This is a genomic window from Glutamicibacter sp. Je.9.36 (genome assembly GCF_051129975.1).
Classification (GTDB): domain Bacteria; phylum Actinomycetota; class Actinomycetes; order Actinomycetales; family Micrococcaceae; genus Glutamicibacter.
Genome location: NZ_JBCPSN010000003.1, coordinates 230,078 through 338,957, shown reverse-complemented (window position 1 = coordinate 338,957; position 108,880 = coordinate 230,078). Strand labels below are relative to the sequence as shown.

General features: G+C 60.5%; 117 protein-coding genes, 1 tRNA gene, 1 pseudogene and 1 riboswitch (2 of these 120 cut by a window edge). Of the genes and pseudogenes, 70 read left to right on the top strand and 49 right to left on the bottom strand.

Annotated features, from left to right (window positions below):
• On the top strand, positions 1-202 hold the 3' portion of the coding sequence (locus AAZQ98_RS09960; RefSeq protein ID WP_332594794.1) for a hypothetical protein. It extends 2 nt beyond the left edge of the window; only the last 202 of its 204 coding nucleotides appear in the window; only part of the start codon is in view: it crosses the left edge, with 1 base visible at position 1; it ends in the stop codon at positions 200-202.
• Positions 203-256: 54 nt separating this feature from the next.
• Here AAZQ98_RS09960 and AAZQ98_RS09955 read toward each other — a convergent pair whose 3' ends face one another.
• The 5 genes from AAZQ98_RS09955 to AAZQ98_RS09935 form a co-directional block, all read right to left on the bottom strand.
• Positions 257-898, bottom strand: a complete 642-nt coding sequence (locus AAZQ98_RS09955; RefSeq protein WP_105657120.1) for a Maf family protein — start codon at positions 896-898, stop codon at positions 257-259.
• The gene (locus tag AAZQ98_RS09950; RefSeq protein ID WP_434691848.1) at positions 895-4,398 is read right to left on the bottom strand and encodes an MMPL family transporter; all 3,504 of its coding nucleotides are present in this window, start codon (positions 4,396-4,398) and stop codon (positions 895-897) included. The genes AAZQ98_RS09955 and AAZQ98_RS09950 overlap by 4 nt, the downstream gene beginning before the upstream one ends.
• A 4-nt stretch (positions 4,399-4,402) precedes the next feature.
• Positions 4,403-5,185, bottom strand: a complete 783-nt coding sequence (locus tag AAZQ98_RS09945; protein WP_434691845.1) for a TetR family transcriptional regulator — start codon at positions 5,183-5,185, stop codon at positions 4,403-4,405.
• A 3-nt stretch (positions 5,186-5,188) separates the two neighbouring features.
• Positions 5,189-6,565, bottom strand: a complete 1,377-nt coding sequence (locus tag AAZQ98_RS09940) for a dicarboxylate/amino acid:cation symporter (protein ID WP_105657123.1) — start codon at positions 6,563-6,565, stop codon at positions 5,189-5,191.
• Positions 6,566-6,806: 241 nt separating this feature from the next.
• Positions 6,807-7,277 carry a DUF2975 domain-containing protein gene (locus tag AAZQ98_RS09935; RefSeq protein WP_434691843.1) on the bottom strand — a complete coding sequence of 157 codons (471 nt, stop codon included), beginning with the start codon at positions 7,275-7,277 and terminating at the stop codon, positions 6,807-6,809.
• Between the two features lie 189 nt (positions 7,278-7,466).
• On the opposite strand from AAZQ98_RS09935, the gene AAZQ98_RS09930 reads away from it, so the two are divergent.
• Positions 7,467-7,856, top strand: coding sequence for a VOC family protein (locus AAZQ98_RS09930; protein ID WP_105657125.1), 390 nt, complete (start codon positions 7,467-7,469; stop codon positions 7,854-7,856).
• A gap of 53 nt (positions 7,857-7,909) precedes the next feature.
• Here the strand turns inward: AAZQ98_RS09930 and AAZQ98_RS09925 are convergent, their stop codons facing one another.
• The gene (locus tag AAZQ98_RS09925) at positions 7,910-9,577 is read right to left on the bottom strand and encodes a DUF885 domain-containing protein (protein ID WP_434691841.1); all 1,668 of its coding nucleotides are present in this window, start codon (positions 9,575-9,577) and stop codon (positions 7,910-7,912) included.
• A 200-nt stretch (positions 9,578-9,777) separates the two neighbouring features.
• On the opposite strand from AAZQ98_RS09925, the gene AAZQ98_RS09920 reads away from it, so the two are divergent.
• Positions 9,778-9,999, top strand: a complete 222-nt coding sequence (locus AAZQ98_RS09920) for a hypothetical protein (protein WP_434692168.1) — start codon at positions 9,778-9,780, stop codon at positions 9,997-9,999.
• Positions 10,000-10,138: 139 nt separating this feature from the next.
• Here the strand turns inward: AAZQ98_RS09920 and AAZQ98_RS09915 are convergent, their stop codons facing one another.
• Positions 10,139-10,357 (bottom strand): acyl-CoA carboxylase subunit epsilon, encoded by a 219-nt coding sequence (locus AAZQ98_RS09915; RefSeq protein ID WP_105657136.1) that lies wholly within the window; start codon positions 10,355-10,357, stop codon positions 10,139-10,141.
• Between the two features lie 52 nt (positions 10,358-10,409).
• The gene (locus AAZQ98_RS09910) at positions 10,410-12,020 is read right to left on the bottom strand and encodes an acyl-CoA carboxylase subunit beta (RefSeq protein ID WP_105657137.1); all 1,611 of its coding nucleotides are present in this window, start codon (positions 12,018-12,020) and stop codon (positions 10,410-10,412) included.
• Positions 12,021-12,215: 195 nt separating this feature from the next.
• Between AAZQ98_RS09910 and AAZQ98_RS09905 the strand changes: the two genes are divergently transcribed.
• The 7 genes from AAZQ98_RS09905 to AAZQ98_RS09875 all read left to right on the top strand — a co-directional run bounded on the left by AAZQ98_RS09905 (position 12,216) and on the right by AAZQ98_RS09875 (position 19,923).
• The gene (locus tag AAZQ98_RS09905; protein ID WP_434691837.1) at positions 12,216-13,073 is read left to right on the top strand and encodes an SDR family oxidoreductase; all 858 of its coding nucleotides are present in this window, start codon (positions 12,216-12,218) and stop codon (positions 13,071-13,073) included.
• A 57-nt stretch (positions 13,074-13,130) separates the two neighbouring features.
• The gene (locus AAZQ98_RS09900; protein WP_434691835.1) at positions 13,131-13,997 is read left to right on the top strand and encodes a biotin--[acetyl-CoA-carboxylase] ligase; all 867 of its coding nucleotides are present in this window, start codon (positions 13,131-13,133) and stop codon (positions 13,995-13,997) included.
• Positions 13,998-14,083: 86 nt separating this feature from the next.
• Positions 14,084-14,632, top strand: a complete 549-nt coding sequence (locus AAZQ98_RS09895) for a hypothetical protein (protein WP_388024110.1) — start codon at positions 14,084-14,086, stop codon at positions 14,630-14,632.
• Positions 14,629-15,840: an adenylate/guanylate cyclase domain-containing protein gene (locus AAZQ98_RS09890; protein ID WP_105657141.1), complete on the top strand. Its 1,212-nt coding sequence runs from the start codon at positions 14,629-14,631 to the stop codon at positions 15,838-15,840. Before AAZQ98_RS09895 ends, AAZQ98_RS09890 begins: the two co-directional genes overlap by 4 nt.
• Complete coding sequence (locus tag AAZQ98_RS09885) at positions 15,840-16,796, top strand: PP2C family protein-serine/threonine phosphatase (protein ID WP_105657142.1); 957 nt, start codon at positions 15,840-15,842, stop codon at positions 16,794-16,796. The genes AAZQ98_RS09890 and AAZQ98_RS09885 overlap by 1 nt, the downstream gene beginning before the upstream one ends.
• A 47-nt stretch (positions 16,797-16,843) precedes the next feature.
• A complete protein-coding gene (gene ligA, locus AAZQ98_RS09880) occupies positions 16,844-19,120 on the top strand; it encodes an NAD-dependent DNA ligase LigA (protein WP_434691830.1) in 2,277 nt (758 codons plus the stop codon).
• A gap of 14 nt (positions 19,121-19,134) precedes the next feature.
• On the top strand, positions 19,135-19,923 hold the full coding sequence (locus AAZQ98_RS09875; protein WP_400342629.1) for an inositol monophosphatase family protein: 789 nt from the start codon (positions 19,135-19,137) through the stop codon (positions 19,921-19,923).
• Here AAZQ98_RS09875 and AAZQ98_RS09870 read toward each other — a convergent pair.
• Entirely contained in the window at positions 19,920-20,477 is a 558-nt protein-coding gene (locus AAZQ98_RS09870; RefSeq protein ID WP_332487793.1) for a hypothetical protein, read from the bottom strand. The two genes, AAZQ98_RS09875 and AAZQ98_RS09870, sit on opposite strands and share 4 nt — an antisense overlap.
• 434 nt (positions 20,478-20,911) lie before the next feature.
• Between AAZQ98_RS09870 and AAZQ98_RS09865 the strand changes: the two genes are divergently transcribed.
• A complete protein-coding gene (locus AAZQ98_RS09865) occupies positions 20,912-21,349 on the top strand; it encodes a hypothetical protein (RefSeq protein ID WP_434691827.1) in 438 nt (145 codons plus the stop codon).
• 9 nt (positions 21,350-21,358) lie between these two features.
• Here the strand turns inward: AAZQ98_RS09865 and AAZQ98_RS09860 are convergent, their stop codons facing one another.
• The 3 genes from AAZQ98_RS09860 to AAZQ98_RS09850 all read right to left on the bottom strand — a co-directional run bounded on the left by AAZQ98_RS09860 (position 21,359) and on the right by AAZQ98_RS09850 (position 23,843).
• Positions 21,359-21,808, bottom strand: coding sequence for an SRPBCC family protein (locus AAZQ98_RS09860; RefSeq protein ID WP_426735226.1), 450 nt, complete (start codon positions 21,806-21,808; stop codon positions 21,359-21,361).
• 28 nt (positions 21,809-21,836) lie between these two features.
• Positions 21,837-22,643, bottom strand: a complete 807-nt coding sequence (locus AAZQ98_RS09855; RefSeq protein WP_434692146.1) for a glucosamine-6-phosphate deaminase — start codon at positions 22,641-22,643, stop codon at positions 21,837-21,839.
• 69 nt (positions 22,644-22,712) lie between these two features.
• Positions 22,713-23,843 (bottom strand): ROK family transcriptional regulator, encoded by a 1,131-nt coding sequence (locus tag AAZQ98_RS09850; protein WP_434691823.1) that lies wholly within the window; start codon positions 23,841-23,843, stop codon positions 22,713-22,715.
• 193 nt (positions 23,844-24,036) lie between these two features.
• On the opposite strand from AAZQ98_RS09850, the gene AAZQ98_RS09845 reads away from it, so the two are divergent.
• Entirely contained in the window at positions 24,037-24,597 is a 561-nt protein-coding gene (locus AAZQ98_RS09845; RefSeq protein ID WP_434691821.1) for a GNAT family N-acetyltransferase, read from the top strand.
• Positions 24,598-24,660: 63 nt separating this feature from the next.
• Positions 24,661-26,574, top strand: coding sequence for a penicillin-binding transpeptidase domain-containing protein (locus AAZQ98_RS09840; RefSeq protein WP_434691818.1), 1,914 nt, complete (start codon positions 24,661-24,663; stop codon positions 26,572-26,574).
• Positions 26,575-26,590: 16 nt separating this feature from the next.
• On the opposite strand, the gene AAZQ98_RS09835 is transcribed toward AAZQ98_RS09840, so the two are convergent.
• The gene (locus AAZQ98_RS09835; protein ID WP_434691816.1) at positions 26,591-27,190 is read right to left on the bottom strand and encodes a GNAT family N-acetyltransferase; all 600 of its coding nucleotides are present in this window, start codon (positions 27,188-27,190) and stop codon (positions 26,591-26,593) included.
• 85 nt (positions 27,191-27,275) lie between these two features.
• On the opposite strand from AAZQ98_RS09835, the gene AAZQ98_RS09830 reads away from it, so the two are divergent.
• The 8 genes and pseudogenes from AAZQ98_RS09830 (at position 27,276) to AAZQ98_RS09795 (ending at position 34,691) form a co-directional block, all read left to right on the top strand.
• On the top strand, positions 27,276-27,827 hold the full coding sequence (locus AAZQ98_RS09830) for a maltokinase N-terminal cap-like domain-containing protein (RefSeq protein ID WP_434691813.1): 552 nt from the start codon (positions 27,276-27,278) through the stop codon (positions 27,825-27,827).
• 84 nt (positions 27,828-27,911) lie between these two features.
• Positions 27,912-28,208: an Asp-tRNA(Asn)/Glu-tRNA(Gln) amidotransferase subunit GatC gene (gene gatC, locus AAZQ98_RS09825; RefSeq protein WP_038989805.1), complete on the top strand. Its 297-nt coding sequence runs from the start codon at positions 27,912-27,914 to the stop codon at positions 28,206-28,208.
• Positions 28,209-28,213: 5 nt separating this feature from the next.
• Positions 28,214-29,752: an Asp-tRNA(Asn)/Glu-tRNA(Gln) amidotransferase subunit GatA gene (gene gatA, locus AAZQ98_RS09820; protein ID WP_434691809.1), complete on the top strand. Its 1,539-nt coding sequence runs from the start codon at positions 28,214-28,216 to the stop codon at positions 29,750-29,752.
• 5 nt (positions 29,753-29,757) lie between these two features.
• Positions 29,758-31,266 carry an Asp-tRNA(Asn)/Glu-tRNA(Gln) amidotransferase subunit GatB gene (gene gatB, locus AAZQ98_RS09815; protein WP_332487779.1) on the top strand — a complete coding sequence of 503 codons (1,509 nt, stop codon included), beginning with the start codon at positions 29,758-29,760 and terminating at the stop codon, positions 31,264-31,266.
• 156 nt (positions 31,267-31,422) lie between these two features.
• Positions 31,423-32,298, top strand: coding sequence for a hypothetical protein (locus tag AAZQ98_RS09810; RefSeq protein ID WP_434691806.1), 876 nt, complete (start codon positions 31,423-31,425; stop codon positions 32,296-32,298).
• A gap of 185 nt (positions 32,299-32,483) precedes the next feature.
• Positions 32,484-33,008, top strand: a pseudogene (locus tag AAZQ98_RS09805) (Asp-tRNA(Asn)/Glu-tRNA(Gln) amidotransferase subunit GatB); the annotation flags it as partial.
• 144 nt (positions 33,009-33,152) lie between these two features.
• On the top strand, positions 33,153-34,085 hold the full coding sequence (locus AAZQ98_RS09800; RefSeq protein ID WP_434691803.1) for a hypothetical protein: 933 nt from the start codon (positions 33,153-33,155) through the stop codon (positions 34,083-34,085).
• A 63-nt stretch (positions 34,086-34,148) separates the two neighbouring features.
• Positions 34,149-34,691, top strand: coding sequence for a GrpB family protein (locus AAZQ98_RS09795; protein WP_434691801.1), 543 nt, complete (start codon positions 34,149-34,151; stop codon positions 34,689-34,691).
• On the opposite strand, the gene AAZQ98_RS09790 is transcribed toward AAZQ98_RS09795, so the two are convergent.
• Positions 34,645-35,592, bottom strand: coding sequence for a GlxA family transcriptional regulator (locus AAZQ98_RS09790; protein WP_434691799.1), 948 nt, complete (start codon positions 35,590-35,592; stop codon positions 34,645-34,647). The genes AAZQ98_RS09795 and AAZQ98_RS09790 overlap by 47 nt on opposite strands.
• Before the next feature lie 70 nt (positions 35,593-35,662).
• Here AAZQ98_RS09790 and AAZQ98_RS09785 point away from each other — a divergent pair, with 70 nt between their 5' ends.
• The 3 genes from AAZQ98_RS09785 to AAZQ98_RS09775 all read left to right on the top strand — a co-directional run bounded on the left by AAZQ98_RS09785 (position 35,663) and on the right by AAZQ98_RS09775 (position 37,160).
• Entirely contained in the window at positions 35,663-36,238 is a 576-nt protein-coding gene (locus AAZQ98_RS09785) for a cysteine hydrolase family protein (protein ID WP_434691796.1), read from the top strand.
• Between the two features lie 89 nt (positions 36,239-36,327).
• Complete coding sequence (locus AAZQ98_RS09780) at positions 36,328-36,867, top strand: GNAT family N-acetyltransferase (protein WP_434691793.1); 540 nt, start codon at positions 36,328-36,330, stop codon at positions 36,865-36,867.
• A 119-nt stretch (positions 36,868-36,986) separates the two neighbouring features.
• The gene (locus AAZQ98_RS09775) at positions 36,987-37,160 is read left to right on the top strand and encodes a hypothetical protein (protein WP_332498405.1); all 174 of its coding nucleotides are present in this window, start codon (positions 36,987-36,989) and stop codon (positions 37,158-37,160) included.
• A 26-nt stretch (positions 37,161-37,186) separates the two neighbouring features.
• Here the strand turns inward: AAZQ98_RS09775 and AAZQ98_RS09770 are convergent, their stop codons facing one another.
• A complete protein-coding gene (locus AAZQ98_RS09770) occupies positions 37,187-37,660 on the bottom strand; it encodes a DUF664 domain-containing protein (protein WP_434691790.1) in 474 nt (157 codons plus the stop codon).
• A gap of 63 nt (positions 37,661-37,723) precedes the next feature.
• On the opposite strand from AAZQ98_RS09770, the gene AAZQ98_RS09765 reads away from it, so the two are divergent.
• The 3 genes from AAZQ98_RS09765 to AAZQ98_RS09755 all read left to right on the top strand — a co-directional run bounded on the left by AAZQ98_RS09765 (position 37,724) and on the right by AAZQ98_RS09755 (position 40,806).
• Positions 37,724-38,647, top strand: a complete 924-nt coding sequence (locus tag AAZQ98_RS09765; RefSeq protein WP_434691788.1) for an aminoglycoside phosphotransferase family protein — start codon at positions 37,724-37,726, stop codon at positions 38,645-38,647.
• A gap of 142 nt (positions 38,648-38,789) precedes the next feature.
• Positions 38,790-39,434 (top strand): isochorismatase family protein, encoded by a 645-nt coding sequence (locus tag AAZQ98_RS09760; RefSeq protein ID WP_332727898.1) that lies wholly within the window; start codon positions 38,790-38,792, stop codon positions 39,432-39,434.
• Positions 39,435-39,531: 97 nt separating this feature from the next.
• Complete coding sequence (locus AAZQ98_RS09755; protein WP_434691785.1) at positions 39,532-40,806, top strand: low temperature requirement protein A; 1,275 nt, start codon at positions 39,532-39,534, stop codon at positions 40,804-40,806.
• A gap of 26 nt (positions 40,807-40,832) precedes the next feature.
• Here AAZQ98_RS09755 and AAZQ98_RS09750 read toward each other — a convergent pair whose 3' ends face one another.
• The gene (locus tag AAZQ98_RS09750) at positions 40,833-41,486 is read right to left on the bottom strand and encodes an HAD family hydrolase (protein WP_434691782.1); all 654 of its coding nucleotides are present in this window, start codon (positions 41,484-41,486) and stop codon (positions 40,833-40,835) included.
• A 55-nt stretch (positions 41,487-41,541) separates the two neighbouring features.
• Complete coding sequence (locus tag AAZQ98_RS09745; protein ID WP_332503593.1) at positions 41,542-41,988, bottom strand: MarR family winged helix-turn-helix transcriptional regulator; 447 nt, start codon at positions 41,986-41,988, stop codon at positions 41,542-41,544.
• Between the two features lie 114 nt (positions 41,989-42,102).
• Between AAZQ98_RS09745 and AAZQ98_RS09740 the strand changes: the two genes are divergently transcribed.
• From AAZQ98_RS09740 to AAZQ98_RS09730, 3 genes are all read left to right on the top strand, one after another.
• Positions 42,103-43,284 (top strand): MFS transporter, encoded by a 1,182-nt coding sequence (locus AAZQ98_RS09740; RefSeq protein WP_434691780.1) that lies wholly within the window; start codon positions 42,103-42,105, stop codon positions 43,282-43,284.
• A gap of 44 nt (positions 43,285-43,328) precedes the next feature.
• On the top strand, positions 43,329-44,159 hold the full coding sequence (locus tag AAZQ98_RS09735; RefSeq protein WP_434691777.1) for an aldo/keto reductase: 831 nt from the start codon (positions 43,329-43,331) through the stop codon (positions 44,157-44,159).
• Positions 44,160-44,269: 110 nt separating this feature from the next.
• Positions 44,270-44,419, top strand: a complete 150-nt coding sequence (locus tag AAZQ98_RS09730; protein WP_434691774.1) for a hypothetical protein — start codon at positions 44,270-44,272, stop codon at positions 44,417-44,419.
• A 134-nt stretch (positions 44,420-44,553) separates the two neighbouring features.
• On the opposite strand, the gene AAZQ98_RS09725 is transcribed toward AAZQ98_RS09730, so the two are convergent.
• On the bottom strand, positions 44,554-44,856 hold the full coding sequence (locus AAZQ98_RS09725; protein ID WP_434691772.1) for a hypothetical protein: 303 nt from the start codon (positions 44,854-44,856) through the stop codon (positions 44,554-44,556).
• Positions 44,857-45,009: 153 nt separating this feature from the next.
• Here AAZQ98_RS09725 and AAZQ98_RS09720 point away from each other — a divergent pair, with 153 nt between their 5' ends.
• From AAZQ98_RS09720 to AAZQ98_RS09710, 3 genes are all read left to right on the top strand, one after another.
• Positions 45,010-45,387 carry a PadR family transcriptional regulator gene (locus AAZQ98_RS09720; RefSeq protein ID WP_434691770.1) on the top strand — a complete coding sequence of 126 codons (378 nt, stop codon included), beginning with the start codon at positions 45,010-45,012 and terminating at the stop codon, positions 45,385-45,387.
• Positions 45,384-45,638, top strand: coding sequence for a hypothetical protein (locus AAZQ98_RS09715; protein ID WP_434691769.1), 255 nt, complete (start codon positions 45,384-45,386; stop codon positions 45,636-45,638). The genes AAZQ98_RS09720 and AAZQ98_RS09715 overlap by 4 nt, the downstream gene beginning before the upstream one ends.
• A 90-nt stretch (positions 45,639-45,728) precedes the next feature.
• Positions 45,729-45,965: a hypothetical protein gene (locus AAZQ98_RS09710; protein WP_434691768.1), complete on the top strand. Its 237-nt coding sequence runs from the start codon at positions 45,729-45,731 to the stop codon at positions 45,963-45,965.
• A gap of 314 nt (positions 45,966-46,279) precedes the next feature.
• Here AAZQ98_RS09710 and AAZQ98_RS09705 read toward each other — a convergent pair whose 3' ends face one another.
• Positions 46,280-46,741 carry a hypothetical protein gene (locus AAZQ98_RS09705; RefSeq protein ID WP_434691765.1) on the bottom strand — a complete coding sequence of 154 codons (462 nt, stop codon included), beginning with the start codon at positions 46,739-46,741 and terminating at the stop codon, positions 46,280-46,282.
• Between the two features lie 954 nt (positions 46,742-47,695).
• Here AAZQ98_RS09705 and AAZQ98_RS09700 point away from each other — a divergent pair.
• Entirely contained in the window at positions 47,696-48,013 is a 318-nt protein-coding gene (locus tag AAZQ98_RS09700; RefSeq protein ID WP_434691762.1) for a hypothetical protein, read from the top strand.
• Between the two features lie 215 nt (positions 48,014-48,228).
• The gene (locus tag AAZQ98_RS09695; RefSeq protein ID WP_434691761.1) at positions 48,229-48,573 is read left to right on the top strand and encodes a hypothetical protein; all 345 of its coding nucleotides are present in this window, start codon (positions 48,229-48,231) and stop codon (positions 48,571-48,573) included.
• A gap of 68 nt (positions 48,574-48,641) precedes the next feature.
• On the opposite strand, the gene AAZQ98_RS09690 is transcribed toward AAZQ98_RS09695, so the two are convergent.
• From AAZQ98_RS09690 to AAZQ98_RS09680, 3 genes are all read right to left on the bottom strand, one after another.
• Positions 48,642-48,854, bottom strand: coding sequence for a hypothetical protein (locus tag AAZQ98_RS09690; RefSeq protein ID WP_434691760.1), 213 nt, complete (start codon positions 48,852-48,854; stop codon positions 48,642-48,644).
• A gap of 131 nt (positions 48,855-48,985) precedes the next feature.
• Positions 48,986-49,924: a ketopantoate reductase family protein gene (locus AAZQ98_RS09685; protein WP_434691757.1), complete on the bottom strand. Its 939-nt coding sequence runs from the start codon at positions 49,922-49,924 to the stop codon at positions 48,986-48,988.
• 249 nt (positions 49,925-50,173) lie between these two features.
• On the bottom strand, positions 50,174-50,659 hold the full coding sequence (locus AAZQ98_RS09680) for a GNAT family N-acetyltransferase (RefSeq protein WP_434691754.1): 486 nt from the start codon (positions 50,657-50,659) through the stop codon (positions 50,174-50,176).
• Positions 50,660-51,032: 373 nt separating this feature from the next.
• Between AAZQ98_RS09680 and AAZQ98_RS09675 the strand changes: the two genes are divergently transcribed.
• The 3 genes from AAZQ98_RS09675 (at position 51,033) to AAZQ98_RS09665 (ending at position 52,666) form a co-directional block, all read left to right on the top strand.
• Positions 51,033-51,446 (top strand): hypothetical protein, encoded by a 414-nt coding sequence (locus tag AAZQ98_RS09675; protein ID WP_434691752.1) that lies wholly within the window; start codon positions 51,033-51,035, stop codon positions 51,444-51,446.
• 179 nt (positions 51,447-51,625) lie between these two features.
• Positions 51,626-52,102: a hypothetical protein gene (locus AAZQ98_RS09670; RefSeq protein ID WP_434691749.1), complete on the top strand. Its 477-nt coding sequence runs from the start codon at positions 51,626-51,628 to the stop codon at positions 52,100-52,102.
• 291 nt (positions 52,103-52,393) lie between these two features.
• Entirely contained in the window at positions 52,394-52,666 is a 273-nt protein-coding gene (locus AAZQ98_RS09665; protein WP_434691746.1) for a DNA gyrase subunit A, read from the top strand.
• A gap of 498 nt (positions 52,667-53,164) precedes the next feature.
• Here the strand turns inward: AAZQ98_RS09665 and AAZQ98_RS09660 are convergent, their stop codons facing one another.
• A complete protein-coding gene (locus AAZQ98_RS09660) occupies positions 53,165-53,752 on the bottom strand; it encodes a hypothetical protein (protein ID WP_434691745.1) in 588 nt (195 codons plus the stop codon).
• A 256-nt stretch (positions 53,753-54,008) separates the two neighbouring features.
• On the opposite strand from AAZQ98_RS09660, the gene AAZQ98_RS09655 reads away from it, so the two are divergent.
• The 4 genes from AAZQ98_RS09655 (at position 54,009) to AAZQ98_RS09640 (ending at position 55,944) form a co-directional block, all read left to right on the top strand.
• Entirely contained in the window at positions 54,009-54,203 is a 195-nt protein-coding gene (locus tag AAZQ98_RS09655) for a hypothetical protein (RefSeq protein ID WP_434691742.1), read from the top strand.
• The gene (locus tag AAZQ98_RS09650) at positions 54,200-54,844 is read left to right on the top strand and encodes an ABC transporter ATP-binding protein (protein ID WP_434691739.1); all 645 of its coding nucleotides are present in this window, start codon (positions 54,200-54,202) and stop codon (positions 54,842-54,844) included. Before AAZQ98_RS09655 ends, AAZQ98_RS09650 begins: the two co-directional genes overlap by 4 nt.
• Complete coding sequence (locus tag AAZQ98_RS09645; protein ID WP_434691737.1) at positions 54,841-55,338, top strand: hypothetical protein; 498 nt, start codon at positions 54,841-54,843, stop codon at positions 55,336-55,338. Before AAZQ98_RS09650 ends, AAZQ98_RS09645 begins: the two co-directional genes overlap by 4 nt.
• A gap of 99 nt (positions 55,339-55,437) precedes the next feature.
• Positions 55,438-55,944: an ABC transporter permease gene (locus AAZQ98_RS09640; protein WP_434691734.1), complete on the top strand. Its 507-nt coding sequence runs from the start codon at positions 55,438-55,440 to the stop codon at positions 55,942-55,944.
• A 295-nt stretch (positions 55,945-56,239) separates the two neighbouring features.
• Here AAZQ98_RS09640 and AAZQ98_RS09635 read toward each other — a convergent pair whose 3' ends face one another.
• The 3 genes from AAZQ98_RS09635 to AAZQ98_RS09625 form a co-directional block, all read right to left on the bottom strand.
• Positions 56,240-56,986: a formylglycine-generating enzyme family protein gene (locus AAZQ98_RS09635; protein ID WP_434691731.1), complete on the bottom strand. Its 747-nt coding sequence runs from the start codon at positions 56,984-56,986 to the stop codon at positions 56,240-56,242.
• Between the two features lie 266 nt (positions 56,987-57,252).
• Positions 57,253-57,735: a hypothetical protein gene (locus AAZQ98_RS09630; protein WP_434691728.1), complete on the bottom strand. Its 483-nt coding sequence runs from the start codon at positions 57,733-57,735 to the stop codon at positions 57,253-57,255.
• Positions 57,736-57,762: 27 nt separating this feature from the next.
• Positions 57,763-58,110, bottom strand: a complete 348-nt coding sequence (locus AAZQ98_RS09625; RefSeq protein WP_434691725.1) for a hypothetical protein — start codon at positions 58,108-58,110, stop codon at positions 57,763-57,765.
• A gap of 770 nt (positions 58,111-58,880) precedes the next feature.
• On the opposite strand from AAZQ98_RS09625, the gene AAZQ98_RS09620 reads away from it, so the two are divergent.
• On the top strand, positions 58,881-59,294 hold the full coding sequence (locus tag AAZQ98_RS09620) for a hypothetical protein (RefSeq protein ID WP_434691722.1): 414 nt from the start codon (positions 58,881-58,883) through the stop codon (positions 59,292-59,294).
• An 841-nt stretch (positions 59,295-60,135) separates the two neighbouring features.
• Here AAZQ98_RS09620 and AAZQ98_RS09615 read toward each other — a convergent pair.
• A complete protein-coding gene (locus AAZQ98_RS09615; RefSeq protein ID WP_434691719.1) occupies positions 60,136-61,041 on the bottom strand; it encodes a LysR family transcriptional regulator in 906 nt (301 codons plus the stop codon).
• A gap of 135 nt (positions 61,042-61,176) precedes the next feature.
• On the opposite strand from AAZQ98_RS09615, the gene tdh reads away from it, so the two are divergent.
• From tdh to tpx, 8 genes are all read left to right on the top strand, one after another.
• Entirely contained in the window at positions 61,177-62,229 is a 1,053-nt protein-coding gene (gene tdh / locus AAZQ98_RS09610) for an L-threonine 3-dehydrogenase (RefSeq protein ID WP_105657175.1), read from the top strand.
• Positions 62,230-62,260: 31 nt separating this feature from the next.
• A complete protein-coding gene (locus AAZQ98_RS09605) occupies positions 62,261-63,460 on the top strand; it encodes a glycine C-acetyltransferase (protein WP_434691715.1) in 1,200 nt (399 codons plus the stop codon).
• A 70-nt stretch (positions 63,461-63,530) separates the two neighbouring features.
• Positions 63,531-64,547, top strand: coding sequence for a LacI family DNA-binding transcriptional regulator (locus tag AAZQ98_RS09600; protein WP_434691712.1), 1,017 nt, complete (start codon positions 63,531-63,533; stop codon positions 64,545-64,547).
• Between the two features lie 134 nt (positions 64,548-64,681).
• On the top strand, positions 64,682-66,040 hold the full coding sequence (locus AAZQ98_RS09595; protein ID WP_434691709.1) for an ABC transporter substrate-binding protein: 1,359 nt from the start codon (positions 64,682-64,684) through the stop codon (positions 66,038-66,040).
• A 68-nt stretch (positions 66,041-66,108) separates the two neighbouring features.
• The gene (locus AAZQ98_RS09590; protein ID WP_434691707.1) at positions 66,109-67,248 is read left to right on the top strand and encodes a carbohydrate ABC transporter permease; all 1,140 of its coding nucleotides are present in this window, start codon (positions 66,109-66,111) and stop codon (positions 67,246-67,248) included.
• Entirely contained in the window at positions 67,245-68,192 is a 948-nt protein-coding gene (locus AAZQ98_RS09585) for a carbohydrate ABC transporter permease (RefSeq protein WP_105661767.1), read from the top strand. The genes AAZQ98_RS09590 and AAZQ98_RS09585 overlap by 4 nt, the downstream gene beginning before the upstream one ends.
• Before the next feature lie 136 nt (positions 68,193-68,328).
• Entirely contained in the window at positions 68,329-69,516 is a 1,188-nt protein-coding gene (gene hutI, locus AAZQ98_RS09580; RefSeq protein WP_434691703.1) for an imidazolonepropionase, read from the top strand.
• A gap of 432 nt (positions 69,517-69,948) precedes the next feature.
• Positions 69,949-70,446, top strand: a complete 498-nt coding sequence (tpx, locus tag AAZQ98_RS09575) for a thiol peroxidase (RefSeq protein ID WP_434691700.1) — start codon at positions 69,949-69,951, stop codon at positions 70,444-70,446.
• A 148-nt stretch (positions 70,447-70,594) separates the two neighbouring features.
• On the opposite strand, the gene AAZQ98_RS09570 is transcribed toward tpx, so the two are convergent.
• Positions 70,595-71,029: a hypothetical protein gene (locus tag AAZQ98_RS09570; RefSeq protein WP_434691697.1), complete on the bottom strand. Its 435-nt coding sequence runs from the start codon at positions 71,027-71,029 to the stop codon at positions 70,595-70,597.
• A gap of 89 nt (positions 71,030-71,118) precedes the next feature.
• Positions 71,119-71,964, bottom strand: a complete 846-nt coding sequence (locus AAZQ98_RS09565) for a phosphotransferase family protein (RefSeq protein ID WP_434691695.1) — start codon at positions 71,962-71,964, stop codon at positions 71,119-71,121.
• A 96-nt stretch (positions 71,965-72,060) separates the two neighbouring features.
• Between AAZQ98_RS09565 and AAZQ98_RS09560 the strand changes: the two genes are divergently transcribed.
• Complete coding sequence (locus AAZQ98_RS09560) at positions 72,061-72,843, top strand: CPBP family intramembrane glutamic endopeptidase (protein WP_332489388.1); 783 nt, start codon at positions 72,061-72,063, stop codon at positions 72,841-72,843.
• An 18-nt stretch (positions 72,844-72,861) separates the two neighbouring features.
• Positions 72,862-73,278 carry a GNAT family acetyltransferase gene (locus AAZQ98_RS09555; RefSeq protein ID WP_434691691.1) on the top strand — a complete coding sequence of 139 codons (417 nt, stop codon included), beginning with the start codon at positions 72,862-72,864 and terminating at the stop codon, positions 73,276-73,278.
• Positions 73,279-73,339: 61 nt separating this feature from the next.
• Here AAZQ98_RS09555 and AAZQ98_RS09550 read toward each other — a convergent pair whose 3' ends face one another.
• A complete protein-coding gene (locus AAZQ98_RS09550) occupies positions 73,340-73,984 on the bottom strand; it encodes a VOC family protein (protein ID WP_332498748.1) in 645 nt (214 codons plus the stop codon).
• Positions 73,985-74,156: 172 nt separating this feature from the next.
• Positions 74,157-74,276, top strand: a riboswitch (SAM riboswitch).
• A 91-nt stretch (positions 74,277-74,367) separates the two neighbouring features.
• On the opposite strand from AAZQ98_RS09550, the gene AAZQ98_RS09545 reads away from it, so the two are divergent.
• Together AAZQ98_RS09545 and metX are read left to right on the top strand one after the other, a co-directional pair.
• A complete protein-coding gene (locus AAZQ98_RS09545; protein ID WP_434691688.1) occupies positions 74,368-75,711 on the top strand; it encodes a bifunctional o-acetylhomoserine/o-acetylserine sulfhydrylase in 1,344 nt (447 codons plus the stop codon).
• A gap of 2 nt (positions 75,712-75,713) precedes the next feature.
• Complete coding sequence (metX, locus tag AAZQ98_RS09540; protein WP_434691685.1) at positions 75,714-76,859, top strand: homoserine O-acetyltransferase MetX; 1,146 nt, start codon at positions 75,714-75,716, stop codon at positions 76,857-76,859.
• A gap of 82 nt (positions 76,860-76,941) precedes the next feature.
• Here metX and AAZQ98_RS09535 read toward each other — a convergent pair whose 3' ends face one another.
• Together AAZQ98_RS09535 and AAZQ98_RS09530 are read right to left on the bottom strand one after the other, a co-directional pair.
• On the bottom strand, positions 76,942-77,799 hold the full coding sequence (locus AAZQ98_RS09535; protein WP_434691683.1) for an SGNH/GDSL hydrolase family protein: 858 nt from the start codon (positions 77,797-77,799) through the stop codon (positions 76,942-76,944).
• A 68-nt stretch (positions 77,800-77,867) separates the two neighbouring features.
• The gene (locus tag AAZQ98_RS09530) at positions 77,868-78,266 is read right to left on the bottom strand and encodes an SHOCT domain-containing protein (RefSeq protein ID WP_434691680.1); all 399 of its coding nucleotides are present in this window, start codon (positions 78,264-78,266) and stop codon (positions 77,868-77,870) included.
• Between the two features lie 352 nt (positions 78,267-78,618).
• Here AAZQ98_RS09530 and AAZQ98_RS09525 point away from each other — a divergent pair, with 352 nt between their 5' ends.
• Entirely contained in the window at positions 78,619-79,269 is a 651-nt protein-coding gene (locus AAZQ98_RS09525) for an alpha/beta hydrolase (protein WP_434691677.1), read from the top strand.
• Here the strand turns inward: AAZQ98_RS09525 and AAZQ98_RS09520 are convergent, their stop codons facing one another.
• On the bottom strand, positions 79,270-79,500 hold the full coding sequence (locus AAZQ98_RS09520; RefSeq protein ID WP_181148825.1) for an RNA-binding S4 domain-containing protein: 231 nt from the start codon (positions 79,498-79,500) through the stop codon (positions 79,270-79,272).
• A 180-nt stretch (positions 79,501-79,680) separates the two neighbouring features.
• Between AAZQ98_RS09520 and AAZQ98_RS09515 the strand changes: the two genes are divergently transcribed.
• The 4 genes from AAZQ98_RS09515 to chrA all read left to right on the top strand — a co-directional run bounded on the left by AAZQ98_RS09515 (position 79,681) and on the right by chrA (position 84,358).
• The gene (locus AAZQ98_RS09515; RefSeq protein ID WP_105657203.1) at positions 79,681-81,066 is read left to right on the top strand and encodes a glycine--tRNA ligase; all 1,386 of its coding nucleotides are present in this window, start codon (positions 79,681-79,683) and stop codon (positions 81,064-81,066) included.
• A gap of 6 nt (positions 81,067-81,072) precedes the next feature.
• Positions 81,073-82,002, top strand: a complete 930-nt coding sequence (locus AAZQ98_RS09510; protein WP_105661781.1) for a GNAT family N-acetyltransferase — start codon at positions 81,073-81,075, stop codon at positions 82,000-82,002.
• Positions 82,003-82,081: 79 nt separating this feature from the next.
• Positions 82,082-83,095, top strand: a complete 1,014-nt coding sequence (locus AAZQ98_RS09505) for a DMT family transporter (RefSeq protein WP_434691674.1) — start codon at positions 82,082-82,084, stop codon at positions 83,093-83,095.
• 57 nt (positions 83,096-83,152) lie between these two features.
• Positions 83,153-84,358 carry a chromate efflux transporter gene (chrA, locus tag AAZQ98_RS09500; protein ID WP_434691671.1) on the top strand — a complete coding sequence of 402 codons (1,206 nt, stop codon included), beginning with the start codon at positions 83,153-83,155 and terminating at the stop codon, positions 84,356-84,358.
• Between the two features lie 78 nt (positions 84,359-84,436).
• On the opposite strand, the gene AAZQ98_RS09495 is transcribed toward chrA, so the two are convergent.
• From AAZQ98_RS09495 to AAZQ98_RS09470, 6 genes are all read right to left on the bottom strand, one after another.
• Positions 84,437-85,405, bottom strand: a complete 969-nt coding sequence (locus AAZQ98_RS09495; protein ID WP_434691668.1) for an ABC transporter substrate-binding protein — start codon at positions 85,403-85,405, stop codon at positions 84,437-84,439.
• 13 nt (positions 85,406-85,418) lie between these two features.
• A complete protein-coding gene (locus AAZQ98_RS09490; RefSeq protein WP_434691665.1) occupies positions 85,419-86,219 on the bottom strand; it encodes an ABC transporter ATP-binding protein in 801 nt (266 codons plus the stop codon).
• A complete protein-coding gene (locus tag AAZQ98_RS09485; RefSeq protein ID WP_434691662.1) occupies positions 86,216-87,262 on the bottom strand; it encodes a FecCD family ABC transporter permease in 1,047 nt (348 codons plus the stop codon). The genes AAZQ98_RS09490 and AAZQ98_RS09485 overlap by 4 nt, the downstream gene beginning before the upstream one ends.
• Entirely contained in the window at positions 87,259-88,335 is a 1,077-nt protein-coding gene (locus tag AAZQ98_RS09480) for a FecCD family ABC transporter permease (protein WP_400342716.1), read from the bottom strand. The genes AAZQ98_RS09485 and AAZQ98_RS09480 overlap by 4 nt, the downstream gene beginning before the upstream one ends.
• 135 nt (positions 88,336-88,470) lie before the next feature.
• The gene (locus AAZQ98_RS09475; protein ID WP_434691658.1) at positions 88,471-90,117 is read right to left on the bottom strand and encodes a DUF5671 domain-containing protein; all 1,647 of its coding nucleotides are present in this window, start codon (positions 90,115-90,117) and stop codon (positions 88,471-88,473) included.
• Positions 90,117-90,581 (bottom strand): hypothetical protein, encoded by a 465-nt coding sequence (locus AAZQ98_RS09470; RefSeq protein ID WP_434691655.1) that lies wholly within the window; start codon positions 90,579-90,581, stop codon positions 90,117-90,119. Before AAZQ98_RS09470 ends, AAZQ98_RS09475 begins: the two co-directional genes overlap by 1 nt.
• Before the next feature lie 103 nt (positions 90,582-90,684).
• On the opposite strand from AAZQ98_RS09470, the gene dusB reads away from it, so the two are divergent.
• From dusB to AAZQ98_RS09450, 4 genes are all read left to right on the top strand, one after another.
• Entirely contained in the window at positions 90,685-91,869 is a 1,185-nt protein-coding gene (gene dusB / locus AAZQ98_RS09465; protein WP_105657211.1) for a tRNA dihydrouridine synthase DusB, read from the top strand.
• 77 nt (positions 91,870-91,946) lie between these two features.
• The gene (locus AAZQ98_RS09460; RefSeq protein ID WP_332498739.1) at positions 91,947-93,230 is read left to right on the top strand and encodes a deoxyguanosinetriphosphate triphosphohydrolase; all 1,284 of its coding nucleotides are present in this window, start codon (positions 91,947-91,949) and stop codon (positions 93,228-93,230) included.
• Positions 93,231-93,239: 9 nt separating this feature from the next.
• Positions 93,240-95,120: a DNA primase gene (gene dnaG / locus AAZQ98_RS09455; RefSeq protein WP_105657213.1), complete on the top strand. Its 1,881-nt coding sequence runs from the start codon at positions 93,240-93,242 to the stop codon at positions 95,118-95,120.
• Positions 95,121-95,173: 53 nt separating this feature from the next.
• A tRNA-Asn gene (locus AAZQ98_RS09450) sits at positions 95,174-95,246 on the top strand.
• A 162-nt stretch (positions 95,247-95,408) separates the two neighbouring features.
• Here the strand turns inward: AAZQ98_RS09450 and AAZQ98_RS09445 are convergent.
• Positions 95,409-96,236 carry a hypothetical protein gene (locus AAZQ98_RS09445; protein WP_434691651.1) on the bottom strand — a complete coding sequence of 276 codons (828 nt, stop codon included), beginning with the start codon at positions 96,234-96,236 and terminating at the stop codon, positions 95,409-95,411.
• A 456-nt stretch (positions 96,237-96,692) separates the two neighbouring features.
• On the opposite strand from AAZQ98_RS09445, the gene AAZQ98_RS09440 reads away from it, so the two are divergent.
• The 4 genes from AAZQ98_RS09440 to AAZQ98_RS09425 are packed head-to-tail and all read left to right on the top strand — an operon-like array spanning position 96,693 to position 101,238.
• The gene (locus AAZQ98_RS09440; RefSeq protein ID WP_332499411.1) at positions 96,693-96,884 is read left to right on the top strand and encodes a hypothetical protein; all 192 of its coding nucleotides are present in this window, start codon (positions 96,693-96,695) and stop codon (positions 96,882-96,884) included.
• Positions 96,877-98,397 carry an ATP-binding protein gene (locus AAZQ98_RS09435; protein WP_434691648.1) on the top strand — a complete coding sequence of 507 codons (1,521 nt, stop codon included), beginning with the start codon at positions 96,877-96,879 and terminating at the stop codon, positions 98,395-98,397. The genes AAZQ98_RS09440 and AAZQ98_RS09435 overlap by 8 nt, the downstream gene beginning before the upstream one ends.
• On the top strand, positions 98,394-99,953 hold the full coding sequence (locus AAZQ98_RS09430) for an SLC13 family permease (protein WP_434691645.1): 1,560 nt from the start codon (positions 98,394-98,396) through the stop codon (positions 99,951-99,953). Before AAZQ98_RS09435 ends, AAZQ98_RS09430 begins: the two co-directional genes overlap by 4 nt.
• Positions 99,954-100,011: 58 nt before the next feature.
• Positions 100,012-101,238: a glycerate kinase family protein gene (locus tag AAZQ98_RS09425; protein WP_434691643.1), complete on the top strand. Its 1,227-nt coding sequence runs from the start codon at positions 100,012-100,014 to the stop codon at positions 101,236-101,238.
• Between the two features lie 44 nt (positions 101,239-101,282).
• Here the strand turns inward: AAZQ98_RS09425 and AAZQ98_RS09420 are convergent, their stop codons facing one another.
• The gene (locus AAZQ98_RS09420; protein WP_434691640.1) at positions 101,283-101,657 is read right to left on the bottom strand and encodes a PH domain-containing protein; all 375 of its coding nucleotides are present in this window, start codon (positions 101,655-101,657) and stop codon (positions 101,283-101,285) included.
• Between the two features lie 136 nt (positions 101,658-101,793).
• Between AAZQ98_RS09420 and AAZQ98_RS09415 the strand changes: the two genes are divergently transcribed.
• The gene (locus AAZQ98_RS09415; RefSeq protein WP_434692144.1) at positions 101,794-102,450 is read left to right on the top strand and encodes a DUF6308 family protein; all 657 of its coding nucleotides are present in this window, start codon (positions 101,794-101,796) and stop codon (positions 102,448-102,450) included.
• A 95-nt stretch (positions 102,451-102,545) separates the two neighbouring features.
• On the opposite strand, the gene AAZQ98_RS09410 is transcribed toward AAZQ98_RS09415, so the two are convergent.
• The 5 genes from AAZQ98_RS09410 to AAZQ98_RS09390 all read right to left on the bottom strand — a co-directional run bounded on the left by AAZQ98_RS09410 (position 102,546) and on the right by AAZQ98_RS09390 (position 105,665).
• Entirely contained in the window at positions 102,546-102,983 is a 438-nt protein-coding gene (locus AAZQ98_RS09410) for a 6,7-dimethyl-8-ribityllumazine synthase (RefSeq protein WP_434691639.1), read from the bottom strand.
• Positions 102,984-103,093: 110 nt separating this feature from the next.
• Positions 103,094-104,116 (bottom strand): LLM class flavin-dependent oxidoreductase, encoded by a 1,023-nt coding sequence (locus AAZQ98_RS09405; protein ID WP_434691637.1) that lies wholly within the window; start codon positions 104,114-104,116, stop codon positions 103,094-103,096.
• Positions 104,117-104,171: 55 nt separating this feature from the next.
• A complete protein-coding gene (locus AAZQ98_RS09400) occupies positions 104,172-104,924 on the bottom strand; it encodes an NADPH-dependent F420 reductase (protein ID WP_434692141.1) in 753 nt (250 codons plus the stop codon).
• 16 nt (positions 104,925-104,940) lie between these two features.
• The gene (locus tag AAZQ98_RS09395; RefSeq protein ID WP_105657301.1) at positions 104,941-105,267 is read right to left on the bottom strand and encodes an ArsR/SmtB family transcription factor; all 327 of its coding nucleotides are present in this window, start codon (positions 105,265-105,267) and stop codon (positions 104,941-104,943) included.
• Between the two features lie 104 nt (positions 105,268-105,371).
• Complete coding sequence (locus AAZQ98_RS09390) at positions 105,372-105,665, bottom strand: helix-turn-helix domain-containing protein (RefSeq protein WP_434691634.1); 294 nt, start codon at positions 105,663-105,665, stop codon at positions 105,372-105,374.
• Positions 105,666-105,711: 46 nt separating this feature from the next.
• Between AAZQ98_RS09390 and map the strand changes: the two genes are divergently transcribed.
• Positions 105,712-106,494: a type I methionyl aminopeptidase gene (map, locus tag AAZQ98_RS09385; RefSeq protein ID WP_434691632.1), complete on the top strand. Its 783-nt coding sequence runs from the start codon at positions 105,712-105,714 to the stop codon at positions 106,492-106,494.
• A gap of 21 nt (positions 106,495-106,515) precedes the next feature.
• On the opposite strand, the gene bioB is transcribed toward map, so the two are convergent.
• From bioB to AAZQ98_RS09370, 3 genes are all read right to left on the bottom strand, one after another.
• A complete protein-coding gene (bioB, locus tag AAZQ98_RS09380; protein ID WP_434691630.1) occupies positions 106,516-107,748 on the bottom strand; it encodes a biotin synthase BioB in 1,233 nt (410 codons plus the stop codon).
• Between the two features lie 180 nt (positions 107,749-107,928).
• A complete protein-coding gene (locus AAZQ98_RS09375; RefSeq protein WP_434691627.1) occupies positions 107,929-108,696 on the bottom strand; it encodes an ABC transporter permease in 768 nt (255 codons plus the stop codon).
• Positions 108,693-108,880 carry the end of an ABC transporter ATP-binding protein gene (locus tag AAZQ98_RS09370; RefSeq protein ID WP_434691625.1) on the bottom strand. The gene runs 604 nt beyond the window's last position, so 188 of the gene's 792 nt are visible here — the last part of the coding sequence; its start codon lies off the right edge, out of view — the gene reads right to left on this strand; it ends in the stop codon at positions 108,693-108,695. Before AAZQ98_RS09370 ends, AAZQ98_RS09375 begins: the two co-directional genes overlap by 4 nt.

Sequence of the window (108,880 nt, the reverse complement as noted above, 5' to 3'; positions counted from 1 at the left end):
GACTATTGCACAGCACAGCCAAGCCGTTGATTCCAGGCAGGAAACCGATGTCCATGAGCACTGCTGGGAGATCGGATCCAGCCATCGGACTTCCGCCGGGATTGTTGAATACTTCCATTGCCGCCGCTGCCGGCGCCACATCATGCTCCAGCGCGGGTTCGGGCACGAACAGATGCTGCTGAGCAGGGAACTGCAGGCATGAAAAAGGTGCCTTCCGCTGTGGGGCGGAAGACACCATTTGCCGGCCGGAACCGGATTATTTCCAGAGATCCACGATGCTGATCCCGGCTTGGGCCAGCAGGCCGCGCAGCACGAAGACATCCAATCCGACGACGTTCTGGAAGTTGCCTTCGATGGACTCGATGAAGGCTGCAGCCAGCCCGTCAATGGTGAATGCCCCGGCGCAGGGCAGCGGTTCCCCGCTGGCGACGTAGGCCTCGATCTCGGCATCATCCACGGTGGAGAAATGCACCACGGTGGAAGATACCTGGCCGCGAGCCTGTTCCGGATTGGCGGGATCAATCAGCCAATGGCCCGAGTGCAGGATTCCGGTAGAACCGCTCAGCTGCAGCCATCGTTCGCGGGCTACCTCTTTGGTGTGCGGCTTGCCGTAGGCCACGCCATCAAGTTCGAAGACCGAATCGCAGCCCAGCACCACGGTGCCTGCCGGATGATCTGCCTGGGCCACGTTCTCGGCCTTGGCACGAGCCAGCAGCAATGCGGTCTGCGCTGGACTCTGCTCGCCGTTGCGGGCCACGGCAGCTGCCAGCACCGCATTTTCATCCACCTCGGAAACCTGGGTGGTGAATTTGATGCCCGCATCGGCCAGGACCTTCTTGCGTCCCCACGAAGCCGAAGCCAGCAGCAACCGGGGTCCTGTCTTCATCTGTTCGCTCATACGGCGGCGTTCTCCTTGGCCTGGTCCTGGCTGGAATTATCAGCGGAAGTGCTTTCCCCGGAATCCAGCATATCGTTGAGTTTCGATCCTTCGACATCAACATCCGGCAGGATCTTGTCCAGCCATTTAGGCAGGTACCAGGCCTTGTCGCCCAGCAGGTGCATCACTGCCGGAATGAAGGTCATGCGGATGATGAACGCATCGAAGAGCACACCGAAAGCCAGCGCGAAACCGAGCGGGCGGATCATTGCCAGGTGCGAGAACACGAAGCCGGCGAAGACCGAGATCATGATCAGCGCAGCGGCGGTGACGACCGGTGCTGCCATCGAGAAGCCGGAACGGACCGCGTCCTTGGCCGGCTCGCCGTGAGCGTAGCGTTCACGCATCGCCGAGACCAGGAAGACCTGGTAGTCCATGGCCAGCCCGAACAGGATGCCGGTGAGCAGGATCGGCAGGAAGCTGAGCAGCGGACCGGGAACGTTGACATCGAAGAGGCCGGAGAACCAGCCGAACTGGTAAACCATGACGCTGGCGCCGAAGGCCGCGGCCAGCGAGAGCAGGAAGCCGCCGGTGGCCAGCAATGGAACCACGACCGAACGGAAGACCAGCAGCAGCAGGATCAGCGACAGGCCAACCACGATGCTCAGGTACGGTACCAGGGCGGCGGTGACCTTTTCGGAGACGTCAATCTGCGCGGCAACCTGGCCGGTCACGGCAATTTCGGCACCCGTGGCCTCGGAGAACTCCGAGTAGTCCGCACGTAGCTGGTGCACCAGCGCTTCGGTGGCTTCCGAGGAAGGGCCATCGGTAGGGATCACCTGGATGGCTGCCAAGGTACGGTCTTCGGTCATGGTGGCTGGAATTGCGGCCACCACGCCGTTGTATTCGCGCAGTTTCTCGGCCACGTCGAGGCTAGTTTCCTCAGCTTCGCGCTCGCTGAGCCCTGCAGGCAGATCAGCTAAGACCAGCAGCGGGCCGTTGTAGCCGGAACCGAACTTGTCGCTGGTTTGCTCGTAGGCCTGGAAGGCCTGCGAATCGGCAGGTTCTGCACTGCCATCAGGCAAAGCGGTTCGCATCTGCGTGGCCGGCAGGGCGATGGCACCCAGGACGACTATCACCAGCAGGGTCACCGGAACAGCGATCTTGGTGACCATGCGCACCCAGCGAATGGAGAACGATTCCTTGATCTGGGGATTCTCGGCATCCGCAGCTGCCTTCTTGCGGGCCCGCTTGGAAACCAGTTTGGTGCCGGCCAGGGACAGCAGTGCTGGCAGCAAAGTGATGTTCAGCAGCACCGAGCAGAACACGGTGAACGCTGCCGACAGGCCCAAGACGGTCAGGAACGGAAGTCCTGGAACAGCCAGTGCGGCCAGTGCGATGATCACGGTCAGACCAGCGAAGACTACAGCGTTGCCGCTGGTTCCGACGGCGCGTGCAATCGACTCTCCGACCTCCATGCCGGACAGCAGCTGCGAACGGTGGCGGTGGATGATGAACAGCGCATAGTCGATGCCCACCGCGAGGCCCAGCATGAGAGCCAGGGCAGGGGTAATCGAGGCCATGTCAATCAGCGAGGAAAACGCCATCGTAGTGCCCACGCCAGCGCCCACACCGAGGATCGCCAGCAACAGCGGCAGGCCGGCGGCGACCAAGGTGCCGAGCATGGCAATCAGGACAATGGCAGCGATGACCACACCAATGATTTCCGAGGCTCCGAAGACCTGGGACATGTCCTGCATGATCTCCTTGGAGAACAGCACCTCCACGCCGTTAGCCTGTGGACCTGCGGCGATAGCCTTGATCTGCTCGCGGTCATCGGGAGTCAAAGCGTCGGTCTGGACCTTGAAGGTCACCTGCGAAACTGCAGTACTGCCGTCTTCGGAAACGAAACGCATATCGGAGCTTGCGCCCACCTGGCGCGAAGCGAATTCCAGTTCAGCGCGGCCGGATTCCAGATCCTTCAGGCCTTGCTCTATGTCCTTCTCGCCCTGCTCAAGCTCGGCGGTCTTTTCCTTGATAGTTTTTTCGCCGTCTTCAAGCTGGTTCTTGGCTTCTGCCAGCTCGGCCTTGCCTGCAAGGAACTGGGCCTTCTTGGCATCGAATTCACGTTGCCCGGCCTCCAGCTTGGCCCTGCCGGCATCGAGCTCGGCCTGGCCTTCGCTCAGCTTCACCTTGTTGCTGGCGATCTCAGTTTTCGCTGCATCCAGCTGCGCCTTGGCGTCGTCCAGCTGGGTTTTGGCGGCGCTAAGCTGGCTGCGGTTCGCCTCCAGTTCCTGATGGCCGGCCTTGGCCTGGGCCTGTCCAGCGTCGAGTTCCTTGCGGGCGGCGTCAAGCTGCTTCAAGCCGGCTTCGGCCTTGGCGATCTGCCCCAGTGCGGCGGTGGCCTGCTGCTTACCGGCGGTCGCTTGGGCGATGCCGGATTCAGCCGAGGTTTTGCCGGCTTCGGCTTCGGCGAGACCACCCTGCAAGGCGTTCAACGCAGCGGTGTATTCGGAGATTTCCTTTTCATTGCCGGCTTCTTCAGCGGCATCAAGCTGCTGTTGCACGCCTGCAATCTGGATCTTCAGATCATCGATAGCGGCTTCAGCCTCGGCCAGTCCTGCCTGTGCGGCGGCCAGGCCATCTTCAGCTGACTTCAGACCCGTGGTGGCTTCTTCCTTGCCGGCCGACAGAGTTGCGTCGAATTCTTCGCGGGAAGAGTCGCCCAGCAGCTGGTCCATGCCAGCCTGGTACTCCTTCTCGCCCGCGGCGAGCTTGGCGTCAGCGGCATCGAGCTTCTGCTCGCCAGCGTCGAACTTTGCGCGGCCAGCGTTGTATTCGGCCGTTCCGTCCTTGTACTGGGCTAATCCGGCGTTGTACTTCGCTTCGCCAGCTTCCAGCTGGGCACGACCCGAAGTCAGCTCGCGCTGGCCGGCTTCCAGCTGCGCGCGGCTATCGGCGAGCTGCTTTTCAGCGGCGGCAATTTGCGGCTCGGCAGCCTGGATTTCCTTCTGGCCGTCAAAGTACTGTGCCCAGCCATCGGTGAGTTCCTCGCGGCCTTCCTTGAGCTGCACCTTGCCATCGGCAATCTGCACCTTGGCATCGTCAAGCTTTTCCTGGCCGTCAACGAGTTCCTGCTGCGCTTTCTCCAGCTCTGGCTGCGCCTTATCGAGCTGTTCCTGCAGTTCGAAGGGGCTCATGGCTTCGACTACCTGGGACTGCATGGCCAGCTGTTCCAGGGACTCGGCGACGGCCTGCTTCTGGGTTTCGTTCAGCGGCCGGTTCGAGCTTTCACGGAACACAATCGAGCCAGAGCCGCCGGCGAGATCCGGGAGCTCTTCCTTCATCCGGTCGAGGGTGCGCTGGGTTTCAGTTCCGGGCAGGGTGAAGGTATTCGATAGCTGGCCCATGAACAAGCTGGCGCACAGGCCGATGAAGATGAAGGCCGCCAGCCACATTGAAATGACGCGGTAGCGGTGCAGGTGTGCCCATCGAGCGAGGCGGTAGAGGAGGGAAGCCATGAGCTTAGATGTCCTTCAAGGTGCTAGTGCTGGTCAGCGGCAAGGCGGTAAAACCCTGGTCAAGGGTTTTCATGGCCTGGGTAATCAAGGAATGGAAGACGGAGATGAGCTCGGGGGAAATATCCAGACCGTGAGTTTCGGTAGCTGGCAGACGCTCGATCCACTCATCAAATGCTGCTTGGCCTGCGCCGAGCAGAGCATGGGTAAAGACTCTGATGGAAAAACTGTCGGCCTGCGGATAACGGCGGGCGACTTTTTCGATGACTTCCGTGGTGGCTGTCCGCCATTCGTTCATCGTGGAGGGGAAGCCGCAGTTGGCTTCTTCCGTTCGCAAGAATGCACCAAACTGGGCCACTTGCCCGAGCATCTGCGACACGTCATCAGACTTGAGCGATTCGATGATCGCTTCGACCAGAGGCATGGAGTCGGTCAGGTCGCTAATGGAATCCACCATGGTTCCCAGAACCTGGTGCAGGGGATAGGAGAAGACCGCATCTACTGATGGAAAGTAGTTGAAGAGTGTACGGCGCGAAACACCGGCCGCTTCAGCGATCTGCGTAGCGGTAAGCGCCGTGGCAGAGCCGTTGCGAAGCAGGTCCGCGACGGCTTCAACGATGGCCTGTTTCGTTGCTCGTTTGTTTAGTTCGCGGCGGGTGCCGGTACTCGGGGAAGTCACATAACTTACACTACGTGCAAAGTTGCACCCTGTGCAAAGTAAATCCGTGTGACCTTTAACCGGAAAGCGGCGCACGAGCAATAGTGCTCGTGCGCCGCTTTCCTTCAGCAATGCCTACTTGGTTGCAGCTGCCTCAGCATCTGCCGCTGAGATGCTTTCATCAGCGAAGGGGTTGCCATTGCGTGGTGCGTTGTACATGTCAATGTCCAAGATGCCCTCGCGCTTGGCGACAATGGTTGGAATCAGTGCTTGGCCGGCGACATTTACCGCGGTGCGGCCCATATCAATGATCGGGTCAACGGCCATCAGCAGGCCAACGCCTGCCAGCGGCAGGCCCAGGGTGGAAAGGGTCAGCGTCAGCATGACGATGGCGCCGGTAGTGCCTGCGGTTGCTGCCGAGCCCAATACGGAAACCAGCGCAATCAAGAAGTAATCGGTGAGGGACAGTTCAATACCGAAGAACTGGGCAACGAAGATTGCTGCGATCGCCGGATAGATGGCAGCGCAGCCGTCCATCTTGGTAGTCGCGCCCAGCGGCACTGCGAAGGAAGCGTAGCCCGAAGGCACCCCGAGGTTGCGTTCGGTCACGCGCTGGGTCAATGGCAGGGTGCCAATCGAAGAACGTGAAACGAAGGCCAACTGCACTGCAGGCCATACACCCGAGAAGTACTGCTTGATTGACAGGCCATGTGCGCGGACCAGTACCGGGTAGAGCGCGAATAGCACCAGTGCCAAGCCGACGTAGATCGCAACGGTGAACTTGCCCAGTGCGCCAATAGTGTCCCAGCCATAGGTGGCAACAGCGTTGCCGATCAGGCCAACCGTGCCGATCGGCGCGATGCGGATGATCCACCAGAGGACCTTCTGGATGATCGCCAGGATAGAGGCCGAGAACGCGAGGAATGGTTCGGCCGCCTTGCCAACCTTGAGGGCAGCGACGCCCACGGCGATGGCAATGACCAGTATCTGCAGGACGTTGAAGCTGATCGAGGTGGAAGCGGTTGCTTCATCAACCAGCTTGGTGCTCGCGCCCAGACCCAGGAAGTTGGCTGGGACCAGGCCAGTGAGGAAGCCGAGCCAGTCGCCGGTCTTGCCATCGTATTCATCTGGCATGCCCTGGCCGGTATTCGCTCCGGGGCGGAAAACGGTGCCAAGAACCATGCCGATGATTACCGAGATCAAGGCAGTGATGGCAAACCAGAGCAGGGTCTGCCACGCAAGGCGTGCCGCATTGGTGACCTTGGCCAAATTGGCAATTGAGGCGACAACCGCAAAGAAGATCAGTGGGATCACTGCAGTGCGCAGCAACGCAACGTAGCTGGAACCAATGATCGACAGGGCTTCACCCAGCCCGTTGGGTTCCTCGGCGGTGCTGCCGGTGTACTTGGCTAGGAGACCCAGTAGAAGACCAGCAATCAGCGCCGCAATGATCTGCGGGCCGAAATTGGTCATCCAGCGTGGAAGCTTAGATGAAGGTGCGGTAGTAGACATGCGTTCAAGATTAGGGCGCTTTTCTTCGTCGGCGGCAGTTTATGTTACGCAACATGACGGTATTTCGCCGTTTGTGCTTTATTGCACTGAAAAGCGGTGTCTAGGGTCACTGGACCGGCGAAATGACGCACGATTTGTGCGAAGACTTCGGTGCGAGGACACAGATCTTCACATGGGAATTTTTGGCTCCGTGCCATTGTTGCTGGACTAATCGCCGCGACTGTGCTTGAAGAAGCATCGCTCACTTCACGCAGTTTTGCTTTCGTATCCTGGACGCGAGCATGCCGCGCAGTGCGACCAGCAAGCAAGTGGCAGTTCCTCCCAGTGCCACCCCGCCGGCAACGGCAAGGACGACACCGGGACCGCCGGCGCCGATAAACCCCAAGAGGTGAATTCCCAGCCCCAGGACCAGCAGGGTTGCTGCAGCGGCGGCGCAAATGGCAATGCTGAACCAATGCAGTGAGCTGGCCTGGTAGAAGGTTCGGCGCCGAAGCTTCAATATGAGGATCCAAAAACAAATCAGGGCAATCTGCAGGAAAACAAGCCCGGCCGTCACTGCGCACCGGTACGGGGTCGCCAGATGGGCCACTTCGGGATGAAAGTAGGTGGTCTCCTCGATGAACATCGGCAAAATCAGCACTTGGCCAAGGAGCGCCCCGAGGAAGATTGCGATGAGTGCGATTCGGGCGGGTAAAATAGCGAGACTGGTCATCTAATGATTGTCGACTATTATCTATCGTTAATCAATAGCTTGTTATCGTTTTTCCCTGGAATATAAAGCTGGGCTCTTCAGTGCTGCTTCAGTGATCTTGACCTGTCGGAACCATATGGAAAGGTAGAAGCCAGCAAGGCGTGGGGAATCCGTGGTTGTTGCATGGGCCGGAACTGAAAGAAGGAAATAATGCGGGTTTATATCACTAGTGTGTGCGTGGATGATCAGGCGAAAGCCAAGGCGTTCTATACCGAGGTGCTGGGCTTCAAGGTCAAGCACGATATACCTGTGGGCGAATACAGCTGGCTGACCCTTGTTGCAGCGGACCAGGAGCAAGGTCCTGAAGTGCTTCTGGAGCCTTCAGCACACCCTGCCGTTGGGCCGTACCGTTCAGCACTGAAAGCAGACGGCATCCCGGCAACTTCCTTTGCCGTTGATGATGTCCAGGTGGAATTCGAGCGTCTTAGCTCACTGGGCGTGAAATTCACGCAAGAACCGACGGATGCCGGACCCGTCGTGGTTGCGACCTTTGATGACACGTGTGGCAATCTGATCCAGATTTCCAGCTACAAGGGATAAAACGAATGGCGGTCCTGCCAATAAGCAGAACCGCCAAGCCGATTTCCTGGAGGCTACTTCACCAGGGCGCGCTTCAAGGTATCCAGGCCAACTGAACCGAGCTTCAATGCCGCGGTATGGAATTCCTTGAGCGAGAAGTCCTCGCCCTCGGCGGCCGCGAGATCGTCGCGGATCTGCTCCCAGAGCCGTTGGCCGATCTTGTAGGACGGAGCCTGGCCTGGCCATCCCAAATAGCGGTTGTACTCGAAGTCCAGCTGACCCGTGGACATGTCCAGATTCTTCTCCAGGAACTCATAGCCGTTTTCGGCGTTCCAGGTGCCGGTGCCCCACTGTGCAGGAACTTCCAAGCCCAGGTGAACTCCTATATCAAAGACCACTCGCGCGGCTCGAATGCGTTGCGCATCGAGCATGCCCATGTAATCGCCCGGGTCATCGAGATAGCCCAGCTGGTGCATGAGGCGTTCGGAGTACAGCGCCCAGCCTTCGCCCTGTCCGGAAACCCAGCACATCAATCGGCGCCAGCTGTTGAGCGTGGAGGCCTGCATTTGGGCTGTACCGATCTGCAGGTGATGGCCGGGAACGCCCTCGTGATAGACGGTGGTGAGCTCGGCCCACGTGGTGAATTCATCTTCTCCAGGCGGAACCGACCACCACATCCGTCCCGGGCGGCTGAAGTCTTCTGACGGGCCGGTGTAGTACACGCCGCCATCCTGGGTCGGAGCGATCATGCATTCGATGCGGTCCATTGGCGCCGGGATATCAAAGTGCTTGCCCGACAAGTCCGCCATGGCCTGGTCAGCCTTGCCCTGCATCCAATCCCGCAAGGCGTCGGTGCCTGAGAGCTTGCGCGCCGGATCCTCGTTGAGGATCTTCTTGGCTTCCTCGATCGTGGAGCCCGGCTTGATCTGCTGGGCGACGCGCCGCTGCTCGGCGATGATGGCATCGAGTTCGCCGACGCCCCAGGCATAGGTCTCTTCCAAATCCACTGCGGCGCCCAGGAAGCGGCGGGACATCAGCGAGTAGTACTCTCGGCCCACCGCGTCTTCGGCCGGTGCCTGTGCCAGGAGTTCATCTTGCAAGTACGCGGTGAGTTTGCGGTAGGCCTTCTTCGCGGCTTCGGCTCCGGCTTCCAGCTGTGCTTGCAAAGCGGTATCCACTGCGGTGCCGGAGGTGGCCAACTGGTCGAAGAATCCGCCATCCTTGGCGTAATCGGTGGTTTGCGTGATCACTATGGACACTTGGCGCTGCGCCGCAACCAGATCATTTGAAGCGGAATCACGCAAAGATGCGATGTAGCCGTCAATCGCAGCCGGAATGTTGGACATTCGCTGGGCGATGAAAGCGTAGTCCTCGGAGGACTCCTGCGGCATCAAATCGATGATTGAGCGGATTTCCTGTGCCGCGCTGGCGATATTGTTCAGCTCGGTGCGCCCGGTGAACAGGATTTCCAGTTCGAGGCTCAATCGCTCGGTCATCGCGTCAAGCGAGACTTCGTCAATTGCGTCGACCGCAGTGGCGTTGGCCAATGCGCCCAGAGTCTCCCGCAGTAAGCTGATCTGCTGGGTGGTGCCAGCAGGGGAGTAGTCGCCATAGGTGGTCTCGTAGCCTGGCAGGCCAAGGGAAACTCCCCATTCCGGGGTCAGTTCAAGGGACTTGGCGAAGAAGGCTTCGGCGATCTGGTCGATGGCCGAAGGCTCGCGGTGCGGTGCAGAGGATGTCATGTAACTAACAGTAGTTGATATGAAAGATTTGTTGAAGACTTTTGCGCAGGTTCGTTCTGAACTGCTTCCGCGGTCGTCTAGCAGGTGCTTTAAGGCGCGGGTTATGCCGCTGGACCTGCCGAAAAGGAATCAACCGGCATCTGCGGTCGCATAGGCGGTTCCCGCTGATGGAGATGAAGCACGCGAATTGTATTGCGTTGATGAGTATTCCGGCAGGCCTGCATGGACTACGACGCTTCGGGCGAGACCACCATTGGCCCGCTGCCGCCGCCCGGCTGGGGTGGGGAATTACGAAGTTCAATCTCAAACTCGATAACGTCTGCGACAAATTGGACAAGGCCGGCGTGGCCGGGCTGCGCGGGGGACCTGGAAAATTGGCCACCAACCGCAGGGCGCGACTGGTGGAACACGCTGTGAGTTAGCATCTGGTGACTCGTTCCGACCTAGCCATCTTGGACTTCGAAGTTCCCGACGAAGACTAGGTTGCCAGCGGCGCCGCACAGAGCAATGGCCCGGAAAATTCCGCTAGGGAACGTTCCGGGCCATCGCTTTCAGCAGGCCTTAGCGCCGGCCAATAGTCCAGCCCAAACGCGGGGCCAGCGCCCGGCGCCTGCGGATCCGGGCTACACGCTTCTTGGGCTCTGCGGCTTCTGGTGCAGGAGCCGGAGTATTGCCCATGGCAGCGAGCAGCGCGGTAACTACCGCCACTTCCTCGTCACTGGGGTTTCCCTTGGTGACGCGGATCTGCGGGGCAACAGGCAACGCAGCGTTCTGTTCCATGGGAGTGCTCCTTTTTGGTTTTAGCTGGTACTAGGCGGGCAGGCACTGCTGCTTACAGCGGGATGTTGCCGTGCTTCTTCGGCGGCAGGCTAACGTGCTTCTCGCGCAGTGCGCGCAGGCCGCGAACCAACTGGAAGCGGGTCTCGCTCGGGGCGATGACCGCATCCACGTAACCCAGCTCCGCCGCCTGGTAGGGGTTGAGCAGTTCGGCCTCGTAGTCGTCGATAATCTGCTTGCGGCGGGCCTCGACGTCTCCGCCTTCGGCTTCCACTGCGGCCAGATCGCGGCGGTAGAGGATGTTCACTGCGCCCTGGGCACCCATCACGCCGATTTGCGCGGTAGGCCAAGCCAGGTTCAGGTCCGCGCCCAGCTTCTTCGAACCCATCACGATGTACGCTCCGCCGTAGGCCTTGCGGGTGATCACGGTCAGCTTCGGCACCGTGGCCTCGGCGTAGGCGTAGAGCAGCTTCGCACCGCGGCGGATGATGCCCTGGAATTCCTGGTCCTTGCCCGGCAGGAAACCTGGCACGTCCACGAAGGTGAGGATCGGGATGTTGAAAGCGTCGCAGTTGCGCACGAAGCGGGCAGCTTTTTCCGAGGCGGCGATATCCAAGGTGCCAGCGAACTGCATTGGCTGGTTGGCGACGATGCCCACGGTGCGTCCTTCGATGCGGGCGTAGCCAATCATCACGTTCGGTGCGTACAGCGACTGCATTTCAAAGAAATGCTCGTCGTCGACAACCGACTCGATGACCGTGCGCATGTCATAAGGCTGGTTGGCGGAGTCCGGGATGAGCGTATCGAGCTCCAGGTCCTCGGCAGTGATATCCAGCTCTTCATCGAATTCGGCAATCAGCGGATCAGAGAGGTTGGACGACGGGAGGAAATCGAGCAGTTCCTTGCAGAACTCCACGGCGTCTTCTTCATCGGACGCAAGATAGGTGGCGGTACCGGTATTGGCGTTGTGCTGGCGGGCGCCGCCCAGGGTTTCCATGTCGATCTCCTCGCCGGTAACCGTCTTGATGACGTCCGGACCGGTGATGAACATGTGGCTGGTCTTGTCGACCATGATCACGTAGTCGGTCAGTGCAGGGGAGTACGCTGCACCACCGGCCGATGGGCCCATGATTAGCGAGATCTGCGGGACAACGCCCGAGGCATGGACATTGTTGCGGAAGATGTCGGCGAACATGGCCAGGGAAGCGACGCCTTCTTGGATGCGGGCACCTCCGCCATCCAGGATGCCGACAACTGGGCAGCCGTTGCGTAGCGCAAATTCCTGGACCTTGACGATTTTCTCGCCATTGACCTGGGACAGGGAGCCGCCGTAGACGGTGAAGTCCTGGGAGTAGACGGCCACCAGGCGGCCATCGACGGTGCCGTAGCCGGAGACCAGGCCATCGCCTAGTGGCTTCTTCTTCTCCATGCCGAAGGCGGTGGAGCGGTGGACTGCGAGGGCGTCGAACTCAACGAAGGAATCCTCGTCCATGAGCATTTCAATGCGTTCGCGGGCAGTGTGCTTGCCGCGGGAGTGCTGCTTTTCAATCGCTGCTTCGCCACTTGGCGCTTTAGAGAGCTTCTGGCGGCGGCGGAACTCAGCAAGCTTTCCGGCGGTGGTGGACAGGTCGATTGATTCGGCTGCCTCGGTTCTGCCCTGCGTCATGCCTTCGACTCCCTCGAGTTGTCTTCAATGTGTAGGAATGGCACAAGAAAAATGCCAACTAAGCCAGTCTAGCTGGGCAAACAGCTCATTTGTTTGTAGGAATCTTACAAAATGGCCCGATATCTGGTGCGTGGCACGCCAGAATAAGTTACTGAACAGTAGCTTAGTGGGGGATCATCGCGTAATCTATATCACATGACTAGTGAATCGCGCACTCTTATCGCACCTGTTCCCGGGAACCTGGAAAACCGCACCATCCTGATGAGCGGCGGTAGCCGCGGCATCGGCCTGGCTATCGCCCTGGCCGCAGCCAAGCAGGGGGCCAACGTGGTCCTGCTGTCCAAGACCGATACGCCGCACCCGGCACTGGAAGGGACCATCCACACCGCCGTTGCGCAGATCGAAGAAGCAGGCGGCAAGGGCCTGGCCGTAGTTGGCGATGTCCGCGTGGACGCCGATGTGCAGCGCGCGGTGGAAGAGGCCGTGGCAAAGTTCGGCGGCATCGACATCGTGGTCAACAACGCCTCGGCCATCAACCTGGCCAAGACCGATCAGCTTGATATGAAGCGCTACGACCTGATGCAGGACATCAACGTCCGCGGCACCTTCCTGCTCTCCAAGTCCGCGCTCCCGTACCTGCGCGCTTCCGAGCATGCCCATATACTCACCCTCTCCCCGCCATTGAACCTGGATCCGAAGTGGGCTGGACGGCATTTGGCCTACACCATGGCCAAATACGGCATGTCGCTGACCACCCTTGGCCTGGCCGAAGAGCTGAAGGGCGATGGCGTCGGCGTGAACTCGCTCTGGCCCGAAACCTTGATCGATACCGCAGCCATCCGGAACCTGCCGGGCGGACAGGAAATGGTTCAGGGAGCGCGCGATGCTTCGGTCGTGGCAGATGCCGCCATGGCCATTCTTGCCAGCCCGCCAGCCGGAGTCAGCGGAAACTTCTTCACGGATGGACAGGTGCTGACCCTGGCTGGGGAGACGGACCTGGAGAAGTACACCTTGAACCCCGAAGTCCCGCTGGTTGAAGACATCTTCCTCTAGGCAGATGACGAGGCAGGACTAAGCGTAATCATCGGCCGGTGCCATAGGGTTGGAGGTATGGAAAACCCGCATGGCACCGACCGCGCAGTTCTCGATTCCCGGCTCTTCACCGAGCTCACCGCGCAGCTGGGATTGGGGCTGGTTAGTATCAAGCCAACCTCCGGTTCAACCAATACCGAGTTGGCGCAACTGGCTGGCAATGGCGATGCCGGCCACCTCAGCGTGTACTTCACGGAGCACCAGCAGGCAGGCAAAGGGCGTTTGGGCCGTGAATGGGTAACTCCGGCAGGATCCTCCCTGACCGTCAGTGTCTTGGCAGTGCCCGGTCCCAGCTTCCCTGCCGAATCCCTGTCTTGGTACACCATGCTTGCGGCCTTGGCCTGGAGCCGGGCCGCCGAGAATATCGGCGGCGTTCCCTTGGGCATCAAATGGCCCAACGATTTGTTGGCCGGAGAGCAGAAAGTCTGCGGCATACTGGCGCAAATGGTGCCAACTGGCAACGGCTACGGGGTAGTGGTTGGCACCGGAATCAACGTGAACCAGAACCGGGACGAGCTTCCGGTGCCCACCGCGACGTCCCTGCGTTTGGCTGGCGCCCAGAACTTGGACCGCACCGAACTGCTGGCTGAGTACCTGAAGCAATTCGCAGCACTGGATCAGGGTTTCCGCCGGGTCGGCGGCTTTGCGCAGATGCCGTTGCCGGGAAATAATGGAAAATCTTTGCGCCAGCTCGTCAGCGACAAGCTGGCCACACTGGGACATGAAGTGCGTGTGGAATTCCCCGATGGATCCACGCTGGTTGGCAACGCGGTCGAGTTGGGCGCAGACGGCTCGTTGGTTCTGGAATATGGAACCGGGCAGCGGAAGCACGTGATGGCAGGGGACGTGCACCACGTACGGCGCGCCGACGGAAAGTATGCCTAACCAGACTTGGGTCTTGGCCCGGGACTATTATTGGAGATGATGACCGAAGCACGGAGTCGAGAACAGGAGGGGCGAGGAACAACACGATGAAGTTGCCGCTGCATGAAAGGGAACGAGTGATTATCAAAACTCGTGAACATTCCCGAGTGCTGCGCCAGCCCGTGGGAGCCTTCCTCGTATTGACTGCCCTGTGCACCTTCTCGTTGGGCTATCTCTCCCGGGAAGATCTCTCGGACTGGCTAGCTGGCAATGCGAATGTGTGGATGGTCGTTTCGGTGGTTCTCTGGGCCGCCCTGGTGCTGATCTGGAGCGTGATTCCCTGGGCCCGCTGGCTACGCAGCCAAATCGTCTTGACCACCGAGCGGATCATGTTCCGACCCACATACAACGATGGCAAACTGCAATCTGTAGGATTATTTACAGTTCGCGACCTCGTCGCGCACAGCAAGGCGAAAAACACCATGACGCGTGCGGGAACCTTGGATATCGTGCTGAACCAGGGATACGTGAGACTCTCACATGTCCCCTCGGTACCGTATTTCCGTTCCCTGGCAATGGAGGCGATGGCGAACCTGCGCAGCAACCAGAATGCGGCACACACCGAAACGACGAACAGTGAGGGCATGGGGGCATGAGCACCGAGCACACCAACACACCCCGAGCAGACTCTCCGCAGTCCGCCGCCGAGGCTGTCCGCGGCGCCCGCCAGCACCCCCCTGTGGCCACACCGGCCGAGTCGGATCCAATTTTCGAACTTGCGCAGGCCATGGAAGGCCCCTTGCGCATTCCGGCCCACACCCCCGACGCTGTCCGCGACACCGTCGCTTCGCTGGAAAGGCGGCTCATCGGCGGCCAACGCGAATTCCGTCGACGCGAGGTCGCTTCCGAAGCCGGTGTTTCCCTGCACTCCGCGCGCAAGCTCTGGCGCGCCATCGGCTTCCCTGAACTCAGCGATGATGAAGTGTTCTTCACCCAGGCCGACAAGGAAGCCCTGGGCACCATGGTGGGCATGGTCCGCGAAGGCAAGCTGACCGAAGAAACCGCCATTTCCCTGATGCGTTCGGTTGGCCAGATGACTGACCGCATGGTGGTGTGGCAGATCGAAGCCCTGGTTGAGGACATGATCGCCAACCAGAACATGTCGGATCGCCAGGCGCGCCGCCAGCTTTTCGGCCTGCTGCCCGAAATCATTCCAGCGATTGAAGACCTGCTGCTCTACTCATGGCGCCGCCAGCTGAACTCTGCCGTGCACCGCATGGCATTGCGGGTGGAAACCGGAGTGGCTGCCTACAACCAAGACCGTGGCGACGAAGATGGCGGCACCCCGCTGCCGCTGGCCCGTGCGGTGGGCTTTGCCGACCTGGTCTCCTACACTTCGCTGTCTCGCCGCATGAACGAGCGCACCCTGGCCCAGCTGGTGCAGCGCTTCGAAGCCAAATGCGCCGAGGTCATTTCCGTGGGCGGTGGCCGCCTGGTCAAGACCATTGGCGATGAAGTGCTCTACGTGGCCGAAACCCCGCAGGCCGGCGCCGAGATTGCGCTGTCCTTGTCGCGCGAGCTGGCCAAGGACGAGCTCTTCCCGCAAACCCGCGGCGCGGTGGTCTGGGGCCGGCTGCTCTCCCGCCTGGGCGATATCTATGGTCCTACGGTGAACATGGCTGCTCGGCTGACCTCGCTGGCGGAACCGGGCACCGTGCTGACCGACGCGATTACCGCAAACACCCTGCGCAATGACGCACGCTTTGTGCTCACCGCCCAGGAAATCACCGCGGTGCGCGGCTTTGGAGACATTCAACCCTATGAGCTCTCCGCAGGCGAGGGAGCAGGACTGGTGATCGACTAATGGCTAAAGAACCAGCACCGGTACCGTTCATCCTCGCCGCGGCAGGGCTGACGGACGTGGGCCGGAAACGAACGCAAAACCAGGACCGCATCCTGATGCACGACATCGTGTATGCGGTAGCCGACGGCATGGGCGGTCACGAAGCTGGCGAGGTGGCCAGCCAGCTTGCGGTGGAAACCATGCAGGAAATCTGCACCTTCGCCAATAAGACGTCGGTTCGGAAACTGCCATCCGTGCCGGATGTCCAGCGCCAGGTGCAGCTGGCTGATGACCGCATTCGCGAAGCGCTTGAATCACGTGGCGGCACTACCTTGTGCGCATTGGTGCAGATCAAGACCCCGGGCAAAGGCCGGGACAATGTGACCGCTCCACTGGCCGCGGTGCCGCCCTGGACCTCAAGTTTCGCGATGACGCAGAACACTGACGTCATCTCCAAGATCACTCCGCAAATGCTGGAGAACCACCGGGCCAGTTTGGCTCCAGCTACCGAGCCGATCCCGGTAGTCGCCGATGAAATCCCGAGCCTGTTGCTGGTCAATGTGGGGGACTCGCGCGGATACCGGCTGCGTGATGGCGCCCTGCAGCAGCTGACCCGTGACCATTCGGCCGTGCAGGAAATGGTGGATGCCGGGCAGATCACCGAGTTGGAAGCCCGCAATCATCCGCACCGGAATCTGATTACCCGTGCGCTTGGCGCCGGCGCCGAAAGCCAGCCGGATCTCACCGTCTTGCAGCCACGCATCGGCGACCGCTACATGCTGTGCAGCGACGGGCTCTCGGGCGAACTGACCGAAGACATCTTGCAGACCTTGCTGGTGAACTACAAGGACCGCACCGAAGCGGCCCGGATTCTCACCGGGGCCGCACTGGAAGCTGGCGGCCGGGACAACATCGCGGTGATTGTCCTTGATGTGCTGGCAGCCGAGTCCGCGCAAATTGACGCACCTGGGAACTAGGGCTCCAAGCCAGCTAAACTGTCCGCCGGTGGGGCACAATTGAATACGTGAGTGAAAAAGACGTAACACCAGTTGAGGCCACCAACGTTCCGCCAGAAGCTGACAAGTCCCGCTATGAACAGCTGGTCGAGCAGATCCGTGCCCACCGCGAGGCGTACTACCAAAACGATGCTCCTCTGGTCTCCGACGCGCAATACGATGCGTTGTTCCATGAGCTCCAGCTGCTCGAGGCAACCTATCCCATCCTGGCTGGACAGGATTCGCCCACGCAGGAAGTCGGCGGCGAAGTTTCCGCCGCCTTCGCATCGGTCACCCACGCAAGCCGCATGTACTCGCTGGAAGACGTTTTCTCACTTGATGAACTAGAAGCGTGGCTCGAACGTGCCCAGGTCAATGCCGAACGCCTGCACCCGCAAACCCCGGTCAAGTGGCTGTGCGAAGTCAAAATCGATGGCCTGGCACTGAACCTGACGTACCGCCAGGGCAAGCTGGTGCGTGCAGCTACCCGCGGCGACGGCACCACCGGTGAAGACGTTACCCACAATGCGCTGACCATCAGCGACATCCCGCAGGAGTTGTCCGGCACCGGCTGGCCCGAAGAATTCGAAGTCCGTGGCGAAGTCTTCATTGCCACCGATGACTTCAACAAGTTCAACGAAGCGTTGATTGCCCAGGGCAAGGCGCCACTGGCCAACCCGCGCAACGCGGCCGCCGGGTCCTTGCGCCAGAAGGACCCGGAACAGACTGCCAAGCGCCCGCTGCGCATGTTCGTGCACGGACTGGGCCGCAGCCGCGATTTCAACCTTGCTGAACAGTCCCAGGCTTATGAGCTGATGCGCAACTGGGGTCTTCCGGTTTCGCCCTACGGCCGCGTTGTCGGCAGCCGCCAGGAAGCCAAGGACTACATTGCCGAGCACGGCGAGAAGCGCCACGATTTGATCCATGACATCGATGGCATCGTCATCAAGGTCGATGACCTGGCCACCCAGGAACAGCTGGGCTACACCTCGCGTGTTCCACGCTGGGCTGTCGCCTACAAGTACCCGCCAGAAGAAGTGCACACCAAGCTGCTGGACATCCAGGTCCAGGTGGGGCGCACCGGCCGCGTGACGCCTTTCGGCGTGATGGAACCGGTCCTCGTCGCTGGCTCCACCGTGGCCCGCGCGACCCTGCATAACCAGGAAGTCGTCAAGGCGAAGAACGTCAAGATTGGCGACACCATTATCCTGCGCAAGGCGGGAGACGTCATCCCCGAAATTGTTGGCCCGGTGCTGCCACTGCGTGATGGCAACGATGACCTGCGTGATTTCGTCATGCCTGTCGAATGCCCATCCTGCGGGCAGCCACTGGCGCCGGCCAAGGAAGGCGATGTGGACATTCGTTGCCTCAACGCTGAATCCTGCCCGGCCCAGCTCACCGAACGCGTGGCCTACCTCGGCGGACGCAGCGCCCTTGATATCGAGGCACTGGGCTACGAAGCAGCGGCGGCCCTGACCAGCGGTCCGGGCGAGGACCCTGCCACCCAGGGCGGCATCATTCTGCCTGCTGGCCCCGGCCCGCTGAAGAATGAAGCCGAACTGTTCAACCTCAAGGACATGCTCGACGAGCTTGGCGAGGTGAAGGTATGGCGGGAAAAGCGTTCCAAGGGGGAAGGCACCGGCATTTTCGAGCTCGTCCCGTACTTCTACTCCAAGGCCACCGCCAAGAAGCCGTCAGAACCAACCAAGAGCACCATGAAGCTGCTCGATGAGCTGGAAAAAGCCAAGGGCAACCCGCTGTGGCGCGTGCTGGTGGCACTGTCCATCCGCCACGTTGGCCCGAACGCTTCGCGGGCCATTGCCACCCGCTACGGCTCCATGGATGCCCTGCTCGAGGTCCTTGACTCGGGCAACGCCGAGGCTGAACTGAGCGAAATCGATTCCGTCGGATCAATCATTGCCGAAGCGCTGGTGGACTGGTTCAAGGTGGATTGGCACCGTGAAATTGTCTCCTCTTGGCAGGCCGCTGGGGTGAAGATGGAAGACGAGCAAGATGCGAACATCACCAAGAACCTCGAAGGTTTGGCCATCGTGGTGACCGGTACCTTGGAACACTATTCCCGCGATACCGCCAAGGAAGCGATCATTGTCCGTGGCGGCAAGGCCACCGGCAGCGTTTCGAAGAAGACTGACTTCCTGGTGGCCGGCGAAGCCGCAGGGTCAAAACTGGACAAGGCCCAGTCCCTGGGTGTTCCGGTACTGGACGAAACCGGATTCGGCGTCCTGCTTGAGCAGGGCCCAGACGCAGCGCGCGAGGTAGCCCTCGCCGCACCAACGGAAGGCTAGAAATGGACCGCTCAGTGACTCATGATCCGCTGGTAATGGTTGCCCGCCGGGCCGCCGCCGCCGGCGCTGAAGTACTCAGCCGCCGCGATGAATCGCAGTTCAACCTCACCGACAAATCGGCGGCCGGGGACTGGGTGACCGACTTCGACCGTGCCGCCGAAGAAGCAATTCGCGCGGCCATCCTGACCTCCCGGCCCAACGACGAACTGACCGGCGAGGAATATCCAAGTGCCAAGCCTGCGAACCCGAGCGGCTTGCGCTGGAGCATTGATCCGCTGGATGGCACCACGAACTTCGTGCGCAACATCGCCTATTACTGCTCCTCGGTGGGCGTCTGCCAACGCAATGAGGATGGCAGCGAGACCTGGGTAGCCGCGGCCATCGTCGCCCCTGCATTGCAGGTGGAATACTTCGCCGGAAAGGGATTGGGTGCATGGAAGCTTGATCTGCGATCCGGGAAGCTCACACAGCTCACCGGGCCGGCCGAATCCGAGACCAGGATCCTGGCAACTGGCTTCGGCTATGATTCCCAGCGCCGCCAGTTCCAGGCCCAAGTGCTCGGGCAGATGCTCCAGGACTACGTGAATGTGCGCCGACTCGGCTCGGCCGCGCTGGACCTGTGCCTGGTGGCTGAGGGGTCTTTGGACGCCTACGCCGAATATGGCACCCAGGAGTATGACTGGGCCGCCGGCGCGCTGATTGCAGAGGAAGCCGGATGCCAGGTAGGCCGGCCCAGCAGCAACCCGGGCTGGCAGTACGCCGGACTGGTGGATCCGGCCAAGCTCGCGGAGCCTAGCGCCTAGGGAAGCAAAGCTGCTATCCACTGATGCGCGTAATGGATGGCGATGCCCACAGCTACACCGCCGCACACCTGTGTGGCGGTGTGCTGGTAGCTGCGGATGCGGGCCCAGGAAAGCACCGCAAGGAAGAACACCACTAGCGGCATCAGCTCGGCCTGCTGTCCCGCCACCTGCAAAACAACGTAGGTGCCCACAGCCAGGTGCACCGAGACCTTCCACCACAAATTGATCACGGCAACAAGCGCCAATCCAAGCAGGATGCTGAGCACTTCGAGGAAGATCCCGGAACCGGCATCCATGACCCGCAGCACGAGCAGGCCGCACAGGATCAATCCTGCGGTATAGGCATAGATCCCATGCCGCTGACGTCTGACGGTCACGTGCATATCGGTGACCTTGCCGCGCAGTTTCGCCCCGGCCAGGATCAGCCACGGAATAATCGTGGTGAACAGGGCGGCAACAATCGACTCGGTCCAGCGCACTGAGGAATCCCGCCATGGCGTTGCCAGCAGCAACACGGTGGCCAGGATAATGGGGGAGAGCACGTGCGAAACCACTAAGGCGATTTTTCGCACCGCAAGAGGTGAGCTGGCTGTCGAGGTCTGCTGCATCGGGGTCATTGGCCTTGATAGGGGTAGCGGTTTACTGCCGTCGTGGCGGCTAATCCACTGTACACGTGGAGCCGTCAATAATTCCCCTTGCAGGCCGACGGCGATGAGCCCTCGGATCCAACTTCCAATCCGCACTGCGCCTGGTGCCGCGCGCCGGAAGAGGTTGAATTTGCGGAGCCTGGAAACCAAGTTTTCCAACCGGGTAGTCAACGACTGCGTGAACCGGGACTTCTGCAGGGGCATTGGCTGGCTTCGGCAGCGGGTCCAAAGGCGGCAACCGGCATCTTCCTTTGCTGGCCAAGCATGTATAGGCTCAACTGGACGACAAGGATACAAGCCACTGGGATGGGGCCGGCATGCTCAGGATCTCGACGCTCATCATGAGAGCCAGCATGATTTCAGCCGTGCTCATTGCCGTGTCCACTGCTGGAATCCTGTTCGCCGTAGCCAACCCGAAAAGCGTGGCAGATAGGTATTGCGATGCTGAAGGCCCGCAGCTGACCTATGCAGAGGGCGCGCAGGAAACGACAGTCATTGTGGCCGCCTCCGCCCCTGCCTGCCACCTGGACTTGCCGGCGGGAACCGTGTACTCCGTCATCTTGGAGCGGGGCGAAGCCATATCGGATCAAGGCCCGGATCTGAAGATCCCGGTTAACGCCGACGGTTCGTTCAGCCACGTGCTTCCGGTGGATGCCAGTGAATTGCCCAGCCCGATGACCGTCATAGTCCAGGCGCAGCCGCAGACCCGAGAATGCGGGGAATCCTACTCCTGCGCGGTGCGCCAGTGGGCTGTGGTCATCGAGCCACAGGACCGCTAGCGAGCAGGATTAGCCTTGCGCGTTGACTAGGTAGTCGTTGCGGATCCGGATGAGCTTGGGCAGGTACCAGCCAAGCACGAGCCGCTCGGCTAGCCAGCCCAAGGGACCCAATGGAGCGCTGAAGCGGATCTTGTCCACCATCAACGTCCCTTGATCCGATTCGTAGAATTCATGGACGTGGTGGAAGGACTTGAAAGGTCCTCGCTCCTGCTGGTCGGTGAACGTGTGCGGGGCATCCAGGTCGGAAATCCTCGAGGTCATCCGGAAGGGGATGCCGAAATGCTTGGCACGCCAGGTGACCTGCTCGCCTAATCCGATAGTGCCGCTGGTAACCCCAGCCACGGCCTTTTCCTGCGAATCGGCCATTGAACCGGCGTGCGCGTCGATGCTGAGCGATTTCTCGAAGAGCTCGGCACGAGAAGCACCGCAAAGCGTAACGCATTCAAAGTAGACGGCCATGGCTTCAGTATGCCATTGGCTGGGCGGTCTAGCTGACCACGAGGTCTACGACGGTCAGTTCCTCAGCCGCGTCATCGTAGTATTCACGCAGCTTCAGCCCCTTGGCTGCCGCTTCATCAACTACTACCACGGCATCCTGGTGCAGCTGCAGGACGGATGCCGGGCAGGAAGCTGACAGCGGCCCTTCGACGGCAGCGGCAATGGCTTGGGCCTTGCCCGCGCCTACGGCCACCAGGACCAAGCGGCCGGCGTCAAGAATTGTGCCTAGTCCCTGGGTGACGCAGTGGGTGGGAACGTGCTCGATGCCGTCGAAGAACCGGGCGTTGTCTTCACGGGTATTGGCCGCAAGGCGCTTGATGCGGGTGCGGCTTCGCAGCGCGCTGCCTGGTTCGTTGAAGCCCAGATGCCCATTGGATCCGATGCCCAGAATCTGTACGTGGATGCCACCGGCCTGGGCGATGGAGACATCGTACGCCCGGGCCGCCGTCTCGATGGCTTCCACGGATGCGGCCATGCCCTGCGGTACATGCAGGCAGCGGGCAGGCAAGCCGATGACATTGCAGACCTCGTTGATCAGCGTCTGGCGGTAGGACTGTTCGTGGGTGTCCGGGATCCCGATGTACTCATCCAAGGCGAAACCCTGGGTATCGGTGAAGTCGGCACGGCCTTCCTGGACCGCACGGGAAAGTTCACGGTACAGGCCCAACGGAGACGAACCTGTGGCAAGCCCCAAATTCGAGGGGGCTCCAGCGCTGTGATGGGCCAGGCCGGCCAACACGTTGTCGGCAGCGATGCGTGCAACTTCTTCAGGGGATGAACCAATGAGCACTCGCATGGTGGGCACTCTCCGATCTTGGCAGTGATGATTAGTGGAATACAGGTATGGAGAAACCGGGCGGTCCCGCTAGGTGATCCCCAGTTCATGGAATAGCACGTTGACCGCGCAACCTCGGAGCACCAGATGCTCTGGATCTTCGCTCAGTGAAAGCCGGAAGTTCTCGGCGCGTGCAGTATGCGAGCGCAGGGCCAGTGCTTCGCGTAGCGCTTGCGCGAGAGGCTGATCCACGACTTCCGGGGTCCCGGTGAAAATGACATCGCGAATGTCGAGTACCGAAAGCAGCGGGGCAAGTGCGCCAGCAAGATACGCGGCGATCCGCTGGTCCAGCTGTTCCTTTGGTTCCCCTTCGGCCAGGGACTTCCAGATTGCAGGAACGGAAGCATAGGCTTCCAGGCAGCCGATTTGCCCGCAGCTGCATAGGGCAGTGTCCTGCGCACGCTGGCGGACATGGCCCAGCTCGCCGGCGGCGAAATCGGAGCCGCGCACCAGGGTGTTGTGGGTGATGACGCCGCAGCCCACACCCCGCCCCAGGCGCAGCAAGATCATGTGGTCGCTGCCTTGGCCGAAAGTGTGCTCGGAAAGGATGGCGCAGTCGGCGTCATTGAGGACATGAGCGGCCAGGCCGGTAGCCTGCTCGACCGCAGATCGCAGGTCGTAGTCGCGCCAACCGAACTTTTCGGCTGCGACGACAATTCCCCGATCGGTCACTACACCGGGCGAGCCAATGCCCACGCCCAGAACCGGCGCGTCGCATTCGGCTAGTGCGGTGTCGAGCAGCTCCAGGAGCTGGACCGTCGCGGCCTCACCGGTTGCTTCACGTGCCTGGGCAGAAAAACTCTTGAGGATGGCGCCATCCAGATCCATGATGGCCGCCCGGAACGGGACAACGCCGGATAAGTCCACGCCGATGATCCTGAGCCCCGGGCGATTCAAATCGACCAGGGTGGAGGGCTTGCCGGGGCGTTTTTGCTCTTGCTGCCCGGTCTCAATGACGTGCGAGCGGTTGATCAATTCCGCGACCAGTTCCGAGACAGTGACACGTGTCAGGCCGGTAGCGCGTGCCAGATCGGCACGGCTCAAAGCGCCTTGGTCCGAAAGTGTTTGCAGGATCAGAGAGAGGTTGTGCTCCCTCCCATGGGACGGCAAAATAGCGCTGCCGTGCGACAGCACATTCCAGTCCTTGCGTGGGGAAGTCACAGGGTTAGTTAACTCCATTAACAAACTTGCGGGCAAGTTTTTCTCCCAGTTATTCGCAAGGCACTAATTCCCACCGCGAATCACTGCAGATCAGAGAAGAATTGCTCCGCAAAAATTTCAGCCAGAGCATCATTTGCCTTGGATTCGGTGACGCGCAGAAAACCACCTGAGCTCGTGGCACACTTGGAGCATCATGACTGACGCGCAAACTTTTTCAACCAGCATTGGCGACTCGTCGATTGAACTGGCCGCTCCCGAGCACTACCAGCGTGTGGGGGAGCTGACCGCAGAGTCCTATTTTGCCGCTGGGCATTTCGACAGCCCGGATAACGAGTACCTGGACTTCGTGCGCAAGGTGGCCGAGCGTGCAGCCCAGACCGAAATCTACGTGGTGCGCCGGGAAGAAGAGATCATCGGTTCCATGACCTTGATCCGGGCGGGCAGCGACTATGCGGACATTGCCAGAGCGGACGAGCTGGAAATCCGCATGCTCAGCGTTGATCCGGCCGCGCAGCGCAGGGGTGTTGGCCGGAGCATGGTGCAGGCCGCCATCGAGCGCGCCCGGCTCATTCCCGGAATCAGTGCCGTCTCCCTGACTACCGGCAGCAGCTGGGATTCTGCCCGGGGGCTGTATGAATCCCTCGGATTCGTCCACTATCCCGAACGCGATTGGGTTGTGCCGAACACCGATATCGAATTGGTTGTCTACGCCTATAGCCTGCAGCCAAGATGGATTCAGCCTGGATCCAGGTGAACCGCCCATGACTTCGGCGGACACACGTTGTGGTCTGTCCGAGCGCGTGAATAGAATGGCGCCATGAGTGCTATTCGCCGAAGTGTTGCCGCCCTGTCCGTTGCGTCCCTGGCCATGGCCGCACTAAATGCCTGCAGCGCAGGCGCCCCAGACCCGGCACCTTCGGCCGATGCGCTGGTATCCGCCATGAATAGCGGCGATTTCGGCTCAGTGCAATTCGCTGGGACCAGCCCGGAAGATGCAGCGAAAGCCCAGGAAACTGCCTTTGGCACCATGGGCGAAATCAAGCACACGAGCACCGTTCGTTCGGTGGCCGAAAACGAAGAAGAGCAAGATGGGGTCAAGACAGCTACCGCGAGCATCACCACTGTATGGGATATCGACAAGTCGGACAAGGATCTGAGCTACGACACCCAGGCTGTGTGGGAATTCGACAAGGAATCCGATTCCTGGAAACTGCGCTTTGACCCGTCAATTCTTGCCCCTGAGTTCGAAACCGGCGACTACCTCAAAGCGGCCTTCGATCCTGCAGCACGAGGCAGCATCACCGATGCAGAAGGCGAAAGCATTGTCTCCAATCGGCCGGTGATTCGTGTTGGCATGGATAAGACCCACACCGGAAAAGAAAACTGGGAAAGCTCGGCGAAGAAACTGGCCAAGCTCGTGGACATCGATGAACAGGCCTATGCGCAACGAGTGATGGCCGCTGGCGACAAAGCCTGGGTGGAAGCTATTGTCCTGCGCGACGACGCAACGCGGGAAGTCACCGACGAGGAAATCAGGGGTATTCCGGGTGCCGGCTTCCACAACGACGAGCTGCCCTTGGCACCCACTCGCTCCTTCGCCCGCCCGCTGCTAGGCAGCGTTGGCAAGGCCACCGCCGAGAATATCGAGAAGTCCGAAGGCAAGGTCAAGGCCGGTGACCAGGTAGGCCAATCAGGATTGCAAGCCGCCTACAATGACACCCTCGCGGGAACTGCCGGAGTCTCGGTATCGCAGTACAACGCTGAAGATGAAGCGGTAGCGGAACTGATCACCGCAGCCCCGGTAGCAGGCAAGGACCTGAAGACCACTTTGGACACCGGACTGCAGGAAACCGCGGATGAGCTGCTGGCCGAAGCCGATTCGAACTCTGCCATCGTGGTCATTCGGCCTTCTGACGGCAGCGTCCTCGCGGCCTCCTCGGGCCCGGTTTCTTCCGGGCTGAACACCTCCTTGCAAGCTTCCTATGCACCGGGTTCTTCCTTCAAGGTCGTGAGCGCCTTGGCGATGCTGCGTGACGGAGCAACACCGGGCACCGAGGTCAAGTGCCCGGCAACCACGGTGGTGGATGGCAAGAGCTTCAAGAACTATGACGGCTATCCTGCTGCCGCCGTAGGCACCATCCCGCTATCCGAAGCAATCGCCCAGTCCTGCAACACGGTCTTCGTGAATCAGGGAACGGAAATTGGCGGCAAGAACCTGGCTGACGCCGCGGCTGCTCTCGGCTTGCTGGCAGAGGACGGAACCGGTGCCGGCGCAGTGTTCGGTTCGGTGCCCGAAGATTCTGAAGGCACCACCCAGGCCGCGAACATGATTGGCCAGGGCGTGGTGGAAGCATCGCCACTGGGCATGGCCACCGTGATGGCATCGATCCAGGCGAAGTCCACGGTGCAGCCCAAACTGATCCTGGCGCCAGAACCCCAGGCACCTGCCAAGCCGGCTTCCACGCTGAGCGAAGAGGAAGCAGGGCAGCTGTCCACCATGATGGCCGAGGTCGTGGACCACGGAACCCTGGAGGATCTGAAGGCAGTAGGCAACGGAAAGATCATCGGCAAGAGCGGCACCGCCGAATACGACGGCGAAAAGAACGCGCATGCCTGGGCCATCGCCGCCCAAGGCGATCTGGCGGTTGCCGCGTTCGTCGAGGATGGAGACGGCGGAGCCCAGACGGCGGGACCGCTGGTGAAGTCCATGCTGGAGGAAGCGGCCAAATAGTACCGCGGGGTGCTGCTCAGCCCCGCTGGGCGAAGTATTCGCCGGCGAGCAGGCTCAGCTGCACCTGGTCGTGGAATACGCCATTGTGGAAGTACACCTCGCGTTGGCGCCCCTCCTGGGTATACCCGGCTTTCTCATAAGCCCGGATGGCCCGCTGGTTGAAGGCGGCAACGCACAGGCTAATCCGGTGCAGTCCCAACTCGCGGAAACCATAGCCGGACATCAACGCGGTGGCGCGGGTGCCGAAACCCTGGCCGACGAAGTCCGGGCCGATCATCACGGCCATTTCAGCGGCGCGATGCGGCAACTGGCCGCCATGCAGCGTGATGTGCCCGATGAAGGTTCCGCTGCCGCGCTCGAAGATGCTGAAGCCGGCATCGCCGGAAGAGGGCTTGTTCTCGCTCCACTGTGCGAACATTTCCACGAGCGGAGTCCCGGGACGCGGTTTGATGGTTCGTTGCTGGAGCACCGCCCAGGCCGGGTCGTTCCACCACCCGGCCATGACCGAGAAGTCCTCGTGCTCGGACTCGCGCAGTTCAATGGCGGCATCCCGCAGCAGGTTCTGCCCGTACTGCTGCGCCTGCTGAACTTCATCCCACGGCTCCTGTGTGTGCATGAAACCATCGTAGGAGCTATCAGCTGGCCAAAGAACCGTTGCGCCAACACTTGTGCCTAATACCAGCAATTGACAGACTAAGCTCATGGGAATCGTCTACAACACCACTATGTCTCCAACCAAGACCGAGTTGGTGGCAGCCTGGCTGGCCAAGCAGGAGTTCTACACCGGCCAGGGCGCGCCGAAACTTGAAGGTGTTGGCGGATTCCGCCTGGAAGACCCGCGGGGTGAAGTCGGTATCGAGTTGAGCTTCTACGCAGACCACAGCGATACCTCTGACGTGATTTACCACGTTCCGCTGACCTATCGGGATGCCCCGGTTGACGGCGCGGAACGCTACCTCCTGGGAACGAGCGAGCACGCGATTCTGGGCACCCGCTTTGTCTATGACGCCGCCGGCGACCCCATTTTCATCGCCCAGGCACGTGAACTGCTGGCCGGGAACGCCACGCCGCAGCACCGGTCCGAGTCCTTTACCGCGGATCCGCGGATCCTGGTCTGCGGCGAGACTCGGGGCAAAGACGCGGTGATCATCCGCAAACCGGTAGCCGGCGATCCCGCCGAAGCCGGTGTTATCGGGATCTGGGAGAACGCCCTCGGCCAGGACCTGAGCGGTTTGGTATTGCGCACAGCATAACTAATGCCCCGCATATAGGCATTGGGGCAGGCGCGTAAGGGATAGACTTGTCTATGAAACCCAACCGCCATTCTAGGGAGATACATGTCTGCCATCAGCCGTGAGGACGTTGTGCATCTGGCACACCTTGCCCACATCGAGATGAGCGACGCAGAGCTGGACAAAATGACCGGTGAACTCGACGCTATCGTCGGTGCCATCGCGTCCGTCAGCGAAGTCGCCGCCTCCGACGTCCCAGCCACCAGCCACCCGATCCCGCTGACCAACGTGTTGCGCGAAGATACGGTGGGGCAGACGCTGAGCATTGAAGAAGTTCTGCTCAACGCGCCTGATTCGGACTCGGACCGCTTCAAGGTCCCGGCTATTCTGGATGGTGAATAATCCAAGTGAATGAACTGATTAAGCTTTCTGCCACCGAGCTGGCCGCCAAGCTGCGCGCCGGTGAGGCCACCTCCGTTCAAGCAGTCCAGGCCCATCTGGACCGCATCGCCGAGGTTGACGGCGCACTGAATGCCTTCCTGCACGTGAACGCCGAAGAAGCGCTCGCCGTCGCAGCCGAAGTTGACGCCATCCGTGCCGCCGGCGGCGCGCAGGCCGAAGCCCTGCACCCGCTGGCCGGCGTGCCCATCGCGATCAAGGACCTGATCGTCACCAAGGGCCAGCCGACCACCGCGGCATCGAAGATGCTCGAAGACTGGATGAGCCCCTACGACGCGACCGTGATCGAGAAGATCCGCGCTGCCAAGCTGCCGATGCTGGGCAAGACCAACCTGGATGAATTCGCCATGGGTTCCTCCACCGAGCACTCCGCCTACGGCGTGACCCGCAACCCGTGGAACCTGAACCGCATTCCGGGCGGGTCCGGCGGCGGCTCGGCCGCAGCAGTGGCCTCCTTCGAAGCTCCGCTGGCACTGGGCACCGACACCGGCGGCTCCATCCGCCAGCCAGGCGCCGTCACCGGTACCGTCGGCGTGAAGCCGACCTACGGTGCCGTCTCGCGCTACGGCGCGATCGCCATGGCTTCCTCGCTGGACCAGATCGGCCCGGTCTCCCGTACCGTGCTGGACTCGGCCTACCTGCAGGAACTGATCGGCGGGCACGATCCCAAGGATTCCACCTCGCTGCCCAACCCGCTCGAAGGCCTGGTTGCCGCCGCTGAATCCGGCGCCACCGGGGATATCAAGGGCCTGCGCATTGGCGTCATCAAGGAACTGACCGGCGAGGGCTACCAGGAGGGTGTCCAGGCACGCTTCAACGAGTCGCTGGAACTGCTCAAGGCCGCCGGTGCAGAAATCGTCGAGGTTTCCTGCCCGAACTTCAAGTACGCGCTGGGCGCCTACTACCTGATCATGCCGTCGGAAGTTTCCTCCAACCTGGCCAAGTTCGATGGTGTGCGCTACGGCCACCGCGTGCTTCCGGAAGAGGGCCCGATGACCATCGAGCGCGTCATGGGCTCCACCCGTGCCGCCGGCTTCGGCGACGAGGTCAAGCGCCGCATCATCCTGGGCACCTACGCCCTGTCCGCAGGCTACTACGACGCCTACTACGGCTCGGCGCAGAAGGTCCGCACGCTGATCCAGCGCGACTTCGACGCCGCTTTCGAGCAGGCCGACGTGCTGGTTTCCCCCACCGCGCCGACCGTCGCCTTCGAGCTGGGCGCGAACGACAACGACCCGCTGGCCATGTACCTCAACGACGTGGCCACCATCCCGGCCAACCTCGCTGGCATTCCGGGCATCACCGTCCCGGGCGGCCTGTCCGAGAACCTGCCGGTAGGCATCCAGTTCCTGGCCCCGGCCTACGAGGATGCCCGCTTGTACCGTGCCGGCGCAGCACTGGAAACCCTGCTCGAGAAGCAGTGGGGCCACTCGCTGATCTCGCAGGCACCAGCCATTGACACCGCTTCGATCGCGCAGGAGGCCTAGGCACCATGAGCAACTACACCGATGAACTGGTCGACTTCGATACGGCACTGGATCGCTACGACCCGGTCCTGGGCTTCGAGGTCCACGTTGAGCTGAACACCAAGACCAAGATGTTCTCCGACGCGCCGAACGCTTTTGGCGATGCCCCGAACACCAACGTCACCCCGGTAGACCTGGGCCTGCCCGGCGTGCTGCCGGTGGTCAACAAGACCGCCGTGGAGTACTCCATCCTGATCGGCCTGGCCTTGAACTGCCAGATCGCGCAGAAGTGCGGCTTCGCCCGCAAGAACTACTTCTACCCGGATACCCCGAAGAACTTCCAGACCTCCCAGTACGATGATCCGATTGCCTTCGACGGCTACCTGGACATCGAGCTGGAAGACGGCGAAGTCTTCCGCGTCGAGATCGAACGCGCCCACATGGAAGAAGATGCCGGCAAGCTGACCCACATGGGTGGCGCTGCCGGACGCATCCAGGGTGCGGACTACTCGCTGGTTGACTACAACCGCGCTGGCGTTCCGCTGGTGGAGATCGTGACCAAGCCAATCGTAGGCGCCGGCAAGCGCGCTCCCGAGCTGGCCAAGGCCTACGTGGCCGCCGTGCGCGAAATCGTGAAGAACCTGGGCGTTTCGGATGCCAAGATGGAACGCGGCAACGTGCGTTGCGATGCCAACGTCTCGCTGATGCCCAAGGGCGCCCAGAAGTTCGGCACCCGTACCGAAACCAAGAACGTGAACTCCCTGCGCGCGGTGGAGCATGCCGTGCACTTCGAGATCGAGCGCCACGCAGCGGTGCTGGATTCCGGGGCGAAGATCGTCCAGGAAACCCGTCACTGGCATGAAGACACCCGTTCGACCACCTCGGGCCGCCCGAAGTCGGATGCCGATGACTACCGCTACTTCCCGGAACCGGATCTGGTGCCTATCGTCACCACCGCCGAATGGGTCGAAGAGCTGCGCGGCCGCCTGCCGGAACCGCCAGCCGAGCGCCGCAAGCGCCTGAAGGCCGAGTGGGGCTACGCGGACAAGGAATTCCGCGACGTGGTCAACGCCGGTGTGCTCGACGAGATCGAGCAGACCATTGCCGCTGGCGCCAGCGCCGCTGTGGCCCGCAAGTGGTGGATGGGCGAGATCGCCCGTCTGGCCAAGGCCGCGGACAAGGACATCGCCGATCTGGGCGTGAGCGCTGCGACCATCGTTGAGCTGAACTCGCTGATCGAGGCGAAGAAGATCAACGACAAGATCGCCCGCCAGGTGCTGGAATTCGCCATCGCCGGCGAAGGCACCCCAAGCGAAATCGTCGAGAAGCGCAGCTTGGCTGTGGTGAATGACGATGATGCCTTGGGCAAGGCCGTGGATGATGCCATGGCTGCCATGCCTGATGTGGTCGAGAAGATCAAGGGCGGCAAGATGCAGGCCATCGGTGCGCTGATGGGCCCTGTCATGAAGGCCACCCGCGGACAGGCCGACGCCGGCCGCGTGCGCGAAATCGTGATGGAGAAGCTGGGACTCTAGCGATTTCTGCAGATGTAGACCTATGGCCCACTTGCTCTTCTAAGAGCTTGAGGGCCATAGGTATATTAACACTTTGAATCATTTTTGATTTGATCGTTGTCAATGAAGTTCCTGTTGTAATGCTCAGCATGAAAATTGAATGAATAGGGTGGATCGATGCCGGACTGGATGAACTCCGCGTTTGAAATTTTTCAATTACTGATAAATGCTGGGGCTCTTATCGTGGGCGCGTTTATCTGGAAGTTATACATAGCTAGCTTGAAATCGAGTATTGACTCCAAGAGTGCGGCTATCGAAAACGTCGAAAAGAGTCGAGACTATTGGAAAGAGAAAGCGCTCGATTTGGAACGACGTTCACCTGAGTTCATGGAAGCTGTTCTGGCGGACCGAATTAAAACTCGTGAGGAAGAAGTTCGGCGACTTTCAGAGGACGTCGATAGCAATAAGGAAATTTTGAGGTCTCTCGAGGAAGAAAAGCTGGTTCTAAAAAGAGATTTGGATCGAACGTCTGGCTTCCGCAGAATGTTACAGCTCAACGGTGAACTAGATTCATCGGACACTCGTACAAGCGACCCTGATGAAAGTATTGAAGTTAGTCTTTTAGGATTAGTGGCCGTAGACAGCGGACAACTCATGGTTACGGATCCGTGTTACGTCGATACCGAGTGGTTGGATGAGCAATTTGTCGACATTCGCAAGTATGTTGATCCGAAAACAGGCGATACTTGGCAGTTTGGCGTCGATTTCAGAACTTACCAAGATGTACTGCCATCCTTAGGAAGATCTGTCAGTGATCTGCTTGAAGCAGGCTTGCTGATCGAAGCCGAACGGCAGGTACCAGCATCCTTTGATTATTCCTACGACGGAGCTTGTCAAGCGACACTTAACGAAGGTCATGGCGAACTTACTTTTGGCAAGGGGCATGCAGGAGCAGCTGTTGCATTCGAAACTGCGTTTGGCGACGGGATGTACCCTGTGTACGGCGAAAGGCATGATGGCCGGATGACTAGAGTTTATGTCAACGTCGGGTAGACACAAATGCGCATTTGGCCATTGTATTTTTACAGAAATTCTAAAAGTCGGGAGTCTGTCTTTAGTCGACCCTACTCCTCCAGTGAAATCGACCTGCCGGTGGCCTATTTATTTCGCGTACTCGAATTGATCTCTTTAGGATGTCTTCGTATACATCGAAAAGAAGTTTGATCCTAGTTGATCCTCGCAAGCGCCTGAAGGCCGAGTGGGGCTACGCGGACAAGGAATTCCGCGACGTGGTCAACGCCGGTGTGCTCGACGAGATCGAGCAGACCATTGCCGCTGGCGCCAGCGCCGCTGTGGCCCGCAAGTGGTGGATGGGCGAGATCGCCCGTCTGGCCAAGGCCGCGGACAAGGACATCGCCGATCTGGGCGTGAGCGCTGCGACCATCGTTGAGCTGAACTCGCTGATCGAGGCGAAGAAGATCAACGACAAGATCGCCCGCCAGGTGCTGGAATTCGCCATCGCCGGCGAAGGCACCCCAAGCGAAATCGTCGAGAAGCGCAGCTTGGCTGTGGTGAATGACGATGATGCCTTGGGCAAGGCCGTGGATGATGCCATGGCTGCCATGCCTGATGTGGTCGAGAAGATCAAGGGCGGCAAGATGCAGGCCATCGGTGCGCTGATGGGCCCTGTCATGAAGGCCACCCGCGGACAGGCCGACGCCGGCCGCGTGCGCGAAATCGTGATGGAGAAGCTGGGACTCTAGTCCCCGGACTCCAAACCCCGGCGCCAGCCTCGGACTTCCAATCGTGAAGTCCGAGGCTGGCGTTTTTTAACAAGCATTACGCGCAAGCGGTCCTGATGGCACAAGTTTTTATGATTCGTTTTTATATTCAGTTATCATCTGAACATGATCAATGCATCTCGTGGAGTAAGAATTTTCAGCACGGTGGCCGCGGTTGGGCTACTGCTCACTGGGTGCAGCGAACCGGAGCCGGACCTGGAATCCTCAACGCCAACGGCAGTTCCTTCGCCGAGCAAGGAAGAGCCTGGGATCGAATCCCTGCGAGATGCGGATCTTGGAAACGCAACCTGGATGGATCCGATGGCGCTCGATGGCAAACCCTCGAAGATCCGTCTTGAGAATTCGAAAGCCAGCGATGAATTCAACAGCTATGAGCTGGGCAAGATCGTCTATGCGGATCTGGATGGCGACGGCGTAGACGATGCCGTCGCATCGTTCATCAGCACGTCCGGCAATGCCTATTGGGAGCACTTCGTTGCCTGGGTTGCGACGGAGGAGGGGGCAGTCCAGATTCCCGGCGAGATCGCTTATTCGCATAATTGCGGATCCACCGTTGCGAGCGTGGTGCCAGCCACGCAGGGCGTCAAGGTCACTGAGTACCTGCGCAGCGATTTCCAGAATACTGCCTGCGCGGAAAAAGGCCCGCTGGAACAGGTTCGAACGGTAGGCGTAAAACAGTATTCCGGCGATGACCAGTACTACCTCGTGCGCACGGACGGTCTTGGAGGCGACGGTGGATACTGCCACCCGGAGGCAAAGGGCGACACCATTTCCGTGTCGATCCCTGTCTATTCTGCCCCGAACGCCAAGAGCGAGATGCCTTTGGAAGATCAAGAAATGATGGGCTACCTGGCCGGACCGGAAGCCATGGGGGAAGTCACCGACGACGGGCAGTGGATGCTGGGCACGGTGCTGGTCAGGGATGGGCAAGCGGAGTCGGGCATGCAGACGCGTTGCGCGTGGATGCCGACGATGAAAAACCCGCTGCATACCGACGGGGAAGCGGTGCTGGGTGAAAACGGCCAGCCGGCTGGATAGGGCGAAGTGGAACCTGCCTGGAATCGCACCTTCCGGATTCTGTCATCGAGGCATACTGGATAGATGAATAGCGAATGGTTCGATAGGCCCGATGGTGAACCTGTCCATCTTGTCGAGCATGATCCGTCGTGGGCCGACCAGGCCGCTGATTGGATGCTGCGCATCAAGACCGCCATTGGTCCCGCCGCGGCATCTGCAGAGCATATCGGGTCGACAGCAGTACCGGGCCTCATCGCCAAACCAGTTCTCGACCTCCAAATAGCTGTTCCGGATATTTCAGAAGAGTCCGCGTACCGCAGCGGCCTCGAAGCGCTGGGGCTTGTGCTGCGTCAACGGGAGGCCGGCCATCTCTTCTTTCGTCCGCCCGCGGGTGAGCTCCGAATAGTGCATGTTCACGTGTGCCAACTCGGTTCGGTCCGGGAACGCGAGCATCTGGTGTTCCGCGATCGACTGAGGGAAGACGCCAATATTGCTACCGCATATGCCGAGCTGAAACACGACTTGGCCACGAGGGTCGGGGATGACAGGATCGCTTATGCGCGAGGCAAGGCGCAATTCATCATGGACGTTGTCGACGGAAAGCCGCTGCATGGCCGGTCGGCGTGATCCCCAATCGCGACGAGAAATGCTTGCGCAGCAGATCATCAGAAGCAAAGCCAACCTGACGGGCAACGGCGCCAACCGACAGGTCGCTTTGTTCCAGTAGGCGTTGAGCCTCGCTGACTCGAAGTTCATTGAGCCATGCAATAGGTGTTGTCCCGACCGCGTCTGAGAACCACCGGTGAAAAGTCCGTGGTGACATTGCGCAGACCGCTGCTAGTTCTTGGACGTTCCAGTGCCGTTGAAGATCTTGGCTGACTGCCAGATGCAGTTGTTCAACTGACGGCGATGAATTCCCAGGGATGCTGGTATCCGCGTATTGCGCTTGGGTTCCCGGTCTGAAAACAGGGGTGACCATGGCCTTCGCGATAGTTTCTGCAGCGCTGGTTCCCCAGTCCAGACGTACTAGATGGAGCAATAGATCAACTCCTGCGGTGACTCCAGCCGAAGTCCATACTTTGTCCTCGCCACAATACAAATCCCTCGACTTGACGTTGACCTCTGGATAACGCCTTGCAAGTTCATTGGCAAAACGCCAGTGGGTCGTCGCGCTTCGCCCATCGAGCAGTCCTGCAGCGGCGAGTGTGAATGCACCGGTACACAATGAGGCGACAAGAACCCCGGCGGAAGCAGCTCGTGCAACTGCTGCAACTTCCTGCGGGTGAGGTTCTGCGAGCGGATTCTCGCTTCCCGGAACCACCATCATGTCGAGTTCCTCCACCGAAGCAAGCGAATGTGTGCGCCGTATTGAGCGAACCGGGTCAAGATCGGTGACCGTGGTTGCTGCGAGGATTCGAACTTCGGGCCGGGGGAGACCACGGTCGGTTCGGTCGTCATACACCTCGCGGGCGATTTCGATATCAAATGCTCGACGGCCCGGCCCAACTAGAATCCCCACGATGATCATGGCGCAATCTTATCGAACCATGTCATTTATGCCACTGGTTGGGTTCCTCGATCCCTGATGAAGTAGAAGCATGATGACAAGTACAAAGACCGCATTGATCGTGGTTGACATGCAGCAGGGTTTCTACGACACGTCATGGGGCCCGACAACCAACTACCCGCAATGCGAGAACAACGTTGATCGGCTTCTCTTGGAATGGTCCGAAAAGAACATGCCGATAGTGATTGTCAGGCACGATAGTCGAAATTCGGACTCACCCTTGTTCGTGGAAAGTCCCGGCAATAATCTTCACGAATCGGTGCAAGCGGTCACCCCTGATCTGTTCATAACCAAGTCAGTGAACTCATCATTTTATGGCTCCCCGGATTTGGGCCAGTGGCTGAGGTCCAAGCAGATCAAACAGATCGTGGTTTGCGGAATCCAAACCAACTTGTGTGTAGAAACCACCGCCCGGATGGGCGGAAATCTGGGATTTGACGTCATTGTGCCTCTCGATGCCACACGAACTTTTGATCTGGCAGGACCTGACGGCACGGTAATACCGGCAGCCACTTTGATGCAGGTTACGGCGACCAATCTTCACGGAGACGGCTTTGCGCTGGTGGTTTCGACGCGAGAGATTCTGGATTCATTGAAAGCGGCCTGACATGGAAGCAGATATTCGGCCGGGTGCTGTCGCCGCCGGATTCATGTTTACGCTGACTGGATCCGGCATGTCTTCTATAGGCTTGCCCCATGAATATCTCGTTCAGATCAATGGCACCGGAAGACAGCAGTGCCATCGCCGCTTTTCTATCAAGCAACAGCTTCCCATTCCATGTCCGTCGGAACTGGACAGAGCCGGAGCTGAGACGACTAGTCGATAGCGGAAGATATTGGAACAGCGAGAGCCAAGGATTCTGGATTATTGGCGAGGGAGAATGCTTGGGAATGGCAGTACTCGAAGATCTGGAAGACGACACCCCCATGCTTGACCTGCGCTTGGCGGAAAAGCACCGGGGATCAGGCCTGGGTACCCTCGTACTGAGGGAATTGACCGCCAAGGTGTTCACTGACTTCCCCGGCACCCTGCGCTTCGAAGGCCAAACCAGGGAAGACAACATCGCGATGCGCAAGACTTTTCTTCGCGCCGGATTCCTCAAGGAAGCGCATTACCGGATGGCGTGGCCCACCGGCGACGGGCGCCATCTCGCCTCGGTTGCCTACGCGATCCTGCGCCAGGATTGGGAATCCGGGACCACTACCCGCTTCGATTGGGAAGACCTGGACCTGTGAGCGGCGCGCGGTCCTGCGGCATTTGATTTGGCGCCTCTGGCAACTGCGCACTGATCCTGCTAGGGTTTCACACCAAATCAACTACCGCTGAGCGGTAGAAGGCTTCTAGGAGGGCAGTCATGGCTGCATGGCCCAGAATCGCGGCGTTGGCCATGCTGCTGGCCGCCATGGTGGCATTGATGGCATTCCAGTGGCTTCCAGCTCTCATGTTCTTGCCTGCTGCAGGAGCCTTGCTCGTTTGGGACGGCTCTGCGCGCGGACGCTCTTCAGGCCCCGGGAAAGACCATGGGTAGGTTAGCTGTGACCTGCCGGATGCCTTTCACGACGCGTCCTTGGCCAAGTGATCCCGGATGATTACCAGATGCCCCAAGTGCTGGCAGAGCTCTTCGAGCACATGCAGCAGCACGCCCTGGCAGGTGGCCATCCAGTATTCGCCCTCCCTGCCTGGCGGGGCCGCAACCGGAGCATCATGCATGGCAGTGAACGCCAGGTCGTTGGCGAACGCCTTCCTGGCATCATGCGCCAGTTGCAGGGCAGCCTCCTTGTCCATCACCACGGTGAACTCGGCGGCCCGATCGCGGGGGACCTCGATGCCGAGATTGACCGTGGAGGACCAGCGGCGCATCATCCCGCAGCAATGCAGCACCACCTGCACCGGCGAATTGCTGCCGTGAACGGGCAGGACGCTATTGGCCTGTTCCTGCGGAATGCTCGCCAAGGTTTCGGTAAGCTGGTCGAATTTCTCGAGCAGGAGCGTGGCGAGGATCTGCTCGCCGGGTGCAGGGGAGTCCATGCACCGATTCTAGAACGATTCGCGCGGCAGGGTGAGCCATGCGGGGTGCAGTAGCATTGAGCAATGACCTCTTCTGTCTCCACGGGTAAGGGAATGCCGCCAGCCGAAGTCGACATTGACGCGGAGCTGGTCAGGCACCTGCTGGCTAGCCAGGCACCGCACTGGGCGAACCAAGACATTGCCTATCTGGCTACCGGGTGGGATAACGAGGTGTACCGGCTGGGAGCTGAGCTGGTGGTGCGCCTGCCGCGCCGGAAACTAGGCGAGGCCATAGGACTCAAGGAACGGCGTTGGCTGCCGCAATTGGCCGCCGAGACCGGCCTGCCCATCGCCATGCCGGTCTTCGTTGGACGGCCCGCACCGCGATACCCCTTCACGTTCTCCATCTGCCCCTATGTCCCGGGCCGCAGCGCCGCGACGGTGGACCGCCGCAGGCGCGATGGCTACGCCGGAGAATTCGCGCAGTACCTGTACCGGCTGCACCAGCCTGCCGGAGCCGCAGCGCCCAGCAGCGAAATCCGGGGCGTGGGGCTGGCCGCACTCGATGCGAAAACCCGCGGCCAGATTGCGGCGCTGGACTCCCCGCTGCAAGGTCCGGCGCAGGTCCTCTGGTCCCAAGCATTGTCCGCCGCGCCGCATGATAAGGCACCCCTGTGGTTGCACGGTGATCCGCATCCGCACAATACGGTCATCACTGAGCAGCACGGACGCTGCCAGCTAGCGGCGCTGATCGATTTCGGGGATTTGTGTGCCGGGGACCCGGCCTCCGATCTGGGCATGCTGTGGATGCACTTCAGCGCCGAAGCCACCGCCTCGGCTTTCGAAGGCTACGGCGCCCAACCGGGCAGCGACCTGTGGCAGCGGTCCAGGGGATGGGCGCTGCGCTACGCCATGCTCACCGCAACGCTGGCCGAGGAGGATCCGCTGGGCCGCATCGGGCGCCAGACACTGCAACTGCTGCTCGCCGGCGGCCAGTACCGGAAGTGAGCAGCAACCGGCCGGCGCGGATCGGGATTCTTGGAAGTCCCCGGGGACTTGCGCCGGGCACTGGCCGGGCCCGGTTCCCGGCGATAGCCTGAAGCCACGCACGAAATTTCTTGCAACTTCATCGATCCATGAGGAGCTGGATATGCCCAAGAAAACCTCGCCGGAACCGGTTCGCGATCAGCGCGCAGACCACTTGCTCACACCGGAGAACTGCGTGCTGGCGTTGATCGACTTCCAGCCCGAGCAGTATGGCACCGTCACTTCAACCACTCGCGAGCGGATCGATCTGAATGTCGTGGCGCTGTGCCGGCTGGCTACGGAGTACGGGATTCCGGTGGTGCTCTCGACCGTGGGCGTGGACATGGGAGTCAACCAAGGCACCGCGCAGGTGATCAAGGACGAGCTGCCCGGGGTCAAGGAAATCGACCGCAGCGGAGTCAACGCCTGGGAGGATGCCGAGTTCAGGGAGGCCATCGAAAGCAGCGGCCGGCGCAAGGTGGTCATGGCCGGGTTGTGGACCGAGGTCTGCCTCGCCTTTCCCACCCTGGACATGCTTTCCGAAGGCTACGAGGTCTACCCGGTAGCCGACGCGGTGGGCGGCATATCCCAGGCGGCGCACGACTTCGCTTTCGAGCGGATGATCGCCGCCGGCGCCCAGCCGGTCACGGCCATTTCCTTCGGAGGCGAGCTCATGCGCAACTGGGCCCGCGATGATTCGGACAAATTGCGCAAGATCATGCGCTGGTACTTCCCGCTGAAGCATGAACTGGATTCGGCTGGGAAGTAGGCCCCGCGGATTTGCCGAGGCGTCAATGCGATAATTCCAGCTGGCGGTTACCTATTCTTGTGAATGTCCTCCGTTGAGTTTTCGAGAAAGCGGCACGATGTCCGCCAGCACGGGTCTTGATTTCTACCAGCACGGCCTGCGCCGCATGCGCGGACGCGATCCGCAGGAGCAGAACCGGACCGCCACCACCTTGGAACTGTTCTTCGACCTGACGTTTGTCACCGCCTTCGGAGTTGCCGGCAGCGAGCTGGCCCACGGCATCGAGGTGGGGCACTATGCGCCGGCCATCATCTCCTTTGCCATCGCGTGCTTGTCGATCATCTGGGCCTGGGCCAATTACGCGTGGCTGGCCTCGGCCTTCGACAACGACGACTGGCTGTTCCGCAGCCTGACCTTGGTGCAGATGGCTGGCGTCATCGTGCTGGCGGTCGGCATCCCGATGATGTTCGCCTCCATCGATCAGGGGGCGGTGCTTGATGCCAATGTGATGGTCGCCGGCTACATCGTCATGCGCGTGGCGCTGATCGGGCAGTGGCTGCGGGTGGCCCGGCACGATCCGCAGCACCGGATGGCAGCGCGCGGCAATGCTATCGGGGTGGGTATTGCCCAGCTGGGCTGGACCTCATTCCTCTTCCTTCCGCTCTCGCTGGTTCCGGCGTTGTGCTGCCTGGCGGTCTTCTGGATCATCGATTTCAGCGCACCGCTGATTGCGGAGCGGGTGGCCCGTTCCCATGGCGAATCGGGTATTCCCTGGCACGCCCACCATCTGGCGGAACGCTACTCGCTCATGTCGATCATTGCCCTGGGTGAATGCATCGTGGGAACCTTGGCAGCTGCCCGGACGATCTCCCAAGGGGCGAACTGGAATTTCGAGAGCATCGTGGTGGTCGCCGCGGGCGTGCTGATTTCTTTCTCGCTGTGGTGGGCGTACTTCCAGCTGCCCTCCGGGCCGGTGCTCCACCTGCGGCGGGACAAGGCCGCAGCGTGGATCTTCGGGCATATTGCGCTTTTCACCTCCATTGCCGCGATCGGCGCCGGGCTGCACACCATCGGCTACGCCTATGATCCCGAAGCCGCTACCGACCCAGTGGTGGTCATCGTGGCTCTGGCGATTCCGGTTTTCGCCTTCATGGTCATCATTACCCTGCTGCTGACCTGGTTGCTCGGTGCCCCGATGTTCACCTGGGCGCATTTGCCCACATTCCTGATGCCGCTGGCCGCGGCCGGGCTCAGCCAACTAGGCGTTCCGGTGTGGGCCTGCTTGCTGGTGCTGCTGTGCTCGCCACTGACCGTGATCATCGTCTACGAGCTGGGGTACTGGCGCAAGCTGGCAGTATCCCTGGACAGGGTCCTGGATCAGCCGTCGGGCTAGCGGTACTCGATCAGCCCAGCCGTCAATTATGCTCCGGAAGCCATGCCGGGCAGTGCGTCCATGCTGCTGAACACATGGGTTGCTCCGGCCGCGCGCAGCAGCTCGGGCGAAGTGCTCGTGGGTCCGCCGTTGCAGTAGCCGTACACCGTCGCGCCGGCCGCGATCCCGGCGGCCACCCCGGTGGCCGTGTCCTCGATAACCAGTGCGCCAGCTGGGTCAATGCCCAGTGACGCGGCTGCGGCCAGGTAGACATCCGGTGCCGGTTTGCTGCGCGGGCATTCCATGCCGCTGAAGACCCAGTCTCCGAAGTATTCGCTGAACCCGGCCAGGGCCAGCTGCATTTCGACCTTGGCCCGGTCTGCGCCAGTGGCGCAGGCAATGTTCTGGCCGTAGACCGAGGAAATCTGCTTGACTGCTTCCAGCGCTCCGGGGATCGGCTGCAGCTCCGAGCGCAGCGCTTCGTCGCGGCGTGCGCGGAACTGGCTAATCCACTGGTCGTCGATGCGGAATCCGGTCTGGTCGAGAATGGGTTGCCACTGGTCTTTCAACGCCTTGCCGATGAAGATCTCGATGCATTGCTCGGGGCTGATCTCCCAGCCCAGCTCGATGAGCATCTGGCGGAGCACGGAATTGGTGATGGACTCGGAATCCACCAGGACGCCATCGCAATCGAAAAGCACGGCGGAAAATTTCGGATGCAGCAAGGACGGTCCCTTCCAAGGATTCAGCAATTGGCTACGCGGCAGAGAACTCGTGGAGAATGCGGGCCAGCGGCGCCAGCTCGGGCTGCTCTTCTGCCTGCTTCAACACGCGTTCCAGCGTGGCATCGTGAATGGGCTTGGCCTTCTGGTACAGCTCGTGGCCAGTGGCAGTGAGCTCGGTGTAAATGCCGCGGCGGTCATCGGCGCACAGCACCCGCGAGAGCAGATTGCGGTCTTCGAGCCTGGTAACCAGTCGCGTCGTTGCGCTGGGGCTCAGGGCCGTGGCGCGGGCCAGCTGCGCCATGCGCATATGCCAGCCGTCCTGACGATTCAGGGCATCCAGAAGTGTGTACTCGACCACAGAGAGCCCCACCTGCGCTGTCAGGTCCTTTTCAAGTGCAGTATCGATTAATCCGTGCAAAGACGCCAAAGTGCGCCATCCGCGGGCACGGATTTCGACAGCATCATCTGCGATTCCCATGGGTTCCTCCAAAAGTACTTGCTTGCGCTGGTTAGTTGCGTGTGCAACGATAGTGTTCATCGCGCAATAACAAGCGTGTGCAACTAATTTATCCAGTCTATCAGGAGTAACGCTATGCCGCTCGGTCTTATTGCGTTGGCCATCGGTGCCTTCGGCATCGGGCTTACCGAATTTGTCATCATGGGCTTGTTGCCGGATGTGGCGGCCGACTTCGGCGTCAGCGAGGCCGCAGCTGGCTGGCTCATTTCCGGATACGCATTGAGCGTCGTGGTCGGCGCGCTCGGCCTGACTGCCGCTACCGTCCGCTGGCCGCGCAAGCCGGTGCTTGTCGGGTTGCTGGTACTTTTCATCATCGGCAACTCGCTTACCGCGATGGCCGCAACGTACGAAGTGGCCATGATCGGCCGCGTCATCGCCGCCCTGTGCCACGGTGCCTTCTTCGGTATCGGCGCGGTCGTGGCAGCTGACCTGGTCCCGGCCAACAAGAAGGCTGGCGCCATTGCCATCATGTTCACCGGGCTGACCGCCGCCAACGTGCTGGGTGTTCCCTTCGGTACCCTGCTGGGGCAGCATTCCGGCTGGCGCTCGACTTTCTGGGCCATCTCCGGCATTGGCATTATCGCCCTGATCGGCATCCTCGTGCTGGTGCCAGCCATCAAGCACGCAGCCGAAGGCATCTCGCTGCGCAAAGAACTCGGGGCCTTCACTTCGCTGCAGGTCTGCCTGTCCCTAGGCGTCACGGTCCTTGGCTACGGTGGCATGTTCGGCGCCTTCACCTACATCGCCTACACCCTGACCGAGGTTACCGGATTCAACGAGACCAGCGTTCCGTGGCTGCTGATGCTCTTCGGCGTGGGCCTGTTTGCAGGCAACTGGATCGGTGGCCGCATGGCTGATAGGAGCATCGACCGCACTCTGCTCATCTTCATCTCGGCACTGCTGGTGGTCCTTGTCCTCTTCGGATTCTTCGCAAGCAACCAGATCGCCACCGTTATCGCTTTGCTGCTGATGGGCGGCTTCGGGTTCGGAACCGTTCCCGGTCTGCAAAGCCGCATCATGCAGTACGCCGGCAATGCACCGACCCTGGCATCCGGCGCCAACATCGGTGCGTTCAATGTCGGCAATGCGCTGGGCGCATGGGCTGGCGGCCTGGGCATTGCGGCAGGCTTGGGCTACACCTCGCCGATCTTGATCGGCGCACTGATCACCCTCGTCGCACTGGTCGTTATTCTCCTGGCCATGGGCTTGGCCAAGAAGTCTTCGGCAGCATCACCCCAGCTGGTTACAGCTGGCTAATCCACAGTTTTGTTCAGTCCCCAACCAATTTCTAGGAGTTAGACATGACTACCCCCATTCCAACCATCACGCTGAACAATGGCGTTGAAATGCCTCAGGTAGGTTTTGGAGTCTTCCAGGTTCCCAACGAAGAGACCACTGCTGCAGTGGGTTCAGCGCTCAAGGCCGGCTACCGCAGCATCGATACCGCCGCCATCTACGGCAATGAGGAAGGCGTGGGCGCAGCACTGGCCCTGTCCGGCATTGCCCGAGAAGACCTGTTCATCACCTCCAAGATCTGGATTGCGGACATGGGTTACGAGCAGGCGCTGGAAGCCTTTGATGCAAGTCTTGAGCGCTTGGGCCTGGAGTACCTGGACCTGTACTTGATTCACTGGCCAGCCCCGGAAAAGAATCTCTACGTTGAGACGTGGAAGGCGCTGGAGAAGCTGTATGCAGAGAAGAAGATCCGCGCCATCGGGGTCTCCAACTTCCAGCCCGAGCAACTGGAGCAGCTGGTCGCCGAAGGAACCATCGTTCCGGCCGTGAACCAGGTGGAACTCCACCCAGCTTTGCAGAACCGCGAAGTCGTTGCAGCTAACGCGCAGCACGGTATCGTCACCGAAGCATGGAGCCCGCTGGCTCAGGGTGCAATGCTCACCGATGAAACCATCGTGGGCATCGCTCAGGCACATGAGGTGTCCGCGGCTCAGGTCATCCTGCGCTGGCATCTGCAGCAGGGCCGGGTGATCATCCCGAAGTCTGTGACTGATTCACGCATCATCGCCAACTTGGACTTGTTCGGCTTCGAACTGACCAGCGACGAACTGGCAAGCATTGATGCCCTTGATCGCGATGGACGCACCGGCCCAAACCCGGACACCTTCAACGGCTAACTCGATGACAGTAACCAAGATGCTGCCTGTGCCCTCAACCGGCCACGGGCAGCATCTCTGGCTTGTATGGTCCTGGGCGTTGCGAGCGTCGCGTTCTAGGCAACATTGCCATGCAGATCGGATTGACCGCCTATTCGGGATGGGCACGAGCGACCGGGTGTGCCAGAACCTGGTTCGCCAAGTCTCCCCAGTCGATGGCCACCATCGAACGCATTGGCGGTGACTACCTTATTGGCGTGGGAGCCTCGATCTCCATATAGGCAGACCATCGATAGAACCTGAATATTAAAGTTGTGGCCTAGACCCATGTGCCCGTTCTAGGCAACATCTTTAACGGTCATCTGGTGGGACTCTGAACGTGCCATGTCCTAGATGTCAGTCAGCCGTTGCGTGACTACGGCCTGAAATAGGGATCATTGGCAGAAGGCGATCCTGCCTCTGATGGTTCCCACCCATGGAGCCGAGTCATGCCGATTCCGCCTTCATAGGTGTATTCGACCCAGATCACGGTGTAGCGGCCGTGGCGGTTCGCTTCTGCCCATGCGAGGACGTCAACAATGCTTTCTGCGTCTTCAATGCGGTTCTCATAGCAGGCACGGTCTTCGTCCCAGAAATCCATCCGATACACGGGATTCGGGTTTTCCTGACTGACGTATCGAGGATCAACGAGAGTTGCCCTGATCTTTTCTGCACTCATGCTCACAATCTATCGCGCTCGAGGGTAATCAAGCAGGCGTTCTGGAGCTGTTCCACATGAGGAGCGAAAACCAGGACACTTCGTATGATTTACCCGTACCCAGCATCGTTCTATCTAATGGTCGCCAACTAATAGTTGTGGAATGATAGGTTCATGGAACAACCGAGCTCCCCGCATGACCCCCAGTTACTCAGAGGGGTGCTGCCGATGCTCATTCTGTCACTGCTTCACGATCAGGAGTCGTATGGGTACGAACTGGTTGAACGCTTGCGCTCACTAGGCCTATCTGGCCTGGCGACGGGTGCTGTGTACCCGGTTCTCAGCAGGTTCGAGCGTGATGGCTGGCTAAGTAGCTACATGCAGCCCTCTGCCACTGGGCCGGCCCGGAAGTACTACGCACTCACCCAAACCGGCGAACAGGCCCGACTCGATACTGCCCGAAGATGGCAAGAAGTCGTTGCCGTAGCCGAGCGGGGCCTTTCTCTCGCAAGTACTGAAACAAAGCACAAAGAAGAACGGAATGTTTCATGAGCATCAGGGAAAAGAATGCCAATGGCGTGGGTCAGCCAAACCCGGGTGCCGGGGCAGCTTTAGGAAAGCCACCGAAACTTCGTTGGCGGCATGCCCTGGCCAGGGACTGGTATCTGTTCAAGGTCGACCTGCATCTAGACGGAAGGGTTCCGACGCGTATTCGCAAGCGAATCCTCGCCGATCTCCGTAACAGTATCGACTCCGATGCCGGAAGTTCCAGCTTGAAGGAGGTCCTCGAAGGCTTGGGCTAACCGAGCGAGTTGGCAGCCAGTTACGCTGAAGGTGCAGACCAAACTCGACCGCTGTGGACAGCCGGGTTGGTGGCCGCTCTATGCATGCTCATGGTGTACTGGTTTTTCCTATTCACCTTCACCTTTGGAATGCTGGCCGTAGCTATGCAGGCTGGCGGAGAATTTCATTCGCATTTCCTCCCGGTCAAGGTCATGGCATTCTCCGGGGGCGACGGCGTGGGAATCGGATGGACCGGAGATGCTGCGGTTTGGTTCCCAGTGGCACTTGCAGCCATCGCCTTCATCCCGGCAAGTAGGGCCTGGCGCATGTTTGGCCACCACGGCTGATCCGAAGGACGTTCGCGGTTCGTTGCAGGGTGTTTCATATTCCGCGGGGGACCGCGTCGACTATCGGTGCTCCGTGTGCTTCGATTATGTGCCCGTATGCCCAACCACTTGCATCCACTTCTTATGCTAAAGTTCCCGTTCCGAAGTGGCACGCGGCCTCGATCTGCTTTGAATCAAGTACTGCTCCTGTTTGACTGTTGAGTATGCCCCTCGCGGGTTCATGTCCCGATCAACCAGCACCGGACGTAGAGCTGCATAAAGTCGTTCTATAGATTCGTCGTTAGCCGACGATTCACCATTCAGTTGGTCGCCGTCTAACCGGCCGTCTTCTTCAAAACTTCATCGTAGATTGCATCGTCAATCAGCTCATGACGCAGCGCGTCACCTACTTCTTCCCAAGTTCCGTCCAGGCTCTCTTCGTACTCGCCGTACTCGTTCGCCCAGGGGGTCGGCTTGTAAGGCCATGCAACCAACTGACGCACGACTTCGGCACGGTCAATGAATTCGGCCGCGTACCGCTGGCACACCTCATAGGGGCTTGCAGCGTTGAACTCTCCCACCACTTTCGGCACGGCTTGGGCGCGCTGCAACGCCTTCGCTACCGCTGGCTGAGACATGCCCAGCAGCGCTGCCATCTCGCGTTGAGTCATCCCACCAGCAGCGGCAGCCTTCAAAGCGCGCTTATAGTCCAGTGCATCAACCTCTACACGCTGCCGAGCTTTCAGCAGCTGTGCGCGCATTTCATCATGCTGCGGACGCTCCATTAGCTGGCTCATAACATCCTCCTAAACCTCGAAATAAACATTTCCACACTTCAAATATAACATTAGTTATCATGGGTGGATCATGGGTTCTCACTCGGTAGTGAACGGTAAATATTCGTTGCGTTGACTTCAAGAATCTTGCCGATATGTGCATAGCTCTTTACTTCCTCGCGTAGCTGCCGCGTCGTGGCGGTGCGGTCTTCATCCATGACGTGCGGCCGCCCACCGGCTTTCTCTGGGCGCGCGTGCGCTAAGTCTCGGTGGGTGTTCTCCCGGATCATAGAAACGCATAGCTACGCCATAACCGCCATGTTGCCCGCAGTGGCTTCACCCATCGGCGTAGATATGTCCGCGTCTAGGAATGGCTCGGTAAGACTTTTGATCCGCACGCCGCGCACCCCAGCACGCGGATAATCTCAATGGCCATTCGCTCTTCGTCTGCCACGCGATCCAAGGCGCGGATGACCAGCGTGTCCCTCGGCTTCAATTGCGCCTTGCGCGATCCACCGCGACTGCACAGCGTCCCGGCTCGATTCCGTACGGTCGATAAATATCTGTTCGGCCCCGGACGCGCGCAGCTCGGCCGTCTGCGACTCCGGGTTTTCCTCGCGCGTATCTAACGGCTGCCACATCAAAAACGGTACACAGCCTGGTTGTACAACGTTCTAGTATTGAAAGACGTTCGTGAATCGAGTAGGTGGGGGTGTCTCACCCTGTCAGTTTCCGAAGTCCTCAGGGTATCTGTCCAAAGTCCTCGGCACTGAACCGATCCGTCCGGAAGGGGAACCTTTACCGAGCTTGCATTCGTTGTTCAGCTTTCATGCGCAGATCGGGTAAGCGGGGCGGTAGGTTTGAAACATGACACCGATTCGCAGATCTATTTACGGACTTTCAGTGGGCGCTCTCGCGGCACTATTGACTGGATGCTCAATCGACTCACTGATCTGGGGAAGCGATGGAGCGCAGGTGATTCAAACGACCGAGAAGCTCGTGAGCGACTTAGCCTCGGGCGAAACGTCAGACATTGTCTGCATGGATTCGGTTGCGGATTTCGGGGCGCCCAGCGATTGGTCAGGGCTTTCCGCAGGCGAGCCGGAAGAGTTTTCCGCGGAGTATTGGGCCGACCAAGTGGCGCTCGACCCTCAGTGGAGTATCAATCTAGAAGGTCCTCCCGAGGGAGCAATGCCCGGCACACACTACCCGGGAGACGTCTTTTACCGTGATATCGACGATGGGCTATGTGTGATCGACGTTTCTTGGTCAACGCTCGTCGCCGTAAACTGACGAGCTAGGCGCATCAGTTGTAGCTCGTTCCGTAGGGGAACCTCTACTGCGCATGAATTCTTTGATTCCAAGGTTGGATTTCTTTGCGGTTGATATGTCGGTGGGCCTGTCGCCGTAAACATGCTTGATCACGGTGCGAAACTGATGCCGTTAACATTGATATCAAAACCATGCTTCATCGCGTTGTCGCCGAGGTGTTCGACCAGAATTACGCTGTGGAAGATGCGACCTCCAGTCGTGATCCGTCGCGACCCGCAGTGCGTGTTATCAGTCGTCTTGCCCCGAAACGCACGGCGATCATCCGCGCCTCCTACGTGTGGATAGACGCTTTCGTCCCCGAGCTGAACGTGCAGACCAGCGTCCTTGACGAAGGCGAGGTGGAGTCAGAGCAAGCAGATGAACTTCGACGGCTTTGTCTCGTCATGCATGCCTATCTTCGGGGCGAAGGACGTATCGTACAACGGCGGCGGTTGCTCGGCCGGGGAACGAGTCCGGTACTGAAAATCGAGCTGGATGGACACCAATGGATTCTTGGTCGGAACCACTGGTCCGTGCGTTAGAGGGGTAGCAGGTTTGGTGTCCCATAGGACGAACGTCCTACGGGGCGGTGATAATAATTCGCCCAGAATCAATCGATTCGTTTATGTGCCACGCAGATTCCTCGAACGCGAGAACGCAAATTTTCCAGAAATAGAGCTGCTGTTCCCATAACGAATAGCAGTACGTTGATGAGGGTATAGGCCAAACGATCGTCGCCGGTCACTGACCAGCTGCTGACGGTTCCAACAACTGCCAAGACGAGAAGAACCGTTCCAAGAGCCTTTAGCCTTCCAATTTTCATGGCCCCAGCCTAACGACCTCGGGACTCGTAACGAACGGCCAATATAAGTAGGACTCAATTGTCCGCAGGGAAAGCTCTATGGGATAGTGCTGGCGCAGCGACTGTGTCGATCGCAGTAGACGCGAGCCGCGCTAGGCCGTGGGGTGCAGGGCTGCTCCATCGAGCAGGTTCATAGCGCGGTAGATGGTGTGGTGAATGGGAACCGGGACTCCGTGATGCTGAGCCAGCCGGACGACCGTGCCGTTTTGCTCCTCGAGTTCCGAGGAACGTCCTGCGGCCAGATCGCGTTGCATGGAGGCGGTGCTATCCGGGCTGAAGGCGTCGAATTGTGCCATCATCCGGGCCACGTCCGATTCGCCCAGCCTCGCCCCGGCATGGCCGGCGAGGGCAGCAACCTCCCGCATGGCATCTTCGACCAGGGCGCGGGTTTGCGGGTTGGTGCGGGTACGGCCAACCGGTTCGCGGCATAGTGCGCCGACTCCGCCGTAGGAGGTGATGAGCATGAATTTTCGCCACATGTCGGTGATGATGTCGGCCGAAACCGTGGTTGCGACTCCTGCTGCGTCCAGGGCGTTGGCCAGTTGCGCGGCCCGGGTTGTGGTTGTTCCGTCGAGTTCGCCCAGGGTGATGGCTGGTTGCCCGCCGACGTGGTGGACGGTGCCGGGTTGCTGGAGGTAGGAAATGATCATGGCGACCCCGCCCAGGGCGTGGCCCGGACCGACGGCTTCGGTGATGCGTTCGGAGGCCGTGACGCCGTTTTGCAGCGGCAGGACCGCGGTGTTCGGCCCGATCAAGGCGTGTGCCCCGCTCATGGCTGCGGAGACCTGTCCGGCTTTGCAGGCCAGGATGACTGCGTCGCACGTACCGATGGATTCTGCCGTGGTGCTGACACTGGCCAGAGGGGTGGTGAAGCCGGGGCTCCCGTCCCCGGTGGTGACGGTGATCCCGTGTGCGGTGATGGGTGCGATGTGTCGTTCGGTGGCCAGCAGGTGTACTTCGGATCCGCTTTTGGCCAGTGCGGCGGCGAAGTATGCGCCGACGCCGCCGGCGCCGATGACTCCAATTTTCACGGTGAGGCTCCTACTATTCTCAGTTTGGGTGAGGTGGCCGGTTAATTGGTGCCGGTGGCACTGATCTTGATGATCGCACCAGGTGCCGTTTTGCAGTGCGGATGGTCATCTGTTTATTCCCGTATTTGACGATTCGACCACCAAAAACAGAAAAAAAGGAAGCAGCGGGTCATATTACGAAAATATGTCTCGATTTGCATCGAGCCATATGTTCACATGAGGAACCCTCTACGGGAACGTTGCAAGTCCTCAGGTGACTCGGCCAGCTGGTCGCCGAAGCCAGACTGTAGCCAGCCCCTCCGCCATTTTTTCTTCGAAATCGAATTTGAAGCCACGCCGTTCATAGAATGCCTGGGCCGGCGAGTTGCCTTTCACGAACTCGATCCTTAGATCGTGAGTGCTGCCGAAAGCATCAAGGGCGGTGTTCATCAGTTCGGTGCCGATTCCGTGGCCATGGGATTCCGGCAACACATAAATTTTCCATATGACAGGTTCGCCCTCAAACTGCCCGACCGTTAGAGTTCCAACGGCTTCGCCATTCTGCAGAGCAACGTACGTCGTATCATCGGTGATTGAAGCACTGACCGAGTCGTGTGACCACCATGTATTGAGATTATCCATGACGAAATCCGGACTCGTGAAACTAAGGTATGTTGCTGGCCATGTAAGGATCCCGATAGACCGGATAGCCTGAACATCATCAAGGGTGGCTTTGCGAATCGAAATTTTATTCATGCCACAAACCTATCGGAGCTTCGGATGTTGTTGGAGAATATCTTCAAAAATTAGTGCTTCTTTTTGTCCTCTCGGCCCTGCGGCATGCCGAGATCGCGCACTCTGAACCGCCCGTTGAGGAACCTCCACCGGGATGCACGGCAGAGAGCCTTGCTCAGCGGTACATCACGAATTTTCAATGCGCTGCTAGCCTTCGAAACATGGTCACATCTACCTGGCACGTCCCCGCACCAACGAGGGGAGACGCGACCTGGACTCGGCTAGCCGAACTTGTCGTAACGAACGACATCGTTTACACGGTGCACGATCATCTGGCCTGTCATGGATTGAGCCTCGTGCTCCCCTTGATTTCAGCGTTGATGAATTCTCAAAAATGACTGCCGTCTATGCCACCGAGGATCCCACGTGGGCTATCGCCTATGCCATCCGCTCTTCGGAATGCAGGCGTTTTTTGAACGCCTGCTTCTATCCGGGAACAACTGTGGGGACATGGTCTGAGCGGCGTATCTTTCTGTCCTTTGCCTTTACCGAGGATGGCCAGATGCCTACCACTGCCGGCGTGGTCTACGTTCTTCCGCGCAGTGGCTTTACCAGAATGCCCAGCTACACTGACCCTGTCCTGTGGCCGATTACCGAGTGCCAGCTGGTCAGCACGGAAATGGTTCCTGTCTTGGCTGAGATTGAAGTTGAGCCCGAGAATTTGCCGATCATCCCACTGCCTCACAACTTCGAAGCCGTTTCCCTGCGTGCCACCGAAAATCCCGAGGGGTTCCCGTGGCTCGACTGACGAACTCTCCTCGTTCTAAGTCTCCGTAGGCGGAACACTCTACGGGGCATCGGGTGTAATTGAAACGATGCTAGATCTGTTTCTGACTACTTGGGACTGGTGTGCGCCTGTCGATTCTCCTAGGGTTGGATGTGGAAGCTGTTCCAGCAACCACTGGTCGTATCGGATGAAGGACTCTTATGACTGCTCGAACCCGCAAGATCTCTCTGGCCGTACTTGCCGTGTTGACGCTCAGCGCGTGTTCCACTGGCGTTGGCGCGTCCGAAACGTCGTCGGCTGCCGGGGGAGCGATCGAGTTGTCGGTAGCTGAGGTATGCACCAAGAAGTCGGACCCGAAGTGCGTTTCGGTCAAGGGTGAGAACGTTGTATTCCCATCTGCATTCGAACCCGCCGGCGTTGAGGATGCCACTGCCGCCGATGGGCAGGGGTCGAATACTGTCGACGTGACGTTGACCAAAGAGGGTGCGACGGCCCTCCACGCACTTACGGAGAAGGCTGCTCGGGCCAATGACTCGGCGCGACTGATCCTGAAGATCGGTGGAGAAATACAAGCTGTCGTCACGGTCATGGAACCAATCGATGACGGCCGAGTGCAGATCGATTTCTCGCCAGATCTCAGCGCCCAAGAAGCCATAGACCTAATTCACGCGGGCTGAGAGGCGCCGGTGGCTGCCGACACCGGACCTTGATGTCGGTGGCTATGGAAGCGGTTGCCGATCCGTTTGGGGAACCCTCTGCAGGGCGACAAAGAGAGTCTCATGATCAGAAACTTCGCAAGCAATTGAAGCCGTGAAAAGTGTAGCGACACTTTCTAAGTGGAGCTTCGGCACTACCACTCCCTTGGCTCGATACTGTTTTTTGAGGATTCTTCCTCGCCTGGCGAGGCCAGATAGCCAATCTCGGCATCTGATCTACCCATCGATTGCGTGTCGTGAAAGAATCATCGAATGGATGAGGGAGACCTGCAGACGAAACAAAAATTGATGATCCTTGAAACCTTAGTTCAAGCGATAGATCGACGTGAAGAGGTTTTCACCGCAATAGGAGATTCAGAAAATATGGTGGAAGCAATGGCTAGGGTGGCTCAGCTGCTGGGAGTGGGAGAGGATTGCAGTCGAGCGGTCCTCGACATGCAAGCCAGAAAATTTACACGAGACCAGCGTAAGATTTTAGCGTCTCACGTTGAACAACTCAGATCGAAGTTGTCGCGAAGCCACTGACCCGGTCATTATCGTCGAATGACCTTACGGCTCGCCTGGGTTCCGTGCTACTTATTCATTCTGGTCTTCACTGTCAAAAAAGGGCGCGAGTGCATCTAAATCAGCTGCCGTAAGCTCGTCATGCCGACGAACGCGTGTGTCTTAATCCATGATTCATTCCTAGGTGCTCATGTGACTACCTGACTGGAAGCCCTTGCCCGCGCGTAAGCCCCACCCTCTGCGGACCGGTGCATTATGACGGAGTCAAAAGTAAGTGACACTGAAATCCGCTAACAAAACGACCGTATTTGGGAGATCAGAAACCGCCTAATTGAATCTCATATCTTCGTGTACAGGGGAGCTGAATACCTTGTATGACTAGGAGGACTGGTGGTACCCGCTACCCAAGTTCAGCAACCCGAAAAAGATGGAATAGCTCGCAGCGACAGCTGCAGTGATGAATTGTCACCGTGAACTACACAGAAAAATGTTCTACAAGTTTGAGGATGAGCGACGCCTCTAAATATGTCCGTGACGTGCAGCTGCCTCAAGGTACTGTACGAAAGCAGAATCTGATCTATCACCAGGGCGCATGAAAGGGCCTTCCACAGGATCCTGAGGGCGACGCACAGGGAACCCGATAATGGCAGTGAGTCGCTCATTCAAATCATTGCCCGCAACACCATACACTTTGAAACCAGTAATCAACGATCCCTCTCGTTCGAGAAGTATCGAAACACGCTGGCCCAAGGCATGTTGCGCTGACATTACACGGTACGGGAGCTCTTCAACGCCACCGTCAAAAAGCTCACGCCAATAGAACTCAGCCTCCTCGGCATGTACTTCAGCATTCTCATCTGCCGCACGTCCCTTCAGCAACTTTCCCAGGATAAGAGGATTGGTCAGGGTATAGAGCGAATCGATGAGATCATTCCTGATTTCCTCGTCGTACTCGAATCCATCGGGCTCCATCAAGCCGACTGGAACCCGGTAGGCTTCGTATTCCTTTGTCAGCAAATCCTTTACGGACCCCGTCTTCGGGGGAGTAGGTGAGGCGGACTTCCATCGATCAATGAGTTCGTCAATTGTAGGTTCAGGAGTCGACATTGTTCTCATATGGATCTCACTTTAACATTTACCGCCAGCTGACCCATAGGACGCATGGGATGCCGGCGTACGTCCAGAGCAAGAAGTCCAGCACGGGAGGCTTTCCCGGAAGGCACAGATCGGGCAGTCCACCACAGATGAGTCAGACAATGTCATCCACACCCTAACCGCGCCAGACGGCGAAGCTGTCTGCAAGAAGGAATGCGACCAACTGCCGGCCGGCAGCAACGTCACCCTGCGTTCCAAGGTCATTGTGGTGCCTGAAACCAAGGGCATCGGCATCCCCGCAGCAGCGGTAACCACCACCGCCAGCGGAGGCACCGAAGTGCTCACCGAGAACGGAACCGTTCCGGTGGAGATCGTGGCCAGCGGGCAAGGAATCGTCATTGTCACCGGTGTGGAGGACGGCACCAACATCCAGGTGCTCAACGCTCAAGGTGAGAAGAATTGAGCGTCCTGAGCGTCAACGATTTGGGGTTCCGCTACACCAAAGACAGCGAAGAACTTTTTGACGGGCTCAGCTACGAATTCACCCCGGGGAAGGTCACAGCGTTGACTGGCCCTTCGGGACGCGGTAAATCTACGCTCCTCTATGTGCTGGGCCTGATGCTCACGCCGAGCCGCGGAGAAGTGATTCTCCATGATCAGCCACAGTCAACGGCACCTGACGCCATCCGGTCCAAGGTGCGTGCCCAGCAGTTGGGCTTCGTCTTCCAGGATTCATCGCTGGACCCTTCGCGGACCATTATCGACTCGGTCATCGAACCGACCATCTACGCCGGCGTTTACCGCCAAGTCGCATTAGACAGGGCAGCGCTGCTCTTGGAGCAGCTCGGCGTGGCCGCACGCAGCGACCACAAACCGGGCCAGATATCCGGCGGCCAAGCCCAGCGCGTTGCAGTGGCCAGGGCCCTGATCAATAACCCATCAGTAATTTTGGCTGATGAGCCGACAGGCAACCTTGACCCCGCCAATGCCGCTAGTGTCCTGGACATCTTCTGCGAAGCGGCCGAAGCCAAACAGCGAACCATTGTCATCGCCACCCACGACCCTTATGTCATCAGCCGGGCAGACGAGGTGCTGGGACTATGAACCTGCGGACACTGCTGCGCGAAGCGCTGGCCACTGCGTGGGCGAGCAAGGTGCCTTCGGCGCTGGTATGCCTGATCACCGCGGCGATGTGCATCATGACCATTTCCACCGTGGGACGAACTGCTGCGGCAGAGGACCAGGTAGCCCAACGGATCAATTCCGCAGGCGCCCGGGAACTGGTGGTCACCGACAAGAAGTCCGCCGGGTTAATCAGCTCCTCGCTGATCGATATGGCAGCGAATTTCTCCGTGTCCGACCGTGCTGTGGGATTGAGTTCGCCGGTTGACGTGAAAAATACGGTCATCGGCGACGGTGCAGAACCGGTACCAGCGTGGGCTGTCATCGGCGATCTCGAATCTGCCGTCCGTTTGGAATCAGGCCGTTATCCAGGCCCAGATGAAGCGCTGGTCTCAACAACTGCGTTGGCAAAGCTCGGCCTGCAACACCCGGTAGGGGCCGTAAGTATCGCGAATAAGAAAATCCCTGCGGATTAAGCGATCGTCGGATCGTACACACCCCTGGAACCCTTCGACAGCCTGGCCCAAGGAGTAGTCTTCAAGGCGCCTCCCGGCAACACCGCAACGAATCTGCATTTGATCCTGAGCGATTCCAGCCAAGCATCCGTTGCGCAGCGCTCAGTTATCGGGCTCTTTGGGCAGCTGAATGACCCTGAAGCCATTTCAGTTCGCTCGCCGCTTCAACTGGCGCAGCTGCATGAAGAAATCGTTGGAGACCTGGGGGCTTTCGGACGCTCCATGCTGTATGGGTCCCTCGGCATCGGTGCACTCTTGGTAGCCGTCGTGGTCTTCGCCGATATTCTCGTGCGCCGCAAGGACCTCGGCCGGCGGCGAGCACTGGGAGCAACACGCAGCGACATCGTTCAGCTCATGCTGTTGCGGACGCTGATCCCCGCTGCTGTAGGGGCGTTAGCCGGGATGTCTGCAGGTTTAGCTGTCACTATGAGTACTGGCACGACACCCCCTTTGGCCTTCTGCTTCGGCATCGTAGTCCTGGCACTGTTTGCTGCAGGAGCCAGCACTTTAGTGCCTGCCGCTTTTGCGGCGCATTCTGATCCAGTCAAGGTGTTGCGCACTCCGTAAGACTAGACAGAATTCAAGATCTCGCAATTTTTCTTCGAACGTATCGATGCGGTCCTCCTGGTGTTCTTTTCTCCTGTTCTCACATGAGCTGCTTACGCAAGCGTGGAGAGTCCAGCCAGGTCGAAACGTCCCACTTTGCGAAGATTCCCTACGAGGGTCGTTAAGCAGTGTCATTTCCTGGAAGCGAATGAACTGAATCCCAGAAGTCATATGCACCGCAATTGTCCGCCCCGTAAGCGGAACCTTCTGCGGGAAACTCGCCTCCGTGTATACGGCTGGACTGGTTTGGCGAGCCTCAGTATCGCCGCGGCGTCCACCCCGATGGAAGCATGCCAGTTATCTTTCCCCGTTTAGAATCAGCTTCGGCTGACCAGCCTTGCGCTGCCTGTGCACCATCTAAGGCACCCCGTGCCATGCGCAGGCCAAGGTCTGGGTGGCTCATTTCAGGCGCACCACCCCGACGCGTCGAAGCACGCACGCTCCACGACTTATCAGCGAAACCTCCCCCGCGGAAGCTCCGATATTCTCCGTAGCGGGCCGGATCGAGCAGATCCCAGCACCATTCCCATACGTTTCCAAGGGTGTCGTGGAGTCCGAAGGCATTGGGTAGTTTTTGACCAACTTCTTTTGGATTCTCTACCTTGTCATTAGCAGTCCATCCGATGTCATCAAGGGGGCCGTACTGTGGCCCCGTTGTGCCGGCACGGCACGCGTATTCCCATTCGGCTTCCGTCGGCAAGCGGTATCCGGACGCGTTGGTCTGCCAAGTCACCGCTCCTGCATCGATGATGTAGGCCGGGACAAGTCCGTCATTCATTGAAGCTGCATTGCAAAACTTGATGGCTTCTAACCAATTGATATCTACCAGAGGTTCTTGGCAGCCTGTTTGGCCAGTTCCCATAAGTTGCGCGTACTGCGCCGTGGTGACGGAAGTGACCCCTATCTCGAATTGTTCTAAATCGACGATCCAGCGGCGTTTCCGTCGCGCATCGTGCAATTCCACTTGTCCGGCCGGAAGCGGACGAAGGTCAAAGGTAGGCATTCCACAATACTCCCATGCCATCCCGAAAGCCGGTCGCTGGTCGGTTGCCGGATTCGTCGGGTGTTATAGCACGAATTTCGATACATGCTCATTCCGATAGCGGAACGCTCTGCGGGACACCTAGGGGTCGCCGCGGAAAACGGAAAAATCGTACGCTAAGGATGAGCGGGACCAGATAGCAACTGGATTTCACCTTACCGACGGAATCAAGTCAAAGTCCGTCCCGTAGTGGGGACCCCCATGAGGTTCTCCATACCACTGATGTTTCACGAGCCACTCGTGGCGATCTTTTTCTTTGTGGCTGCGACCAGCATCTCGGCTCTATCACTTTGAACTATGTATCTTTTTCCGCTCGCCAGTTCAATCTTTACCGCTGGACCGGATTTCCATAAGATGACAGTGGAACGGTCCTGCCCCCGCTTCCACCCACCGCCGAGATAATCCGAAGTGTCCACATGCTCAACATATTCGACCCTTGAAATCTCCGGGTAGGAAAAGCGACTCACCCCAAATGGAAACAACCCAAGACAAACCTGCTTGTCCTTCACCCCCATAAAGCTGAATGAAACGATCACACCTATGGAAACGTAGGTTCCAATCACAACGAAGGCAATAAGAATAGAGTGCATGGAGCCAATCAGCATTGGCGGAATATAAGATCCAACCACTACCGCGAAGATGACCACACCCAATAGTTTCGCCCACCAAGGGGAGGCAGTTCTATCGTTCACTACCATTGGATCTTTCACACGCACTCTTTGACGGATCCATCATTCTTAGTCATTAGATGATTGTTCCGTGGCAACGAACAATGGAGACTGATGCGTAAAGTCTGTTCTGCTCTCAACCCATTTTTCGACAGTAATGATTTCCCCAGTTTCAACCTCTTGGTAAATGACCGCTGGTACACCGGACTCGATAAGTTCGCGTTCAGCGCTGCTGAGGTTTTTCGAAATTTCTTCGAAACTAGGCTGCTCTTGTGCTCCAAAGAGTTGAGAAAGCTCGGTGGGAGAAGGAAAAGGAGCAGGTTCAGTCGGCGCGGCCATTGCAGGTGCTACGAGAATCGTGCCCGCGAGAAGTGGAGCGCTAACAATGGCAATGGTCGCCAAGAAAGTCTTTTTCATTTGTCCTCAGAATGTTGAAAGTTACAGGTAGTGCACATGCTATCTGCAACTTAAAACATACCCTCATCAGCCGAAGAATTACGACGTCTAAACGACGATGCACATATCGAAGCGATAACGATTCGTCCCGATGAAACATTCTGAAAATATGCGAACCGCACGGATACGAAGCATTAATCCGAACCCCAAGATTTTCACTACGCTGTTTGGATCACCTGTAGGCGTAGCCCGTTAGAGTAACCCTCTAAGAGGCAGCAATACGCCAGCGTAAAAGATCTGGAGTTACACATTCACAATGCTGATAGGTCTGTCATTCCAGCGTCTGCAAGATCTGAGAACGCAAACGCATCAACTAATCATCTTCGTGACCTGTCCTGGACCGGGTGAACGACTAAAGCTGAGTCAAAGATTCACGAACTCACGCAGTACGAGGCCAGCGTCCCGCGCCTGCGATTGTTGGCCCAAAAGTACAACAATGCATATGCCGACGAGTAGCAACGATTCACGCAACACAATCGCCAAAGGAATCAATGCCGGCACATCGAGGTTGATAAGTAGGTCGCCAAGATTTGGGAATCGAGACTAGTCAGTTTACTTGCACTTCCGTGGACGTATTTACTGGACCTCGGCAGAGGGCAGGCTCCACGCTTCAGTGTTCGTAGAGGAACCCAACCAGGACAACGCCCTGCGGTTCCAACTTGCTCACCGCTCTTGCGCAGTCTGTAATTGAGTGTGACTGAAAATGACATCAAAACTAGAGGAAAGTTTGCATGAAATTTCTGTGGGCGCGCAAGTTTGGCCATGAGCATCTAAGGGGTCCGAGTGTTGATGCTCTTAAAGTCGGTGCAAGGAAATTCTATGGAGAGATTGTCGGAGGAACGGCGGCAAGGACTCCCCTCCTTGTAACGGTCAAAGCCTCCAGGTGGAAAATCAACCGTTTAAATTCCCAGTCTTCTGAGAAGCTCTACCTGCCTGAAAATCTCGACGTTTTGGTCACGATACGCGCCGTCAATCCCGGCTCGACCTCATTGTTCCCCGAAATAGATACTGATTGGGATTTTTTGACCCTCGGACCAGGCGAAGAGAATGAATGGCTGAATAGTCATCCCATTAACTGGCGCACATTAGACGAATCGGCTGCCGTGGCAGAGAGCTTCTGGGATTTGGACACGAGCTTGGACTAGATCGATAGATCCTGATAGTGGCCCCGTATACCGAGAAGCAAAAATATTCGTTCCTTCTTGGAACCTCAATGTCATAGGCCCTCCTGGAATGTGGGTTTCACAAAGGCGTGGCCGGAGTGTCATCCCGTGTGACGGTCGTCATACGGGACATACGTGTTCTTGACTCGGCTAATTTTTGAAACTCCGAGTTTTCAAACATTTCAGATTCCCATATACCCCGCCCGAGAAAATGCCCGGTGAAGGTGCCTTATGCGGGACATGGAAAATGAGCGAAAGGCGCCACATCGGTTCTGGGGAAGGAAACTTCTGTTGTTGCTCGATCGTGCGCTGGTGCTCGTGCGCTATTCGTGGGAAATGTTGATTCTTGGACACTCTCTTTTACGGAGACTAGCCCTCTGTTCATTTGGCCTGAAGCCCCGGTCCTGATGAAAACGCTCGCCAGGCTGTTGCCTGTTTCCACTGTTTGGAAGTTGCATTGCCGACGGTCGACTAACCGGTATATGCCAACAGCCTAGGCTATGAACGAAATAGATTAAAGAGGGTTCCGCTTGTTCGGCAATTCACTTCCAGAGTAGCCAGCCACTTGCCTTCGCAGGGCTTGGAAAGTGAAACGAAACAGCGAACCGGCCGGCTTGCAGAACCTGAATTCCAAGGGTGGCCGTCGGTACGGAGCCGGAGACTGTCAGCCGCACGGTCTAGAACAAAATTGATGCAAGGCATGCTGAGCGAGAGCTTTGCTGTTCAAGGTGCAGCAGTCGGAGAGAGTGCGTGTTGCGCGATCAAGGGAGCTTGGTAGCAGCGAATTGGGAACGGTTGGAACCGAGTTGCCCGAGGTGCTGAATCAGTTGATGACCAAGCGTTTCACGGTGCTCCTGATCGCCTCGATGACATCATTGATAGTAATTCGATGCAGGTGCTCGGCTCTCAATAAAAGGTCGATTTGTCTCCCTGAATTCAATCCCTTGATTGGTCGTAAAGTCACCGTTTCATCCAAAGTCTTTCGTGCAGTGAAGCGCGGTAGGATTCCTAGGCAACCACTGGCTTCAACCAAGGCGCCGGCGGTGGCGTAATCGTTGACCCGGTGCTCGATCCGCGGGGCTTTACCGGCCAGTGCGGCGATGGTTTCCAGAACGTCGGCCGGTGAGTACCCTGAGCGGGAAACGACCCAGGGCTCGTCGATCACCTGCTCGGGGGAGAGCTCTTCGAATTTGGCCAGTGGATGATCTCGGTGGATCGCCACGTCCAGCGGTTCGAAAGCCAGAGGTATAACACTGATTCGGTCTTCGGGCCATGGGGCCGTGTGCGGCATCCGGTGCGCCAGCACCAAATCGTACGTCGAGGTCAGCGCAGGAAAATCCTGCTGCGAGACATCTTCGTCGGAAAAGCGCAGCGGGGGCAATTGGCCTTCCGGGTAGGTTAGCAACGGGGCGAAAATGGTCTGCCCAATGGAATGGAATCCCGCGATGCGAATGGGTGTGTCCCGCTCTTGCTCCTGGGTGCGGATCCTCGCCGACACCTCGGCCAGGGTCGAAGCGACTGACGCCGCGGCCGAGGCCAACAGTTTTCCCTCGGTTGTCAGGACCAGCCTGCGTCCGTCCTTCTGTGTCAGTGGCACAGGGAAATTGCGCTGCAGTTGCGCCAAATGCTGCGAGACCGCCGAGGGCGAGACAAAAAGGGCCTTCGCCACGGCGTTGACGCTGCCCAAATCCGCGAGTTCACGCAGAATCCTCAACTGATGTAATTCCATGAAGTAAATTCTAAATCGTTGGATCAGTAAATCAGTGATCTTCTAAGGTGTTGTCCCGTGCTGTCGGGTGCGACACTTGAAGCGACCCCATGTCTGTGTTGCGCGCACCCAGGTGCCCAATCCAAAGGAACCCGCATGAAAGCACTGTACAAGTCCGGCCCGCACGCGGGGCTGGAACTCGTTGATCGCCCAGAACCAGAGACCGGCGCCCACGAGGTCAAGATCCGCGTCATGACCGCCGGAATCTGCGGCACCGATCTGCACATCGAAGCCTACGACGATGCAGCCAAGGCCATGATCAACACCCCGCTGGTTCCGGGCCACGAGTTCTACGGAGAGGTCGTGGAAATCGGCGACTTCGTGCACGGGGTCAAGATCGGCGACCGCGTCTCGGGTGAAGGCCACGTCGTGTGCGGCCTGTGCCGCAACTGCCGCGCCGGACGCAAGCAGATGTGCATCAACGTCGATTCGGTAGGCGTGCAGCGCGACGGCGCATTCGCCGAATACGTGGTGATCCCCGAAAGCAACGTCTACATCCACCGCGATGAGCGCATCACCCCGCTGCTCGGCGCCATCTTCGACCCGTTCGGCAATGCCGTGCACACCGCACTGCAGTTCCCGATGGTGGGTGAGGACGTGCTGATCACCGGTGCCGGACCGATCGGCCTGATGGCCGCGGCAGTGGCCCGCCACGTCGGCGCCCGCAACATCGCCATCACCGATGTCTCCGAGCAGCGCCTGGAACTGGCCCAGTCCATGGGCATCGATCTGGCCGTGAATGTCGCGACCACCCGCATCAAGGAAGCGCAGCAGAAGCTGGGCATGGTCGAAGGCTTCGACTACGGCATGGAAATGTCCGGGCACAAGACCGCCCTGCCGGAAATGATCGAGAACATGAACCATGGCGGCAAGATCGCCATGCTCGGCTTGCCCAGCACCTCGATCGACATCAACTGGGGCAAGGTTGTCACCCACATGCTGACCCTGCGCGGCATCTACGGCCGCGAAATGTTCGAGACCTGGTACGCCATGAGCGCCATGCTCACCTCCTCGGAGGTGATGCGCGAGCGCATCGCCTCGGTGGTTACCGACTTCCTGCCGGCCACCGAATGGCAGCAGGGCTTCGAAGCTGCTCGCAGCGGGCACGGCGGCAAGGTCGTGCTCGACTGGACCGTTTTCTCAGGCTAAGAATTTCCCGCATCAACAAGGAGCATTTGCAATGTACACGGATCTCAAAGACCAGCTTGCCGCCGAATTGGACGAGCTGAAGTCCTCCGGCCTGTTCAAGGCAGAACGCCACATCGACTCGGCTCAGTCCGCCTCCATCATGGCCGGCTCGCTGGGCGACGATGCACGGAAGGTGCTGAATTTCTGCGCCAACAACTACCTGGGCCTGGCCGATAACCAGCAGATCATCGACGCGGCCAAAAACGCCATGGATGAGCGCGGCTTCGGCATGGCCTCGGTCCGCTTCATCTGCGGCACCCAGGACCTGCACCTGGAACTGGAAGCCAAGCTCTCTAAATTCCTGGGCACCGAGGACACCATCTTGTTCTCCAGCTGCTTCGATGCCAACGGCGGCGTGTTCGAATCGCTGTTCGGCAAGGAAGACGCCATCATCTCCGATGCGCTGAACCACGCCTCGATCATCGATGGCATCCGCTTGTCCAAGGCCGCGCGCTTCCGCTACGCCAACCAGGACATGGCCGACCTGGAAACCCAGCTGCAGGCCGCCGCGCAGCTCAACGGCGGGGCGGGCGCCCGCCGCACCATCATCGTCACCGATGGCGTCTTCTCCATGGACGGCTACCTGGCTCCCTTGGAGGCCATCTGCGATCTGGCTGACAAGTACAACGCGCTGGTCATGGTCGATGACTCCCACGCCGTGGGCTTCATGGGCGCCACCGGGGCCGGCACCCCGGAGCATGCAGGAGTCTCGGACCGCGTGGACATCTACACCGGCACCTTCGGCAAGGCATTGGGCGGCGCCTCGGGTGGCTACGTGTCCGGCCGCGGCGAGATTGTCGCGATGCTGCGCCAGAAGGCCCGCCCGTACCTGTTCTCCAACTCGCTGGCTCCATCGATCGTGGCTGCCACGTTGAAGGCGCTGGACCTGGTGGTGGACTCTGGTGACCTGCGCGAGAAGCTCTTCGAGAACGCTGCGCACTTCCGCCGCCGCATGACCGAAGAGGGCTTCGAATTGCTCGACGGCGAGCACGCCATTATTCCGGTGATGTTCGGAGACGCGGTCAAGGCCGCAGAGGTCGCAGGCAAGATGCTGGAGCAGGGCGTCTTCGTCACGGCCTTCAGCTTCCCGGTAGTGCCCAAGGGGGCCGCTCGCATCCGCGTCCAGCTCTCAGCTGCGCATTCGGCTGAGGATATCGAGGCCTGCGTGCAGGCATTCGTCGCCAGCCGCTGACCCAGGGGGATTGCCCGCCGCCGTGTTTCAATAGGGATGACGAGTTGGAATAACCAAAGGCGGTGGGCTCATGGCTACCAGGAACGACGTGGCGCGCTTGGCCGGCGTATCTCCTAGTACCGTGTCCTACGTGATCAGCGGCCGGCGCACCATTTCCGAGGCGACCAAGGCCAGGGTCCTGGCGGCCATGCGGGAGTTGAACTACACCCCGGATGCCTTTGCCCAGGGCCTGGCCGGATCGCGCCGGGGCATCCTTGCCCTGCACTTTCCCACCAGCATGGACGGCTATTCTTCCACCGAGTTCGAGTACGTCACCGCCGCCATGGAGCGTGCCCGTGCGCTGGGCTACCACATGCTGTTGTGGTCCAATCCGATGACCGATGCCATGGGATTGGAAAGCCTGGTCGGGCAGAAGCTGGTGGCCGGGGTGCTCTTGATGGAAGTGTCGATCAATGACCCGCGCTTTGATGTCCTGCGGCGCGCGGGCATTGCCTTTGCCTCCATTGGCCGTCCCGATGACAGCGCGGACCTGTCCTATGTCGATAATGATTTTGCCCAGGCCGGGCGCATCGCGGTGGACTATTTGGCGAGCCTCGGCCACCAATCCATCATGTACATCAACGTATCGGTGGAAGACCAGGAAGCCGGCAACGGCCCGGCCATCCGCACGGCCCGGGCCATCTGCGATGCCGTGCGCGATCGAGGCATGGCGATGCAGGAAGTGCCGGTGGAAAATAACGCCCGCGGCGGCCGCGCGGCGTTGAATGCCTACCTGGAACTGCACCCGCGCCCCACTGCGGTGCTGGCGCTCAAGGAGTTCGCCACCGCGGGATTTGTCAACGCCGCAGGCATGGCTGCATTGCGGATCCCCGATGACCTCTCGGTGATCGCACTGGGGGTCGGGGACCGTTCGGCCGAGATGGTTGCCCCGGCGCTGACCACGGTGGCCCCGCCGGGGGAGGCCATTTCCCATGCCGCGGTGGACGCCCTGGTGCAGCAGATCGAGGGGCACTCCCAAGCGCCAGTGCAGCAACTGGTCGCGCCGCTGATGGTGGTCCGGGACAGCTCGGGCCCAGCACCGCAATGACCTGCCCGCGCCATTTTCTCCACGGTGTTCTCCCATAACTGTTGACGCGCGTCGATGACCTGCGTCACTATTGAGGGGATCACTCGTGCCAGGCCGCCTCATCCGGCAGGGCATTACCCAACGTGGAGGGCATCATGACTAAAGCAAAACGCGGGCTGAAGTTCGCGCCGGTTATCTCGGTGGCAGCAATCGGCCTGCTCCTGGCCGGTTGCTCGGGCGGAGCAGACCCCAATGACCCCAACGCCTCCGGCGGCGGCGAAGCCCAAGCGGGCCAAGCCGACGGAGTCGTCGACATCTACGGTCCGGTCACCGGCATTGAAGCGGAACTGCTGGAAGAATCCTGGGCCAAGTGGTCCGAGGAGAACGGCATCAAGATCCGCTACACCGGCGACAAGAACTTCGAATCCCAAATCGGAATCAAGGTCCAGGGCGGCGACACCCCGGACCTGGCCGTCTTCCCGCAACCGGGCTTGCTGCAGGCCACCGTGGCCCAAGGCAAGGTGCAGCAACTTCCCGAAGCAGTGCAGTCCCAGCTGCAGAGCAACTGGTCCGAGGACTGGCAGAACTACGGCAAGGTCGATGGGGTGCAGTACGGTGTGCCGCTGATGGCCAGCGTGAAAGGCTACATCTGGTACTCGCCCAAGCAGTTCGAGCAGTGGGGCTTGAGCGTCCCGGAAACCTGGGATGAAATGACCACCCTGGGCACCGAAATCTCGAAGCAGACCAATGAACCGGCCTGGTGTGCCGGATTCGCCTCGGGCGAGGCATCGGGCTGGCCGGGCACCGACTGGATTGAAGACGCGGTCCTGCGCCAGTCCGGAACCGAAGCCTACGACAAGTGGGTTTCGGGAGATCTGGAATTCACTTCGCCAGAAATCACCAGCGCCTTCGATTCCGTTGGAAAGATCCTGCTGGACCCAGAGCAAGTCAACGCCGGATATGGCGACGTGAAGTCGATCAACGCCACCGCCTTCGGCGATGTTGGCACGGCCGTGGCCAAGGGAACCTGCCCGCTGACCCACCAGGCGTCCTTCCTGGAAGGATACGTCCTGGATTCCAAGAACGCCGATGGCGAGAAAGCTACCGTGGCGCCTGACGGGGATGTCTGGGCTTTCGTTGCCCCGCCAGCCAAAGCCGATGACCCCGTATCTGTTGTAGGCGGCGGTGAATTCGTTGCCGCCTTCTCCAATGATGAGGATACCGCCAAGGTCCAGGAATACCTGGCCAGCGCGGATTGGGCCAATAGCCGCGTTGGACTCGGCGGCGTGATCTCGGCGAACTCCGGGCTTGATCCGAAGAACGCCAGCAGCGATCTGCTGCGCTCCGCTGTTGAATTGCTGCAGGATCCGAACACCACCTTCCGCTTCGACGGGTCTGATCTGATGCCCAAGAGCGTCGGCTCCGACTCCTTCTGGAAGGGCCTGGTGGACTGGATCGATGGCAAGCCGACCAAGGAAGTGCTTGAAAATATCCAGTCCGGTTATGACTCCTAGTCGCCATCTGGTCCATCGCCAACGGCCGGGAGCCCCGGCCGTTGGCGGGATTGTAGGAGCCTGAGCGCATGTCTGAATTCTTCCAGTGGCTGGCTGGCGTTCCGCCGCTAGTCCAAGTGCCGATCGTCCTGGTTGCCTTCGCGGTCTTGATCGCAGCGATCCTCGCCTTTGTCGAGATAGCGACCAAGGGCGGACGGGTTTTCGCCGTCGTGCGCTTTGCCGCCGCGGTCTTGGTCCCGGTGGCGATCCTGCTGGTCCTGGGCCTATACAACTCCGTGATGTGGGTGGCCGCGCTGGCCGCGGTGCTCGGCGCGGTGCTGTTTTTCCTGGACCGGCGCTCGCGATCCGGCGCCGGCTCGCTGCTGCAACTTTCCGGTTTCCTGGCTCCGGCCATGCTGCTGCTCGCTATAGGCTTGATCTACCCCACGGTCCGCACCGCGGTCAGCGCCTTCATGGCCAACGACGGATCCGGCTTCGTCGGCCTGGGGAATTTCCTCTGGGTGTTCACCAGCCCCGATGGCCTGACCGCCCTGCTCAATACCCTGGTGTGGGTTCTGGTGGCTCCCGTGGTCTCCACTATTATCGGATTGGCCTACGCGGTATTCATCGACAAGAGCCGTGGCGAGAAGTTCTTCAAGCTGCTGGTGTTCATGCCCATGGCGATTTCCTTCGTTGGCGCATCGATCATCTTCAAGTTCTTCTACGACATCCGCCAGGGCGAGCAAATAGGCGTGCTCAACGCGATCATCACGGCATTCGGAGCCACGCCGGTCGACTGGCTCGGGCTCGAACCGTGGAACACGTTGTTCCTGGTGGTCATCCTGATCTGGACACAGGCGGGATTCGCCATGGTCATCCTGTCCGCGGCCATCAAGGGCGTGCCCGCAGAGCAAATCGAAGCAGCCTCCCTGGACGGGGCCAGCCCATGGCAGCGTTTCGCCAATGTCACGCTGCCGGGGATCCGCTCCACCGTCATCGTCGTATTGACCACCATTTCCATTGCCTCGCTCAAGGTCTTCGACATCGTCTCATCGATGACCGGCGGACGCTCGGATACAACGGTGCTGGCATTCGAAATGGTGCGCCAGTTCCAGCTCGGGGCACGCACCGGCTACAGCTCGGCCCTGGCCGTCATCCTGTTCATCCTGGTACTGCCGATCATCATCTACAACGTCCGCCAGCATAAGAAGCAAAGGGGAATCCGATGAGCACCGTCAGCGAATCCTCTCGACGCCTCTTGGCGGCTACCGAGAAAACCAGCGGGAAACTGCGCAAAGCCACTACCTCCCGCGCAGCCACCATTGCGGCGTTCATCATTGCCGCGGTGTGGACCATCCCCACCTTCGGCCTGTTTGTCTCCTCCTTCAGGCAGGCTGATGACATCAAGACCTCGGGCTGGTGGACGGCTTTGTCCAATCCTTCATTCACGCTCGATAACTATGCGCAGGCCTTTGCCTCCGGCGACAGCCTTCCGCTGTCCAAGGCGTTCCTGAATTCACTGGTCATCACCATTCCGGCGGCAATCGTGCCGATCCTTGTCGCCAGCTTGGCTGCCTATGCCTTCGCGTGGATCAACTTCAAGGGGCGCAATACGCTCTTCGTTCTCGTTTTCGCCCTGCAGATCGTTCCGATCCAGATGGCGCTGGTTCCGCTGCTCCAGCTGTTCTCGGACGGAGTGAAGATCGGCGGGCTGTATATCCTGCCGGGCTTGGGAGTCAACGGGCTGGATGGCGCCTACGCCAAGGTCTGGATTGCCCACACGATCTTCGCCTTGCCGTTGGCGATCTTCATGCTGCACAACTTCATTTCGGAGATCCCCGATGAGGTCATCGAGGCTGCTCGTGTTGACGGAGCCGGGCACGGGAAGATCTTCTCGAAAATCGTCCTGCCCCTGTCGATGCCGGCTATTGCGTCCTTCGGAATCTTCCAGTTCCTCTGGGTGTGGAATGACCTGCTTGTGGCGACGGTTTTCACCTCGGGTGGAGGCTTGCCGATCACGAAAGCGCTCCAGGACCTCTCGGGAACCTACGGGCAATCCTGGGAGCTGCTCACCGCAGGCGCTTTCATCTCGATGATCATTCCGCTGGCGGTTTTCTTCGCCCTGCAACGGTTCTTCGTGCGGGGATTGCTGGCAGGTGCCACCAAGGGGTAACCCTGGCCTGCAGTGGGAACAAAAGGGTGCCAGTCTGAAATCCCAGACGGGCACCCTGTTGTTCTGCCCCACAGTCAACGAGCCATAGGTAGGCTCTTGGCTAAAGGATTGGAAATACCACGAAGGCGGAGCGCTCATGGCAACCTTGTTGCTTACCAACATTGGACAGCTGACTACGGTTGACGCGAAGGGCCGCGTGCTGGAAGACGCGGCGGTGCTGATCGAGGACGGACTGGTTGCATGGATCGGCAACATGGCGCATGCACCTGCTGCAGGACACGAGATCGATTTGGGCGGCCGTGCGGTGCTGCCCGGTTGGGTTGATTCCCACAGCCACCTGATTTTCGGCGGCGACCGCGCCGAGGAGTTCGTAGCCCGCATGGCAGGCCAGTCCTATGCCGCTGGAGGCATCGCGGTCACCACCTCGGCCACCGGGCAGCTCTCGGACAAGGAACTGGCCGACCTCGTGGCTGATCGCCGCCGCGAAGCTCTGGCGATGGGCACCACCTGGATGGAAACCAAGACCGGCTACGGCCTGGCACTGGAAGAAGAGACCCGGCATTCGGTGCTGGGCAAGCCGCTGGTCGATTCCCTGACTTTCCTTGGCGCTCACCTGGTACCGGCAGGATGGGATGCCGATGACTACACGGATTTGGTCTCCGGACCGATGCTGGATGCCGTGGCGGCCAACGTCGACTTCGTGGATGTCTTCTGCGAACGCGGCGCATTCACCGAAGAACAATCGCGCCGGGTCCTGGACGCCGCAAGGAACAAGGGACTGGCAACCAAGGTCCACGGAAACCAGCTGGGTCCTGGCCCGGGCGTGAAGCTGGCCGTAGAGTTCGGCAGCCACTCGGTAGACCACGTGAATTACCTGGACGAACAGGACCTCCAGGCGCTCGCCGGAAGCTGGGCTGGCTGGGACACGGCAACAAGAACTGGGACTGCGGGCACCGTCGCCACCTGCTTGCCCGCCTGCGACCTGTCGACACGGCAACCGCTGGCACCGGGCCGTGCACTGCTCGATGCAGGCGTGCGAATCGCACTGGCGAGCAACTGCAATCCGGGTACCAGCTACACGAGCAACATGAACTTCTGCGTGGCTACCGCAGTGCTCCAAATGGACCTGACCCTGGCTGAAGCCATCGAGGCGGCAACCTACGGAGGGGCGCTCGCGCTGGGCGTTGCCGACCAAGTGGGATCCATTGAGATCGGCAAGCGTGCGGATCTGCATGTTCTTGACGCGCCAGTTGCTGCGCATCTGGCGTACCGTCCCGGGATGAACCTGACCCACAGCGTGTATCGGGCCGGCAAAGCGATCTAGATCTTTGCAGGAGCTCATCGACAACCCGGATGGATTGCGCGCGCCCAGGGAAGGAGATAGAGGCGGCAGAAATCCGGCCGCAAGGATTCCTCGGCCCCGAGCCGTGCTGCGGATCGAAGCCGCCCATGCCGTAAGCAAAACTAGGACGCTGCCTTCTGTCCGACTGTCCGATGGAAGCGTTGAGAAGCCTTCAATGCCTGCCCCCCCCGCTGGCCACGCAGGTCCGGCAGCGGCGGGAGAGCATGTCGGTGAAACGGGCGACTACTTCCAAATCAGTGCCGTCAAGGGTCTGAGCACGCATCTTCGCTGCGTATGAATCGTAGTCGGGGCCCATGTCCACAGTTTTGCATAGGAACGAGAGGTGAGCGACTTGTTTGCGCTAGTAGGCAGAAAATATAGCTCCGGATTAGGCATTCATGATAAACAAGACCTATGGCTAATACTGCTTTCAAGGGAACCCCTGTACAGACTATTGGTGATCTGCCGGCCGTTGGCTCGCAGGCTCCAGCTTTCACTCTCACCGACACCGGCCTTGCAGATGTCACCAGCGAATCGCTGGCTGGCCGTCGCGTTGTCCTGAACATCTTCCCGTCGGTTGATACCGGCGTTTGCGCTGCCAGCGTGCGTCGCTTCAACGAATTGGCTGCCGGCCTGGAGAACACGACCGTGGTGTGCGTTTCTGCTGACTTGCCATTCGCACTGGGACGCTTCTGCGGTGCCGAAGACATCGAGAACGTTACCGCTGCTTCGGTCTTCCGTTCCGACTTCGGATCGGACTACGGTGTGACCCAGATTGACGGTCCACTGGGTGGCTTGCTGGCCCGTTCGGTTGTTGTCCTGGATGAAGACGGCAAGGTTGTTTACAGCCAAATCGTCCCGGAGATCACCACCGAGCCGGACTACGATGCAGCCATCTCAGCACTGAACTAAATATTCTTTGTATCGGAGACGATACGCCGAAATGCCCACCTGAGCATCGTGCTCGGGTGGGCATTTTGCTTTTTCAACGCGTTTGAACAAAATAATGTTTCGCTAAATCCTGATAGACGAAGACATCGGGAGGGACCATCATCAAGTGCTAAGTCGCGTTTGAGGCAATTGATACCGTAAGTTCGTGTCCTTGCAACTGTCTTGCGACGAAAGTGAGCGAACTTGAGTAGCCGTTTAGAGAAATTTGTTCGCGGACGTTTGCGCCGTCAAGGGTGCAAGGCACGCTGATTTCTCCCTTCTCCTTCTTATCATCACTTTGCCATGCGATGCTGGACATCGTATCTTTGCCCGAGCATTCGAACGCAACCTCATAATCGCCGCCACGGAGCGGTATGGCAAGAGAGACCTCCTGGTCCTTCCTATCAATCTCTGTGCTGATGGCAGCCAGCTCATGGTCTTGCAGCGGCATCATCGAATCTGTACCTGGTGGAGGAGGACTGCTGGAATCGATGAGGGAGCAACCTGTGAACGCCATTGAAGTTCCTACGAGGGCAATGAGAGCGAATGCGTTTTTCAGGGTCATATTTTTCCTCGCTTAGGAAGCTACAATTCGATATCGGATTCTGGTTGGTGAGAATGCTGTCGCGACGGGATGAATGGTTAGCGAGGAGCTCACTTCCGTACCGTCTGCGCGGCGGTGAGGATGCGCGGACCAATCTTGCGCATGAGCTTGCCCATCTTCGGGTTGTCGGTGCGCGAGAGCGTATCCGATAGCCGTTCAAGACTCATCAGGCCCAACCAGATTTTGGCCCGGTATGCTTCCTCGGCGCTGGGAGCAATCAAATCCGCCATTTCCAACCCATGCCACAGGCTCAGGTAAGCGGTGTTCAAAGCCGGGTCCCACGCAGCGGCCAGGTCCCAATCCAAGATGCCAACCAATTTCTCGCCGATCCAGTGCATGTTGTGGCCGGCCAAGTCGCCATGAACCAAGCCCGCAGGAACCTGCGCCAGGATATCGAGCTGGGCCCAGAGCTCGGTAGCAGGCCCTCGCAGTTCCTCGGGCAGCGCATCGAAGCATTGCTGCTGCTTGGCCTGGGTCCATTCGCCACGGAATGAAAACGGTTTGGCCAGATGCTCGCTGATCGGCTCCAGCGGCAGCTCGGCCAAATCCTTGACCAGCTGTCCCAGCACCTTCGGATCCCCGTAATGCGGCTCATGGGCTCTGCCGGGGATGAAAGACATGGCCACGGAGCTGAGTCCGTCGACGTGCAGGATCTCGGAGACCGCCACCGGAATCTGGTAGTTGAGCTGGCCCTCCAGCACAGACAGCAGCTTGACGGAACGGGGCATCTGTTCCGTGGCCGCTGGCGTGCGCGCCATGCGAATCACCGCTTGCGGATTGCCAATGACCACCTTGTGGAATTGTCCGCCTTCGTTCACGGCCGCATCTTCCCAGGAAAGATCGGGGCAGAGCTGACGGGCAATCTGCAGTTCTCCAATGGTGGCAGGACGGCTCACTCGCACTCTTCTCGTTCAGCTTGCTGGTGGTCTCAACCTCAGGCTATCGCAGGTTTGCCACGTGGCTGCTCAGTACGCGCACAGCCAGATCAGCCTATGATCGGAAACGTGAACGCTGAACAATCTAAGCAGACAGCAACCCGCAAGACCCTCAAGTTCGAGATCGTCTTGGTTCTTGCCCTGTCGTTGGGACAAAGCGCGGTCTACTCGCTGCTGAGCTTTGCCGATAAGGTCACCCGGGCACCACTGCGCGAGCAGACTACATCGCTGAACAACCCGCTGAGCACCCGCGAGTTCTTTGATTTCTCCTACCAGCTGCTGGACATTTTCTTTGCCTTGGTACCCGTCGTGCTGGCGCTCTACCTGATGAAGCGCACGACCGGACGTACCATCCGGGACATCGGCTTCGATATGCGCAAGCCGGGCAAGGACGCACTGCTCGGGGCGGGGATGTTCTTGGCCATGGGAGTGGGAACGCTGGGCGTCTATGCCGCTGGACGGGCACTGGGCGTCACCACGGCACTGTCAGCAGCGAATCTTGGCGATTATTGGTGGAGCGTCCCCGTGCTTCTGCTGTCGGCTGCACGTCATGCAGTCCTCGAAGAAGTGCTGATGCTCGGATTCCTGTTCACCTACGCCAAGAAATTGAAGCTGGGCCTGTGGAGCACCATTATTGGTTCTGCGATGATCCGAGGCAGCTACCACCTGTACCAGGGGGTGGGGCCGATGATCGGCAATATGCTCATGGGCGTCGTCTTCGGCTGGGTATACCAGAAATACGGGCGGGTGATGCCGCTGGTTATCGCGCACTTCCTGCTTGATGCCATCGGCTTCGTGGGATACGCCTTGGTCGGGCCGGCCATCGGAATCGGCCAGTAGCGCCGGTAAGCTGAGCCAATGCAGATTACCGTGCTGCGCGAAGAGGACCTTCGCCAAGCAGTTGAATTGTGGGAAGCAACTGGGCTGACTCGTCCGTGGAATGATGCACTCGCCGACGCCCGACGGGCTTTGGCTGAGCCTACTTCTACGGTGCTGGCCATCGTTGAGAACGGTCAACTCATGGCTACTGCGATGGTTGGCCATGATGGCCACCGAGGTTGGCTCTACTATGTTGCGGTGGATCCGTGCCGGCAGGGCAATGGCCTGGGAAGGGCGCTGGTGGATGCTGCTGTCCTGTGGCTGCGGGATCGCGGCGTGCCCAAGGTGCAGCTCATGGTCCGCGGGGAGAACTCTGCCGTCATCGATTTCTATGAACGGCTGGGCTTCGAAGACCAGCACGTCGTGGTCCTGGGGAAGCGCCTGGACCGGCCTTAACGAAAAGAAAGTAGGTGGGGACGCCATTGTCCCCGCCTACTTGCGTTCTCTGCGGAACTGTTTACAGCACCACGGTGCCGGACTCGGTCTCAAAGGTAACCGACATGATGCCCGGAGTGCCATTCGGCGCTTCATATTGCATGGTGACAGCGCCCAAATTGACGTTCTGCGGCTGGCCCAGCCAATCCAGCACCCGTTCACGCGAGCCGGCGATGGCGATCTGGCTGATGGCGCCGGCAGGTTCCAGCGCCTTGGACGGATGCAGCTCCTCGGATCCTTCATCCCAGGAAATCAGGTACGGGCACTGCGGATCGGCGATCAGGCCCTTGATGCCAATCTGCTGCCAGGTCAGTTCGCGGCCATCAGGGAACTTCCGGTTGCCCGGCACCGACTTGCGGCCCAAGCGGTCCTCGGCACTGGATAGATCCTCCACCGAGACGCACCAGCCCATCCAGCCGCCGCCGAGCTCCGAACGGGCGCGAACCGCCTGTCCGAAGGGTGCCTTGTCGCTGGCCGGGTGGTTCAGGACTTCAACCACCTCCAGGTACTGTCCATGCTTGAGCGGGAAGATGACATTGCGTGTTCCGAATCGTGGATGCACGCCGCCCTTGACGAATTCCAGTCCAAGGGACTCGGAGATTCTTTCAGCGGTTGGCAACAGCCCGTCCGGGCCGCATGCGTAACTTACGTGATCTAGCCTCATCATGTGCCCATCATGGCAACATGTGATGCCAGTCTCTACTTAGGCAAACCTAAGTGCCGTGATGCTATCGAATACTCTGCGATGAACCTGCACTATTCGTGAAATATGACCGATTGAGTCCAATGACTGGCCCTTGCGTTGCAAAGATCTTCGGTTTTCGGGCAAACTGGTACCAGGTCATGAGTCCCAGTAACAAGCCCCGGCTTACTGGGCGGCAACCCTCCAACCGCGGTGGGGTGCCCCGGGTGAAGACCTGGCCCTTGAACGCACAAGGCATCAAGGACAAGCGCGGGTTACCCCTGGAAGTCGTCACGATATGGTGCTTCCTGTCGGTGTCTTTTCAGTGGCGTACCCCCATAGTCATGAAACGCTATTTGGAGGAAACCATGAGCAATAACTGGTCATTTGAAACCCGTCAGATCCACTCCGGCCAGACCCCGGATCCGACGACCGGAGCACGGGCTCTCCCGATTTTCCAAACCACCTCTTTCGTCTTCCCTAGCGCCCAGAGCGCTGCTGCACGTTTCGCGCTGCAGGAACTGGAGCCGATCTACACCCGTATCGGCAATCCGACCACCGACGCGGTGGAAACCCGCATCGCTGACCTGGAGGGCGGCGTTGGAGCACTGCTGCTCTCCTCGGGACAGGCTGCCACCACTTTCGCCATCTTGAATTTGGCCGAAGCCGGCGACCACCTGGTGGCCAGCCCCAGCCTGTATGGCGGAACCCAGAACCTGCTCAAGCACACGCTCAAGCGCCTGGGCATCGAGGTCACCTTCGTTGCCGACCCGGACAACCTGGATGATTGGCGTGCCGCGGTGCGTCCGAACACCAAGGCCTTCTTCGGGGAAACCATCTCCAATCCGCGACAGGACGTCCTGGACATCGAGGGCATCTCGGCGATCGCCCACGAAGCTGGCGTGCCGCTGCTGGTGGACAACACCCTGGCCACCCCGTACCTGATCCGCCCGATCGAGTGGGGCGCGGATATCGTGATCCATTCGGCCACCAAGTTCCTCGGCGGACACGGCAATGCCATTGCCGGTGTCATCGTGGACTCGGGCAACTTCGATTTCGCCAAGGACGCCGACCGCTTCCCGGGCTTCAACACCCCGGACGAGTCCTACAACGGCCTGGTCTTCGCCCGCGACCTGGGTGTCAACGGCATCCTGGGCGCCAATCTGGCCTACATCCTCAAGGCCCGCGTGCAGTTGCTGCGCGATTTGGGTTCTTCGGTTGCGCCGTTCAACGCGTTCTTGATCGCACAGGGCCTGGAAACCTTGTCGCTGCGCATTGAACGCCACGGCCAGAATGCCGTAGAAGTTGCCACCTGGCTCGAAGCCCGCGAGGAAGTGCAGAAGGTCGCCTACGCAGGCCTGAAGTCCTCGCCTTGGCATGAGCGTGCGCAGAAGTACAGCGATCAGGGCGCCGGCTCGATCATCGCGTTCGAACTGGAGGGCGGTTCGGAAGCCGGCCAGGCCTTCGTGGACGCACTGGTATTGCACTCCAATGTCGCGAACATCGGCGACGTGCGCTCATTGGTCATCCACCCGGCCTCCACCACCCATGCCCAGCTCTCCGAAGCTGAGCAGGTTGCGGCCGGCGTGAGCCCGGGACTGGTGCGGCTGAGCGTCGGACTGGAGAATATCAAGGATATTCTGGCCGATCTGGAATTGGGCTTCCAAGCTGTTGCAGCCCTCGAGAACAAGGAACTGCAGGAAACCCTCTAGGCATGGCATCCATTGTGACTACTGAAGATACTCTGCGCGCCGAAGAGCTCGCCGGCGGACAAGACGGCATTTTGCGCCGTAAGTCCGTGGGGGAGCACCACTTCGAATTCGGTGGATTCCTTCCGGACGTGGTGCTGGCCTATGAAACGTGGGGGACGCTAGCAGCTGATGGCTCCAACGCGGTGCTGGTGATGCATGCGCTCACCGGTGACGCCCACGTTGCGCAAGGCGATTCGCAAAGCGCCGGCTGGTGGGAAGAGCTCGTAGGCCCCGGCGCCACGGTTGACACCAATGAGTACTTTGTCGTGTCCATCAACATGGTGGGTGGTTGCAATGGTTCCACCGGCCCCTCGTCCTTGGGCGACCAGGGCCTGCCCTACGGTTCGAGCTTTCCCTTCGTCACCATCAAGGACTCGGTGCGCCTTGAAGCGCGGCTGGCCAAGCAACTGGGAATCGATTCCTGGCATGCGGTCATTGGCGGTTCGATGGGCGGTGCGCGCGCGTTGGAATACGCCGTCGAGTTCCCCGACCAGGTCAAGAATCTCGTAGTGATGGCCTCGAGCGCGCAGGCGACTGCCGAGCAAATTGCCTTTGCGCAGGTGCAAACCCAATCCATCCGGTTGGATCCGCACTTCTGCAATGGCGACTACTACGGCAACGATGCGCGCCCGGACGCCGGTCTTGGCTTGGCTCGCCGCCTGGCCCACATCACCTATCGTTCCGAAGCCGAGCTTGAAACCCGTTTCTCGCGCAACCCGCAGGATGGCGAGAAGCCAACGGGTCTGCTCGACGGACCTCGCGGGCGGTACCAGGTGGAAAGCTATCTTGACCATCAGGCCAGCAAGCTGGTGAATCGTTTCGACGCCAACAGCTACCTGGTGCTCACCGAGGCGCTGATGAGCCATGATGTGGCTCGCGGCCATGAATCCCTGGAAGCCGCCTTGGCGCGACTGGCGAAGGTCAACGTGGTGGTTGCCGCGGTAACCACTGACCGGTTGTACTTTCCTGAGCAGTCAGTGAAGCTGGCCTCGTCGCTGGCCAAGCCAAAACCGGTGCATTACATTGATTCGCCGATTGGCCACGATGGATTCCTGACCGACGCCACGCAGCTCGACGGCGTGCTTCGGACCTTGGTGTTCGGAGACTGAGCCCCGGAAAGGGCTCGGGAAGATTTCAAAGCCTGAAGCAGTTCCGCCAGTAATCGGTGGAACTGCTTCAGGCTTTTCATGCCTACTTGGCGCTGTCGCCGGCGCCGAGCGAGTCGTTTGGCTTGGTCTGCGCAAACGGCGCGGCGGAGGGCCGCTTCGGGGTGATGCCGTCGCCGGAGGACTGGTGGCGCAGGCGGCGCAATACCCAGGGCGCAAGATGCTCGCGCGCCCACTGCAGATCCTCCTTGCGGGCTTCCCGCCAGCTGCGTTCATCCACGGCCGGAACGATTTCGGTATCCAGCGGATGCGCGACGTTCAGCGAGTCCAGTGCCATGGCGGCAATTCGCTGGTGCCCGGCGGGGGAGAAATGCAGGCGATCCGGTGCCCACATCTGGGATTGGTGCAACTCCTGCAAGGCCCACATGTCCGCCACGATGGCGTCGTGGCGGGCGGCTACGGTGCGCACGTTTTCGTTGTAGATTGCCACCTTGCCTCGGATGCTTCCCAAAACCGGGGTATCGCGAATATCGGGCCCGGTGAAGAGCAAGAGCGTGGCGCCCGTATCGGTGAGCTTGGCTACCGCATTGTCGAGGATGTCTGCAATCTTGTCTGGATCCCCGCCCGGGCGCAGGACGTCGTTGCCGCCTGCGCAGAGCGAGATCAGATCAGGCTTCAGGTCAATGCAGGGATCGAGCTGTTCGGCAACGATCTGGCCAATCAGCCGGCCTCGAATGGCGAGATTGGCATACGAGAAGTCCGGGACGGTGCGGCTGAGCTCATGGGCCAAGCGGTCGGCCCAGCCAAGGTGGCGGCCGGTGCTCGACGGGTCGGGGTCGCCGATGCCCTCGGTGAACGAGTCCCCAATGGCGACATAGCGGCGCCACGGATGCAGTGGGGCATTGGCGGATGTTGATGGTTCAGAAGCAGAATCGTTTGGCACGAATCTATTGTTACCAAAGGGTAACTTATAGTCAATCATTCCCGAGGATGATTCCACGAGCCGCCGTGCTAATCGCTCAAAGCGTCCCGGCGCGCCTGCAAGTACTCGTCGCGGGTAATGATACCGCGCGAGTGCAGCGAATCGAGTTCGGCAAGCTTGTCTTCAAGGGATTTTTCCGGCGCCAGCATAGCTGAATTAGCGGCTCTTGCCATCAGTTCGGTTTCCAGGGTCAGCGGATCAAAACCGGCGCTCTTGGCTTTGCGGTAATTGCGCACCGCTACGAAGATGATCAATCCGATAACGGCGATAAAGAGCATGGCGAACAAGGGAGTGCCGACTGAAAATACGGTGTCCACGTTATCGAATAGGGGCGAAGCGCTTCCCGGGTCCGGTTCGATGTACCCGAAACTATCGAGATCCTCTTGCAGCTGCCCCGGAATATCTTCGCTGTATTCAATTTCGCCCATGGCGCCTATTCCTATCTCTGTCGCTGTCGCTGCCTCGTCCGGCGAGAGCCGCATTCCGGAGGACTGTGAGGCCGTTGGTCCAGTTGAACACGAAAAGCTTGGAAAGCTAGGCAATTTTTTGAAGATTTATAATCTTGTAACATGTCAACTGGATTTCCAGGCCTTGGAAGACCTTGGTTCCAGGATAGTGCCGGCCAACGCCTTCAGCAGATTCGACGGTGATTACGGGGAAGTTCTGCTGCACCCGGGCGCTGCCATCGCCGGTGGACGGGGAATTGATGGAATCGGGCCGCGGAAGCGCTGAGCTAGCTGTAGTTCCCTGCGGGGTCCTGTTCGATAGTCTTGGGGAACTATGACTATCCCGGATCAGGCTCCAGTGGCCATCATCTCCCGTAACGACGAATCCCGCCTTGGAACTCCGCTGCTGGTGTTCCTGCACGGCTATGGCTCGAATGAACAAGACCTCATGGGGCTCTCGCAGCATCTGCCCGAAGAGTTCACTTACCTCTCGGTGCGCGCACCGCTGCAAGCAGGCCCGGGGTACAGCTGGTTCCCGCTGACCCAGGACATCGACTACTCCATCGAGTCGGTGGCACGCAGCGTCGAAGCGCTATGGGCATTGCTGGAACCGCTGGCAAAGCAGCACTCCTCGATCACCCTGCTCGGTTTCTCCCAGGGCATGGCCATGGCCACTTCATTGGCACGCTACCAGCCCGATTCCATTGAAGCCGTCGTCGGGCTCTCGGGCTTCGCCGTGGATCCCGGGCCCTTGGATATATTCGACGACGCGAAGCTGGCAGAAAAGCCGCTGCCGCTGTTCTGGGGCCGCGACCTGGCTGACCCGGTGATCACCCGGGACAAAATCGAATACACCCTGGGATGGGTTCCGGGGCACACCGAATTGGCCAGCGAAACCTACCGGCAGATTGGCCACTCGGTGTGCATGGAAGAACTGCAGGATGTTTCCGAGTTCCTCAACAGGGTCGTCCTGGGGAAAAGCTGACTACTGCTGCGCGGTGACCTTCACGCATTCACCATTCACGCACACCACGTCGCCGGGGCGGATCTGCGCCCCGCGTCGGGTGTCCACCTCTCCGTTGACGGTGACGATTCCGTCGGAAATCATTTCCTTGGCGTGGATGCCATCCTCGGCCAGGGAGGCAAGCTTGAGCAACTGGCCCAAGCGGATGGACTCGTCGCGGATTTCTAGGTCAAAAGCTTCATTGGCACTCATGGCTTCCATTCTTCCCTAAATAAGTGCGCTGCATCGTTAGAATCGGCCAAAGGCGTGGAAGTTCACGTCGGCGTTACCTGATTGGGCTTCGTCTGCAGGCCGCGGAAACGATACCCTTGGAAGGTATGTATTTTTCTACGGACCGCAACCAGCGGCCTCGTAATTCCCATTGGAGTTGATATGGCGCCACAGTCCAAGCTAGACCAGGTTATTTCCCTCGCAAAGCGTCGAGGATTCGTTTTCCAGGCTGGTGAAATCTACGGTGGTTCCCGTTCGGCATGGGATTACGGTCCCCTGGGCACCGAACTGAAGGAAAACATCAAGCGTGAGTGGTGGCAGAACTTCGTTCGCGGCCGCGAGGACATGGTTGGCCTGGACTCGTCGATCATCTTGCCCAAGGCCGTCTGGGAAGCATCGGGCCACGTGGCCACCTTCACCGACCCGCTGGTCGAATGCATCCAGTGCCACAAGCGCCACCGCCAGGACCACCTGATCGAGGCTTTCGAGGCCAAGAAGGGCCGTGCCGCCAAGGACGGGATGAGCGAGATCGCCTGCCCTGACTGCGGCACCAAGGGCCAGTTCACCGAGCCGCAGATGTTCTCCGGCCTGATGAAGACCTTCCTGGGCCCAGTGGATACCGAAGCCGGCCTGGCCTACATGCGTCCGGAGACCGCCCAGGGCATCTTCGTGAACTTCGCCAACGTGCTCACCGCCTCGCGCAAGAAGCCGCCATTCGGCATCGGCCAGATCGGCAAGGCTTTCCGCAACGAAATCACCCCGGGCAACTTCATCTTCCGCACCCGCGAGTTCGAGCAGATGGAAATCGAGTTCTTCACCGCTCCGGAAGATGCCCCCGCCTTCTTCGACCAGTGGGTCAAGGATTGCTGGGCATGGTTCCTGGACCTGGGCATCAAGGAAGAGAACCTGCGCCAGTTCGACGTGCCAGAAGACGAGCGCGCGCACTACTCGGCCGGCACCATCGACTTCGAGTACCGCTTCGGCTTCCAGGGTTCGGAGTGGGGCGAGCTCATGGGCGTTGCCAACCGCACCGACTACGACCTGTCCAGCCATGCGAAGGCTTCGGGCTCCGAGCTGTCCTACTTCAACCAGGCCACCGGTGAGCGCTACACCCCCTACGTGATCGAGCCTTCCTTCGGCCTGACCCGTTCCATGATGGCCTTCCTGGTCGATGCCTACACCGAGGACGAAGCACCGAACACCAAGGGCGGCGTGGACAAGCGCACCGTGCTCAAGCTCGATCCGCGCCTGGCTCCGGTCAAGGCCGCGGTGCTGCCGCTGAGCCGCAATGAGAACCTTTCCCCGAAGGCCAAGGACCTGGCTGCCGAGCTGCGCAAGCGCTGGAACATCGACTTCGATGACGCCGGTGCCATTGGCCGCCGCTACCGCCGCCAGGATGAGATCGGCACCCCGTTCTGCATCACCGTGGACTTCGACACCCTCGAGGACCAGGCCGTGACCATCCGCGAACGCGACACCATGTCCCAGGAACGTGTTTCCCTGGACCAGGTCACCGCTTACCTTTCCGAGCGCCTGAACGGAGCCTAGAGCCCGATGAACGAACTGGAATTCCGCCTGTGGCGCTCCGGGGACGATCTCCAGCTGCTGCAGATCTTCGGCGACCCGCGTTCCCCGCAGGCCCACCAGGACCGCACCATGCTGCGCGAAAACAGCGATGCACCGTTCTCCCGCACGCTGGTAGCCACCGTTGACCAGGTGGCTATCGGCGCCGGGGTGGTGTTCGCTTCCTCGCTGCATCCGCAGCGCCTGTGGCTCTATGTCGAGGTAGCCGCCGAGCAGCGCCGGTCCGGCGTGGGCACTGCCCTGGTGGAACAGCTGCGCAAGCAGATCCCGGCCGGCCAGGCGCAGGAGCTCAAGGCCCGCTACACGGTGACCGCCGGCGATCCTGCGGCCGCGGCGGCAGGCTTCTGCCAGTCGCTGGGCCTGGGCGAAATCCAGGTCTCGCGCGATGTCATCCTGGAGCCGGGGGCTCTGGCTGAACCGGTTTTCGACACCAATGACCGGGTGATCGAGGACCTGTCCACCGGCAGTGTCGAGCTGACCCAGCTGGTGATGGATTTCTACAACGCGGTGCACACCGATTGGGATCCAGCCAAGATGACCGTGGGCTCGGCGCAGCGCATGCTGCTCGACGAGCACACCGGCGCGCAGGGCGCCCTGGTGCTGCGCGACAAGCCGAAGCGCGAGGGCGGTGTCCCGCTGGCTTTCGCGGTCAGCTACGTGCCCGCCCGCGAGAACGCCCCGACCGACGTGCTGGTAGGCCACAACCCGGCCTTCAGCGATGACGAAGTGGCAGAAGCGGTGCGCGACATGGTCGCCATGCTGATCCACCAGTACCCGGTGAAGCTGGAAGTCGACTCGTCGATGTTCATCCTCTCCTCGCTGATTGACGCGTTGGCCGTGGTTGACCAGGCCACCGTCATATCCACGACGCATATCCTCGCCAGCGACGCGGCGAAGTAATGCCAGCAAGAACGGGACCCGCCTGGCGGGTCCCGTTTTTGCCATTCTGCACCAGCCTCCACTTCGTGAAAGAACTCCGTTGACCACCAGCACCACCATGACCGCGCAGGTCCGCTCCGGCGGAAAGATCATGCTCATCCTGCTTGCCATCGCTTCGGGCCTGCTGCTGTGCGTGCAGTCGCGCATCAACGGGGCGCTGGGCGCGAAGCTGGGGGACGCCATCGCGGCATCAACCATCAGCTTCGGTGTCGGCTTGGCGGCATTGGTACTGCTGGCCATCTTTGTTCCCGCGGTGCGCGGCTCGGTGGCGCAAGTGCCGCGCGCCTTGGCCCAGGGCCGCTTCCCGCGCTGGTACCTGGTGGCCGGCGCGGTAGGTGCCTTGATTGTCTTCAGCCAGGCTGCAGCGGTGCCGCTCATTGGGGTGGCGCTGTTCACCGTCTGCCTGGTGACCGGCCAGGCAATCGGTTCCATGTTCATGGACCGGGTGGGCTTTGGCGGGGCCGCGCCGCGCAAGATCAATGCCTTGCGCATCCTCGGCGTGGTGCTGACCATTATCGGCGTGGTTTGGGCGGTCAGCCCGCGCGGAGCCGACGCGGACCTTTCCGCGTTGCTCCTGCCAATGGCGCTTTCGGCAGCCGTCGGCATGCTCATGGGCTTCCAAGCAGCTGCCAACGGCGCGCAAGCGGCGGCTTATGGCGGCGCCACGGCGGCGACCCTGGTGAACTTTGCCGTCGGGTTCGTGGTCCTGGCGATGGTGATGCTGGTGCGGTTGCCTGCCGGCATCGGCCTGGACCCGCTGCCAGGCACCTGGTGGTACTACATCGGCGGACTGCTCGGTTGCCTGTTCGTCGGCATCACCGCCCTGGTGGTCAAGCGGCTCGGAGTGCTGGTCACCAGCCTCGCGGCCGTTGGCGGCCAGCTGGTGGGCTCGCTGCTCCTGGACGTTTTCTTCCCGGCTCCCGGTTCGTCCGTCACCCCCGCAACTGTCATGGGTACCTTGCTGACACTGCTCGCCGTTGGCCTGGCCTCGATCTCCGGAGCGCGGAACGCGAAGCGCGCCAGCCCCCGGATCCCGGTGGCATCACGCAATTAGCGTGGCGCGCTATCGCTGTTTACCTTCCGTTTTCCTCCACGACTTATGCTGGAATCCATGGAATCACAGCGCATGGCACAGGGCTCGGCCAGGGAAGTCTTCAAGGTCTTCCTGAAGCTCGGCTTGACCTCTTTCGGCGGTCCCATCGCCCACTTGGGATACTTCCGCACCGAACTGGTTGATCGCCGCCGCTGGCTCGATGACCAGCAGTACGCCCAATTGGTCGCATTGAGCCAGTTCCTGCCCGGCCCGGCATCCAGCCAGGTCGGTTTCGGCTTGGGATTGCACCGGGCCGGAATGCGCGGTGCCCTGGCGGCATTCCTGGCGTTCACCCTGCCCTCTGCGGTGGTGATGGCAGTCTTCGCCTTCGGCGCTTCGCTGTTCAGCGGCCCCATCGGTACCGGGCTGCTGGCCGGCCTGAAAATCGTTGCGGTCGCCATCATCGCCCACGCGGTACTGGGCATGGCAAAAAACCTGGCCCCGGATCGTGCCCGTGCCGCCATTGCGGTTGTCGCCGCCGGATCGGCGCTGCTTTTGGCCGGAAGCTTCGGACAGGTCCTGGCCATTGCCTTCGGCGCATTGGCAGGATATTTCTGGTGCCGCGGCAAGGATGCCGGAGCAGCGGGGGCTATGCAGTTTCCGGTATCAAGGACCGTGGGCATCAGCTGCCTGTCGCTGTTCGCCATCCTGCTTTTCGGGTTGCCGGTGGCAGCCCTTGCAACGGGCTGGGATCTGCTGGGCTTCATCGACGCGTTCTACCGCTCCGGCGCCCTGGTCTTTGGCGGCGGGCACGTGGTGCTGCCGCTGCTCCAAAGCGCAGTCGTGGATCCCGGGCTGATCAGTTCCCAAGAATTCCTCGCCGGCTACGGCGCGGCCCAGGCCATGCCCGGACCGCTCTTCACCTTCGCCGCGTTCCTTGGCGTCCTCGTCGACTCGGGTCCCGGCGGCGCGGCCGGAGCGCTCATCGCCTTGCTTGCCATTTTCCTTCCGGGCTTCCTGTTGCTGCTTGGCGTGCTGCCGTTCTGGAACCGGGTGAGCCACTGGCCTGCCGCCAGGGCCATCATGCATGGCGCCAACGCGGCAGTGGTCGGGGTGCTCGCCGCCGCACTGTACAACCCGGTCTTCACCTCGGCGATTACTTCGGCTCCCGCTTTCGTCCTGGCCTTGCTCTGCTTTGTTTTGCTGACCGCCTGGAAGATGGCCCCATGGATTGTCGTGGCCATCGGTGCGCTCGGGGGAGTGCTGCTGGGCGTGCTGGCTTAGGCAGGCTCAGTGAACGGCTGGGGCCGGCACCCCGGTGCGCCTCGTGGCGCCCGGGTACCGGACCTCGGCGCAATGGCCCTAGTTCAGGCTCTTGGCTGTGTTGAGCACTGCGATCAGCTCGTCGAACCATTGCGCATAGCTGCTGTAGGTGAACGGACGCTTATCATCCCATTCGACCACCTGGCTGGCCTCTACCGCTGGCAAAGACGCGAAGACGGGATGGTCCTTGACCTGCTGCGCGGTGCCCGAATAGCTCAGCACCACGTCGGCAGGGTAGTCGGCAACCTTCTCCCAGCTCATTGAAGCCCAGCCGCTGTCCTCGGTCTGGCCGACAATATCGAATCCGAGTTCATCCAGCAGGGCCAGCTGGCCCAGTGATTTCTGGCCGACGTACAGGTCGTCATACCCATTGAGCGCGATGATCCGCAACGGCTGGTCCTTGGCCAAGGCACGCAACTGTTCAAGTTTGGCTTGGTAGTCGGCCTTGGCGGCGGACTGCGAGGCAATATCCCCGCCCAATGACTTGGCCAATGATTCATAGTCCTCGATGACCTCCAGGACAGGCCGGTTGCCAAATTTGATGCCCAGGAATGGTGCCGTGGCAGTGGCCTCTGCCTGGACCTTGTCATCCCACCAGGTCCAGCCCGTGCCTTCGGCATTGCCGAAGCCCACGATCAGATCCGGGTCGAGGCCAAGCAACTTCTCCAGGCTGAACTCTCCGTCCTGGCCGATGATGGCCATCTCTGCTGGATCCGCACTGCCAAGGGCCAGGCTGCCCGACTCGTCCAAACCGTATCCGAAGACGCCCGAGGGGCGGATGCCGTAGTCCCAGAGTGCCGCAGCCGAATAGGAATCGGTGACCAGCGTTTGCGGTGCGGCATCCATGGAGATGGTTTTTCCATAGCCGGAATCGGTGAAGCTCCACGCTGCGCTGGCTTCGCCGCTTGAAGGGGAAGCGGCCTGGGTGCTCGGGCTGCAGGCGGCCAGGGCCAGGGCTGCGGCCAGCGAAGCTGCGCCGAAAAAGACGCGTCGGGTCATTGGTTGCATGTTCTTTTCCTTCTTAGTTGGCCTCGTGGCCCAGCGGGATCACGAGTGGTGTGTGCGAGACGGGATCCTGGATGATGGTGCAGGGCAAGGCGAAAACCTCGCGGATCAGTTCCTCGGTGACAATCTGCGAGGGAGGTCCTGCGGCGACGATCTCACCGGATTTCATCGCGATCAGGTGGGTGGCGTAGCGGCACGCTTGGTTCAAGTCATGGAGCACCGCAACTACCGTATTGCCCTGTTGCTCGTTGAGCCTGCGGCACAGCTCCATGATTTCGATCTGGTGGGAGATGTCCAAGAAGGTGGTCGGTTCATCGAGCAGCAGCAAAGGAGTCTGCTGGGCCAGTACCATGGCGATCCAGACGCGTTGGCGTTGCCCGCCGGATAGTTCGTCGACCAGCCGCCGGGAGAGCCCGGTGGTGCCTGTGGCGTGCATGGCACTGAGCACGGCTTGCTCGTCCGCGGCAGACCATTGGGAGAACAAGCCTTGGTGCGGGCTGCGGCCGCGGGCGATCAGATCCGCAACGGTGATGCCATCCGGGGCGATGGAGGACTGCGGCAGCAGCCCCAGCCGCTGGGCTACCTGCTTGGCTGGCAGGGACAGGATCGGTTTGCCATCCAGGATGACCTGGCCGGAGGAAGGCTTCAGCACCCGGGACAGGGCGCGCAGCAAGGTCGATTTGCCGCAGGCGTTGGGTCCAACGACGACCGTGAACGAGCCCGGGGGGATGGATAGCGAGAGGTTTTCGGAGATGGCCGATGGCCCGTAGCCCAAGGTGAGCCGGTCGGCGGATAGCTGTGGATGGGTCATGCTCATTGGCGTCGTGCCTCACGAAGTAGTAGCCAGATCAGGTAGACCCCGCCGATGCTGACGGTGACTACGCCAACCGGCAGGGAAGTGTTATCCAAAACGCGCTGGGCCAGCACATCGCTGGCCAGCAGCAGCACGGCGCCGAGCAATGCCGAGTAAGCCAACGACACGCCTGCGCTGCCCATGAGCCGGCGCGCGATTTGCGGAGCAGCTAGCGAGATGAAGGCGATGGGGCCTGCCGCCGCGGTGGCCAGGGCAGTCAACGCCACCCCGATCACCAGCAAGGACAGCTTGCTGGATTCGGTGTTGATGCCCAGCGCCACAGCGGCGTCATCGCCCAGTTCCAGCAGGCGCATCCTGCGCGTGCAGGCCAGGGCGCCCAGCGCGAGAGGCAGCGCGACCGCTGCGGCCGGTATGGCCTGGTCCCAGCCGATGGCATTGAGCGAGCCGGCACCCCAGATGGCCGCCGACATGGCGTCCTCCAGCTCGCTGCGCAAGATCAGCCAGGTGTTGGCCGACGCGAGGATCGCGCTGACCGCGATCCCGACGATGATCAGCCGGAATCCCTCAGAGCCGTTCCTGTAGGACAAGGCATACACCACGGCTGCGGTGGCCAAGCCACCGGCCAATGCACCGAGTGCCACCTGGAAATACCCGCCGCCGAAGACCAGCATGACGGCCAGAGCACCGGTATAGGCACCGGTATTGAATCCGATAATGTCTGGAGAACCCAGCGGATTGCGGGTCATGGATTGGAAAATTGCCCCGCTGGCGCCTAGCGCTGCGCCCAATAGCAGTGCCATCAGAACGCGGGGCAGACGCCATTGCAGCACCACCCGTTGGCTGCTGGCCTCCCCGGCTCCAGCCAGGGTCTTGAGCACTTCGCCCAAGCCCAGCGTGTAGTCGCCAGTAGCCAACGCGTAGAGGCCCAGGGCGGCCGCCAACGCTGAGAGCAGTGCGGCGAGAAGCAGCTGACGTGGTTGCACGCGCAACCAGATGCGTCCAATGCGCAGTACCCGGTGGCCCGGGCCGAAATCCACAGCACTCATAGTCCGCTAGCCTGCTTGCGCCGAACCAGCCAAATCAGCACCGGAGCGCCAAGCAAGGCCGTGACGACCCCCACCTGCATTTCGCCGGGCGGGACAACGATGCGGCCGAGCACATCGGAAACGAGCAACAGCACCGGGCCGAGGATCATCGAAAAACACAGGATCCATCGCTGATCCGGTCCGACGATCCAACGGCTGATATGCGGGATCATCAAGCCCACGAAGCCGATCGGGCCGGCGGCGGCGGTCGCTGCGCCGCAGAGCAGGGTGACCGCCACGATCACCACTGCGCGGGTCAGGCCGATATTGGTACCCAGCGCGAGGCTGGCCTCATCGCCCAAGGCCAATGTGTTCAGCGAGCGGGTGCACAGCACCGCCAAGACCAGCCCCAGGATAACGAAAGGGGCGATGACGCCCACCATGGGCAGGGTGCGGTTGTTCAAGGTTCCCGCGCCCCAATAGCGCATGCGGTCAAAAGCCTCGGGGTTGAGCAGGGTCATCCCATTGGAAATTCCTCCCAGCACGGCGCCCAGTGCGACGCCGGACAGGGTCAGCCTGGCCGGTGTCGCTCCACCGCGGCCACGCGATCCAATGAGGTATACCGCGAGGGTGGCCAGCACGGCCCCGGCGAAGGCGAACCAGATGTACTGGGAAATGTGGGTGATGCCCAGGAATGCCACGGCGAGCACGACGGCGAATCCGGCGCCCGCGTTGACCCCGAGGATACCCGGATCTGCCAGCGGATTGCGGGTCAGTGCCTGAATCAATGCGCCGCCAACAGCCAGGGACATTCCTGCCAGGAGCCCAATCGCGGTGCGCGGCAGGCGCAGCTCGTTGATGATCACCAGTGTTTCGGGTGTGCCAATTCCCCATAGCGCCTGCCCGGCAGCCAGCGGCGCAATCGCCTTTGCTCCAATGCCCAAAGACGCGAAGAGGGCGACTGCGAGCAAGCCGAGGCACAGGGCCAAGGCCGCTGACTTCCAAGCATTGCTGGCGGCCAATCCTGCTGATCCATGGGCGGCTTTGGTTTGATCGGACTTGTTGGCGGGTTGATGCGGCGCAAGGAGGGTCATGCGACTTTCCGTAATTAGGGAACACTCACTGAATCGCGAGCACAAAAAGTCACACTACCATGATGTTTTTAGGTTAGGGCAAAATAAGTCACAATAGACGCACCTATTTACAGATTGGTGATGAATGCGTTCCGACTAGGCGAGATTGATAAAACGCACCGACCCGTCAGCTTCGGCAAGGACCATGAAGGAATCATGATGAGTTGCCAGGTATTCCTCGATGCGCGCCAGCACCGACACCTCGGCCCGGTCGTCCAGCGCAGGGCCGGACGAAGCCATCCACGTCACCGCTAGCTCCGGGCGCGCTTTGAGCTGAGCCGCCATCGGCTCGGAAGCCGCCGGGCCAACGATCACCACTGCTCGACGTGTTATCGGCCCCTGAGAGGCAATGGATTTTCCGGAAGAACCGGCTCTGGAATCCTTATCCGAACGCCACAGCGCAAAGTGGTAGCCGGCCACGGCAGCGGTCGCAACCAGCCAGCCCAGCGGGGCTCGAACGGTGTCCAGCAGGGAATCAAGACGAGAATCGGGTTCCAGGTAGAACGCGAAAATCCGGTACCCGAAGACCAACAGGGAAACCAGCGCGACGACGGAACTGGCTCCGAAGAACAGGACCAAATAGGCGCTGCGCGAGTCTGCCGGCGAGGGCTTCCAGGGCTTGAAGTACCAAAGCCATGCGGCGGTTCCGAAGGCGAGCAAGCCGAGACCATGGCCCAGCAAACCCGCGGAGTAGCCCACCGAGACGCTGGACCCCAGTGCTGCGAAGAGCGCATTGACCACCATGCCCAGCCCGGTAGCCAGCACAGCCAGGCTGACACCGCTCAGCGCCAGGTGCGCTGCGCCAACCACGGCGGCAGGGTGCAGCCCGGAACGCAGCTGGGACTGGTGGTAGATCCAGAGAACCGCGGCCGCCACAATGGTGGCCAGCAGGCTTGGACCGCCGTCGAGGAACAGCCCGGTGCGTTCCTGCGCCGTCCATGCCTGCGGCCACACCCAGGAAACCAGCTCGGCGATCGCCAGCAGGAACGCCAACGCCGGTGCGGCCAGGCCCAATACAACCAGCAGGATGCTGTTCAGGAGATTGGACATCTTCTGGACTCTGCGCAGTTTCCAATGCCAGAACCACAGGGCCGAGGAACCTGCCAGCCAGACCAGCGCCATCAGCAGATTCGGCATGCCGGTCGGGCCCACCAGCGTGTTTTCCGGCACGACCAGGATTTCCAACGCGACCGTCAGCGTGGCAACCAGCGAAAGCGAGAAGAGCACCATGCTGAAGTAATTTCCCACGGTGGCCGCCAGCTGGGCGAATTGCCGCGGTGCAGTACGCGATGAAGTGATTTGGCGGTGCTGCCAGGCGCACACCGTGCCCCAGCCCAAGGCCACCGCCAGCGTCGACTGCCATGCACCGTCGCGGGCTGCGGAAACAAGTCCCGCCAGGAACGCCAGCGCGGCGCAGCTGCTGGCGGCCAGGGTGGCAAGATAGGCGGCCGAGGCCTGCAAGGACCAGATGGCTGAGTCGAAGGCCGACGGCCGGGCCAAGCGCTTGCGGATGGAACGCCACAACAACCAGGCCAAGGGGATTCCAACCAGGGTGAAGGTGAAGGCCATCGCCAGCTGCTCGGTGCTGACCAGCAAGGAATCGAAACCATGGAAGAGCGCGGTAAAGAGCGTAGACAGACCCGTAGCCGAGACCATCAACAGCACGAACAGCAAGCCGTGGAGGATCACCGGACGCAGCACGCTGCTGCTTTGCACGTGGAACGCCGGGGCGGTTGCGGCCATCAGTAACCCATCTCCTCAGCGGTGCACAGGCCGACCTGCCACGGCATGCGGTCAATCAGCCAGGCTCCATCGACCTTGCGCAGCTCGAACGCCTCTTCATATGAGGACAGATTCCCCAAGGGCAGGAATTGGGCGTCGCGGGTATTGAACCTGGTGCGCACGGTAGCGCTGGACTCCCCGACGGTGCTGCGCAGCAGCTGCACATCAAGCGGCTGCGGGGCATAGGGTTCGGGAGAGCACAGCGTCCTGGATTGGCCTTCAACGGTGTAGCCCTGCATGGCCGGCAAATCCTCGGCCTCGAAAGCCATCAGATATCTTTGCACGACCCCTTCCGGAGTGTTCTCCCCGTGGACCTCTGGTGCCGAACGCAGCGAAACCACGAGCAATGCGGCTATAACCAAAGCCACAATGGCGGCGGCAAGGGCCAGCAGAACCACCCGCGCCGCCGAAAATTTACTTGTCATTGCATCATTTTGGTCCACATCAGGACAATAATCCAGCGCCTCGGCATCAAGATTTGATGAAGATCTCAGTTACTGTTTTGCGTTCGTGCGGGATAATGGATGGGTGACGACCCTGACTGATGCGCCAACCAACACCCCGACCCTCAAGCTGCCTCCATTGCAGCTGGGCAAGCTGACCATTGATACCCCGGTGGTTCTTGCTCCGATGGCTGGGGTGACCAACCGCGCCTTCCGCCGCCTCTGCCGCGAATATGGCGGCGGGCTGTACGTGACCGAAATGGTGACCGCCCGGGCACTGGTGGAACGCAACCCCGAATCCTTGCGCATCATCTCCCACGATCCCGACGAGGAGATCCGCTCCATCCAGATCTACGGCGTGGACCCCGGCACCGTGCGCGCTGCCGTGCGCATGGTGGTTGACGAAAATCTGGCGGACCACGTTGACCTGAACTTCGGCTGCCCAGTTCCAAAGGTCACCCGCAAGGGCGGCGGCTCGGCCCTGCCCTGGAAATCGGATCTCTACACCTCCATCATCGAAGCCGCGACCTCAGAGGCCGCCAAGGGCGACATCCCGCTGACCGTGAAGATGCGCATCGGCATCGACAAGGACCACCTGACCTACCTGGAATCAGCGAAAATTGCCCGGGACCACGGTGCGGCCGCAGTCACCTTGCACGCGCGCACCGCCGGCCAGTACTACGCGGGGCACTCCGACTGGGACGCGATCACCACCCTGCGCGAAGCCATGGATGACATGCCGGTGCTGGGCAACGGCGATATCTTCAGTGCCGAGGACGCCATTGAAATGGTTGAGCAGACCGGTGCCGCCGGCGTCATGGTAGGCCGTGGCTGCCAGGGCCGGCCATGGATTTTCGGCGACCTGCAGGCGGCCTTCGAGGGCCGTGAAGACCGTTTCCGCCCGGGCGTGCGCAAGGTCGCCGATACCGTATACCGCCATGGCGAACTGCTGGCCGAATTCTTCGAGGACGAGGGCAAGGGCATGCGCGATATCCGCAAGCACATTGCCTGGTACTTCAAGGGCTACCCGGTAGGCGGCGAAATCCGCTCGCAGCTGGCCCAGGTGCCATCCCTGGCAGTGCTGCGCGAACTGCTGGACCAGCTGGATCTGGACCTGCCGTACCCGGGCGTTGCCGCTGAAGGCACCCGCGGACGTGCGGGCCACCCGAAGAAGACGCACGTCCCTGACGGCTGGCTGGATAACCGCGTGATGAGCGATGCCCACCGCGAAATGATCAAGGCCGCCGAGCTGGATATCTCCGGCGGCTAGCCACCCCGGAATAGCCACGGCTACGCCACTAGTGGATAACTCCTCAATGCAGGCAAAGAGTTACTAGACTAGGAACTATGACTCAGATCCCCGGATATACCGAAGCCGACCAGCAGCGGTGGGTGCCTGAACCAGCGAAGAAGTCCTACCGTACTGCCTTTGAGCGGGACCGTGCCCGCGTGCTGCATTCCTCCGCCTTGCGCCGTTTGAGCGCCAAGACCCAGGTAGTGGCACCGAACCAGAATGACTTCGTGCGCAACCGGCTCACCCACTCATTGGAAGTGGCCCAGGTGGGCCGCGAGCTCGGTGCGGCCCTTGGCTGCGATCCGGATGTTGTCGACACCGCCTGCTTGGCGCACGACCTGGGTCATCCGCCCTTTGGCCACAACGGCGAGAAAGCGCTGGACAAGGCAGCCAAGGACATTGGCGGATTCGAGGGCAATGCCCAGACCTTGCGTTTGCTCACTCGCTTGGAAACCAAGACCTTCCGGCACAACGGGCATTCGGCCGGGTTGAATCTTTCGCGGGCGTCGCTGGATGCAGCTTGCAAGTACCCGTGGCTGAAAACCGATGCGCCAGAGGTCAACGGCAAGAAAACCAGGAAGTTCGGTGTCTACGAGGATGACGCCACCGTCTTCAACTGGTTGCGCAATGTCCCGGAAGCCACCGCCGGAGCGGTCTGCATGGAAGGCCAGGTCATGGACTTGGCTGATGACATTTCCTACTCGGTTCATGACGTGGAAGACGCAATTGTCGGCGGCAAGCTGCAGCTGCGTTGGCTCAAGCAGGATCTGCAGCGCGAGCGTGCGTTGCAGGTGACCAAGGACTGGTACTTGCCGACCACTGGGGAGGCCGACATCGATGCGGCGTTGCGCCGCCTGGAAATCAGCGATGAGTGGGTTTCGCATTTTGACGGCTCACGGCGTTCCATGGCGGCGCTGAAGGACATGACCAGCCAATTCATTGGCCGCTTCGCCGCCGCCGCAATGGATGCCACCCGGGCACGCTTCGGGGAAGGCAAGCTCACCCGCTATAACGCGAACCTGATTGTGCCCGAGGAAACCGAACACGAGATTGCCGTGATGAAGGGCATCGCGGCCAGCTACGTGATGGCTTCGGAAGTGCGCCAGCCGCTCTACCTGGATCAGCGCACGCTGCTGACCGAGCTGGTCGAACTGCTCTTTGAAACGGGCCGGGATAATCTGGAGCCGATCTTCGCAGCTGACTGGGAAGACGCCGCTGATGAAGCGGCCCAGCTGCGCGTGGTGATTGACCAGGTCGCCTCGCTCACTGACGTCTCAGCCACCGAATGGCACTCGTATCTGGTCAAGGGCGAAGCCCCTGACGCAAAGTTGTTCTAGAAGGGAATCATGGCAGGGCTGATCAAGCGTGAAGATATCGACGAGGTGCGTAACCGCACCGACCTCCGTGAGGTCGTCGAGTCCTATGTCACGCTCAAATCCGCGGGCATTGGCTCGTTCAAGGGCCTGTGCCCTTTTCACGACGAACGCAGTCCGTCCTTCCATATTCGCCCGCAGCTAGGAACCTTCCACTGCTTTGGCTGTGGCGAGTCCGGCGACGTGATCGCCTTCATCCAGAAAATGGACCACTCCTCGTTCACCGAAACTGTGGAACTTCTGGCTGCCCGGATCAATTACGAGCTTCGCTATGAAGACGGGGGACCGGGACCGCGCCGCGAAGACTACGGCAAGCGCCAGCGCCTGGTCGATGCGCACAAGGTCGCCGAGGAATTCTTCCGCGCGCAGCTGGCTACCGAGGAAGGAGCCGCCGGCCGCGAGTTCCTTGCCGGTCGCGGTTTTGACCAGGAAGTCACAGCCCAATTCTCCGTGGGCTATGCGCCCAAGGGCTGGGATTCGCTGCTCAAGCACCTGCGCTCCAAGGGCTTCGTTGATGATGAGCTGAAGCTGACGGGCATGTTCTCCGAGGGCAACCGCGGAATCTATGACCGATTCCGCGGACGTGTCATGTGGCCGATCCGCGACCTGTCTGGTGCCACCATCGGCTTCGGTGCACGCAAGCTCTACGAGGATGACCAGGGCCCGAAGTATCTGAACACCCCGGAGACCCAGCTCTACAAGAAATCCCAGGTCCTCTATGGCCTGGACCTGGCCAAGAAGCAGATTTCCAAGAGCCGCCAGATCGTTGTGGTGGAAGGCTACACCGACGTGATGGCCTGCCATCTGGCTGGCATCACCACCGCGGTGGCCACCTGCGGTACCGCTTTCGGCACGGACCACATCAAAATTGCCCGCCGCCTGCTGCAGGATGACGGCACCGGTGGCGAAGTCGTCTTCACCTTCGATGGTGACGCCGCAGGCCAGAAGGCCGCGTTGCGCGCCTTCGAAGAAGACCAGCGATTTATCGCCCAGACTTACGTTTGCGTTGAACCAACCGGTGCTGACCCTTGCGACTTGCGTTTGCACCGCGGAGACGAAGCTGTACGCGAGCTCATCGAGCTCAAGCGTCCGCTGTTTGAATTCGCCATCCGTGCCGAATTGAAGAAATTCAATCTGAACACCGTTGAAGGACGTGTCCAGGCCTTGCGCCAGACCGCTCCGATCGTCGCGCAGATCCGCGACTCGGCCATTCGTCCGGCATATGCCCGTGAGCTTGCCGGCTGGCTGGGAATGAATAATGAGGACGTCAACCGCTCGGTGGGCGCCTCCATCAAACGCGCCCGGCTGCCGAAGAACGCCGACCTGCAGGCACCACACCCGCAACCAGGGGAAGCTGAACAGGCAATCCCGGCGGCGGCCTTTGAACGCCCGGATCACCGCGACCCGGTGATGCGCCTTGAACGACAGGCCCTGGAAGTGGTGATCCAGCAGCCGCAACGGTTGAAGGACGAGCAATGGCAGGCGTTCTACGAGGCTCGTTTCCTGGCCCCGGCGCACTCTGCTGTCCACGATGGCGTCGTTGCCGCGTCCAGTGCAGGCGCGTCGGCGACCTCCTGGGTTGAAGTCATTCGCGACGAAGTCCCCGAGCAGTTGCGCAGCTTCGTTTCAGAACTCGCAGTGACCAGCATTCCGGCATCCGACGAACACAGCCTGAACCGCTACTGCGCCGACATCATCAACGGCTTGATTGAGCTTCAAATCACACACCGCAAGGCTGAGCTGATCGGCCGCTTGCAGCGTGCTGAAATGGCACCCGAGGGTGAAGAATATGCCCAGATCAACCGGGAACTGATGGAACTGGAGATGCGCCGGAGGATCCTTCGCGGAACCTAGGATCCCGATTTTGCATTCGCGGGAATCTTGGGTAAAGTTATATCTCGTTGCAATCCTCCATAGCTCAATTGGCAGAGCATTCGACTGTTAATCGAAGGGTTACTGGTTCAAGTCCAGTTGGAGGAGCTTACAAGAAGGTTCCGGCTCGCATTCGCGAGTCGGAACCTTTTATTTTCGCCTGAAACAGGAATTCTGGCACCTAAATCCGACTAGCCTCGCCAGGAAAAAGCCGAGTTAGGTAGCAGGGGCCAGTTGCCGGACTAGCGGCGGGTATTTTGCCTAGCGGATTCAGGCAGCCGGGTTCCACAAGCGCCGGGATTCCAGATACCAGAAGTACGAGAAAAGGCTGATCTCGAACCATTCGACAATGAACAGGGCCTCCTGGATGCCCGCGGCCAGCAGGATCGGCCAGGCAATCAACCCAATGAGCATCAGCACCAGGATGATTGCGTAGTGCAGCTTCTTGCCTCCACTGGTGTCCATCGCGCACAGCGGCTTGTGGTCCAGGTGGCTGGCAATGGCGATGCCCATGGAGAAGATCAGCAAGAATGCAGCGCTGGCATGCACGCCGGCGAACTGCTTGCCTTCCACGGTCCGCCACAGCAGCAGCAGGACAAAGCCGACCAGGAGCAGGGTGCTCAGCAAACCGAGCGTTTTGGTCGCGGTGCTGTGGAACAGCGCGCGGTGCGGAGCGCGGCTAGTCCTAATTCCCAACCAGATGAAAACCGAGCTGACGACGAGAACCGCAATAACCGATACCTGCACGGAGAAGATGAGCCGCCTCTGCTCGCCCAGGTGCAGCTGCGCCAGCGTTTCTCCCAGCTTGGTGGGAACCAAGGCGACGAACATGGCGTAGAAGCCGGCCAAATTCAGTGCATAGTCCTCCAGCTCGTCTCCGGTGTAAACCACGAGCAGTACCCCGGTAGTCACCAGCATCGCAACGAACAAGTCCCGTGCCGGACCCAGGTAATAGGAACTCAGGGAGTCTTCAATGCGCTGGTTGGCAATGCCATAGATGACGATGGCAACGACAAGGAGCAGGGGCACCGCGAGCAGCATGAGGCGCACATAGCGCAATGTACTGCGGCCCGGGGAGTGTTCAAGGGAAGTGGCCATAAGTGCATTCTGTAATGAATCGCCCAGGTTTTGCCAACGGGCCCGCCAAGCGCAGGGAAATTCCCGGGAGAATCGCAGGCATCGGGCGGCCGAGGCCGTGGCAGATGCGAAAATCCGCATGAGCGAAACGCTCTCGTTCACTGACGACTCGGTGCTCTGGGCTGCGAAGTAGCTCGAATTCGCAGAGGTTCCGCTATCCCATCAGGGGTGGCGGAACCTCTTTTCTTTTGCCCTGGCGGCGAGGAAGCCCGCAGCTCGCGGATTGCGACCACAACATGAACACCGGAAATAGGAAGATCGGGAAAATTTTCAAGGAATTCCCCGCGCTGCCGGACCTCGGAAATACGCGAGAACCCGGGGCGATTCGCTCGCTCTCATTTGCTTCTCATGGACGCGCCATAATCCTCTCACCACCGCCTAATGCGCTCCTCACAAGGGTCTTTTAATGTTCAAAGCATGAATCGCCGCATACTTCTCATCCTCATGGTGTTGGCTGTGCCAGCGGGACTGGCCGGCGCCAGCCAGGCACTTGCCGACAAGGCCAATCCGCCCATCCCGCATCAGCAGCCAATCATTGTCCAGCTCTCACCGGCTCCCGAGCCCGCTGCTGCGCAAGCGCAAGCTGAGGAGCTGATCGGCAATGGCTGACATCCATGAGCACCAGGGATCAACGGTGTCGGCACGGTTGCGCATTGTCGGGTGGATCGTGCTCACTACTGCACTGGCCCTGCTGGCCGTAACGGTTTCGATGCGTTCGATCATGTCCGGCCAGGTAGCCGAAGCTGCCAACGTGGGCATCGCGCAGGAAATCGAGGAGTTCCGGACCTTCGCCGCCGAGGGACTGGACCCGAAGACAGCTCGCCCGTTTTCCTCAATCGGTGAATTGATGGAACGCTATCTGGCCCGCCAGCAGCCGATGGCCGGCGAAGCGATTCTCGCGCAGGCCAATGGACGGGTGCTCACCGCAGGCACCGCAGCCAACCAGGCCGGGACCTGGCTGGCTGATGACCCCGTGCTCCTGGGCCGTATTCTCGATGACGCGAAGACCTCCGGAATCCTGGAGAGCAACCACGGGACGGTTCGCTGGGCGAAGGCCGAGGCCAAGGATGCCTCCGGAGCCAGCGGGGCGGGGCACCAAGCCCATCTGGTCGTCGCGCACTTCATTGGCGGGGCCCAGGAAGAAGCCAACCGGCAGGCAACCATGCTCTTCGGCGTGGCCGCCGGGGGACTGGCCTTGACCGCGGGGATCGCCTGGTTGGCAGCTGGGCAGATCATGCGTCCCATCCGCACCATGAGCGAAACCGCCGCCTCGATTAGCGCCAATGACCTCTCGGCCCGCGTTCCGGTCGAAGGACGCGACGACTTGGCGCAGCTGGCCAGGACACTGAATGCGATGCTTGACCGGGTTGAAGCTTCGCATCTGGCCCAACGCCACTTCATCGCCGAAGCACGAGAGCACCTGGGAAGCCCGCAACGCAAGATGGCAGCTGCCTTGCAGAAGCTCAACGAGGAAGAGGTACCCCGGAAGCAACGCGGCAGGATCATCAGCACCGCGCAGGCGCACATTTCGCTGATGGGACAGACGCTTGCCGACCTGGAATTGCTGGCGCAAAGCTCGGACCCGGACTTCATCCAGCGCCGAATGGTGCCCGTCGGCGAAGTCACGGCGGACGTTGCCGCGGCAGCCGCCCGCCCGGGTGCCTACCCGGACCGACGTTTCCGCATAGCCGAGTCTGCCAAGGCCCAGGCGTGGCTGGATCCGCTGCGCGTTGCCCAGGCCATGCACCAACTGATCCAAAATGCTGTCGCGCATACCGAGGATGGAGAAAGCATCCGGATCGGTTCTGCCGCAGCAAAGGGCATGGCCAGCTTCTGGGTTGCCAACGATGGACCGGCGTTGGACCCGGACCAGGCCCGTGCCCTGCTGGAAAACTATCGCAGTGCCCCGGAAGCCGGCCAGCAGGGATCCGGCATGGGCTTGGGCTTGGCCGTGGTGAAAGCGGTCGCGCAAGCCCACGGCGGCACGGCCTGGGTGGAATCCGGAAACGGCAACGGGACCAGTTTCGGATTTTCCCTCCCGCAAGCTGATGCCGGACAAGGCATCCGCTGCGAAAAAGAATTCGCCCAATCCATGGCCAGCAGCCTGGGCGGTGAGTCATGAGCATCAAGCCAACTGCGCCACGCTCGGGATTCCGCTACACCGCCCAGCGGTCCATGGACCAGGCCGCGGAACAGGGCAAAGCCGGTGCGGCACGAAGCCGCTGGAGCAAGCAGAACGCAGCGCGAATCATCGCCGCACTGGTCTTGGTAGGCTTTCTCGGCTGGTGCGCCTATGGAGCCTTCGGCCCGGATGCGGGGACAGCGCAGGCATTGCCAGCCCAAGGGGCCCTGACCCTGGCGGTCTTCGCCTTGGCCATCTGGCTCTGGGTCTTCTCGCCAGTAGGCGATACCTTTATCGCCTTGGGCGCAGCAGTGGTGCTGGTGCTCATGGGCGTGCTGCCCGAAGCCGACCTGTTCTCCTCGCTGGGAGAAGACACCATTTGGCTCTTGCTGGCCGCCTTCGTGATCGCGGCGGGGATCACCGCCACGGGACTGGCTACCCGCGCCGCAGCATGGATAGCCGCAGGGGCGAACACCCCGCGGCAGCTGATCCACCTGACCACCGGGGTGCTGGTGGCTACCGCATTCGCGGTGCCCTCCACTTCCGGGCGCGCGGCCCTGGCCATTCCGGTCTTCATTGCCCTGGCCAAGGCCCTGGCGGATCGCCGCCGCATCGTCCTGGCCCTGTCCCTGGTTTTCCCCTCGGTTATCCTGCTTTCGGCCGTGGCATCCTATCTGGGAGCCGGAGCGCACTTGATCACCAGCCAGATCCTCGCCACCGCGGGCCATGAAGGATTCTCCTTCGCCGGCTGGCTGGTCTACGGATTGCCGCTGGCTTTCGTTTCCTCCCATCTGTGCGCCGAACTGGTGCTGTGGATGTTCACCCGCAAGGAGGACCGCGCAGAACCGCTGGCGGTGGGCATCGAGCGGCTGCAGCAGTATTCGCCGGTGCCGCTCTCGGGCCCGCTCACGGTGGGGCAATCCAGGGCAGCGCTGCTGGTCTCGGCTGTGGTGGTGCTCTGGTGCACCGAGCCCCTGCACCAGCTCCATCCCGCCATCGTGGCCCTGCTTGGTTCATTGCTAGTAGCCAGCCCGGGATACGGCTCTGTAGGCCTGGCCAAGGCATTGAAGGCGGTGCCGTGGTCGATGCTCATCTTCATGGCCGCGACACTCACCCTGGGTACGGCGCTCGCCGGAACCGGAGCCGCCGAATGGCTGGCCCGCAAGGTGCTTGGCCCTGTCGAGCAGCTCGGGGCTGCCGCACCCTGGGTCTTCACCGTCCTCGTGGTGGTGGTCTCTGCCGCGGCGCATCTGGTCATCCAATCCCGTTCGGCCCGCTCAGCGGTGCTGATTCCGCTGGTGGTCTCGCTGGCCCCGGGCGTCGGGGTCAACGCGGTAGCCATTGCCCTGGCTTCCACCGCCGCCGCCGGTTTCTGCCACACCCTGACCAGCAGCGCGAAGCCGGTGAACCTGTTTTCCGAGATCGAGGGCATCGAAACCTATAAGCCGGCAGACCTGCTGCGCCTGAGCGCGGTGCTCGGACCACTCATGGTCCTGCTGGTCCTGGTCTTCGCCTTCTGGATCTGGCCGGCCATGGGACTGCCGCTGTTCCTCTGAACCACCTCGTAGCTTCACATCTCATCGCATTCATCCTCACTGAAAAGGACAACGAATCATGGCACACGCACTTCCACAACGCATCCTGGTAGCCCCTTCCGGATTCAAGGAATCCCTCGACGCGGCGGCAGTCGCGGCGGCCATCGGCGCCGGGGTTCGCCGGGCCTTGCCCGGAGCCACGGTCAAGGCAGTGCCCATCGCCGATGGCGGTGAAGGCACCGCAGAAACCCTGGCGTGCGCTACCGGCGGCCACCTGGTGCCAATGGCAGTCACCGGTCCGGTCGGCCAGCAAGTCGAGTCCCACTACGCCATGCTCGGTGGCGAAGCGGCCGGAACGGCAGTCGTCGAAATGGCCGCCGCTGCGGGCCTGCGGCTGGTTCCCCGCGACCAGCGGGATCCGGGAACCACCACCAGCTACGGTGTGGGCGAGCTGATCGCGGCCGCCATTGATGCCGGGGCCTCCAAGATCCTCGTGGGCTGCGGCGACTCGGGTACCTCGGATGGAGGCATGGGGGCATTGCAGGCGCTGGGTGCACGAATCCTTGATGACAACGGCCATGAGGTCAAGGCCGGCGGCAACTACCTCGGATCGGTGGACCGGTTGGATCTGTCCGGCCTGCACCCGGCCCTGGCTGCCGGGAATGTCCGGATCACCATGGCGCTGAACCCGCACAATGTGCTGACCGGCCCGCGCGGAGTGGCCCGCGTTTTCGGTCCGCAGAAGGGGGCAACTCCGGAACAGGTCGAAATCATGTCAGCAGGTTTCGAACGCTGGGCCTCGATCCTGCGCCGCGATGCGCTGGAGTCCTCGCGCTCCACGGATTTCGCTTTGGCCCCGGGGACGGGTGCTTCGGGCGGGCTGGGCGCTGGCTTGGCGGCAGTGGGGGCGGTGCTCTTGCCTCGCTTCGAGGCGATCCTGGACTCGGGCTTGGCCGGCATTGATCTGGACTCGATGCTGCGCGGAGCGGATCTGGTCATCACCGCAGAAGGCGCCATCGACTTCCAGACGCCCAAGGGCAAGGTACCGGCGGAAGTAGCACGGCGCGCGGCGCTGCATGGGGTGCCGGTAGTGGCCCTGGCAGGAACTCTGGGCCGCGGCTGCCGAGACGTGCACGATATCGGAATTGACGCCATTGCCTCGATCATGCCCATCCCGATGACGCTGCAAGAAGCAGTGGATGACGGGGAGCGGCTGCTGATCGAAGCGGCCGAACGCTTCATGCGCACCATCATCCTGGGTGCATCAATGGCAGCAGCCCGGCTCAGCCCGCGCGAGGCTTGGTAGCAACCAGCGGTCGCGCCCTGAATAGGAATAGGCGTGCTGCCTTGCTAGAGCACGTAGGAGGCGATGAGCTGAGAGAGGGCCCGGACATCAACTTTGCCCTTGAACTCCAGACGAACTTTGCCCAACCCGCTGAACCACAGGTCCAGCTCCGCATCCAGATCGAAGGTTCCAGCTGTTTCAACGGAGAACGACTGGACTTTCGAATACGGTAACGAGGTGTAATCCCGCTTTTTGCCGGTCATGCCTTGCACATTGACGGCGATGAGTCTCTTGTTGCTGAAGACCACGTAGTCGCGTGCACCCTTGAAAGCGCTTAGTAGCTCTTCGCCAGCGACCATCATGGGTACGATCTCCGGTGCGACTTGTGAAAGGTCCCATGGGCCCAATTTGAAGACAGAGGAATTATTGAAATCAATCATGTAAAGAGCGTACGAAGGATGAGGGACAAATAGGCGACGACTAATTTCCCGAATCATGGCTGAGAGCCCAACTTGTCGGTACTTTCAGGTACGGTGAAATAATCAAATCTTCAACCAACAATGGGGGTCAGCGTAAATACAACTTCGATCAAAAGTAGACTTCAGCACTGCGGTAGAAGATGTAAGGGACTATTTCGGGACCATGGGAAACGGTCGGCCCAAGTATTCTGGATCGCGCTTTGAAACTCTGGGTGAAGGTGTCGATACTGATCCACATCGAATCACTGCGACCGACTTGGTGGCGGTATCGATGCTCTCCGTTGACGTGCCAGCGCAGGCTTCCTTGGGAATCCTCGAAACGCTAGCCGAGCAAATCAGCGAATTGCTGTCCCAGATTCCGCAGGACTTGAAGTTTGAGAATTTGACACCAGAATCATTCGAGAAATATCTCGCTGAGGGATCGCATGCGGATAAATTGTGGTCGCTTCTACGGCAACATGAAGACCCTTGGAAGGTTGGACAAACCACGGCAAGCAAGATCATGGCTCGCAAGCGGCCGGACTTGATTCCGGTTTACGATTCGGTTGTCGAAGCAGTTGCCGGGATCAAAGGCAGTGGAGAACAGTGGATCGTCTGGTACTCCGCCTTCCACGACGGTTCTTCCGAGGCCGCGGAATTTGTAGACAAGCTCAGAGCGATCAGGGCTGAGGCTGGCCAACCTCACTTGTCGTTATTACGAGTTTTGGATATTGCATTATGGAAGCAAGGAAAGCGCGAAATAGGGCATTCGTAGATCGCGCCTAGGGCTTGGCCCTGAATAGGAACAGGCGTGCCGCCTTGACCGTTGACAACGGCGTTCAAGGCAGCACGCCTGTTTTCGCGTATTCCCTAGAGCTCGATAGCTGCCACGGCCTGAACCGCGCGGGCCGCCTCGGCGCCCTTCTTCAGGAAATGCTCGAAGTAGAAGCCCTGGTGCTCGTCATTCGAGTGGAAGTGGTGCGGGGTCAGGCTGACCGAGAAAGTAGGTACATCGGTATCCAGCTGGACCCGCATCAAGCCGTCCACTACCGCCTGGGCAACGAAGTCGTGGCGGTAGATGCCGCCGTCAACCACGAGGGCTGCGGCTACCACGGCATCGTACTTGCCGGTCTTCGCCAGGCGCTGGGCCTGCAACGGCATTTCGTAGGCGCCGGGTACGCTGACGACATTGATGGTGTATTCCTGCCCGGAAGAATCCATCTCGGCCTCGAAGTCGGCCAGGGCCTGGTCGACGATATCCGCATGCCAGCTGGCCTTGATGAAGGCGACGTTCAATGGCTTGCTCATGAGTTGCTCCCTGATTCTGCGTGCAAATGTCTAAGTCTTTTGATCTAGCCTAGTGGCGTGGGTCTCAATGGAATAAATGGGGAAAGGATCTGCGTAACGAATGAGCCGGTTCAGCGCCAGCCCATCAGCGGAGCCACGTGCTTGAGCACTGATGCGATGACGTGGGCGTTGTAGTCAACGCCCAACTGGTTTGGAACGGTGAGAAGGAGCGTATCCGCCGCGGCGATGGCTTCGTCTTCGGCCAGCTTCTTGGCCAGTTCATCTGGTTCCCCGGCATAGGACTTGCCGAAGACCGCACGGGTCTTCTCATCGATGTTGCCGATCTGGTCCGAGCTGTAGCGGTCGCGGCCGAAGTACTGCCAGTCGCGCTCGTCGGTCAGTGCGAAGATGCTGCGGCTCACCGAGACGCGCGGTTCGCGTGAGTGGCCGGCTTCCTTCCACGCGTCGCGGTAGAGCTGGATCTGCTCGGCCTGCTGGACGTGGAAGGGCTTGCCCGATTCGTCGTCCTTGAGCGTGGAGCTCTGCAGGTTCATGCCCAGCTTCGCGGCCCACACTGCAGTGGCATTGGATCCCGAACCCCACCAGATGCGTTCGCGCAAGGTGTCCGAATGCGGCTCGACGCGCAGCAGGCCCGGGGGATTGGGGAACATCGGGTTCGGGCTAGGCTCGGCGAAGCCTTCCCCGGAAAGCACCTCGAGCAGCCGCTCGGTATGCCGGCGGCCCATATCGGCATCCGATTCGCCCTCGCGCGGCTCGAAGCCGAAGTGGCGCCAGCCGTCAATGACCTGCTCGGGCGAACCACGGCTGATGCCCAGCTGCAGGCGGCGATTGGAAATCAGGTCGGCGGAGCCTGCATCCTCAGCCATGTACAGCGGGTTCTCGTAGCGCATGTCGATGACGCCGGTGCCGATCTCGATGCGGCTGGTTCGCGCGCCGATGGCAGCCAGCAGCGGGAACGGGGAGGCATATTGCTGGGCGAAGTGGTGCACGCGGAAATAGGCGCCGTCCGCGCCGAGCTCCTCGGCGGCGACCGCCAGATCGATGGCCTGCAGCAGGGCGTCGGAGGCAGTGCGGGTGCCTGATTGCGGGTGGTCGGTCCAGTGGCCGAAGGACAAGAAGCCGATGTTCTTCATGCTTGAGACAACAAGTAATCTCGAATGGTTATTCCAGTCCTAGCCTCGTGGTCTGCTAGAACTGGCGGGCGGCGACGTCGGCTCGATGCGCAGTGGCGAGCGCCTCTTCGAGCTGCGCGATAGTCACTGGCTGACCGCGATCGGCAAGGTGCGCGGAGTAGAAATTAGCGGGATCCTGGGCGTAGACGTGAGTGTAGCCACCGGATTCGGGCTCGGCGCGCCACGAATCAGCCAAGGTTCCGGCATTAACCGTGTCGAAGCCCAACGCTTGGACAAGTTCCAGCACTTCGGTCTTGGCAGCAAGGTCATCGCCATATATTGGCAACGCGGTCCTCGGAGCTGAATTGACCAGAAGCGGGATGTGATGCGCCACGATGTTGTTGAAGGCTTTGGTGATGCGGGCGCCGGGAAGGAGCGATGCTTCCAACTGCGCAGTAGTGGACTTCAAGGAATCGAGAACTTCTATGCGCCCGTCGCGGGATGGGTAGTAGTTGCCGGTGGATAGGACCGTCTTGTTGGCAAGCGCCTGGGTTGGAAGGTCCGAATAAGCCGACAGCGGGATGGCCAGCACGACGATATCGCCATATTCAGTGGCTTCAGCAACGGTTGCCGCGTGCGCGTTGTCGCCGAGTTCTTCCACCACGTCGGCGAGCGAGGCGGGGCCGCGTGAGTTCGCGATGGCCACGGTGGCGCCAGCGGCCACTGCTAGGCGAGCAATGGCCTGGCCGATATTTCCGCTACCGATAATCCCGATCTTGGTTGTGCTCATGGGTTGCTCCGAATTCTTATCTTGTGGTCGATGAGGTATCTAAGGGTGAAGAATTTTATGTGGTGCGGGCAAGTTCCTGGCGAACCGTATCCATGAGTCCAGGGAATCGATGATCCAGTTCTTCGGTGCGCAACCAGTTGCGGTGCCGGGTGCCATCAACCTCTTGCCTGATCAAGCCGGATTCCCTGAGGATGCGCCAGTGCCGGGTGAGTGCCGACTTTGAGACACCAAAGTCCGAGCTGCTGCACGCGCCACCGGGGGTTGCACCAATGTGAGCGATGATGGCGCGCCTGACCGGATCGGCCAGAGCGGCCATGATTTCGAATAGGTCCATTTCCTCTTCGGAGGGAATGGTTAGAGGTCGAGTGAGGCGGCTTGCCACGTTCATTTCCTTAACTCCGAAAGGCGTGCATGTACGCAAAAAAGTGTACATACTAGTTATGTACGCGTCAACATGTACATGCAGAAGGGATCAGGCCCTGCGAATTAGCGGTGCGATAGCTGTGAGGGGTGAAGGGCTGGAGAGCCGCAGGTTTTCTGCGAGTTGATGGTTGACCAGATCTCATCGAGCGATAGGCTCAGCGCGGCCGCGACAGCGGCGATGGTGGAAAAAGAGGGAGTGGCGACGCGGCCGGTTTCGATTTTCCGCAGGGTTTCGGGGGAGAGGCCGGCTTGGATCGCGACGTCGAGGATTGTTCGTTCGCCGCGTGCCTGCCGAAGCAGCGCGCCGAGGTTCTTGCCCTGTTCGATTTCCCGGGCGGTAAGCGGCAGTCTGACCATAATGAGACCATTATACCGGTATTAAAATACCGGTATAGTAATTGGAATGATTGAGATTCTCACAGCCAGCGAAGTAGAGCGCGCCCGCGAGACCGGACGCCTTGTCGGAAACATCCTCAATACGCTCAAGCACCGCGTGCAGGTCGGCACCAATCTCTTGGAAATCGACGCCTGGACCAAGGAAATGATCGAGGAGGCCGGCGCGGTCTCCTGCTACGTCGACTACGCCCCGTCCTTCGGCAGCGGCCCCTTCGGCCATTACATCTGCACGGGAGTCAACGATGCGGTGCTCCATGGCCTGCCTCGCGACTACCAGCTGGCCGATGGCGACCTGCTCACCCTGGATCTGGCCGTCACCTTGAAAGGCATCGCCTCCGACGCGGCGATCAGCTTCATTGTCGGCACGGCTGCGCGTGCAGAAGACCGGAAAATGATCGAGACCACGCAGCGCGCCCTGGCCGCCGCCATCGCCGAGGCGCGTCCCGGAGCCAAGATCGGCGACCTGTCCTTCGCCATCGGATCGGTGCTGACCGCCGAAGGGTACAAGGTCAACATGGAATTCGGCGGCCACGGCATCGGCAGCACCATGCATCAGGATCCTCACGTATCCAACGACGGCCGCCGCGGACGCGGGTACACGCTGCGACCCGGTCTTCTGCTGGCCATCGAACCGTGGGTCATGGCCGATACCAGCAAGCTGGTGACCGACCGCGATGGCTGGACCCTGCGCAGCGCCACCGGCTGCCGCACCGCGCACACCGAGCACACCATTGCCATCACCGAAACTGGCGCGGAGATTCTCACCCTGCCCACTGACCTCTCGGCATAGGCGGAGGCCGCATGGCCGCGATCAGGCGTTCGGGCTTTCCCCGGTCCCGGCGCCGCGGCGGCGGAGCACCGGTTCGGCCGTGCCGGTGCCGCAGCCCGAGGAGGCGCTGCCGCAGGCCGGGGAAGCAACGGAGGTGCAGCACGATCCGCTGCACCCGCTGGCCCCGGCGTTGCCCGCATCCTCCGGCTGGCGCGAAGCATGGCCGGCGGCTTCGCGCAGCGTCCTGGCCAGCTGCGCCGGGTCCTGGCCTTCTTGGCCCAGCACCACGAACCCCGCGTCGGCAATCATCGCCAGGTCGGCTTTCGCGTCCTGCCCTTCGCTGGTCAGGTAGTCGCCAAGGAACAGCGAATTGGCCACTTCCAGGGCATTGGCCTGCAAGGAACGCAGGTGCATTTCGCGTCCGCCGGCCATCCGGATTTCCTTGTCCGGGCAGGCTAGCCGCACTACGGCCAGGATCCGCAGGCACGCGCGCGGGGTCAGGTTCCAGGTGCCTTCCAGCGGGGTGCCGTCGAAAGGCATCAAGAAGTTCACCGGAATGGAATCGGCTTCCAGTGCGCGCAAGGCGAAGATCGCCTCGACCAGCTGCTCAGGAGTTTCGCCCAGTCCAACGATGAGCCCGGAGCAGGGGGAGAGGCCGGCGGACCTGGACTGCTGGACGGTGGAGACGCGCTCGGCGAAGCTGTGGGTGCTGCAGATTTCCGGGTAGAGGGACTCGGCCGTATTCAGGTTGTGGTTGTAGGCGTCGGCGCCGGCCTCCTTGAGCCGCTGGGCCTGCCCCTGCTTCAGGATGCCGATGCAGGCGCAGACCTCGACGTGCGGATGTTCTTCCTTCAATGCGCCGATCATTGCCGCGACGCGTTGCACATCGCGGTCCGTGGGTCCCTTGCCGGAGGCGACCATGCAGACCCGCGAGGCGCCGCCGGCAATGCCCAGGCCTGCTTGGCGCACCGCTTCGCCGGGCTTGAGCCAGGTGTATTTCAGGATTTCGGCCTTGGAGCCCAGGCGCTGGGAACAGTAGGTGCAGTCCTCGGGGCACAAGCCGGACTTCAGGTTGACCAGGTAGTTGACCTTCACGGTGTTGCCGAAATGCTTGCGCCGCAGCACTCCGGCCGCACTGACCAGTGCCGACGTCTGCGCGTCGCTGGTGGCCAGCAGCTCGAGGGCCTCTGCTGCGGTGAGCTGGTGGCCAGCGGAGATGCGTGCGGCCAGCTCGGTGAAATCTGCGGTGTCGGTGCGCTGCGCGGGGATGCTCATGGGTTCCTTCGCCTGGTTGGATGGCTGCCTGCCAAGGTGCAGCCATTCTTGAACGGTGTTCAATTACTGGCACCAATGTACACGAAAAGCCCCCGACTTGAACAATGTTCAAGTCGGGGGCTTGCGCTGCTTTCTACGGCAGCTGCAGACGGCGCGCGTCCCGTGCCGCGCGCCCGCCGCTCAGCTGGAGGTCTTGCTCCGGTAGATCCGCGTGGCCAGCGGCCAAGCCAGGATCAAGATGCCTGCCAGCCAGGCCAGGGCGATCCAGAGCTCGGAACCCACGGGTTCTTGCGACAGCAGGGCGCGCAGCGAATCGACGATGGCAGTGATCGGCTGGTGCTCGGCGAACCAGGCCACCGGCCCGGGCATTGACTCGGTGGGAACGAACGCCGAGGAAATGAAGGGCAGGAAGATCAGCGGGTAGCTGAAGGCGCTGGCGCCATCCACCGATTTCGCGCACAAGCCGGCAAGCACCGCTACCCAGGTCAGACTCAGGGTCACCAGGCACAGCAGCGCGAGCACGGCGATCCACGCTGCCATGGAGGCGGAGGAGCGGAAGCCCATGGGCAGGGCGACCCCCAGTACCAGCGCCAGGGAGAGGAGGTTCGCCGCCAACGAGGTCGCCACATGGCTCCAGAGCACGCTGGAGCGGGCGATCGGCATGGAGCGCAGGCGCTGCACCAGCCCATCGCGCAGGTCCAGGAACAGCCGGTAGGAGGTGTAGGCGACCCCGGAGGCGATGGTGATGACCAGGATCCCGGGCAGCAGGTAGTTGATATACGGCCCCGTGGCGCTGGTGCCGATGGCCCCGCCGAAGACGTAGGTGAACAGCAGCATCATGGCCACCGGGGTGATGGCCGTGGTGATGATGGTGTCGGGGCTGCGCACAACGTGGCGCATCGAGCGCCCGGTGAGGATTCGGGTTTCCTGCAGTGCCGCGATGCTCATGGCTTGCTCCCTTCGGTTCGCTGGTGGTGGCCGATCAGTTCCAGGAAGATCTCCTCCAGGCTCGGCCGCTTGGCCACCAGTTCGGTGGTGGCCGGCGGCAGCAGGGCCTGGAGTTCGGTCAACGTGCCCTGGTGGATGATGGTGCCCTCGTGGAGGATGGCGATTTGATCGGCCAGGTGCTCTG

Excerpts from the sequence above, each read along its gene's own strand:
- AAZQ98_RS09955 (WP_105657120.1), bottom strand. The coding sequence starts at position 898 with ATGAGCGAACAGATGAAGACAGGACCCCGGTTGCTGCTGGCTTCGGCT.
- AAZQ98_RS09950 (WP_434691848.1), bottom strand. The coding sequence starts at position 4,398 with ATGGCTTCCCTCCTCTACCGCCTCGCTCGATGGGCACACCTGCACCGC.
- AAZQ98_RS09940 (WP_105657123.1), bottom strand. The coding sequence starts at position 6,565 with ATGTCTACTACCGCACCTTCATCTAAGCTTCCACGCTGGATGACCAAT.
- AAZQ98_RS09935 (WP_434691843.1), bottom strand. The coding sequence starts at position 7,277 with ATGACCAGTCTCGCTATTTTACCCGCCCGAATCGCACTCATCGCAATC.
- AAZQ98_RS09930 (WP_105657125.1), top strand. The coding sequence starts at position 7,467 with ATGCGGGTTTATATCACTAGTGTGTGCGTGGATGATCAGGCGAAAGCC.
- AAZQ98_RS09925 (WP_434691841.1), bottom strand. The coding sequence starts at position 9,577 with ATGACATCCTCTGCACCGCACCGCGAGCCTTCGGCCATCGACCAGATC.
- AAZQ98_RS09920 (WP_434692168.1), top strand. The coding sequence starts at position 9,778 with ATGAGTATTCCGGCAGGCCTGCATGGACTACGACGCTTCGGGCGAGAC.
- AAZQ98_RS09915 (WP_105657136.1), bottom strand. The coding sequence starts at position 10,357 with ATGGAACAGAACGCTGCGTTGCCTGTTGCCCCGCAGATCCGCGTCACC.
- AAZQ98_RS09910 (WP_105657137.1), bottom strand. The coding sequence starts at position 12,020 with ATGACGCAGGGCAGAACCGAGGCAGCCGAATCAATCGACCTGTCCACC.
- AAZQ98_RS09905 (WP_434691837.1), top strand. The coding sequence starts at position 12,216 with ATGACTAGTGAATCGCGCACTCTTATCGCACCTGTTCCCGGGAACCTG.
- AAZQ98_RS09900 (WP_434691835.1), top strand. The coding sequence starts at position 13,131 with ATGGAAAACCCGCATGGCACCGACCGCGCAGTTCTCGATTCCCGGCTC.
- AAZQ98_RS09895 (WP_388024110.1), top strand. The coding sequence starts at position 14,084 with ATGAAGTTGCCGCTGCATGAAAGGGAACGAGTGATTATCAAAACTCGT.
- AAZQ98_RS09890 (WP_105657141.1), top strand. The coding sequence starts at position 14,629 with ATGAGCACCGAGCACACCAACACACCCCGAGCAGACTCTCCGCAGTCC.
- AAZQ98_RS09885 (WP_105657142.1), top strand. The coding sequence starts at position 15,840 with ATGGCTAAAGAACCAGCACCGGTACCGTTCATCCTCGCCGCGGCAGGG.
- AAZQ98_RS09865 (WP_434691827.1), top strand. The coding sequence starts at position 20,912 with ATGAGAGCCAGCATGATTTCAGCCGTGCTCATTGCCGTGTCCACTGCT.
- AAZQ98_RS09860 (WP_426735226.1), bottom strand. The coding sequence starts at position 21,808 with ATGGCCGTCTACTTTGAATGCGTTACGCTTTGCGGTGCTTCTCGTGCC.
- AAZQ98_RS09855 (WP_434692146.1), bottom strand. The coding sequence starts at position 22,643 with ATGCGAGTGCTCATTGGTTCATCCCCTGAAGAAGTTGCACGCATCGCT.
- AAZQ98_RS09845 (WP_434691821.1), top strand. The coding sequence starts at position 24,037 with ATGACTGACGCGCAAACTTTTTCAACCAGCATTGGCGACTCGTCGATT.
- AAZQ98_RS09840 (WP_434691818.1), top strand. The coding sequence starts at position 24,661 with ATGAGTGCTATTCGCCGAAGTGTTGCCGCCCTGTCCGTTGCGTCCCTG.
- AAZQ98_RS09835 (WP_434691816.1), bottom strand. The coding sequence starts at position 27,190 with ATGCACACACAGGAGCCGTGGGATGAAGTTCAGCAGGCGCAGCAGTAC.
- AAZQ98_RS09830 (WP_434691813.1), top strand. The coding sequence starts at position 27,276 with ATGGGAATCGTCTACAACACCACTATGTCTCCAACCAAGACCGAGTTG.
- gatC (WP_038989805.1), top strand. The coding sequence starts at position 27,912 with ATGTCTGCCATCAGCCGTGAGGACGTTGTGCATCTGGCACACCTTGCC.
- gatB (WP_332487779.1), top strand. The coding sequence starts at position 29,758 with ATGAGCAACTACACCGATGAACTGGTCGACTTCGATACGGCACTGGAT.
- AAZQ98_RS09810 (WP_434691806.1), top strand. The coding sequence starts at position 31,423 with ATGCCGGACTGGATGAACTCCGCGTTTGAAATTTTTCAATTACTGATA.
- AAZQ98_RS09800 (WP_434691803.1), top strand. The coding sequence starts at position 33,153 with ATGATCAATGCATCTCGTGGAGTAAGAATTTTCAGCACGGTGGCCGCG.
- AAZQ98_RS09795 (WP_434691801.1), top strand. The coding sequence starts at position 34,149 with ATGAATAGCGAATGGTTCGATAGGCCCGATGGTGAACCTGTCCATCTT.
- AAZQ98_RS09790 (WP_434691799.1), bottom strand. The coding sequence starts at position 35,592 with ATGATCATCGTGGGGATTCTAGTTGGGCCGGGCCGTCGAGCATTTGAT.
- AAZQ98_RS09785 (WP_434691796.1), top strand. The coding sequence starts at position 35,663 with ATGATGACAAGTACAAAGACCGCATTGATCGTGGTTGACATGCAGCAG.
- AAZQ98_RS09780 (WP_434691793.1), top strand. The coding sequence starts at position 36,328 with ATGAATATCTCGTTCAGATCAATGGCACCGGAAGACAGCAGTGCCATC.
- AAZQ98_RS09775 (WP_332498405.1), top strand. The coding sequence starts at position 36,987 with ATGGCTGCATGGCCCAGAATCGCGGCGTTGGCCATGCTGCTGGCCGCC.
- AAZQ98_RS09770 (WP_434691790.1), bottom strand. The coding sequence starts at position 37,660 with ATGGACTCCCCTGCACCCGGCGAGCAGATCCTCGCCACGCTCCTGCTC.
- AAZQ98_RS09765 (WP_434691788.1), top strand. The coding sequence starts at position 37,724 with ATGACCTCTTCTGTCTCCACGGGTAAGGGAATGCCGCCAGCCGAAGTC.
- AAZQ98_RS09760 (WP_332727898.1), top strand. The coding sequence starts at position 38,790 with ATGCCCAAGAAAACCTCGCCGGAACCGGTTCGCGATCAGCGCGCAGAC.
- AAZQ98_RS09755 (WP_434691785.1), top strand. The coding sequence starts at position 39,532 with ATGTCCGCCAGCACGGGTCTTGATTTCTACCAGCACGGCCTGCGCCGC.
- AAZQ98_RS09745 (WP_332503593.1), bottom strand. The coding sequence starts at position 41,988 with ATGGGAATCGCAGATGATGCTGTCGAAATCCGTGCCCGCGGATGGCGC.
- AAZQ98_RS09740 (WP_434691780.1), top strand. The coding sequence starts at position 42,103 with ATGCCGCTCGGTCTTATTGCGTTGGCCATCGGTGCCTTCGGCATCGGG.
- AAZQ98_RS09735 (WP_434691777.1), top strand. The coding sequence starts at position 43,329 with ATGACTACCCCCATTCCAACCATCACGCTGAACAATGGCGTTGAAATG.
- AAZQ98_RS09730 (WP_434691774.1), top strand. The coding sequence starts at position 44,270 with ATGCAGATCGGATTGACCGCCTATTCGGGATGGGCACGAGCGACCGGG.
- AAZQ98_RS09725 (WP_434691772.1), bottom strand. The coding sequence starts at position 44,856 with ATGAGTGCAGAAAAGATCAGGGCAACTCTCGTTGATCCTCGATACGTC.
- AAZQ98_RS09720 (WP_434691770.1), top strand. The coding sequence starts at position 45,010 with ATGGAACAACCGAGCTCCCCGCATGACCCCCAGTTACTCAGAGGGGTG.
- AAZQ98_RS09715 (WP_434691769.1), top strand. The coding sequence starts at position 45,384 with ATGAGCATCAGGGAAAAGAATGCCAATGGCGTGGGTCAGCCAAACCCG.
- AAZQ98_RS09710 (WP_434691768.1), top strand. The coding sequence starts at position 45,729 with ATGGTGTACTGGTTTTTCCTATTCACCTTCACCTTTGGAATGCTGGCC.
- AAZQ98_RS09705 (WP_434691765.1), bottom strand. The coding sequence starts at position 46,741 with ATGAGCCAGCTAATGGAGCGTCCGCAGCATGATGAAATGCGCGCACAG.
- AAZQ98_RS09690 (WP_434691760.1), bottom strand. The coding sequence starts at position 48,854 with ATGAAAATTGGAAGGCTAAAGGCTCTTGGAACGGTTCTTCTCGTCTTG.
- AAZQ98_RS09680 (WP_434691754.1), bottom strand. The coding sequence starts at position 50,659 with ATGAATAAAATTTCGATTCGCAAAGCCACCCTTGATGATGTTCAGGCT.
- AAZQ98_RS09675 (WP_434691752.1), top strand. The coding sequence starts at position 51,033 with ATGACTGCCGTCTATGCCACCGAGGATCCCACGTGGGCTATCGCCTAT.
- AAZQ98_RS09670 (WP_434691749.1), top strand. The coding sequence starts at position 51,626 with ATGACTGCTCGAACCCGCAAGATCTCTCTGGCCGTACTTGCCGTGTTG.
- AAZQ98_RS09665 (WP_434691746.1), top strand. The coding sequence starts at position 52,394 with ATGGATGAGGGAGACCTGCAGACGAAACAAAAATTGATGATCCTTGAA.
- AAZQ98_RS09660 (WP_434691745.1), bottom strand. The coding sequence starts at position 53,752 with ATGTCGACTCCTGAACCTACAATTGACGAACTCATTGATCGATGGAAG.
- AAZQ98_RS09645 (WP_434691737.1), top strand. The coding sequence starts at position 54,841 with ATGAACCTGCGGACACTGCTGCGCGAAGCGCTGGCCACTGCGTGGGCG.
- AAZQ98_RS09635 (WP_434691731.1), bottom strand. The coding sequence starts at position 56,986 with ATGCCTACCTTTGACCTTCGTCCGCTTCCGGCCGGACAAGTGGAATTG.
- AAZQ98_RS09625 (WP_434691725.1), bottom strand. The coding sequence starts at position 58,110 with ATGAAAAAGACTTTCTTGGCGACCATTGCCATTGTTAGCGCTCCACTT.
- AAZQ98_RS09620 (WP_434691722.1), top strand. The coding sequence starts at position 58,881 with ATGAAATTTCTGTGGGCGCGCAAGTTTGGCCATGAGCATCTAAGGGGT.
- AAZQ98_RS09615 (WP_434691719.1), bottom strand. The coding sequence starts at position 61,041 with ATGGAATTACATCAGTTGAGGATTCTGCGTGAACTCGCGGATTTGGGC.
- tdh (WP_105657175.1), top strand. The coding sequence starts at position 61,177 with ATGAAAGCACTGTACAAGTCCGGCCCGCACGCGGGGCTGGAACTCGTT.
- AAZQ98_RS09605 (WP_434691715.1), top strand. The coding sequence starts at position 62,261 with ATGTACACGGATCTCAAAGACCAGCTTGCCGCCGAATTGGACGAGCTG.
- AAZQ98_RS09600 (WP_434691712.1), top strand. The coding sequence starts at position 63,531 with ATGGCTACCAGGAACGACGTGGCGCGCTTGGCCGGCGTATCTCCTAGT.
- AAZQ98_RS09595 (WP_434691709.1), top strand. The coding sequence starts at position 64,682 with ATGACTAAAGCAAAACGCGGGCTGAAGTTCGCGCCGGTTATCTCGGTG.
- AAZQ98_RS09590 (WP_434691707.1), top strand. The coding sequence starts at position 66,109 with ATGTCTGAATTCTTCCAGTGGCTGGCTGGCGTTCCGCCGCTAGTCCAA.
- AAZQ98_RS09585 (WP_105661767.1), top strand. The coding sequence starts at position 67,245 with ATGAGCACCGTCAGCGAATCCTCTCGACGCCTCTTGGCGGCTACCGAG.
- hutI (WP_434691703.1), top strand. The coding sequence starts at position 68,329 with ATGGCAACCTTGTTGCTTACCAACATTGGACAGCTGACTACGGTTGAC.
- tpx (WP_434691700.1), top strand. The coding sequence starts at position 69,949 with ATGGCTAATACTGCTTTCAAGGGAACCCCTGTACAGACTATTGGTGAT.
- AAZQ98_RS09570 (WP_434691697.1), bottom strand. The coding sequence starts at position 71,029 with ATGACCCTGAAAAACGCATTCGCTCTCATTGCCCTCGTAGGAACTTCA.
- AAZQ98_RS09560 (WP_332489388.1), top strand. The coding sequence starts at position 72,061 with ATGATCGGAAACGTGAACGCTGAACAATCTAAGCAGACAGCAACCCGC.
- AAZQ98_RS09555 (WP_434691691.1), top strand. The coding sequence starts at position 72,862 with ATGCAGATTACCGTGCTGCGCGAAGAGGACCTTCGCCAAGCAGTTGAA.
- AAZQ98_RS09550 (WP_332498748.1), bottom strand. The coding sequence starts at position 73,984 with ATGATGAGGCTAGATCACGTAAGTTACGCATGCGGCCCGGACGGGCTG.
- AAZQ98_RS09545 (WP_434691688.1), top strand. The coding sequence starts at position 74,368 with ATGAGCAATAACTGGTCATTTGAAACCCGTCAGATCCACTCCGGCCAG.
- metX (WP_434691685.1), top strand. The coding sequence starts at position 75,714 with ATGGCATCCATTGTGACTACTGAAGATACTCTGCGCGCCGAAGAGCTC.
- AAZQ98_RS09530 (WP_434691680.1), bottom strand. The coding sequence starts at position 78,266 with ATGGGCGAAATTGAATACAGCGAAGATATTCCGGGGCAGCTGCAAGAG.
- AAZQ98_RS09525 (WP_434691677.1), top strand. The coding sequence starts at position 78,619 with ATGACTATCCCGGATCAGGCTCCAGTGGCCATCATCTCCCGTAACGAC.
- AAZQ98_RS09520 (WP_181148825.1), bottom strand. The coding sequence starts at position 79,500 with ATGAGTGCCAATGAAGCTTTTGACCTAGAAATCCGCGACGAGTCCATC.
- AAZQ98_RS09515 (WP_105657203.1), top strand. The coding sequence starts at position 79,681 with ATGGCGCCACAGTCCAAGCTAGACCAGGTTATTTCCCTCGCAAAGCGT.
- AAZQ98_RS09510 (WP_105661781.1), top strand. The coding sequence starts at position 81,073 with ATGAACGAACTGGAATTCCGCCTGTGGCGCTCCGGGGACGATCTCCAG.
- chrA (WP_434691671.1), top strand. The coding sequence starts at position 83,153 with ATGGAATCACAGCGCATGGCACAGGGCTCGGCCAGGGAAGTCTTCAAG.
- AAZQ98_RS09495 (WP_434691668.1), bottom strand. The coding sequence starts at position 85,405 with ATGCAACCAATGACCCGACGCGTCTTTTTCGGCGCAGCTTCGCTGGCC.
- AAZQ98_RS09490 (WP_434691665.1), bottom strand. The coding sequence starts at position 86,219 with ATGAGCATGACCCATCCACAGCTATCCGCCGACCGGCTCACCTTGGGC.
- AAZQ98_RS09485 (WP_434691662.1), bottom strand. The coding sequence starts at position 87,262 with ATGAGTGCTGTGGATTTCGGCCCGGGCCACCGGGTACTGCGCATTGGA.
- AAZQ98_RS09480 (WP_400342716.1), bottom strand. The coding sequence starts at position 88,335 with ATGACCCTCCTTGCGCCGCATCAACCCGCCAACAAGTCCGATCAAACC.
- AAZQ98_RS09475 (WP_434691658.1), bottom strand. The coding sequence starts at position 90,117 with ATGGCCGCAACCGCCCCGGCGTTCCACGTGCAAAGCAGCAGCGTGCTG.
- AAZQ98_RS09470 (WP_434691655.1), bottom strand. The coding sequence starts at position 90,581 with ATGACAAGTAAATTTTCGGCGGCGCGGGTGGTTCTGCTGGCCCTTGCC.
- AAZQ98_RS09460 (WP_332498739.1), top strand. The coding sequence starts at position 91,947 with ATGACTCAGATCCCCGGATATACCGAAGCCGACCAGCAGCGGTGGGTG.
- dnaG (WP_105657213.1), top strand. The coding sequence starts at position 93,240 with ATGGCAGGGCTGATCAAGCGTGAAGATATCGACGAGGTGCGTAACCGC.
- AAZQ98_RS09445 (WP_434691651.1), bottom strand. The coding sequence starts at position 96,236 with ATGGCCACTTCCCTTGAACACTCCCCGGGCCGCAGTACATTGCGCTAT.
- AAZQ98_RS09440 (WP_332499411.1), top strand. The coding sequence starts at position 96,693 with ATGAATCGCCGCATACTTCTCATCCTCATGGTGTTGGCTGTGCCAGCG.
- AAZQ98_RS09435 (WP_434691648.1), top strand. The coding sequence starts at position 96,877 with ATGGCTGACATCCATGAGCACCAGGGATCAACGGTGTCGGCACGGTTG.
- AAZQ98_RS09430 (WP_434691645.1), top strand. The coding sequence starts at position 98,394 with ATGAGCATCAAGCCAACTGCGCCACGCTCGGGATTCCGCTACACCGCC.
- AAZQ98_RS09425 (WP_434691643.1), top strand. The coding sequence starts at position 100,012 with ATGGCACACGCACTTCCACAACGCATCCTGGTAGCCCCTTCCGGATTC.
- AAZQ98_RS09420 (WP_434691640.1), bottom strand. The coding sequence starts at position 101,657 with ATGATTGATTTCAATAATTCCTCTGTCTTCAAATTGGGCCCATGGGAC.
- AAZQ98_RS09410 (WP_434691639.1), bottom strand. The coding sequence starts at position 102,983 with ATGAGCAAGCCATTGAACGTCGCCTTCATCAAGGCCAGCTGGCATGCG.
- AAZQ98_RS09405 (WP_434691637.1), bottom strand. The coding sequence starts at position 104,116 with ATGAAGAACATCGGCTTCTTGTCCTTCGGCCACTGGACCGACCACCCG.
- AAZQ98_RS09390 (WP_434691634.1), bottom strand. The coding sequence starts at position 105,665 with ATGGTCAGACTGCCGCTTACCGCCCGGGAAATCGAACAGGGCAAGAAC.
- map (WP_434691632.1), top strand. The coding sequence starts at position 105,712 with ATGATTGAGATTCTCACAGCCAGCGAAGTAGAGCGCGCCCGCGAGACC.
- bioB (WP_434691630.1), bottom strand. The coding sequence starts at position 107,748 with ATGAGCATCCCCGCGCAGCGCACCGACACCGCAGATTTCACCGAGCTG.
- AAZQ98_RS09375 (WP_434691627.1), bottom strand. The coding sequence starts at position 108,696 with ATGAGCATCGCGGCACTGCAGGAAACCCGAATCCTCACCGGGCGCTCG.